This is a genomic window from Colwellia sp. C2M11 (genome assembly GCF_018860915.1).
In the GTDB taxonomy this organism is placed as follows: domain Bacteria; phylum Pseudomonadota; class Gammaproteobacteria; order Enterobacterales; family Alteromonadaceae; genus Colwellia.
Genome location: NZ_JAHKQD010000015.1, coordinates 115,344 through 211,061 on the forward strand (window position 1 = coordinate 115,344; position 95,718 = coordinate 211,061).

Genomic DNA, 95,718 nt, shown 5'->3' on the forward strand with positions numbered 1-95,718 from the left:
ACCCTATACCAACTGACCCTGGCCGGAGACATCGACTTTCACCAAAGTTGTAAAGAGCAATTGGCTAAAAAGAAATACGATTTATCTGATTACAAAGACAAATCTAAGGCCTATGCTTATTTATCACGCAAAGGTTTTACTAGTGATGACATAAAAGAAGTGATGACATTAGATATCGAATAGCTCCTTTAGTTAAACTTAAAACTAACTTTTTATAACCCCTTTATTTATCAAGTACTTTTCTATTTCATCTGTATGAGGTTTAAATGCGCGCCAACGACCTATAGCTTTATTATTAAGGGGCTGGCGAACTTGTACTTTGCTTGCCGTAGAAACTGGAGCATCATTTAAATGAAAATCGATACAAGCGTGTTGCCATTCTATATCACAAAATTCCACTAAGCTTTTTATTTCTTGATCGGGGTTCGCCACTAACTCTTCATATTTTACTAGCTTAATAGTGTTATGAAGTGATTGAAAGTGCTCAACGAGTTTATGAAAACGACTGTAAAACTTGGCAGTATCGAGTAAATTTAACGAATAACTATAGTAAGGATTATTAATTGAAAATAACTGACGATAATTGCCAATACAGGTATCCATAGGATCTCGTAACAAACAAATAATTTTAGCATTTGGTAAAGCTTTGGTGATTAAGTCGATATAATAAAAGTTAAATGGTAATTTATCTATAAAGTGTTTACTTCCTCCAGTTACTACACGCGTAGATTGTAAGTAACTACTTCCTAACTGTTCGTAGTTTAGTAAGTATGCTTGGTTAAGTGTTTCTATATCGAGCACATGCGGCGAAGGCGTTTGAGTCAGCTTCTTTACACATAAACCAAAGTCTTGTAATTCACCTGCCGATTGCACATCGCTATGACTTGATAAAATTCGCTCAACAAGGGTTGTTCCTGAACGTGGCATACCTAATACAAAGATAGGTTCACATGTTGGATTACCTGTACTTTTAAGCTGTTGATTATCTTCACTCAGTTTTTTAATGTGCTCAAATAACTCATTAGAAGTATTATTATCAAATGGTGCTTGATGATGTTTTGCCATCTTTCCTTGCAGTAATGCTAAATAGGCCGAATTAAAGTCACCTATATCTTGATATTCTTTTGCAAGTGCATGACCGATATGCAGTAGAGCATCAGGACTTGATACCTGCTTTGCTATTTTTTCTAATCTTGCTATATGATTTTTATCTACATTAGCTTTCGTTAGATCAGCAAGGGCGAAGTGGCTCTGATGGTGCAAAGGATTGAGTATAATAGCCTGTTCAAATGCCCTTTCTGCTTTTGTAAATAAACCTAGGAATTTAGCGCACACGCCATAGTTATAATAAAACTGCGAATATTGTGGTTTATCGGTATCACATAGCGTTAAGGCACGCTCAAAATATTCTACAGCGTATTCATGTAACCCAACTTGAGTTAATGCTACACCTAAAGTATCAGCATCCAAAGCAAGTGTTATACTATTTAGTGGAATTCTTAATGCTGTTTTTTTAGCAAGCTCTAATTGCCCTGTAATTGCATAACACTTTGCTAATTGAGCGGTATATTCTATCCGACTATCACCAAATGATAGTGTTCTTTCTAGTAAACCAATTGCTTTTTTAATTTGTCCAACACGTAAATTAACCATCGCCATCAAAAAATATCCATCGGCAAAATCTGGTTTAAGCGTCACTAATTCAACCAGCGCTTTGTGCGCCTGTTGTATATTACCTTGATTAAGATCGCGTATCGCATTTTGATGAAGTTGTTTTAAGCGTATTTCCATATTTTTACTATGTAGAACTTACTGTTATAGGTTACAAAATAAAAAAGGCTCAAATAAATTTGAGCCTTTTTTGTTAACTTAATTATAAACTATATTTCAAATTTATAATTGAATTTAACACCAACAGTTAATGGCCTGTTTATAAAATAACCATAATTACGTTGAATTTCTGTGCCATTCGCTGTAGTGATGTCAGCATTTGAACGGCGTACCGACGTAACTGCATATTTGTTAAATAAATTATCAACATAAAAAGTAGTCGACCAATTATCAGCTGTTAACTTAGCTGAAATATTACTTAAAGCATAACCGGATAAGCTTTCGCCATTATCATGTAATCCTACTTTAGTAATGGCATCACTTTGCGCTGTTAAGCCATAGTTAATATCAAGCACTTTATCGTCAAACACTTCTGTTTGATAGTTGATACCTAATGAAAACTGATGTTCAGGAGACCCTGGAAGTCTATCGCCATCTTCAGCACCATCAGTACCGTCAGTATTAAACAGGAATGGCGCATCGGTAGTTAACTCAGCTTTAGTATAAGCATATGTTGCAAAAGCGGTAAGTGAATCACTTATTATTGCGCGACTTGAAACTTCTAATCCTTTCGCATTAGCTGAACCAGCATTTGAAATAAACGGCAATTGGCCAACCTCTGTTGCACCACTAACTTGTGCATCCTCCCAATCTACATTAAAGATGGCAGCATTAAAATGTAGTTTATTCTTCAACCACGTACTCTTGAAACCAAGTTCATAGTTTGTGGTTGTATCAGCATCATAAAGTTTGTTATCTGCTTGAACACAACCCGATTGATTTGCAGGTAAAGGGTCTGGACATACGACTATCGCGTTAGAACCACCAATGCGATAACCTTCACTGACCGTTGCATAAGCCATAACAGTATCTGTAAATTGATATTTAGCATTAAATTTTAATAAGTTTCCGTCATCTTTTGCATTATTCTCTTCAAATATTAGGCTTATATCATCTGGGCCAGCGCCACCGAATACTGTATTAAATAATGGAAAATCTACCGCCGACTCAGCCTCGATTTCATATTTATAAAATCGAGCCCCTAAAGTCACATTGAGTTTTTCTGTCACTTGGTAAGCCAACTCACCGAATATAGCCGACTCTGTTATTTCACTGTTATCTACAGAGAAATACTCAAGTTCGTCAGGACGAATTTGATCACCACCAAACTCATCAACAGCAAACTGACCAAATCCTGGAGTAAATTCCTTACTAGTGGCATCTAATTCAAGTTTGTTATAATACAAACCAACAATCCAGCTAAAATCACTTTCAGATTTTGATACTAAGCGTAACTCTTGAGTAAACGTATCTTGTTCTTCTTCTTCACGTGTAAACGCTGAAAACGCTGGAAACTCTTCATAACCATAATCTAAACGAATTAATAAATCTGTTTGATCGCGTTGACCATCCGCCTCAAAGCTTGATATACCAGTAGCAGATACTAACTCTGCAAAGCCTAAATCAGCTTTTAATTCTAAGCTAAGTAATTGATCTTCTTTCTCACGTGGCTCTTGATAACGATAAGCTGATTCATATTTCCCCACTAAACCACTTAATCCGTTATCTGCACTCAGTGAATTGTAATGAACAATTGAACGACCTTCACTGTCTTGATTTTGGTAAAAATAGTTTAATGTACCTTCAAATACATCACTTGGCTTCCATCGCACAGAAATACGTGCAGATGTAGTCGTTTCACCATTAGCATCTGTTGCTTGTGTTAAATTATCATTAACAGCTTCGCTATCAGTCCAATCAGGATCCGGTAGAGATACACCTGGTTCACTCAACACATAGTTGTAGTCAATAAAACCGGGATCTTCATATATATTTAAACTTGCACGAACAGCAAGTTCGTCATCAATCAGCGGCATGTTAAAAATAAAACCGCCTTCACCACCTAAAGAATCACTCTCTTTATTTTGGAATAAATCACCGTATATCTCACCAGACGTATAATCAAGTTCAGGGGCTTTTAAAATATAACGAATCGCGCCACCTAAAGTACCGGCTCCATATAATGTACCTTGTGGCCCAATAAGCACTTCAACGCGTTCAACATCAACTAAACGCATATCAATGGCAACAGGTATTTCATTAATATAGGTTGCAACGGTACCACCATCTGAATCAGGTCCTGATGAATTAGTATTTAAACCGCGTACTATAATAGGAGATCCTGAACGACCACCTTGGTCTGTAATGTTTAAACCCGGAACCCAACGAGCAACATCAGCTAATTCGCTGATATTTTGATTAGCCAATAGGTCACCATCAAGCGCAGTAATATTTAGAGGAGCTTCTTGTACACTGCCACTTCTTCGTGTCGCGCTTACTTGAATTATTTCTAATGATTTATCTTCTACAACTGTTTTTTCTTGTGCAAAAACAGTGCTTGGAATCAGTATTGTTCCAGATAATACCCCTGAAACAGCCAACGCCAATGTGCTCGGTTTAAACATTAAATCATTCCTCAGATCTTCGACTTTATTAAAGATATTGAGTCTACCGATTAATGTTCCGTTTAAAAAGGCAATATAAATGAATTAAATTTACCTGATAGGTTAATTATATTCTTCTATCCTATTCTATTGATATTTAAGAACAATAAATAAACCACCTTCCTTTATCCAACATTTACATAGCTATAGATATAGTGCTTTGCTACATTTAAACGAATAAAATTGCCCTATAAGAAAAAATTTATGAAAAAAACATTATTATCAACTTCCCTTGCATTATTGTGTATTACTAGCTTACAAACACATGCCGTTACTTACATTACAGCAAAAGCCATGCTTGACGTGCAAAACGGTAAACTCATCACATCTCCTCTAGTAACGATTGATAATGGAAAAATCATAGCCGTTGAACGCAATAAAAAACCTTCGATTAAAGAAAGTGATGAATATATTCAATTACCTGAACTTACGTTAATCCCTGGCTTAATGGATATGCACGTACATTTAACCAGTGATCCTACTGTATCTCGAAGTGAACGCTTAGGACAGTCTGTCCCTCGCATGGCAATTAAAGCATCTTACTTTGCCAAGAAAACATTAGAGGCTGGTTTTACCACTGTTCGAAATGTCGGAGCTGCAGGCTATAGCGTAATAGCAGTACGTGATGGAATTAACGCAGGAGATATTGTTGGTCCACGCATTTGGGCTGCTGGTCCATCACTTGGTATAACAGGCGGACATTGTGATAATAATCGCTTACCTCCAGAGCTAAAACATACAGCTGAAGGTGTTGCAGATGGTCCTTGGAATGTGCGTATTAAAGTACGTGAAAACATTAAGTACGGTGCTAATGCCATTAAATTTTGTGCAACCGGTGGTGTATTCTCAAAAGGAACAAAAGTCGGTGTACAACAATATTCACTAGCTGAAATGACAGCAATTGTGGAAGAAGCTCATATGCGTGACCTACCCGTTGCTGCACATGCTCATGGCACAAGTGGAATAAAAGCCGCAATAAAAGCGGGTGTAGATAGTGTAGAACACGTTAGCTTTTTAGATGATGAAGCAATTACACTCGCTTTAAAACATGGCACCTGGTTTTCTATGGATATTTATAATACTGAGTACACCCTCACCTATGGTGAGCAAAATGGGGTTGACGAAGAGAACTTAAATAAAGAACGTCAGGTATCTAAAAAGCAGCGCGATAGTTTTAGTCGTGCGGTAAAAGCAGGTGTAAAAATGGTGTTTGGTACTGATGCGGCTATTTACCCTCACGGCGATAACGCAAAGCAGTTTTCTCGCATGGTTAAATTTGGTATGACTGAGTTACAAGCTATTCAAGCGGCTACCATTAACAGTGCTAGATTATTAAAAATGGATAAAGAGCTAGGGCAAATTAAAAAGGGATTCGCGAGTGATATAATTGCTGTTAAAGGTAACCCTTTAGAAGACATTAGTACTTTAGAAAATATACCTTTTGTGATGAAAGCAGGTGTTGTTTATAAACAATAAGCGCATATCAGAGCAAGCAAGATAACAAAAAGCCCAAATACTACTATTTGGGCTTTAGAACATCAGGGTGATGCGTAGAGTAAATTGTCTAATTCAAGGCGCTTAATTGCGACGTTTAGTGTTTCTTAAACGAGCAATTAAGCAACGCAGAAGTAGGCGATTTAATCAAGCATGATTTACATCATGCCTCCCATCCCCCCCATACCGCCCATGCCGCCCATATCAGGCATTGCAGGAGCGCCAGCATCTTTAACTGGTGCATCTGTGATCATAGCTTCGGTAGTTAGCATTAAACCAGCAACAGATGCAGCAAACTGAAGTGCTGAACGCGTTACTTTAGTTGGGTCAAGAATACCCATTTCTAACATATCACCATAAGAGCTGTTACCGGCATTATAACCATAGTTACCTTTACCGTTACGTACCTCATTTAACACAACTGATGCTTCGTCACCTGAGTTAGTTGCAATTTGACGTAATGGAGCAGACATTGCACGAATAGCCACGTTAATACCGTGTGTTTGATCTTCGTTAATACCCTCAAGATCTTTAATAGTTTCAGCAACTCTCACAAGTGCTACACCACCACCGGCAACAACGCCCTCTTCTACCGCAGCACGAGTTGCATGTAATGCATCTTCAACACGGGCTTTTTTCTCTTTCATTTCCATTTCAGTGGCTGCGCCAACTTTGATGACGGCAACACCGCCAGCTAATTTAGCTAAACGTTCTTGCAGTTTTTCTTTATCGTAATCTGAAGAAGAGTCTTCAATTTGACCACGAATTTGAGCAACACGTGCTTGAATGTCAGCTTCCTCGCCAACGCCATCAATAATAGTGGTGTTGTCTTTAGAAATGATTACACGCTTAGCTTGACCTAAATCTTCTAATGTTGCTTTTTCAAGTTCCATACCGATTTCTTCAGAAATAACAGTACCGCCTGTTAGCGTAGCTACATCTTGTAACATTGCTTTACGACGATCACCAAAACCTGGTGCTTTTACGGCTGCAACTTTCACAATACCGCGCATGTTGTTAACAACTAATGTTGCTAATGCTTCGCCTTCAACATCTTCAGCAATAATAAGTAAAGGTTTACCTGCTTTAGCAACGGCTTCTAAAGTCGTTAATAATTCACGAATGTTCGCAACTTTTTTATCAACAAGTAGAATGAATGGATTTTCTAATTCAACCGTGCCACTTTCTTGGTTAGTCATAAAGTAAGGTGATAAGTAACCACGATCAAACTGCATACCTTCAACAACATCAAGCTCATCAGTTAGCGCTTGACCTTCTTCAACAGTAATAACACCTTCAGTGCCTACTTTATCCATTGCTGTTGCAATGATTTTACCAACAGTTTCATCAGAGTTAGCAGAAATAGTACCTACTTGCTCAATAGCTTTATTATCAGTTACTGGTGAAGAAAGGTCTTTTAATGCAGCAACAGCAGCGATTACTGCTTTATCGATACCACGCTTAAGATCCATTGGGTTCATACCCGCAGCAATCGATTTTAAACCTTCATTAACAATAGCTTGAGCTAAAACAGTAGCAGTAGTTGTACCATCACCTGCTTCATCATTGGCTTTAGAAGCAACTTCTTTCACCATTTGTGCGCCCATGTTTTCAAACTTGTCTTCAAGTTCAATTTCTTTAGCAACACTTACACCATCTTTAGTGATCGTTGGACCACCAAAAGATTTGTCTAATACTACGTTACGACCTTTAGGGCCTAATGTTACTTTTACCGCGTCAGCTAAAATGTTTACGCCTCTAAGCATTTTTACTCTAGCGTCGTTACCAAATAATACGTCTTTTGCAGCCATGTTATTTCTTCCTATTTTTTGTGAATTTAGATGGAGCAATGCTCTACATCAAATTAAATACTTAATTATTGAGCTTACTCAACAATTGCTAAAATGTCTGATTCTGAAAGGATCAATACTTCTTCGCCGTCAATTTTCTCAGCTTTCATACCGTAACCTTCAGAGAAAATTACTTGGTCACCAATTTTTACGTCTAATGGGCGTACATCACCATTTTCTAAAATACGACCCTTACCAACAGCCACGACTTCAGCGCGAGTTGATTTTTCTGCTGCACTGCCTGTTAGCACAATGCCACCGGCTGATTTAGATTCAACTTCTTTACGTTTTACAATTACGCGATCATGTAATGGACGAATGCTCATTTATTTTCTCCTGAGAATTATTGGTTATAACAAATATGTTTGTGTGTAATTAATGGGGTTAAAAAAATACTTCACAAGTCTTTACTGTATTTTTTTGATTATTTAACTTTAACTCTGTTTTTAAAAACTTTAACTGATTGAAAAATATTAATTTAATGTTCGATTAGTTATATGGTCAGATTATTCATGTAAATGCTAAGAACATGTCCCTCTCAATAAACAATTGATCAACATAAATTCAACGAAGAAATCTATCAATATAACCATGACAAAAAGGTATATTACCTGGGTTACTAGTCTTTTCGCTTAAAGTCACCTTCTAGAGTTTCGCCTTGATGATGATTTTTATCAGAAGAAATAGCTTTGTTCTGCGTGAAGACAGTGTCGCTATCGACCGTTATATCAACTTCATTTTCATAAATATGACCATTTTCTTGCGTGAAGGTAGAAGAATGAAAATGTGCATTTGCACCAAACCCATTACCTTGACTAGTTTTAATATGCTTTTGTACTTTGCTAGCTAAAGCCTGACGGACATTAGGTATCAGTAGAAGTAAACCAAAAATATCAGTAACAAAACCTGGTGTCACCAACAGTATACCGGCTATTAGTAAAACTAAAGCAGTCACTATTTCGCCTGAAGGCATCTCTCCTTCTGCCATTTTAGTTTGTACTGATTGTAAAGTAGCTAAGCCTTGATGACGTACATATTTAGCGCCAAGCCAGGCACTAAGGATCACAATAGCAATGGTTGGCCAAGCGCCAATTAGCTCCCCAACCTGCATTAACACTGTGATTTCAATAATAGGTATAATAATAAATAGCGCAAATAATAAGCGAAACATAAAGACTCCTGTTTTCTTTGTAAGATATATTGGGCTAAACGGGTCTTTTTCAAGCGTAAATGGCTTTTACTTTACTTATCACGGATATTGTTAACTTTTTTTTAAGAAACCGATGTTATCTTGTGGTGTGCTTTAGGTTTAGATATATCTAACTAATAAGAGGCGCTATTACCGCTAACGAACCTATAGCTGAGCAAATGATGCCTTATAGTTGCGACATCATTAATCAAAAAAAGTTACTGTATAAAAAACTGCAGCTATTAATAAAAACTGAAAGTGATAATTTGATACAATTAAATACTCGAATTAATAAGCTGCATCCCTACAATGTAGCTAAGAGAATGTAATTGAAGTGATTGCTTTGAATATCCAGCAAGGCAATAAGCACTATTTAAACTGGATCAGTGAAAATTAAAGTAGTACTAATGAAAAATCCATCATCATTTTTAAACTTTTTTGCTAGAACATTTATTATATTATTTGCTCTACTGCTAGGTTTAAGTTCTGCAGTTAGTAATGCACAGCAATCTATTTTTGACACATCTGGACCATCATTATTTAGTAATGACAATGAGTTTTTAAGGGTAGATCAAGCCTTTGTTTTTAACTTTGATCAAGATGAGAATTTACTGCATATTAACTTTGATATCAGCGAAGGCTATTACCTTTATCGCCATCAATTTAAATTTACGAGTGATACAGCCCGCATAGCTGAAATAGATTTACCACAAGGTATAGAGCATGAAGATGAATTTTTTGGTGTGCAACAAATTTATAAAACCGCTTTAAATTTAACACTTAATATCGAGCAAGCTGACAAAAACGCTGTTATTACAGTTAGCTATCAAGGCTGTGCTGACAAGGGATTATGTTACCCTCCAACAAAAAAACAAATTTCACTAGATCAAGTATTAGAACAAACCAACAAAAACACATCTGCTGCTGTATTATCAGCTTTACATAGTGATGCAACTGAAACGTCTTCAACACAAAAACCAGAAACCTCAATGGTTAGTGAACAACACCAACTCGCTGATATGTTAAAGCAAGGGAGCTTACTATTAACGCTAGTTGCTTTCTTTTTAGGTGGGCTTTTATTGTCATTTACGCCTTGCGTATTTCCAATGTACCCTATATTAACGGGCATTATTGTTGGTGCTGGTAATAATAATTCAACACCTTTAACTACCAAGAAAGCATTTACGTTATCGTTCTTTTACGTGCAAGGTATGGCCGTTACTTATACCTTGCTCGGTGTAGTCGTTGCACTTGCTGGCGCGCAATTCCAAGCTATTTTTCAACATCCTTATGTGTTAATTGCCCTTAGTATTTTGTTTATCTTTTTAGCCTTATCCATGTTTGGCTTGTTCAACTTAGCCCTACCTGCTAGTTGGCAAAATTATTTAAATAGTTTAAGTAATAAACAAAAAGGCGGGTCAGTTACAGGTGTTATAATGATGGGTGTCATTTCAGGCTTGGTTGCTTCCCCTTGTACCACCGCACCTTTAACCGGTGCTTTATTATATATTTCACAAACAGGTGATGTGGTATTAGGCGCTTCCGCCTTGTATGCGCTAAGTTTAGGCATGGGATTACCATTATTAGTGTTAGGTAGTTCGGGGGGGAAACTATTGCCTAAAGCTGGTGCCTGGATGAATATTATAAAAAATATTTTCGGCCTATTATTACTCGCTGTTCCAATATTTTTATTAGAGCGCTTTATTCCCCAAGTTGCCAGTGATGCGCTATGGGCAATATTGATATTAAGCTCAGCTACTTATTTATATGTGGCCAACATCAATACGGCTTCACAGTCAACAGAGAAAACCGCTAAGAGCTTTGCCTTTGGCTTGCGTTCATTAATCATTTTTCTAATGCTATTTTGGGGAGCTAATATGCTCTATCAATTATTTACTCCTAATAACGTTACATCAAATGGCAATGTAGTTAACAATAATTCAAGCAACAACGGACAATCAATAATAACGAATCAAGAGAGCCAAATTCAACATTTTACCCAAGTAACTACCTTGAAAGAATTAACAGAAGTTATTGCCCTGGCTAATAGCCAAGGTAAAACAGTCATGTTAGATTTATATGCAGATTGGTGTGTTGCTTGTAAAGAATTTGAGGAATATACTTTTCCAGATAAAAAAGTACAACAGGCACTTGCTAACTCACTTTTACTACAAGTTGATTTAACCGAAACAAGCTTGCCGCAAAATATAGAATTAATGGATCACTTCAATGTATTTGGTTTACCATCAATTTTATTTTTTGATTTAAACGGAAAAGAATTAAGCCTACAACGTGTAACTGGCTTTATGAAGGCTGACAAATTTAGTGAGCATATCAATACTATATTTTAGCAGTAGCATATACATCAACGTAAATATCATCTACCAGTCAGATACTGGTGGATGAAAGCTAACATTTACATTTCTGTTATACTTATCAGGTTTTTCCCACTTGAGTTTTCCAGTAACCATTATGAGTATATTCTTGAATAAATTCTATCAAATCTATTTCTGGCACGGGTTTCGAAAAATAATAACCTTGAATTAGATCACATTCATTTTCCGTTAAGCTTCGTAATTGAGCCGCTGTTTCTACACCTTCAGCAATAACCGTTAAGCCTAAATTTTTCACCATCGCAATAGTCGACATAATAATTTGATAATCAGCATGATTTTCTAACATGCCAAAAACAAAACTTTTATCAATTTTAATAACGTCAATTGGCATTTTTTTAATATACGCTAATGACGAATACCCTGTACCAAAATCATCAATGGCAAAGCTGAACCCCATCTCTTTCAAACTATCCATCATCACAATGGTGTGCTCTATATCTTTTACTAACGTTTGCTCTGTTAACTCTAGTTCAAAACTATCCGCAGATAAGGAGAATTCATCCAATAAGCTTTGTAAATAGTTCGGCAAATTGATATCAATAAATTGCCCAGCTGATAAATTAATAGCAATTTTAACATCCGTTAACCCTTGCTTTTTAATCATTATCGCTAACTCAAAACAACGATGAATAATCCAATAACCTAATTCAATCATGTGCTGAGAGTTTTCTAAAATAGGAATAAAGTCTTCGGGTGAAACCATACCTCGCTCAGGGTGCTTCCAACGTAGTAATGCTTCAAAGCCATATATTTTATTATCTATTGCCCTTAATTGCGGTTGTAAACTTAACGTAAACTGTTGTTTAGCAAGTGCTTGACGAACTTCTCCTTCAAGCATAACCCTGTGAGCAACCCGCTGAAACATTTCTTGGTGATAAATATGGAATTGACTACCGCCATTGTCTTTTGCTTCATACATGGCAATATCTGCATGAGCAATTAAATCTTCTGCTTTTTCACTACTCGACTCTGTATAGGAAATACCGATACTTGTTGACACATAAAAAATACTTGAGCCAAGCTTTATAGGCTCTTTAAATTCTGCAAGTAATTGCTCTGCAATATTAATCGCTTCATTTACTGAATTTAAGCCCCCTAGCACCACCACAAATTCATCACCACCAAAGCGGCAGGCTAAATCCATTTTACCAACACTTAAACGTACACGATCAGCCGCTTGAATTAACAACTTATCGCCTTCGGTATGACCATTGCTATCATTTACTTTTTTAAAATCATCTAAATCTAAAAATAAAACAGCAACCCCACCAGGGTAACGACCAATATTAGCGATTGATTTACGTAATTGATAATTCAGCATATTACGATTAGGTAAACCAGTGAGTAAATCATACATCGCAATATTTTCTAACTCTTTGGTTTTTTGTTCCACCTCAATATTTAATTGCTCTAACTCATAGCTTAGCTCTAAAGCAGAGTCACTTAAAATATCGAGTTCATCAGAAAATAACATTGGTCTTTTTAATTTAATCTCTCTAAATTGATCAAACTTTTTATTGGCGAGTAAAGGAAGTGCACTTGACAAGTGTAATAAGCGTTTCGTAAACAACCGAGCGAGGCCATAAAGAAATAACCCCAGTACCATAAAGATACCACTGAGCGACATTAAAAACTGTAGCCTATATTGAGCATTTTTTTCTTCAAAAAGCGTAACATCATCTATTAGGGACAGATAAAATTCTCTTTTATTATCATTAGCTAATGGGAGAAAGTTAACCAAATAGCTTTTACCGTACTGCTCTATTTTCAAACCATCTTTAATGACTAAGTCAATGTTCATTTCGTCGTTAACTGCAAGAAGAGATTGAGTTAACGGCATATTAGATGATGAAATGACATTAACTTCGTTATTCACTTCACCTGATTCTGAAGAGAAACTCACTACAGCCACTTCACTATTTAGCGAAGTATTAATTGCATAAAGCATATCAACTAGACTCGCAGTCATAGTAATAACTAATACATCACCATGGTTATTCAATAAAGGAACGCTGAGTAATAAATAACATTGTTGTTGACATAGTACTTGATGATTAGGACTTTGAAGCCTTAAAACGCGGTCAATATTATCGTATGCAAACTCAGGCATAGCAGAGGTTTCAAATAGTGAATTTTTATTGGCATCAACCAACCAAATATTTTCTATATTTAGGTTTAACTGTAAACCATCGAATTGATTGGCAAGTTGTTCAGCAAAAATAGTGAAGTCTTGCTGTTGTGAAAACTTGGTAATTTCAGAGAATGATTCAAGCCAAACGTTCATTTTTGAACGAAGAATATCACTGTGCAAAGCAAACTGCACTTTACCTTGCGCTAAAGTATCTTGATGAAATTGTTTATAGTCGTCTTGTAGTCGAGATAAAGATAATGCTGAAAACCCGACAGCTAATATTAATAGTGTTGATACTATTAATATTAATAATTTCGTTGGGACACTAATAAACTTTTTCATCATCAATAACGTCTCAATTAGAACCAATACATCAACTGCACAGCACCAAGCTCCCAGTTTTCTGCATCATTCACTTGTGGATTAGGTAAAACAACAGGAGTAAGTCTACCACCTCCTTGAAACCAGTGGTATTCTAACCTTAGTCGTAAATTACTAGAAAAATCGTATGACAAACCAATGACGGTATCTCTATGATACCCAAAATAAGCAGGAATAAGGCCGTCATATTCCTCAGACATTGCTTTCCCATTTTTATCATCTCGATCATTATAAAAGTTTTCATAGCGAGCAAGTAAAGTTAGCTCATCATTTACCTTATATCGGGACTGTATATACATTCCTTGTCCAATCGGAGCTTTACTATACGTAGGGGTATAAAATCCTTTAGAGTCAAAAGTTTCTTGATAAATTTCACCACTTAGCTCCCAACGTTCTCCTTCATATAAAGCATTGATAGTATAAAATTTGAAAGAAAATTTGCCATCAAAAAATAAATCCCCAAATTCTGTCGCATCATAATTAAACACTGAGTCTAAATAAGATATCCCAAATCGCCACGAAGAAAAGCTAGGTTGCCAATATAAACTGGTTTGAAAATCAGAGTCCTGCTCTATTGAGCCTTTAATTTTATCACCTAAAATGATTTCACCCTGCTTATCTGAAATTTTCGAAGTACCGTAACTCAGGTTGAAATCAAAATTACCATAGTCATCATCACTATGGCTGATTTTAAGTGCCGCGCCATCTCCGCCAACAGCAATATCTCGAAAACCATCAAAATAAACAGATTGTGGTAAAATAATACTGGGACGAGCAAATGGAATATCCCTAGAACTAGAATAAAGCCAATGATTATTTTTAAAGCGTCCTAAATAAAGATTAGCCTGCCAACTTGAGCTTTTATACATTGACCAATCTAACAAAGCGTAATCGATACGAACACCTTCAGCGTATCTATTACCACCATTTAAATAGACAACTTGACCTGCTAGCCGCAAATTATCATTTAGCTGATAAGAAGCATTAAATCCCACTTCGGTTAGTTTAGATGATACTGCGCCATCATCTTCAACAAAATCACTATTTTCAACGTCAATGATCCCTTGAGCAACAAAGCCATGATATTGAAAATCTTGAGCAGAAAGCTTGTCCGAAGATATAGATACACATAGTGTAACTAATATGCCAAAAAAGAATCTTCTCATAGCTAAGTTTACCGCTTTAGTTTGTAATTTTAACAACATGTACACCCTCCATTCCTTGAGTTTCTTTTACGTAACCAATTGCACCAGGTGTCGTTCTAACTCCTTCTAGAAGTTCTTCTGGCGTATTAACTGTAATCGGTGCGACCCCTAACCCAGAATAAGTTAATTTATTCCATATGCGATCGAGTTGATAAGGGAACATTTGTAGACGCTCTTTACTAAAACGTAAATGAAGCGCATGCTGACGAGGTAAAACAAAAACAGTGATTCTTTGAGCGTCATTCCATTGCACTTGCCGCATAGTATAAATACGCCGTAATTGCGAAGTGGTTAATGTAGTTTCGCTAACAGTAGGATGTATAATAACTTCAACAGCCGAAGCCGTTGCACTAAGACAACCTAAAAAGATAAGTAAGCATAAAAAGTAAGGTGTTTTGATAATACAATCCTTCTATACCTAACAATATTCAAAATAAACATTTGTTAAGTATTTACCAACTAATAAGTAGGGGGATTTAATAATCACGGTAATTGGTAATAACTATAAAAAAACCTATAGTTATTTGAAAATGCTAAATAAAATCCAAAATACATCAACAAGATATCAGAAACCACATGTTTAACACAAGGAATACTTTGTTATTACTAATAATAAATAAAAATCGCAAAGTATTATTTTTCTTACCTAACTATTTTAACTATCCCTTTAAAAACAGTGTTTTAATTATCACTATTTATCTTATCAGTGTAGTAAACAATTATAAAAATAACCATTTTTTATATCGGCAAAGAGATAAGACCAGTAATTTGCTGCTATATTCTGCGAAAACACTATAATAATCGTCAATAATAAAAAAAAACGTTTTTTTATTCACAATATTATCAATTTATGTAATTATTGTGGCTAATATCAACTTTAAGGTGTTTTTAGCGAAGATGAGTACTAAGTTTGAGATTTTGGTGTTAAATGGACCTAATTTAAATATGTTAGGCAAACGTGAGCCTGAAATTTATGGTGCACAAACATTAGACGAAATAATTGACGCATTAGCAAAACAAGCACTAGCGAAAGAAGTTAAACTTTCTCACTTACAATCTAACGCTGAACACTTACTTATAGAAGCAATACATAAAGCTTATAAAAAAGTAGATTTTATTATTATAAACCCTGCAGCATTTACACATACAAGTGTCGCTATTCGTGATGCTTTATTGTCAGTAGATATACCTTTTATCGAAGTACACTTATCTAATGTGCATGCAAGAGAAAAATTTAGACATCATTCGTATTTGTCTGATGTAGCAACCGGGGTGATTTGTGGCTTAGGTGCAGATGGCTATAGTTATGCACTACAATCCGCAGAAGCTTGGTTGAGAAAACGTTAAATAGCTGTTGTTAGCTGTAGTAAATAACAAAATAATAGTTAGTTATAATAACTAACTTAATATTAATTAAAGCAAATTGAAATAAGGTAACGTAATGGATATTCGTAAGATCAAAAAACTTATTGAGTTAGTAGAAGAGTCAGGCATCAATGAATTAGAAATCTCTGAGGGAGAAGAATCGGTTCGTATATGTCGCGGCGCTCCCGTAACAGCTGCTCCAGCACCAGTAATGCAAGCAGCACCGATTACAGCACCAGCTGCTGCAGCACCAGTAGCAACACCTGCAAATGAGGCAGCAGCACCAGTACTGTCTGGCCATGTTGTTCGCTCTCCAATGGTTGGTACTTTCTACGCTTCAGCATCTCCAGATTCACCTGCTTTTGCCGAAGTAGGCCAACATGTTAACGCTGGTGATACATTATGTATTATTGAAGCAATGAAGATGATGAATCAAATCGAAGCTGATAAATCAGGTGTTATCAAAGAAATACTAGCAGACAATGAAGATGCTATTGAATTTGATCAACCGCTATTCATCATTGAATAAGCCCAACCAAAAAGGGTCATTCCATGTTAGATAAAGTTGTTATCGCCAACCGTGGCGAAATTGCCTTAAGAATATTACGAGCTTGTAAAGAGCTTGGTATTAAAACTGTTGCTGTACATTCCACTGCGGATAAAAACTTGAAGCACGTCTTATTAGCAGATGAAACCATCTGTATTGGTAAGGCTCCAGCTCCCGATAGTTACCTTAATATTCCTGCGATCATAACCGCAGCAGAAGTAACTAATGCTGTTGCTATTCATCCTGGTTACGGTTTTTTAGCTGAAAATGCTGACTTTGCTGAACAAGTTGAAAAATCAGGTTTTGCCTTTATCGGCCCAAAAGCTGAAAGCATCCGAATTATGGGTGATAAAGTTGCTGCAATCAAAGCGATGAAAGTTGCAGGTGTGCCTTGCGTACCTGGTTCTGACGGTCCATTAAATGATGACGATGCAGTAAACAAAGCCCATGCTAAGCGCATAGGTTACCCTGTTATTGTTAAAGCTGCTGGTGGTGGTGGTGGTCGTGGTATGCGCGTTGTGCGTACCGAAGAAGAGTTAATTGAATCTATTGCATTAACAAAGAAAGAAGCTGGTACCATTTTTAAAAATGATATGGTTTACATGGAAAAATTCCTTGAAAACCCACGTCATGTTGAAATTCAAATCATGGCTGACGGACAAGGTTCAGCTATTCACTTAGGTGAACGTGATTGTTCAATGCAACGTCGTCATCAAAAAGTAGTTGAAGAAGCACCTGCCCCAGGTATAACACCAGAAATGCGCGCAAAAATCGGCGAACGTTGTTGTAATGCTTGTATTGAAATTAATTATCGTGGTGCTGGTACTTTCGAGTTCTTATATGAAAACGGTGAGTTCTATTTCATTGAAATGAACACACGTATTCAAGTTGAACATCCTGTAACCGAGATGATCACAGGTGTAGATTTAATTAAAGAGCAACTACGTGTAGCTGCTGGACAACCATTATCTTACACGCAAGAAGATATTAAAATTTCAGGTCATTCAATTGAATGTCGTATTAATGCTGAAGATCCTCGTACTTTTATCCCTTCTCCGGGTAAAATTACGCGTTTTCACCCACCAGGTGGTTTAGGTGTTCGCTGGGATTCGCATATCTATGCTGACTACTCAGTACCTCCTCATTATGACTCTATGATTGGTAAACTAATCACTTGGGGTGATAATCGTGACGTAGCAATTGCACGTATGCGTAACGCACTTTCAGAGCTTGTAATAGACGGTATTAAAACAAATATCACTTTGCATCAAGATATATTAAATGATCAAGGTTTCGTAAATGGTGGGGCCAACATTCACTATTTAGAAAAGAAACTTTCTGAGTTTGGTTAAAGATTTTTTTGAATACTGAATACTTAAAGCTCTGCATTTGCAGAGCTTTTTTTTTCCTAGCAACTTACGGTAAAATGTTTACCATAAACTGAATATATATCATTAAGATATAAATATGAACAACGAGTAAAAAATGACAAAACAACTAGAAAAACCTACAGCACCACAAGATGATGATTGTTGTGGCGGTGGAGCCTGTAATCCTTGTGTTTGGGATCATTATTATGCTGAATTACAAAAGTGGCGTATTGCGCAAGCAAAATTAAAAGAACAAGGGCTAGAAAAAGAGTAAAGTCGATGATGCTAGCCTTCATCAACGACTTCTCATCATCAACTCCTGAAGCTTGCTTTAGTGCATTACAGTGACTAAAGCCTATTAACCTCATATGTATTACTGGCATATACTAGTTGATAAATAAAGGAAAAATACAAACTCTCACTAATATTTTTATCATAGCGCTCTATTTGATAATGCCAGAGTCCATAATAATTTGTGCGAGTTCTTTCGCCTTAGGGCTAGCCATCAAGCCAACAACATCACCATTATTTAACATGCGAGTAAGCTCAGGATCACTGCTAAGTTGTTTAAAACGAGGGTTCTGTTTTACAACTTCGACACGAATCAACGTGGTCATAACCTCTTCAGTAAGTCTCATTTTTACCGCTGTTTTATCGGTAACATCAACATCGCCCAACACATTCGTTTCAGCTAAAATACGCTGTACCGTTTTTTTATCAAGAACAGTATTGATTTCATGCGCAGTCATTAAACCGAGCACATCTCTTTCTTCTACCATACGGCTAATCTTCTTGCTGTTCACTAATGTTTTAACATCAGGATCATTAGCGAGAAATAAACCATCTTGTATTCCTCGAGCAGGATTTTTCAAAACGTATGAAGCGACACCAACCAATTGCGGCGTCTTTGGAAATTGTTGAGCCAGCACACTATCAATAGTCTCTCCCATAAACTGTTGTGATAAATTATTGATTAGGTTATTTTGTGGTAATTCGCCATTATTCAATGCTGTATTCGCTATATTAACGAACCAAACCAAGGCTAATCCGACTCCAGCACCTATCAAACCATTAGCGATTGCACCAAACCAAGGTAATTCTGACTTTCCATCCGTTAGTTTACCAAGAATGCTAAGGAGTATTTTAAGTGTGATTGAAATGACTATCCAACTGATAACAAATATTGCAACGCCTGCAACAAAGTAAGCAACTAGCCCTTGAAGCTCTGTTTTTTCGCTGATCAGTGCTGCCCCCTTGGTTGCAAAACTTAGCGCAATAAAATAACCGCCAATTAAACTCGCGATGCGAGCAATAACTAAGCCTAAACCAAGACAATAGCCACGATAGATAAAGTAAAGTAGAACTATTGAAAACAGTATTATTCCAATCATGTATTTTTCCTTTTAAATAAGTAGTCACAAATACTAAACACTATAATGATTACATTCAAGCATCCTTACTGATAGCAAGTTGACTAAATTATTTTCTACACAAACCAATTAAAAGCCTTATAAACACAACTTATAGACTATCAACATAATATAACTACCTACATTAATATCAAAATACGTTGATTGAAAATAAAGAAAATAAAACTCTATCAGGGTAGATTCTAAGTAGCTCGACACTTAACAAAATAGATATATTAAAAATGTCGCTATTGTACTTTCAAGTAATTTTCCGAGTATTGTAAGCTTTAATAGCATACATGAATGGATAGATTAATATATTATGTGCGGTATGCGAGTTAGGTGTTAGATGAGATATTAGGTGAGTTATTAGATGATTTATTGGATAAGATTAGGTGAGTTATATAAGCACGACGATGTTCTGCCGTACTTATATTCCCCACTTTAACCAAAAGAGAGTACTACGTCTAAAAATTGAAGGTGATACCACCAAAAAATAGACGTTCACGGCCAGCCAATTTACCCTCATTTCGGCTCACCAAATATTCTTTATCAAACAAATTTTCTACACTAGCAAACAAGGTTACACCGGTATTAGGGATATAGTAATTAACCGTCGCATTCCAGATGGTATAACTAGGAATTATACCCTCAATACCATTTCCTGATTCAATGCGTGTATTTTCATCATCAGCAAATTGCCTACTCACATGCTGTACTCCAATACGTGCTTCAACACCACTAACATGTTCATAACCTAAGTCAAGGTTTGCCAAATTTTCTGGCGCATATTGCATACGATTACCATCATTAGCAGGATCTGAGGCTTTGGTATATTCTGCAGTCCATAAGTTAGTGTATGAACCGGATAGATAGACATTATTGTTCCAGTTATAAATCTCACCAAAATTAATTCGAGTCGCTAGTTCAATACCTTGTTGTTCACTTTTACCGCTATTATCAAATGTTGCACCATTATCTACGATAGTATTTTCAATATCGTTATGAAATAAAGCACCAGAGATAACAATACCTTTAACGTAATTACTTCTCATACCTAATTCGAACAAAGTACTTTCTTCAGGTACAGCACGGGCACCTGATGCATCAAGCTCTCGATCAGCACGTGATGGTGAAATACCTTGATGAACACCCGCAAAAATTGTTGTCTTCGTTATACCATTCCAAGCGACGCCAAAGCTTGGAAGAAACTCAGTATAACTGTCTGAAACACGATTCGAAGAAAAGTCATCACTGTCTCTGGTACGTACATCTTCAACACGAAAGCCCGCTGTTATTGACCAGTTATCGATATAAGTAGTGTTTTGGGCAAAATAAGATAATGCATAGGCATCAAGCGTGGTTCCTTCGCGATCTTCGCCTTCAAGTAATGCCAATTCATAATCTAAGCGTTGCGCGGTATTAACAGCATACACCTGCTCACGATGCGCTTGCTCTTGATGGTATCTAAGCCCAAAGATTGCATCATTTTCAAAGCCAAATAAGTCATGTTCAAAATCGGCTTTGCTTTCTGCTCCCCATGTATAATATTGGCGCGGAGCATGACGACCACCACAAACATTAATATCGGTGTCACCAATATCCGATACGGTTACATTACCATCATCATTTATATCCCCCACAGCATCACAGTTACGTAATCGTGATTCCCACTCACCATTAACCTCTCTACCGCTATTACTAGCACGTAAACCATTACGGAAAGTATCAGTGTAATAAGCTTGAGACTGTATCGTAAATTTATCATTAACCTCAATTTTATGAGTTAGTTGTATAACATCACGACTTTGTTCCCACAGATCTAACTCTACCGTTGGATGAGAATAAGGATCACGCGCATATTCATCCTGAGTTAAGTAGTTTTCAGTTTGGTTACGACGATCATTGGTATGAACTATTTTTAAGCCAACTGTTTGATCGTCAGTAATTTTTAATTCGCCTTTAAAGCGATAATCTTTAACATCATACCCGCTATCATCAAAAATACCGTCGCCCTTACTTTGTGAGAAATCCAACATAAAGCCACCGGTTTCATTACCAAAGCCAACATTTGCATGTAATCCTCGGAGGGCTTGATTACCAAAGGTAGAGGTTAATGAGCCTTCAATTTCACCATTACGAGGTGCAGTTTTAGTAACAAAGTTTACAGCCCCACCTAATGTTTGCGGACCATATAAAATTTGTCCTGCACCTTTAACAACCTCTACTCGAACAACGGATGTTGAAGGTGTCGCATAATGGTTAACAGGGTCGGTGTAAGGCGCAAGTTGAAGTGGCATGCCATCTTCCATTACCATCGCTTTCGCACTTCGACGAGGATTCTGGCCACGAATACCAATATTTAAATCAAAACTCATGCTGCCATCAGGAACTACCATTATGCCTGGCAAGGTTCTTAATTGTTCATTGATGGATAATGGACGGCGTGACTCAAGGTATTCTTTATCAATAATATCAAATGAACCTGCAACAGCTTCAAGTCTGTCCGGTAAAATGCCAGTAACTGTCAATTTATCCATTTCAGCAGTCGCAGTATCTTCTGCATATGTCGTATAAGGTACTAATAATAACGACGACAGTATAGCCGTACTGATTAATGTTGGTTTGAGAGTCATCTTGTTTCATTCTCTTTATTATTATAAAGATATTATATTAGTCACCATAAGAGAGACTTCATATAGGAAAAATTCCTGAATGAAATAAATCACGAAAATAATTTAACAATTGAGCTAAGAATTTGTATTCACAAGGCTTAACTGCTACTTAACTACTAACAGTTAACTGCTAAAAGTGAACAACTCACAATTAATCTACAGTTTTAATGGTCACTTCAATTTTTTTACTATCACCCACAAACCATTTTTGTACGTAGATTGATCCTAAAACAGGTGGCATCCCATTTTCTGGCACTTCTTTATAACGAACACTATTTTTGTTGTGCTTTTCCAGTTCAAACTGAATTACTTTTTCCGACATAACTACCTCTACAGTTTTAATAAATTTGGCTTTTCAGCTGAATAATAAGGTATTTTTACTACAGGGTAAATTTTATCGTTATGCGCTAAGACAAGATTTAACTACGTGATGTGATTTTTTAGATAAGTAGCTATTTGAGTAGAGGTGATGCTCATCACTTGGTCATATTGAACGTGATAAAGCCGACAATATTTAATTTTAGCAAGTGCTAAGCTCATACTAATAAAAGCATCATCTTGACTGAGGCTCAGTAAACATTGAGCGATATTGTCTAAATAGGTATCCGGGGTTACATCAAAAGCACTATATATTGCTAAGTATTTAGAGTTATCAATCACTAATGCTTGGGTCGCATAGCAATTCCCTTCGTAGCGATGCGCTGAAAATTTTGGGTAGGCGCTAATAATATAACTGGTAATATTAGCCAGTATTTTACCTTCTGCATTAATCTTTGCTAGCCATAATCCGTTATTTTGATCATTTACATACACGTGCTCAGATGACTGATTTAATACCGTACTCTCTAATTGAATTTTTGCTTCTTGGTATAAATTTGAAAAGAGCTTTGGTAGCACAGTTTTATGAGTGAATTCTTTTTCATCACTATTAACTAAAAAAGTCTTATCCCTCTGTGCTACTAACTTACTAGATAGCATAGCAAGTGCCGGTATTAAATGGCGACTCGCTGATGTTAGTGAAGTATCACTGTTGAGCAATACTTGCTTACTCGAGCTCTCCACTTCCTTGTAATCGTCAATTTCTTGATAATAAAGATCCTGCAACCATGAGTGATACAGAGTAATAAGTTTGTTAATCTCAGGAGAATACTTGGTGCTATCTTGCTCATTAGCATCAATATTATGTGCATTGGTACTGTATTCCTCTAATGCTATTGCTACCTTGTTTAATTCACTAGACGGCTTAGGTAATGATGCGACTATATTTGCAATTTCTTTAACATCGGCGTTCGCAGTAACTAAGGTAATATTGTCTGCTTGATAAAAACGTTGATGAAAATGAGTTAAATCGTTAATTGATAATTCACCAATTGACGTACTTATCCCCCCATAACTAATCTCACTGCTTTTGTCTTTTTTAGCACTGTTTTTATTATTGCCTTTTTCTGCTTGTTCTACGCCTAATAACTCTCGATAGATAACCCCTTTTTCATCGCCATCATGAATTTCATACTGTAAATCAGTATCGGTAAACACGGGATTGAATAAACCATTTAATAAATAATTTATAGCCAACTTAAACGTATTTCGGCATTGACTTTGACAGTGAAAATGAGTGGTTTGAGCTAATGTCGAGGCATTGATTTTAACATCGGTTAACGAGAGTAATTGAAATAAAGTTTCCGGTTTAGGAAAAGCTTTACTACCACGAAACACAAAATGCTCTACGCCATGAGCAACCCCGCTGTTATCAAATATTGGGGTATTTACAACAAAAAGCGCACTAAAACCGCTATTATCTACAATATTTATATGTTTTAAACCGTTTTTGTGGCGATAAATATCTTCTGATAATAGCGTTTCTAACATCATATTTTTATACGTGTAATATTTAATTGTGTATTTTCAGCATGCTTCATCGCTTTTTGATTTACACGCATAACGATCGGGTTTGATGGGCTAGTTGCACTGGCAATCGCCTCTTGAATTAAATGGTGATCTTCCGATTTACTACAAACAGGATCGGTTTTATGCATATCACCAGTCATCATGAATGCCTGACAACGACACCCGCCAAAGTCTTTCTCTTTTTCATCACACCCTTTACATGGTTGCGGCATCCAATCATCACCACGAAAATAATCAAAAGAAAAATCTTGTTGCCATATATCGTTGATAGACTTATCTTTGACATTTGGAAAAGTCAGAGGCAACATTTTTGCACTATGACAAGGTAGCGCAGATCCGTCAGGCGTAACGGTTAAAAAGGTTGATCCCCAACCATTCATACACGCTTTTGGACGAGTTTCAAAATAGTCAGGCGTTACAAAAATAAAGTGCGGTCCCCTACCATCTTGCTGATCTCTGAATTCATTTACAATACGTTCTGCTTCAACTAATTGCTCTCGAGAAGGTAATAAATGATCACGGTTTTCATACGCCCAACCATAATATTGTGCAGTGGCTAGCTCAACATAATCAGCTTCTAGCTCACAACTTAAACGCATAATAGCTTCAATTTGATCAAGATTTTGTTTCGATAAAACAAAGTTAAGCACCATAGGATAGCCTTGAGCTTTAACCGATTTAGCCATATTAAACTTTTGCTGGTAGGCATTACCACGACCGGCAATGGCATCGTTTAATTCAGGATCAGCACCTTGAAAACTAATTTGTATATGATCTAAGCCTGCTTTTTTTAGTTTTGCGATGCGCTTTTCAGTTAACCCAATACCAGAGGTAATTAAGTTAGTGTAAAAACCTAAATCCCTCGCCTGCTTTACTAAAGCTTCTAAGTCTTTGCGTAGCAATGGCTCACCGCCAGAAAAGCCAAGCTGTACTGCTCCCATATCCCTTGCTTCACTAAATACTTTCTGCCACTGCTCTGTGGTTAACTCATTTTTAGTTTCGCTTAATTGGGTTGGATTTGAACAGTAAGGGCAATGCAATGGACAATCATAGGTTAATTCCGCTAGTAACCAAAGCGGAGGTCCAACAAGTGTCTTGGTGTCTTTTTTTAATGCCTCAGTTACTGCTTGGCTAGTCATGATAAAGCCACTTCTTCTCAATTGCGGTAGTGATAAACTCATTCACGTCGGTAGCTAAATTACCCGCATCAGGAAATTTAGCATGTAATACATCGATAATTTCCTGTACATTTTTTTGCCCATCAATAAGCTGCATAATTTCGCCAGCACCACCGTTAAGCTTAACCATACCTTCTGGAAATAATAACACGAAGCAATCTTGTGCTTTTTCCCATTGGAAACGGAACATTCTATTAAGTGACGGTGTCATGGTTGGTGTAATCGTTAATGTGCTCACTTAAATATACCTTTATGATAAATAGGGTTATTAATTGCCTCTTGACCAAGTATGTCTTGATAAGGAGCTCTGCCTTGTTGATAAGCTAAACTCATTGAATCTAGCATACTCCACAGAATATCCAGTTTGAATTGCAGAATATTTAGCGCTTCTTCTTGTGCTTCACGGGTAGTAAAGTAATCTAAGGTTATTTGTAAACCATGACTAACATCACGACGCGCTTGCGATAAACGCATTTGGAAATAACGTAAACCGTCAGGTTTTATCCATGGGTAATTTTGAGGCCAACTATCAAGGCGGCTTTGATGTATTTTAGGTGCAAACATTTCGGTTAATGATGAACAAGCAGCTTGTTGCCAATTAGCGCTGCGGGCAAAATTCACATAAGCATCGACCGCGAAACGAACACCTGGCAATACAAATTTTTCATCTAATAAATCCTGTCGGTCTAAGCCTACAGCTTCACCTAAACGTAACCAAGCTTCAATTCCTCCTAGGGCTTCATCACCAATACAGCCGTCATGATCAAGAATACGTTGCACCCATAAGCGTCTAGTTTCCATATCTCGGCAATTAGCCATAATTGCCGCATCTTTAATTGGTATATTCAATTGATAATAAAAGCGATTTGCTACCCAGCCTTGAATTTCTTCTTTACTACATTTACCTTCGTGCATCGCAATATGAAAAGGATGGTTAATATGATAGAGCTGACCTTTATCTTTAAGTTTTTGTTCAAACTGCTCTCTGGTCCAAGCTTGCATAAAAAGGATCCTTTAAGTGTAATTAAATCGTTATTTCCATGCCATCTGTGGCAATTTCTACACCATTGTCTAAAACAAACTGATGTTGAGGAGATTCTTCATTTAAAATAGGGTTTGTGTTGTTGATATGTATTAGGATTTTTCGATCTATTGTAAATTTATTCAATAAAGCGACGGTACCATAATCACCATTGACTGGCATATGTCCCATTTCTGACCCTAATTTAGTACCAACACCTTGCGCAATCATTTCATCATCAAGCCATAGCGTACCATCAATAAGCACACAGCTAGCTTCTGAAAGTATACGTTCAACTTCAGCGGTACTTTCAACAATTCCCGGTAAGTAGAATAAATATTTACCGGTACTTTTATCAATAATTTTTAAACCAATATTATTACCGTCAACCACTTTATCTCTATAACGCGAATAAGGTGGAGCATTTGACTCAATAATAACGGGAAGGAATTCGATGCCTTCAACGCCGGTAACACCAAATGGTGCACGTTGTTCAGTATCAATTTTGTTAAAGCTGAGTCCACCGTGCCAATGCTCTAGCAAATTAAATAATGGAAAAGCCGTTGATAAGTCTTCATAAACAACATCACTACAGTAAACATCAAGCGGTAACCCTTCGCGCAACGTTAACAAACCTGTGGTGTGGTCTATTTGGCTGTCAGTTAATATTGCGGCACGAATGTTAGTACCACGACTGCCTTCTTCAGGCCAAAGTTGTGGAGATTGATTTATTTGTTCACGGATATCTGGTGATGCATTGATCAATACCCAGTCTTTGCCATTTTGGCTAACTGCAATAGATGATTGTGTACGCGCCGTTGCTTTAATGCTGCCATCGCGTAAGCCTTTACAATTTGCGCAGTGACAATTCCATTGAGGAAACCCGCCGCCAGCAGCAGAGCCTAGAACTAAAATTTTCATATGTGCCTCGAAATCAAGACAAAGGGGAAGTTAGAAATTAACTAGTGATAACTAATTACCTCAGGTTTTAAGCAAAAGTATACTGAGGTAATTTTTTGTATTAATTTATTCGTCTTGCTCAAATTAACGATTACTGATGTAAAGCGTTACTTCAAATCCTAAACGCATTTCTTCAAAGTTAGGTTTAGTCCACATAATATATTCCTCGCTGGTTGATGATATTAATTTATGTTCTTGCTTACATTGCATTCATAAGCACCCTTTTACTATATTTAATTTTCATTTATTAAACATCATACTTTAGAAGGAAATGAAACCGTATGACGGATGAGTTGTTCCATAATGTAACTTTTAAATCGATTGTTTAATTTTACACACCCTTTAAATAATATTTAAAAACAATGAGTTAAATTCACTTAAAAGCTACATATCATAAACTAGAAAATACCGTTAATTATGCTGTTATATATGTATATATTTCTACATGTAATTTCCATTGTGCTTTTTACAACCTTATTTGTTTGCTGCAAAATCGTCAGTTGCCTGTACTAAAGCATCAATGATTTTCGCTTCATTTGCAACATGACCGGCCATTTCAATAATTGATAATTCAGCTTCAGGCCAGTGTTGCTTTAATTGCCACGCCTGCGTCAGAGGACATACCATATCATAACGACCATGAATAATTTTTGTCGGTATATGTCGTATGCTTTTTATATTTTCAAGTAAAGGTTCATCACTAATAAAGCACTTGTTTATTGAATAATATAACTGAATAATTGAAGGGACTTTGTCGTCTTCAGCTATTTTATTTTCTTTGAAATCAACTACGTTTTGCCAATAGATAAGGTTTGCTTCCCAGTATTCTAATTTGCTAAAAATACGGTTTGAAGTCTGAATATTATCACTGGTGAGTTGCTGATATATCATTGACAAAGGCTCTGTTACTTGTTCTAAAGGTAAACCTTTCACCAAATGACTCCATGCATCAGGAAAGATTTTAGCCGCACCATTTGCGCTATACACCCAATCAATATCTTCAGCGCGCCCCAAAAAAACACCACGTAGTATTAAACCAGATACGTATTGCGAAAAGTTTTTCGCATAATGTAAGCCAAGTGTCGTGCCCCAAGAGCCACCAAAAATTAGCCACTGGTCAATATTAAGGTGTTGGCGTATCGCTTCTATATCTTGAATAAGGTTAGCGGTTGTATTGTGTGCTAAAGCGCCATAAGGTCGAGAGCGCCCACAACCTCGTTGATCAAACAAAATAATATGATACAGCTTAGGATCAAAGAAACATCGATGCGATGCTCTACAACCCGAGCCTGGGCCACCGTGTAAAAAAAGCACAGGAATACCTGTTGGATTTCCACATTGTTCAACATAAAGCTGATGCTCAACAGCTGCCTCTTCATCGCCTAATTCAATATTGGCCACATTTAAGTAATAATGATGAAAAGGTTCAATAGCGGGATACAGTGATAGCAATAACTTATACCTTCTCTTGATGATTAAAACTGGCGATAGTATTTGCCATTACTGTTTTGTTGATTAGTGTTGGTTTATAAAAATAATTTTTATCGTCTTTTAAAAAATCAGCCATTGTTTTCAATACATGAACTTGATTCGGATAGTCATCAAAACGCTTGTGACCCCAATCTCCAGAATTGCTAATAAATAAATCAAACAATGTCATTTGCACTGAGTATTTTATATTCTTTAATTCAGTAAATTGTGATCCCTTAGAAGTATCTAAGAAACTACCACCAAACTCAGATTTTACTTCGATTTTAGTTTTCGAGTATTTTTTCTCACCTGTCAGCTCTATCGTACAAACAAGTGTATCTAGGTTCATGTTGATTGAACCATGTTCATACGTTATATCCATACATCGCTTTTTATTATGAGTAAATTTTCCCGCCAGTATATCGATTTCACAATTACAGCTAGTACCTGATAAACGCACTAAGCTAGCACCTAATTCATCGGCTGAACATTTCACAATTTCAGGTATATCTTCTAATAAATACCATTCAGATTTTAATTCGGATAAGTTAACGTCTGTTTTTAGAATGTTTGCAAGCAAAGTGATCGGATGTACTAATGTTTCGTAGTAAAAACCACCGGTCTCTTTTTTTAGTGCCCAATCACGTTTATCAATGTCTTCAAGAAAAGTAATGTCTATTTTTTTTACTTCACCTAACAAGCCTTGAATATAAGCTAAGGTGCTTGGTGCAACTTTTTCATTAAGCGGTTCATTATTTACATTTACGATTGAAATATTGACGAACCGATTATAGTTAGGATTTAACGATAGAAAGTAATTGAGAGCTATCGCTTTTTCGAGCCAATAATAGCTAAACAAGAAACCTTTACTCATTATTGTATCAACGTTATCGGCTAGCGCCATTAGCTCTAACTCACTTCCTACAATAGGTTTTTCAACACCAAAAACAATCCCCTCTTTGCTTAAAGCATCTATATACGTAATGTGCTCAGCAGTTGGTGTTGCGATAACAGCATAAGATGAACTCTTTTTAATATAGTCGACAATTTTTTTTGTTGTGTTACCGCCTTCCCCTGCTTCTGAGGCATCAAAATATCGAATGCCTTGATCATTTAATGCCTGTTTAAACTGCGGACAAATAGTATCGCTTGCTATTGCTATTTGTTTGTTTGAGTAAAAACCACGATCTTTTAAGGCTGGTAACATTCTTTTTTGCACAACATCCCCCGCCCCTATTATTGTAATATTTGGTCTGCGTCTAACGGGAATGGCTGGTATAAGGTTAATAATATTCGCTATGATCAGTACCGTATACATATAGCCTAATAGTGACAGCGTTAATTTAAAGTTCGCAGAAATATCATTTGTTATTGCCGGGAAGTTCAAAATTGTCGCAATCACTTCACTGACATTAACATCAATAATGCTAGCGATTAAAAAGAACTGAGTGGCGAGTACTAAGGGCAAGGTAATAAAGTATTCAGCTTCATTAAAAATAGAAAGATGCTTTTCAATCAAAATTCTAAACAATAAGTAATAGAATATCCAAACAATTGATTCAAATAAAAAGTAGCAAAGATAAACAGTTAAAATGAGATTGGGTAATCCCTCTAGCGCAAACATAGGTTGGAATATGCCAAGGTTAATCCAGGCCATACTTTTTAAAAAATATAAAATAGCGGAAAAAGAAAATACCGCTAATAAGTAATACTCGGTATCGCGCGCATGTATATCTACTCGCTCTTTACTATCATTTATTTTAGAAGACTTATTGCGTTGTAATGCTTTGAGCAGCTGTAACAGCGAAGTAAAGCGGAATACATATATACACCAGTATACTACTTTAGCAATTAAACTATGCTTGGCTCCCCAACTGTAAGATTCATAATGAGGTGGCGTACTAATTTTTTTGAATAAGCCCTTTTTTTCGTTATTAGCTTTATTTTTGTTAGTGCTATTCAACTTATTAATGCCATTTATAAATATACAATGATCACTATAGTCTCAAAAATTCAAAGCGAGTGAAAGTAGATAATAGAAGGCCACAGCTTATTTAAAAAGCGCTAAAATTGTTGTGGTGACATTGTTAAGCTTTTGAGATATCAATTAAATAAAAACAGTTGACCTTACAACCATGGTAAGGTTTAACCTAGTGTTAGTTTACAACTCAATACACAATTTAAGTGAGAGGCTTATGAATACGACAATACAACTCACAATTAACGGTATGTCCTGTGCATCATGTGTAGGGCGTGTTGAAAAGGCGCTACACAAGGTGAGCGGAGTAACGGAAGTTACCGTTAACCTAGCAACTGAAACAGCCATTATTCAAGGCAGTGCAAGTTATCATGATTTAGTGACGGCAGTTACCGAGGCTGGTTATCAAGTTCCATTAACGCTAAAGCAATTTGGAATTGGTAAAATGAGTTGTGCTTCTTGTGTTACTAGAGTCGAACAAGCCTTAGCTAAAGTAGCCGGCGTAGTTAGCGCGTCAGTCAACCTAGCGACAGAGCAGGCACAAGTAAACATACTATCTTTTGTAACCGACGAGCAATTAGAACAAGCGGTAACACAAGCTGGTTATCTCTTTATCCCATTAAATACCGACAGTAAGTTAAACCAAACCAATAAAAGTGAGCCTTTTTATAGTAAAGCTTGGTGGCCTGTATTGGGTGCAGGCCTACTAACCTTACCATTGGTATTCCCTATGTTAGGTATGCTATTTGGTCAAGAGTGGATGTTACCGTCTTTTTGGCAATGGCTACTAGCGACACCTGTTCAATTCTATTTTGGTGCTCGTTTTTATCGAGCTGGCTGGGGAGCACTCAAAGCAAGAATGGGTAATATGGATCTTCTAGTATCTATCGGTACAAGTGCCGCTTATGGATTATCTTTGTACTTATGGTGGACCTTTAATAGTGATCAAGGCATGCCTCACTTGTATTTTGAAAGTAGTAGTGCGGTCATCACCTTGGTTCTGTTAGGTAAATATTTAGAACACAAGGCAAAACGTCGTACTACAGAGGCCCTAAGATCGTTAGAGAACTTGAAGCCTGTTGAGGCAACAGTACTACGTTTAAGTAAATGGCAAAAAGTCTCAGTGTCATCAGTACTGTCAGGTGAAACAGTAAAAGTAATTCCAGGTGAAAGAGTACCTGTGGATGGAGAGATTCTACAAGGAAAAAGTCACTTAGATGAAGCCTTAATTAGTGGTGAATCTGTCCCTGTCAGTAAAAAAGAAGGCGATATTGTTACAGGTGGATCTCTGAACTTAGACGGTATTCTAGAAATTCGTACTACCAATGTTGGCACCGAATCAACGTTATCTAAAATTATTCAACTCGTTGAACAAGCCCAAGGAGCAAAAGCGCCCGTACAAGCCATCGTTGATAAAGTCAGCAGTATTTTCATCCCCGTAGTTTTACTGGTTGCCATCACTACGCTATTGGTAACGGGAGTAATATTTAATGACTGGACTAGCGCTATTCTAAATGCGGTGGCCGTTCTAGTTATTGCTTGCCCATGTGCTCTTGGCTTGGCAACCCCTGCGGCTATTATGGCAGGCACAGGAACCGCTGCCAGATTCGGTGTATTAGTTAAAGATGCCATTGCACTAGAACAAGCAAAAAATATCGACCTCGTCGTCTTTGATAAAACAGGTACCTTAACTCAAGGCAAACCTGTTTTAAATGAAATGATTGTTATCAATGGCACGGAAGCAGAAGTATTACAATTAGCTTATTCCCTACAAATAAATAGTGAACACCCTTTAGGTAAAGCCGTGGTAGACAAAGCTTTAAGTCAAGAAATTCAACCAGTAACAATAGAAGCGTTTCAAGTTGTTGCCGGTTATGGAGTAAAAGGTAATATTGGCAAAAATTTACTAATGATGGGCAGTAGTCACTGGATGCAAGAGTTGGGAATAAATCTACCAACTGAGCAAATAAAAATACCTGGAGCCTCTGTTTCTTGGTTGGCTAGCCAGCAAGCAGATGAAATAAAATTACTTGCCCTGTTTTGTTTTAATGATGAACTGAAGTCTGATGCGCTATTAGCGGTAAAAACGTTGCAACAAGAAGGCATAAGGGTCGCTATGCTTACTGGCGACAGTCAAGCTAGTGCAACATGGGTTGCGACAAAATTACAGTTGGACGATTTCAAAGCTGAAGTACTTCCAGCAGATAAAGCTAAATATATTCGTCAATATCAAGAGCAAGGTTACCAAGTAGCTATGGTAGGTGATGGTATTAACGATGCTCCTGCCCTTGCACAAGCTGATTTAGGAATAGCAATGGCGTCGGGTACCGATGTTGCCGTTAGCGCCTCAGCTATTACTTTAATGCGTAGTAAACCAAGCTTAGTAGCCACAGCACTAACTATTTCAAGGCTCACTTACCGTAAAATAAAACAAAACCTTTTTTGGGCCTTTATCTTCAACGCAATAGGAATACCACTTGCTGCTTTTGGTTACCTCGACCCTATTATTGCGGGTGCCGCAATGGCATTTAGTAGCTTATTTGTAGTGAGTAATGCTTTGCTATTACAACGTTGGTCAATGAAGGAGAAATAACATGGATACACTGGTCACCATAGGTAAAGCTGCTAGCTTAACAGGCATATCGGCTAAAATGATTCGCTACTATGAAGACATCGGCGTGTTAAAAAAAGCCAGCCGTACTGAGGCCGGTTATCGATTATATAATCAAACCCAATTACAACAATTGGGTTTTATCCGACGTTCGAGAAACTTAGGGTTTTCCATGGCAGAAATTCAATCACTACTGAAATTCTGGTTAGACAGTGATAGAGAAAGTCGTCAGGTAAAACAACTCGCACAAAATCATTTACAAGATATTAATGAAAAGATCTTAGCGCTAGAGAAAATGAAAACAGTGCTGCAAGAATTAGCAGATAAGTGTGATGGTGATGATAATGCTAAATGCCCAATTCTAGAAGGTTTAGCAGAGTTTTCTTCTTAGTTAATAAGCAGAAGAATAAAGTGAGAGCAGCTAATTAGCTTAAAAAAATAACTATAATATGAGAAAGTAATATTTATGTTAGTGGGTAATTTCGCTGAAAGCATTGAGGAAAAGTGGTGGCCCCTCAGTGATTTGAACACTGGACCTACCGATTATGAGTCGGGCGCTCTAACCAACTGAGCTAAGGGGCCATATACATAAGATGTATATACTTAACTGAACAATTAAAGGTAAACAGTCCAATTAAGCGCGAGCAGTATAAGCATTTTTTATTTTAATGTCACCATCTGAATAGTAAAAAACAAATAAAATTGGTTTGATTGTTGTATTAATAGTCAAATTGCTTATTTGATTATTATTAACCTTATATTCTTTTCAATATTTATACTGATTGAATTAATATTAATTCAATCAGTTCCATTTAGCTAGAGAAGCAAGAGTTTAACAAAATCATATCATTGAATACTATTTTACTTTTACTTGGCTAACAACAGCTAAAAACAAAAAAAGAGTATGCTAGCTAGGCTAACATACTCTTTTTCTTATCATTCAAACTCAGTTATTTGATGCTAAACAGCAATACTGCTTACTCACCATCTAAGAAGCTTTTTAACTGCTCTGAGCGCGAAGGATGGCGTAATTTACGTAATGCTTTCGCTTCAATTTGACGAATACGTTCACGTGTTACATCAAACTGCTTACCAACCTCTTCTAAGGTATGATCAGTGTTCATATCAATACCGAAACGCATTCTAAGTACTTTAGCTTCACGAGCTGTTAAACCGGCAAGTACTTCATGGGTAGCGCCTTTAAGGTTCTCTGACGTAGCAGAATCAACAGGTAATTCACCACTACCATCTTCAATAAAGTCACCTAAATGCGAATCTTCATCATCACCAATTGGCGTTTCCATTGAAATTGGCTCTTTAGCTATTTTCAATACCTTACGAATTTTATCTTCAGGCATAATCATGCGTTCAGCTAATTCTTCAGGTGTTGGTTCACGACCCATTTCTTGTAACATTTGACGAGAAACACGATTCAATTTATTGATCGTTTCAATCATATGTACTGGTATACGAATTGTTCTCGCTTGGTCGGCAATTGAACGGGTAATTGCTTGACGAATCCACCAAGTTGCATAAGTTGAGAACTTATAACCACGACGATATTCAAACTTATCAACCGCTTTCATCAAACCAATGTTACCTTCTTGAATTAAATCTAAGAACTGTAAACCACGGTTTGTATATTTTTTAGCAATAGAGATAACCAAACGCAAGTTGGCTTCAACCATTTCCTTCTTCGCTCGGCGTGCTTTCGCTTCACCAATTGACATACGGCGGTTGATATCTTTAATACCATGTATATTTAGGTGTGTTTCTTCTTCAATTTGATTCAGTTTGTAGATACAACGTTCAACGTCGTGTTCAATATCAGAAAGCTTAGCTGAGTAGCTATGCCCTGCTGCTTTTTGTTCTTCAAACCAATCTTTTGATGTTTCATTACCTGGGAAGATTTTGATAAAAGTTGTTTTAGGCATACCCGCACCTACAACACAGTGCTTCATGATTAAGCGCTCTTGAACACGTAATCGGTCCATGACACTACGCATGTTCTTCACTAATCTATCAAATAATTTAGGTATTAAACGGAATTCTTTAAATACTTCGGCGACGTCATCAATTGCTTCTTGCGCATCTTTGTGACCACGACCTTTTTTCTCAATAATCTTGTTGGCTACTTCGTACACATCACGCAGAGCCATAAATTTTTCACGTGCTAATTCAGGATCAGGACCGGTATCTTCTTCATCCTCATCTTCATCATCAACATCACTGTCGTCTTTATCTTCATCATCTAAATCTTCTTTTGATAATTCAGATCCAACATGTGTAGCTGCTGCGGCAACTTCTTCGTCTTCGGCATCAGGGTCTAAAAAGCCGACAATAATGTCTGTTAAACGTACTTCTTCCGCTTCAAAGTTATCCCACATTTCCAATAAATAATTGATCGCAGGTGGATATTCAGAAACACTATGTTGTACTTCTTTAATACCTTCTTCGATACGCTTGGCAATAACAATTTCGCCTTTACGTGTCAGTAATTCTACTGTACCCATTTCTCGCATGTACATGCGAACAGGGTCAGTTGTACGGCCAATTTCACTTTCTACGGTTGCTAATGCCTGTGCTGCGGCTTCTGCAGCATCTTCATCGGTATTAGCTTCGCTCATCATTAACGTATCTGCATCAGGGGCATTTTCAAAAACTTGAATTCCCATGTCGTTAATCATGCTAACAATATCTTCGACTTGGTCTGAATCGATAATATCTTGTGGTAGATGATCGTTAACTTGCGCAAACGTTAAATAACCTTGCTCTTTACCTTTGGTTATTAAATCTTTCAATCTAGATTGAGGAGCTTGTTCCATTGACGAGTGTCCACCTATGTCTGGTATATATTACTGTTAAAAAACAATATTGTAAAAATGGGGTAGTAAAAATTGCACAAATAAATTAGGCGGGAGATTATAGCGAGTTTTTCACTCGATTTCCACCATTGAATTCATGTATTAAGTCTCTACTTATTTTTAAATAACAATTCAAATCAACTAAAGTATAGTTACTAAAACCCGTTATGTGTAGCTAGGCGTTAAGTATCGCTTGTAACTCTTGTCTTTCTTGTAATGTTATTTGTTTAACACGTGCTTTTTGTAATAAAAATTCAGTACGTTTTTCAACAAAATCATTCAATAGTTTTTCAATACTATCAAGAAAAACATCAGCAGCAGTTTCAGCAGTAACATGATGTTGCCAACACATTAATTTTGCTAACTGATTACCTGTTTCTGTACCTCGAAAATACTCTAATAACTGTGCCGTTTTTATTTCAGGATTTTGTTGGCATAATTTCAGTAATTGGGTCAATAACTCTATCCCAGGAACTTGTAATGACGCTAATGCTGAAATATCTCCTAGCTCGTTTACAATATGGGGATGCTCAAGTAGTAATGCAATAGCTAATCTAACCGGTGTTGTTTTTGTAGTGCCCTGCGGTTTTTTAATTTTTTCTTGTTTGTTGATATTTTTAGCTATTTTAGCTAAAAACTGTTCACTACCTGTACCAAAATTATTTGCAATATCATTAATAATTGCATCTTTTAGTACACTATCTGGCATTTTCATTAAGTAAGGTTGAAAAGAATCGACTAACGCAGCCCTACCTTCTAATGAGTTCATTTCAACTTGACTCATTAATTGTTCAACTAAAAATTTAGATAAAGGCATCGCTTCATCTAAAATTTGTTCAAACGCTTTTTGTCCTTTTTTACGGATCAATGAATCAGGATCTTCACCATCGGGTACAAAAACAAATTTTAATGAAAAACCATCACGAATTAATGGTAACGCATTTTCCATCGCTCGCCATGCAGCATCACGGCCTGCTCGATCACCATCGTAGCAACAAATCACTTCTTTTACGGTGCGAAATAAGGTTTGTAATTGCTCTGGTGTAGTTGATGTGCCTAATGAGGCCACAGCATAATCAACGCCATGCTGTGCTAATGCCACAACATCCATATAGCCTTCAACAACAACGAGTCGTTCAAGGTTCTTATTGGCTTGTTTCGCTTCATATAAACCATAGAGCTCTTGGCCTTTATGATAAACACGTGTTTCTGGTGAGTTTAAGTATTTCGGTTTTTCATCACCTAAAACCCGACCACCAAAAGCAATTACTCGGCCGCGTTTATCACGAATAGGAAACATAATACGGCCACGAAATCTGTCATATGGACGGTTTTTATCACCCTGTATTGCCATACCTAAATCAATTAGCTGCTGATTAGCTTTACCTTGCGGAGAAAAAACCTTCATCATGCCATCCCAGGCATCACTAATATAACCAATACCAAAACGCTTAACGACTTCACCACTTAAGCCTCGGCCTTTTAAGTAGTTAATAGCTGTTTCTTTATCTGTTGCTGCTTTTAATTGTTGCTGATAGAAACGGCTAATTTGGTTCATTAACTCGTAATCATCTTGTTTTTGTTGATAAACTTTTTGTTGTTGACGTTGCTCGGCCGGACTCGCATTATTTTCTTCACGAACAACTTCTACACCGCAATGGCTAGCGAGTTCTTCAATAGCATCAACAAAGTCTAAACGGTCAAATTCCATTAAAAATGAAATAGCATTACCGTGTTCACCACAACCAAAACAATGATAAAACTGCTTATCTTGACTGACGGTAAAAGAAGGAGATTTTTCGTTGTGAAAAGGACAGCAAGCTTGATAATTCTTACCCGCTTTTTTTAAGGGAACACGGCCGTCAATTAATTCAACAATATCAGCACGCGCTAATAAGTCATCAATAAATTGTCGAGGGATACGTCCGAGCATACTCATAGTGCTAAATACTTTTCACTGTAAAAACTAAGAAGCGCTCATTATACCCGAGATTCATCTGCCGCTGAAAATTATTTCTTTTTATCTGTCGTAATAACACGAAAAAACACCATTGGATTACGAGGTTTTTCAGGGTAAAAAAGCAGCCCATATGTAGACCGTTTAATACAAAACAATGTAAACAAAAACGTCGTTCCTCAGATCTCTTAATACGGAATCTCATGAGGCTGGCAACATACCGCTTGTGGTCCTGAATCAAGTTCAGGATGAGGGAATTTTAAAAAGGGTAAGAAAAAAAGATAAAAAAATACCGCAGTATCAAAGATATTGCGGTATTTAATAATGTAGTACTTGCTAGAATAAATTCTAACCTACGTTAATTTAAGCAATTAAGCTTGAGCGATAACAATCACTTTAACGCTAGTATCAACATCGTTGTGCAAGTGAATAGCGATTTCGAATTCGCCAGTTTCACGGATTGCACCTAATGGTAAACGTACTTCAGCTTTTGTAACTTCAACGCCAGCTTCTGTGATCGCATCAGCGATATCACGAGTACCGATTGAACCGAATAACTTACCTTCTTCACCTGCTTTAGATGCGATAGTTACTTCAGCCAATTCACCAAGTTTAACTGCACGAGCTTCAGCAGTTGCTAAAACTTCAGCTAACTTAGCTTCTAATTCAGCACGACGTGCTTCAAAGTGCTCGATGTTAGCATCTGATGCGAATACTGCTTTACCTTGAGGTAATAAGTAGTTACGTGCATAACCTGATTTAACAGATACCTTGTCACCAAGGCCGCCTAATTTGGCGATTTTGTCTAGAAGAATTACTTCCATAATAAACCCCTTATTAGCTTACTTGTGTAAGTCAGTGTATGGTAACAATGACAAGTAACGAGCACGTTTGATAGCGCGAGTTAGTTGACGTTGGTATTTAGCAGCAGTACCAGTGATACGGCTAGGAACAATTTTACCACTTTCAGTGATATAGTTTTTTAACGTTGCAATATCTTTATAATCTACAGATGTTGCGCCTTCCGCTGTGAAGCGACAAAACTTACGACGTCTAAAAAAACGAGACATAATATTCTCCGAATTGGTTTTATTTGAACATTAACTGTAAAAACAAAACACTAATTAATCATTTCTATATGCTGAGAATGTAATACAAGCAACGGGTTACCGTTTCTTGACTCATGACGGTTAATAAACCCCGTCACTCTTACATTATCCCCAGCAACTAATTCACGAGTTAAGTGTGATAATTCACCCGTAGCTACAACTTGTATTCTGACAAAAGCTTGTCGGTTCATACCCGCTTCATTTTGAATAGACTTGTGGTCCATTGAAAACTGGCTATGAGTAATACCTGCTGGGCTTGTTGATTGCTTTGGAGCTTTCACTACAGAGCCTGTCAACACTAGGCTATTCTCTTGCGAGAGCATCACAAATTACTTATTCTTCGCTAGCAGTTTCTTCTGTAGAAACTTCAGCTGGTGCAGATGCTTCTTCTGTAGAAGCTTCAGTACCTTCAGCTGGCGCAGAAAAATCTTTCTTAACTTCGCGACGGTCTTCTTTAGCAGCAGCCATTGGCGATGCTTCAGTTACCGCGTCTTTAGTACGCATAATCATGTTACGAATAACAACATCGTTATAACGGAAAGCAGTTTCTAGTTCATCAATAACAGATTGTGGCGCTTCAATGTTCATAAGAACATAGTGTGCTTTATGCAATTTATTGATTGGGTATGCTAATTGGCGACGGCCCCAGTCTTCTAGACGGTTGACTTTGCCTTCAGCAGCGTTGATCAAGTCTGTGTAGCGCTGGATCATACCAGGCACTTGTTCACTCTGATCAGGGTGAACCATAAATACGATTTCGTAATGACGCATTACGAGCTCCTTATGGGTTGTAGCCTCATTCTCTGGCTCAGCCAAACACCAGTTGAGGCAAGGAACAAAAAGTTCAGGCTGAATTAAGGATGCGTAGTGTAGAGAAAACAAGCATTTAAAGCAAGTAAAAATACGACTTAATCTCTCTACTTAACATCCTAACGACATTTCAACAGAAGCTATTGATTCCTATAGTTTTTAAGGCGCTCAACCAACATATAGTTCACCGGTATTAATAATAATGTGATAAAAGTAGCGAATAAAATACCAAAACCTAATGAAACCGCCATTGGAATTAAAAATTGTGCTTGTGTTGATTTCTCAAAAAGCAGCGGCATCAAACCTATGAAAGTCGTTAAACTGGTTAGCATTACCGGTCTAAAACGTGATGCACCAGCCATTAAAACTGCACTCATTAAATCATTTGTTTCTTCGCGCTTTTTATTAATGAAATCTACCAATACTAATGAGTCATTAACAACAACACCAACTAAAGCGAGTAAGCCTAATAAGCTCATAATGCTTAGATCCATGCCCATAATCCAATGCCCTACTACCGCACCAATCATGCCAAATGGGATAATACTCATGACAATTAAAGGCTGTAAATAGGATTTAAATGGAATAGCCAACAACACATAAATAATGAAAAACACAAAAACAAGTGCCCACCCTAAAGAGCTAAAAGATTCTCGCTGCTCTTTTGCTTCACCTTCTAATGAATGCTTAACACCTGGGTATTGGCTAATAAGCTCATCTAAATAAGTTTTTAAATCGGCTTGCAGCACAGTCATATTGGTGTTTGTTTTTTCAACATCAGCCGTAACATTAACGGTTCGATATAAGTCAATACGGTTAATTGTTGACGGACTTTGTCCGGGAATTAAGGTCGCAACATGCGATAATGGTACATTGCCCCCCTGCGGAGTCTTGATTAATATATTTTCTAAGTTTACAATTGTGCTACGTTCTTCTGCTGGTAAACGCACCATAACTCGAACATCGTCACGACCACGCTGTATACGTTGCACTTCTGCGCCAAAAAAGGCGCTACGCACTTGCTGTGAAATAGCAACACGCGTTAGACCAACCGCTTTTCCTTGCTTCGTTAGCTCTATACGTAACTCTTCTTTACCGTCAGACAAACTATCTTCAATTTCAAACACGGTAGGGTAAGTGCCTAAACGAGTTTTAACTTTATCGGCAACTTCTTGCAATGTTACTAGTGAACTTCCCGTTAATTGTACATCGATTGGACTAGATGAACGACCGGTTTCCGCTCTAAAAGTAAGACTTTCTGCCCCCGGAATTACCCCAATAAGTTCTCGCCACTCTTTAACCAATTCACTCGAGGTGATATCGGAATCTCTTTCTTCTGGAGGTGTAATTTCAAAACGCACACTTCCTGCATTAGAGACACTTCCACGGCCTCCGGTTGTCGCTAATATATTGAGAATAACACTTTTACCAGTTTCTTCGTCGCGGTACTTATCTTGTAAGTCTTCAGCTTTATCAGCAATATCAATAACAAACTTATTGGTCACATCAAAAGGAGTTCCAACCGGAAGCGTTAAATTCATACGAACAGTTTCACTTGGAATGCGTGGAAAAAATATAAATTTAGTCCAGCCACTCATAACCAAAGCAAGAATAATAAAAAACACACCTACAAATAAGCTTAATGTGGTTAACTTATACCTTAATGCAACGGCTAATATTGGTTGATAATAACGTAATATAACCCGCTCAAAACCATCAGCAAAACCACGCTGAAAACGTTCAAATCTACCTGGTTCAGCTTGCTCATGACGTAATTTGATTCCCTTTAAATGTGAAGGTAAAACAAACTTTGATTCAATTAATGAAAAAATTAGTACTGGAATAACCACCACTGGAATTTGAGCAAAGATAGGCCCTCGATTCCCTTCAATAAAAGCAAGAGGTAGAAAGGCAGCAACCGTTGTTAATATACCAAAAGTAACCGGTGTGGCGACCTCTTGTGTTCCGCGAATAGCTGCTTCAGTTCCTGATGAGGAGGTTTGCAGGTGGGTATAGATATTCTCCCCTGTCACAATGGCATCATCTACCACAATCCCCAATACTAAAATAAAGGCAAACAAGCTCATAATATTTAGGGTTATTCCCATAAACGGCATAACAATAAAGGCGCCCATAAAGGACACTGGAATACCCACACATACCCAAATAGCAATAGAAGGTCGTAAAAATAACGACAACAACGCAAAAACTAAAATTAACCCCTGCATTGCGTTTGTTGTTAACGTTGAAATACGTGCTTTTACAATTTCAGAATTATCATCCCAATAACTTAATTCATATCCATAAGGGAGGTTTTCTTGACGACTTTCTATGTAATTTTTAATTTTATCAGCAACATCTGTCGCGCTTTGTTGACCAATACGGTACACATCAATAAAAGCGGCACGTTTACCATTAAAACGTGTTCTGACAGGCGTTTCTTCAAAATCATCTTTAATGGTAGCAATATCATTAAGTGTTAACATTGAGCCGTCACTGTTCGTTTTAATGACTATACGAGCATATTCATCTTTTCGGTAGGCTTGCCCTTTAGAGCGAATAAGAATATCACCACCTTTAGTTTTTATATTTCCTGCAGATATATCGCTACTTGAGTTACTAACAGCCGAAGAAACGTCACTTAAACTCAAATTGTATTGACGTAACTTGTCTTGTGCTATCTCTATTGCTATTTCGTAATCTCTAACACCACTCAACTCAAGTTGAGTAACGCCAGAAATTTGTAATAAATCATCACGGATTTTCTCAGCAAATTCTTTTATTTCTTTCTCACCATAAATACTAGCAATAGTGACAGAAATAACTTCTCTTTTTCGCTCAGCTAAGGAAACTATCGGTTTTTCAGCATCTACAGGAAAAGTATTAATTGCATCAACCCGTGCTTTAATATCTGCTAGCATCTCTCTTGCGTCATAGGCTGAGTCAATTTCAACGGTGACAGATGACGAACCTTCGGAAGAACGACTAGTAATTCGCTCAATACCTTCTAAATCTTGTACAGCTTCTTCAATACGAATCGCAACACCTTGCTCGGCATCTTCAGGGGTTGAGCCACGAAGCGAAACACTAATTGAAATTTGATCCATTGCAAAAGTAGGAAAGACTTCAAGGGGTATTTTGGCTGACAAACTAAATAAACCAAGAAATAAAATGGTTACCATTAATAAATTAGCGGCAACGTGGTTACGAGCAAACCAAGCTATCATTGTTTGCCCTCCTTATTTCTGTTCTTTTTATCACGAGGTTTTCTGTCTTCAGTACCTCGGTTAGCATTTCTCTTTTGTTTATTTACCCCCTTTCTCTTTGGTGGTGTTGCGCCAGCAATTTCAACAGGAGTTCCAGAGCTAACCTGTCCAAGCGGTGTTAACACCAGCACATCTCCCGCAGACAAACCTGATTCAATAATTGCATCTTCATCATTTTGCCAACGAATGGTAATTTCTTTTCTTTGTAATACTGTTTTATCATTTATATTTTCGGCAATATAAACATAACTGCCTTGGTAAATTGAGCTATTAGGAATAACTAACGCTTGCTCTATTGTTTTACCAGCAATCTCGGCATTAACATACTGGCCAATTTTGATAGGCGCTACTTCACTTTTATTATCAACGCCATATGGATCGTCAATTTGTGCGACAATATAAAGCTGCTGAGAGTTGTCATCAATAGCACCTTCGGTGCGAACAATTTCTCCTTGCCAATACTGCTTCCCAATTAAGTCTGACGTAATGCTAACACTAGGCCCTTGTTGTTTATTATTAGAAGAGCGATATTCTTCAGGCAAATCAATAAAACTGAGATCTTTGTTATTAATAGGCAATCTTATTTCTACATAATCAATAGCATAAATATCTGCTAGCTCAGTATTGCTAGTAACAACACGCCCTAAATCAACCTGTTTTTTTAATACGCGTCCTGCAAATGGAGCCACTATTTTAGTACGCTCTAATAATAGTTCTGCTTTTTCTAAATTAGCTTGAGCCGATAATACTTCAGCTTGTGCAGCAGCTAATTGTGGCTCACGTAAAACTAGCGTGTTCGGTTGTGCGCCGTTACCTAAACGTTCCCAGTCAATCAACGCTTGTTTTGCTCTCGCCTCTTCTTCTAGTAACGCTTGTTTTGCTGACAATAGGCTTGATTGGGTGATTTTTACTTCCGCACGGTGATCTCTATCATCAAGCTGTACGAGCACATCTCCTTTTTCAAAAAAACCACCATCCCTAAACTGTTGACTAATTTCATTTATTTCACCCGAGACCTGAGCGACGAGTACACTGCTCGTTCTGGGCTGTACTGTACCAAAACTATTAACAACAACAGAGTATTGTTGTGGCTTTAACGCTATTGTTTCAACGCTAATTTTAGCGACAGGACCACCTTTACCTCGATTAGTTTCTGGCGGATTATCCATAATCATTTGATAAAGGAAATAGGTAGCTACAATAATCACTACAGGAATAATTATTTTTTTAATTGTTGATTGCTTATTTTGCTTATTCATTGATTGACTTGTTGATTCGTTACTTAGTTTAGTCATGCTTATTTTTCCTGCTCTTGTGCTTCTGTCGAAGGTGCTTGCGCAAAATTACCACCAAGGGCAACATGAAGATTTATTCGATTAGCAATTAATTGATTTTTAAGTTGAATTACCGCACTTTGGGCATCGTAAGATCGACTCTGTGCATCAAGCACAGTAATATATTCCACTAAACCACTTTGATACTGTTCAAAAGATAATCGCTGTGCTGCAATCGCATTTTCTTGTGCTTTAATCATCATTTGGTAGCGTTCTTTTAAGCTCGCCTCATAGGTTATTGCATTTTCAACATCTGCAAACGCATCATATAAAGTTGATAAATATTCTTGCTCTGTTTGCTTTAAATCTAAACGGGTTTTCTCTTCATTAGCTTCCAACCTGCCAGCATTAAACAATGGCATAGCTAAGTTACCAAGCAATGACCATCCCAAAGAAGAGGTGGATAACAAATCAGAAATATTCGTTTGATTATCAGATAATGAGGCTGTAAGGCTAATACTTGGAAAGCGTTGTTTGTGCGCATAAGCTAACGCAGAATCTTTAGCAAGTAACTGGTACCAGCTAGCGACTAATTCTGGCTTTCTTGAGACTAAATCACTTGGTAAACCAACAGGAACATCTGAATCAAGCGAAGGTAATTCAGCATCAACAAACAATGCACCTTCAGGATACTGCCCTAACAACTGTTCTAATTTACGTATAGCGAGTGTTTGTTGAGTTCGCTGCTCTGATGTTCTAGAGAGTTCACTATTCACCTCATTTCGCGTTAAATAAACGTCTAATGCGCTGTTTAGTCCTTGTTGATAACCAGATTCAATAATCAATAGATTCTGCTGAATATCCTGACTACGTTGCTGATAAAGTGCTAATAATTTATTGGCTTCTATTACCGAAAACCATGCAGTAATAACATCGGCAACCAGCTGTTGTTTAGCTTGTTCAAATATTGCCTTTTGAGCCATTAATTCTAAATTAGCTTGTCGATTAGCTGCGGATAGTTTTCCCCAAAGATCAAGTTCATACTGTAAATCCAGATCTAAAGAGGCACTTGTATTATAAGTGCTTGTACTATCATCTGATACAGACTTACTGCGACTATTTTTTAATGACAAATCTAATGAGGGCCAAAGTTCACTGCCCGCTATAATCAAATCTTGCTCAAGAATAGCGATGGCCAATGCCTGCTGCTTTAATTGAAAGTTGTTATTTATTGCAATATCAACAAGCTGATGTACTTGCTCATTTTGTAATTGTTCAAACCAATTATCTGCTACGTCGGTTGTTAATAAATTAGCCGACCATTGCGCAGGAGCATTGGATTGACGAAGCTCTTCATCTACATGGTAAGTAGCGCTACACGAAAATAGCATCATACTCACTATTGAGATGTATAGAGGTTTTAGACGGTAACCCATAAACAAAAATCTTAATATTATTAATTATTTTTCTATTCTAATTCAATTATGCTATGAGTTTCTATCTACTTTACATAACATTACACAACGTTGTTATCTTAGTTATACCTCTACAACCTATTGCACCAAATTGGCATTGGAGTGAATTATTCCAGTTAAATTAATGAATAACGCTAAAGTTTGCCATAAAAAAACCATTACCGCTTAATGCTAGTAATGGTTTTAGAGAAAGCTATTGAGCACAGCGAGTAATAATAAGCTTAGCTATATTAGGATAACTTGATGAACGTTAGCTAAGGTTGATTGACTAACTTTTCATATAGCCATGATTACATAGGAATAACTCTATCGTTAATTTTTAAACTCCCTTGTGCAAAGTTGACAATAAAACTCAGCTCATCTTCTTTTAACACAACGTAGCCTTCTTCTATATACAAATCAACCATAGGAGCAACCCCTAGCTCATCAAAAAATGGCATAGGCGCTTTACCTTTAGCATCGACTTTTATCGCTGGTATAATCGACATGATATTTGTAGTATCAAACAAATTTTCATCGATACTAATGTGCATAGACGATGCAATATCACCTTGTTGAGTTTTCACACTAAAATCTTCAACTTCAATAACAGGTTTATCAACTAATAATTTGTCAATTAATGTCGTCAGCCTTTGCATGACATCAGGAGTAAACATGCCAGCACCATCAACAGATATTTCAGCCAAAATAGTGTTAATTTCTTGCATAGCAATAATATTTAAATCGCTAACAAGTAAGGTTAAATTTGCATCTTCTAATTTTTGACCTTCAAATTCTACTTTACCAGCCCTATATTTCATGGTTACTGTCATTAAATCATCGTTTAATGCTGATACCGCGTTAATAAGTATGTCATCAAGTGAAAACACCGCATTATTATCGGTATCTTTCGCAGCAATTGAGTCCAATGAAAAGTCGAATTTACCAGTAGAAATCGCTGTACCTTGGAAATAATCACCTGCAATCAGTGTTTGATCGAGTGAAAATTGAAGCTTACCTAAGGTAAAGCTTTCGTCACTGGTTTTTGCTGTTAAGCCTGACCAGTTAAAATCACCATAAAGTCGTTTACTATCTTCTAAAGTAAAATGTCCAAACGCTTTGGCTGAGGTCACTTTATTACCATCAATTTCTTTGGATACTTCATCAACAACAATGTTAGCAACGACATCTTTAGAAAACGTTAATAAACCACTAAAATGAATTTTATCATTGATAAACGTTTCAATTTCTTCGTCTATTAATAACTCTTTAAAATTAATGCTTGCTTGTGAATAACTTAACGCAAACTCGACTCCTTCATCAGTAAAAATTACTGGGCCAAATGCTAAGTTTTCTTCAACAATAAAACTGATATTTTCTAAGCCTTCATCTTGCAAAGAAATTGTTATTTCAGTTTCAGCTTTTCCAGTAAACCATGATCGGGTAATGCTTGTTGAATTAACAGTAATAGCCTGATTGTCGTTGAGCTTATTAACTACTGATTGATGCTCAGATTCTACGACACTACCAATAAATTTTGGCGAAATTAAGCCAGCAATGATCAGTAATAAAATAATAATAAAGAGTTTTTTCATATAATTAATCCTTGGAGCTATTCCGTTAGATTCAATAAATTGAGTTAAATTTCAAAAAGAGATAATTTTTAAGATGAACGTTGTCTAACCATTTCAAATAAACAAATACCTGTAGCAACAGATACATTTAAACTTGAAACACTACCAGCCATTGGCAGCTTGACTAACTGGTCGCAGTTCTCGCGCGTTAATCTACGCATACCTTTACCTTCAGCGCCCATAACAAGTGCCATAGGACCCGATAATTTCACATCATAAAGACAAGTGTCAGTTTCACCAGCGGTACCAACTATCCATATCCCCATTTGCTGTAAATGTTTCATCGTGCGAGATAAGTTTGTGACTTGAATTAAAGGCACGGTCTCTGCTGCGCCTACAGCAACTTTACGTACTGTAGAGGTTATTTTAGCGGCGTTATCTTTAGGAACAACAATTGCTTGCACACCTGCAGCATCAGCATTTCGTAAACAAGCGCCTAAGTTATGAGGATCAGTTACACCATCTAAAATGAGTAAAAATGGTGGTATCTCACGCTTTTCTGTGGCGCTAATAATATCATCTAAATCATTTTCAGTGAGTACTTTACCCGGTTTTACACGAGCAATAACACCTTGATGTTGTTCACCAACGCTTTTCTCGTCTAGCACACGCCTTTGAACCAATTGCGTGGCAATACCATATTTACGTGCTAAATTGGTGATAGGCAGCAGACGCTCATCATCACGCCCTTTTAATAACCACATTTCAATAAAGCGCTCTGGTGCATGCTTTAACAATGCATTCACTGCATGAATACCAAATACTATTTCTTCATTCTTTGCCATTTCTTTACCTTAATTTCATTTAGCTGTCGCTTAATAGACAGCTTAATGGTATTTATTTCTTTACTGCGTTCTTACGAGCATTTTTACCTGGACGTTTTTTACGCTCGCTGCGCTTTTTAGCTTTGGACTTAACTTTCGATTTATCTTTCGTGTCAGTTGAAGGTTTTTTGGTGCTTTTAGCACTAGGTTTACGCTTACCTTTAGCTTTTAGCGCACCTTTTTTTACTGCGCTACTACCTTCCATAGCAAGATCGATTTTCTTTTCATCTAAATTTACTGCTGCCACTTGTACTGTAACTACATCACCAACACGGTATTTAACACCTGATTTTTCACCAGTTAAGCACATGCGTACATCATCATAATGATAGTAGTCTTGACCTAAAGAGGTGATATGAACTAAACCTTCAATATGTAATTCATGTAAACGAACAAACATACCAAAATTAGTTACCGTGCTAATTACACCATTAAAACTATCACCAACATGATCTTGCATAAACTCACATTTAAGCCAATCACTTACGTCACGTGTTGCTTCATCAGCTCTACGTTCAGTCATAGAGCAATGTTCACCTAGCTCAATAACTTCTGCAAGCTTATAATCATAAGCGCCTGCATTAGCTTCTTTTGTTGCTTGATCTTGTGCTTCTTTAAGTAAAATGCTTTTAATTACTCTGTGCACAACTAAGTCAGGGTAACGCCTAATAGGTGAAGTAAAATGACTATAAGACGCTAAAGCTAAACCAAAATGACCTAAATTATCACTCTGATAAACTGCTTGTCTCATTGAGCGAAGTAACATGGTTTGAATGAGCTCTTGATCAGGTCGTTCTGCAACTTTAGTCAAAATATCACAATAGTCTCTTGGTTCAGGTTGATCTCTTTTAGGTATAGTAATGCCGAGTTCAGATAAATAACTGACAAAATTATTATATTTCTCTTCACTCGGTTTATCATGTACTCGAAATAAGCCCGGTTTATTATGTTTTTCAATAAATTTAGCCGTAGAAACATTGGCTAAAATCATACATTCTTCAATAATTTTATGCGCGTCGTTGCGAATAAGTGGTACAACACTTTCAATTTTTTTATCTTTATTAAACAGAAATAATGACTCTTCTGTTTCAAAAGCAATGGCACCACGTTTAGTGCGCGCATCACTTAATGCTAAGTACATACTTTTTAAATTTTCTAAATCCGGTACCAATGCAGAATACTGTTCTCGAAGGTTTCGGCCTTCCATAGCTTCTACATCGTCATTATCTTTGGCATCAAGTATTGCGGCAACTTTACTGTAAGTAAAACGTGCATGTGAACGCATGACTGCAGGATAAAATTGGCTATCTGAAAGCTCACCATCACTACTTACGGTCATTTCACAGACCATGCAAAGTCGATCAACGTCTGGGTTTAAAGAACACAAACCATTTGATAATTTTTCCGGTAGCATAGGAATAACTTGGCTAGGAAAGTATACTGAATTACCACGCGAAATAGCTTCATCATCTAACGCACTGCCATGGCGAACATAATAACTAACATCAGCTATAGCAACCCATAAACGCCAACCACCAGATTTTTCAGGTTGACAATAAACAGCATCATCGAAATCTCGTGCATCTTCACCATCGATAGTAACCAGTGGTAATTCTCGTAAATCTTTACGCGGTAATTTCGCTGACTCTTCAACTTCATCAGCAATGGTAGCGACTTCAGCTTCTACTGTATGAGAAAATTGATGGGGTAAATCATGGGCGCGTAACGCTATTTCTATTTCCATACCAGGTGCCATATGGTCACCTAAAACTTCAATAACATTACCAATCGCTTTTGAGCGTTTTGTCGGTCTTTGTGCTAATTCAACTACTACCATTTGACCATGACGAGCCCCTAACCGGGCTTTTGGATCAATTAATATTTCTTGCTTTATCTTGCTATCTTCAGGCACAACACTGCAAATATGCTGCTGAACATTAAAACGACCTACAATTGGTGCTTTTCTAGGTTCAATAACATCTAGAATTTTAACTTCTTTCTTACCTTTTCTATCAGTACGGTCAACCAATATAGCTTGAACAATATCACCGTGAAATACTCGTTGCATTTCATAAGACGAAATATAAAAGTCTTTGCCACGCTTGTCTGGTGACGTTGATTTTAGATCTGCATCATCGACGACAAGGAAACCGAAACCATCACGATGGCTTAACACCTGCCCTGTTAACAAGCTATTTTTTGCCGGAATAGCGTACTGTTTAAACTTATTAAAAATTAACTGTCCGCTATTTTCCATTGCTCGAAGTCGTCGCTTCAAACCTACCAGCAGATGATCTTCTTGGTAATTTAATGTTTTAGCTAAGGTATTAAAGGTAGGTGGCGGTGAGCATTTTTCAATGATAGATAATAGCAGCTCACGTGAAGCCACTGGCTTTTCGTATTTTTTTGCTTCACGTTTAGCATGGGGATCGTTTAGGGTCACAATAATGGATTACTTGTTATAAATAGAATAGAAATTAATTGTAGGTGAGTATACCATAAACTTTACAATCACAAGATAGAAAGTAAAAAGTTGATGTAACTAGGTGTTTTTAATTTTTTAAGTTCACCTAAAATATTATTGCTAATTTGTGTAGTCAGCTTTTTTAGCAGCATTAACTACCTTATCAGGCATTTTCGTCGCTAATTGTTTTTTTAGTTGGGTTATTTTCTTATAAACAGCTTTATCGTCAGTAATTGCATGGTGAAGTTGAGAATATAATTCAGGGTAATCTAATGGGCTACCATAACCTTGATTGTAGATACCAGCTAAACGCATTTGAGCAGCAAGATTATTCATAGAAGCGGCTGCTTTTAGAAAACTAATTGCTTGATCGATATCCTTCTGCATAAATCTTCCGATATGATAATAGCGCCCCATTTGTTCAAGACCTTCAATTAAACCTTGATTTGCAGCTAAGCGCATAAAATGTAGACCTAACTCAATATCTTTTTTTACGCATACACCATAAGCTAGCATATCCCCCCACAAAAACTGATAAGAAGGCATTTTAGATATTACCGCTCTTGCTTCAATGTCTTGCACTAATTGACACTCATCTAAAACCACTTGCCCTAAATGTTTATTTTCTTTAATAAGATCTAACAGTTGATCATCAGTATAAATTTGTACAGCTGTTAAATTTTCTCCGTGTGCCAGCGGTGTTAAAAAGCACATAAAAATAAAAAGAAGAAGTACACGCATATTATAATCCTAAAATAGTAGGCAAGAAACACTCACCTTAAAGTTATCGGCAAGAGACGACAAAACTAAATAGTTATTTGCATAAGAATTAACAATTAAAATAGCAGATAACGTTCATTAATTTAACCTTTAACACGTTTGGGTATTAATTTATAACAACATATGAATTGTGAAATAGTAAAAAACTAGCTAGTATCAGAAAAAGAATAAAAAACCTTCTTTAGTGTAATGAATTGGCTTAGAACTAAATGATTATAGAAATACAACTTAGTGAGTTAAATGTTGGTCACTTTGTCACGGATATTGCCAAGCAAAATGGAACATTTACATTAAGCGCGCCTGGACATATAAAAAGCATTAATGTAATTAATAATTTAAGAAGTAAACAGGTTATATCTGTATTTATCGATGATAGCAAAACCCTGCCTCCTCCCAGCAAAACTAGGGCTGAAATCAGCGCAGAAGCAAAACAAGCTGTCGAAATATTTAATGAGTCGAAAGACATTCAAAAAAAACTATTTGCTGCGGCCTTAAATGGTACAACAGTTGATTTACAATCAGTTGTTGATGTTACTAATAAGTCGGTCGATGCCATTTTCAATAGTCCAGACTCTTTAGCCTGCATGGTAAATATTCGCGAAAAAGACGAATACTTACTAGAGCACTCTGTTGCCGTCTCGGTTTACATGACTATTTTTGCTCACCACTTAAAAATGAATAAAAAAGTTGTCCATCATCTTAGCATTGGCGCTTTTTTACATGATATTGGTAAAATAAAAATTCCTGACGAAATATTAAATAAGCCAGGTAAGTTAACTGATGAAGAGTTTACTATCATGAAAACACATGCCAACCACTCTATTGACATCATCAAGAAAACCCCAGGCATTAGTAAACTAAGTTTAGACGTTGCAGCGTTACACCATGAGAAATTAAATGGTGAAGGTTACCCATTTCAAGTTGAGGGCAAAAATATTCACAAATATGGCCGCATGATTGCAATTTGCGACATCTTTGATGCATTAACCGCAAACCGTTGCTATAAAGATGGTTTCTCCCACATCAAATCATTCAATATTTTGCGTGAACTGGCTAAAAACAATCATCTTGATGGTGAGTTAGTCGAACAATTTATTCGATGTATTGGTGTGTTCCCTACGGGAACACTTGTACAATTAGAATCTAAAAAGCTTGCTGTAGTCGAGCAACGTAATTGCAATGATTTAACAAAACCTAAAGTAAAATCTTTCTATAGTGTAAAGTTAAATCAATACCTGAATACCCAAGATATTGACTTAGCAAAAACGGATGATTTCATTGTTAAAGGCGTCAGGGCTGAGGACTTTGATCTTGATATGAACACTATAATTACCATGCTATTAATGGAAGGTTGATTTTTATAGTCTATCAAGCTTAAAATCAATACGCTTAACTGAAAAGTTAAACGTAATTAAAAAGTTAATATGCAAGTTCATTGATGATCGCATCCTTAACTTCATCATTTGTACTAACAGGTATTACGGATATGTCTGACACAAAAATAGCATTAGAGCGCAAATTAGCGAGTCTAATTGAAAATTCACGTATTAATGCAGATATAGCCCAAAAACTTTTTGAAATTGAAGCGCAAATATTACGTTGCAAAACAAGCCAAGAGCTTTTATTTGAGCTGTTAGCGTCGATAAAAGATAAGTTTGACTTAAGTGGTATTTGCTTGTTATTGGCCGAACCAACACCAATCAGCTATTTACTTAGCGGTAATATGCAATCAAGTTGGCATAAAGAAAACAGCAAAAATATTGCGATTGATTTATTGCAACAATTACACCCTAAACGAAAACCACTGCTGACTAATGATCTACTTCTTATAAAAAAAATACTCCCTATAAACCTGGCTGAACAAACAAAATCGATCGCTTTAGTGCCTTTAATCATTGAAGATAAGTTATTTGGCAGTTTAGTTTTTACTGACAATGAAAAAACACGCTTTCGACCGAACTTAGGCACTTTGCATTTAGAACAACTCGCAGTAAAAGTAAGTTTATGTTTATCTAATGCATTGATTAGAGAGCAGCTAGAATATATGGCTCATTACGATAGACTAACGGGGCTTGCCAACCGTCGGCTTATGGAAGATTCAATCAATGAAGAGTTAACACGTCAACGTCGATATAATGTTCCTTTCTCAATATTGTTTATCGATTGTAATAAATTCAAAGAAATCAATGATACTTATGGACATGATTGTGGTGATAAAGTACTCACTTATGTCGCGACACAATTAAAAGAATTAATACGTGAAAATGATAAATGCTTTAGATATGCAGGAGATGAGTTTGTGATTACTTTAGCAAGCCAGCCATACAAGGAAGCATTATTAGCATGTAAGCGGTTAACTGAATTTTTCCAAAATAACCCGATGCCTTATCAAGGTTTGCATTTACCTATTACCATTAGCTGTGGAGCTGCCGCTAGTGATGGAATAAAAACAATGGAAGAGTTACTAAAACAAGCTGATGAGCAATTATATATGCATAAGAAAACAGGGGTAATTCTTTGATAAGTCTATAAGCATAGACTTATCGCTATAATGTAGATTGGCTTAAATAGAGAAAGACGAACCACAGCCACAGGTAGTTGATGCATTTGGGTTATTCACAACAAAACGGCTACCTTCTAAACTTTCTAGGTAATCAACTTCACCATCAACCAAGTATTGTAAACTCATTGGATCAATAACCATAGTGACACCTTGTTTTTCTATAGTCATATCACCTTCGTTTATTTTTTCATCGAAGGTAAAGCCGTATTGAAAACCAGAACAACCACCACCAGTAACATAAACTCTTAGCTTAAGTTCTGGGTTTTCTTCTTCTGTAATTAACGATAGTACTTTACTCGCTGCCGAATCGGTAAATTTAATAGGTAATTCTGGTGTTGAGATAGGATCAGACATGAAACTCTACTTTTATTTTAAAAGGGGACTGTAAACCAAGGTAATAATACTAAGTCTATTATGCTACTTTCTCACTCTCTTGCAAGAAAGTTTATAGTGTATCTATTATCTTAAGCTTGACTAATTTAGTCAAGTATTATTGCTTTATTATTGTATGCGCCAAGAGAGTGTTTTATCAAGCTTATGATATTTTTGCCACTTGGCTTTTGCTAACATGGCAAACAGTTGTATTTTCTCAGGAATAAATTTTTATGGCAATGCAAACATTCCTTCGATAACGTGAAAATATTTAAAACTAAATAATATTTTTCCTTATTTTCGTGGAAATACCTGCAAATGTTAACTTATCTAGGTTTATTATTTGCTGTTATTTTTACCTTATCAATAATTACGCTATCGGTTTTATTGTGACACCATCACTTGTTGATAACATACTAATGGCTTAACGGCCAGTTCAGCCTCTAAAATATTAGCAGCTTCAATTTGGCTTACTGCTTGTTGATATAACTCTGCTAGGTGAGATTTTTTCTAATATTCTCGCTTGAAAATCAGGATATAAATGCCGATTTAACAGGCCTTCTCTACTTAGTGGCAATGGTTAGATTTATTTTTGCTAAGCAATTCATTTGTAACGTACAATAACCTTAAAGAATTAAACTTATTGGTAATTTATTTACTAAAACGATATCGATAAATGCTATCTACAAAACAAAGAAGCCCACTTTTTAACCATGAGCTATATTAGCACAATTAGAAAAAACTTAGCGTTACCCAAGACTTCATGGCAAATTTGTATACTTGCCATTGTCGGAGGTTTTGCATCAGCACTCTTAGTGATTTTATTTACCTTAACCACAGAGCAAATCCAACAGCTCTATTTGGTTAAGCGCGATAATTATATCACCTTAGATGGGGTAAGTCGTTTTGACTTACCCATTATAGGTGCAATTATCATTCTACTTTTTGGTTGGCTAACGGGGTATAAATACTTAAGAACAGGTATCCCATTTGTGCTACATCGACTAAAGGTTGCCCATGGTGTTATTCCTTTTAAAAATACACTGAATCAATTTTTTGGCAGCGCTGTAGCGCTTGCATCAGGTTTTTCTGTTGGACGTGAAGGACCCGCTGTACATCTAGGCGCTGCGGCCAGTAGTTATGTAGGAAGTGTATTGAAGCTACCTTATAACAGTATTCGTATTTTATGTGCTTGTGGTATTGCTGCGGGTATTTCAGCAACATTTAACACCCCTATTGCCGCAGTACTCTTTGTAATGGAAGTCATTATGAGGGAGTATAAAGTTCATATATTTATCCCTGTGATGTTGGCGTCTTTAGTCGGTTCATTAGTAACTCGAAGTGTTTTTGATGTATCTCAAGACTTTGAATATTTTCATAAAATAGAGTTAATACCACAACATTATATTCCTTTGATCATTCTAGGTGTTTTACTAGGAACACTAGCAGCCGCCTTTAACAAAACCTTAATTGGCGTAATAAAACATAGTAATAAATATCATATTGTACCAAGACTGCTTTTAGCTGCGGTAATCACTGGCGCTTTAGGTTATTTTGTCCCTGGTGCTATGGGTGTTGGTATTGGCGCTATTGATATTTCATTTACCAATGACTGGCAAGTAGGGTTATTAATCAGTCTTTTATTAGCTAAATTCTTAATGACTACATTTGCATTAGGTTTAGGCATTCCTGGTGGCGTTATTGGACCAATTATTAGCATTGGCGCGATTACAGGAGCATTAGGTGGTGCGCTAGTAACACAATTTTTACCTGGCGAACATATCGGTAATGACTTTATTTTAATGGGAATGGCGGGATTTATGGCAGCCAGCTTAAATGCGCCGATAGCTGCATTACTAGCAGTAGTTGAATTATCTGGTCAATTAGAAATAATTTTACCTGCCATGATAGTTATTACTATCTCTAGTATTATTTCTGGCCAATTATTTAAAAATCGCTCAGTATTTACTATGCAGCTTGATATTCAAGGTTTACTTTATCGTAAACCGCCTATTGAAAAAACCTTACAAAAAATTGGCGTGCTCGGTTTGATGATAAAAAAAATAGAATATACCCAGCAAGCTTCTATCAAGGCTATCGCCGGCATTATGTTAACTGTTGATAATAAAACGCCTGTAGTTAATAAAACCGTTAAAAAGGTAATGAAGAACAAACAAGTGATTGACGAAGTTAATTATCATTGGGCTGAGTTTAACGAGGATATACCATTAGTGACCATCCCGTTACATGACGATGCGCAATCAGAACACCATACGTCTGAATATCAAGTATCAGAGAAAATGACATTACATCAACTGATTCCTTTATCGCATCAAGCAACCTTAGCTGAAGCTTATTTACTACTGGTTAAAAAGCGCTGTGGTGGCGTCTATATTTACCAAGAAAATATAAATAATATGATTGGTATGGTAACCTTTGAACAAATTAGACAATACCTAGTTCACGGCAAATTAATTGCTGGGGTATTACCACCATATGTTGATGAAAAAGAATCAGTATTTGAAAGGAAGAATGATTCATGAATGAATTTTTAGCGAGCAATATTCTCTGGTTTAAAGCCTTACATGTTTTTTTTATGGTCGCTTGGTTTTCCGGTATATTTTACTTACCTCGACTATTTGTAAATCATGCAGAAACAACCACTGAGTCAGTATCACAACAACTAAAAGGAATGGAGAAACGTTTACTTTACTTTGTCACGCCTTTTGCCATATTAACGATAGTGCTTGGCTTAATATTAATTTATACCTACGGCGCTCATTGGTTTGCTGCTGCCAAGTGGCTGCATATAAAACTTACTTTCGTTATTCTTCTGGTGATTTATCACGGTTATTGCTTTAAATTGGTAAATACCTTCCAGCAAGATAAAAATACGCGACCAGGCAAGTTTTATCGAATATTTAACGAGATACCTGTATTCATGTTGCTAGCTGTCATCATTTTGGCGTATGTTAAACCGTTTTATGGGTAGTATTATCTAAAACAATTAAAGCGAAATAGCTTGATATAACATTCTAAGTTTTGTCAATTTATGCTATATTTCTGCAAATTTTTCGTGATTCATTAATTAACGGCTAGACTTCTCAAAATGATGAAATTCCAAGGTAATCACATACTTTCAGTATCCCAATTTGATCGTGACGCAATTGCAAAGATACTCGACGTATCAGCACAAATGGCACCTTATGCTGCGCGCCAAAAGCGTTGCACTGTGCTTGATGGCGCTATTTTAAGCAATCTTTTTTTTGAAGCAAGCACCCGAACACGTGTTAGCTTTGGTACGGCTTTTAACTTACTAGGCGGCTTTGTTCGTGAAACTGTCGGCCAAGAAAATTCATCATTAAGTAAAGGTGAATCATTGCTTGATACCGCTCAAGTTATAAGTGGTTATAGCGATGTTATTGCCATGCGCCACCCACAAATGCATTCTGTTGAGCAGTTTGCACAAGGTAGTACTGTTCCGGTAATTAATGGTGGTGATGGGGCTAATGAGCACCCAACACAAGCATTATTGGACTTATTCACCATACAGTCTGAAATGATGCATTATCAAAAAGGGTTAGATAACCTTGATATAGTATTGATGGGTGACTTAAAACACGGTCGCACAGTACATTCTTTATCGAAACTACTCAGTCTTTACAATAACGTTAAAGTCACTATGGTATCTCCAACTGCACTACAAATGCCGGACAGTGTTGTTTCTGCTTTAGAAAATGCAGGTCATCAAGTCGTGATTACGGATACCATGGCAGGCAATTTATCTTGCGACGTTATTTACCAAACTCGTATTCAACAAGAGCGCTTTGCCAGTAAAGATGAAGCCGATTTATATCGTGGACATTTCAGTTTAAACAAAAGCGTTTATCAAAAGTATTGCCGTGAAAATACGGTTATTATGCACCCTCTACCAAGAGATTCTCGCCCCGAGGCCAATGAACTCGACATTGATTTAAATGATTTAGACAGCCTAGCGATTTTTAGACAAGCACAAAATGGTGTTTTAGTAAGAATGGCACTATTTGCGTTAACTTTAGGTGTTGAGGATCAACTAACGCAATATGAAAAAAGCGTAAACTGGCACACAAATAAACGCTAATTAACAAATTTTATGAATGGCACCTTGTCCATGCAAGGCCATCCATTAACCAACAAACCAAAAAGGGTTTTTACTATGAGTGGAACAACAAACCTTTCAACAAGTAATTCTGAGCAATTATTTGCTAAAGCCAAAAGTGTTATTCCAGGTGGAGTTAATTCACCAGTACGTGCATTCAGCAGCGTTGGTGGCACACCTTCGTTTATAAAACGTGCAGAAGGCGCTTATATTTATGATGCTGACGATAACGCTTACATTGATTATGTTGGCTCTTGGGGACCTATGATTTTAGGTCACAACCACCCAGCTATTTTAGATGCTGTTATTACTACCGCCCAAAATGGTTTAAGTTTTGGTGCGCCAACAGAATTAGAAATCACCATGGCAGAAAAAGTACGTGAGTTAGTTCCTTCGATGGAGTCTTTACGTATGGTTAGCTCAGGTACTGAAGCAACGATGAGCGCTATTCGCTTAGCTCGAGGTTTTACTGGCCGTGATAAAATATTAAAGTTTGAAGGTTGTTATCATGGCCATGCCGATTCATTATTAGTAAAGGCAGGCTCTGGTGCTTTAACATTAGGTGTACCTAACTCTCCAGGTATTCCTGAAGACTTTGCTAAACACACCTTAACGGTTAGCTATAATAACTTATCAGAAGTTAAGGAAATATTTGCTAAATATCCGGATCAAATTGCTTGTATTATTGTTGAGCCTGTTGCGGGCAACATGAACTGTATCCCTCCTGTACAAGGTTTTTTAGAAGGCTTACGTGCGGTTTGTGATCAGTATAATTCTGTCCTTATTTTTGATGAAGTAATGACCGGATTCCGTGTTGCTTTAGGTGGTGCGCAAGCACATTACAACATTAAGCCTGACCTAACTACATTAGGTAAGGTTATTGGTGGTGGTATGCCTGTTGGTGCTTTTGGTGGTAAAAAAGAAATAATGGATTACATTGCCCCCACTGGCCCAGTATATCAAGCAGGTACTCTCTCTGGTAACCCAATCGCTATGGCGGCAGGTTTAGCTGCATTAACAGAATTATCACAAGGTAATAAGCATCAGCAATTAAGCGATGCTACCGAGAAATTAGCAATGGGCTTAAAAGCTGCTGCAGACAGAAATGGCATTGATTTAAATATTAACTATGTTGGTGCGATGTTTGGTTTCTTTTTTACCAGTGATGAAACCCCTATCACTTGCTTTGAGCAAGTCATGGCATGTGACCAGGCTAAATTTAACCGTTTCTTCCATTTGATGCTTGAACATGGTGTTTATTTAGCACCATCAGCTTTTGAAGCTGGTTTTTTATCAATGGCACATACCGATGATATTATTGAAAAAACCTTAGAAGCTGCCGCTAAGTGTTTTGCTCAACTGTAATAACTTAGCTATTTGGTAATACCTATAAAGCTACAAAAGAGTTATCAACTAATCATTGATAACTCTTTTGTTAACCAATCAAAACCATCTTGCCAACCTAAGTTTATACCTGAGAAATTTTTTAAATTCCAACGATCTACAGCTCTTAGATCGTTCATTTTTTGGGTTAAGGCTTCACTTTCATCGCTATAGTTAATAACCGCTATAACTTTTAAATTTTCATGGGATGCAATGCTTAATTTTGCTTCAAAGGAGTAATCATAATGATTAATTTTATTAATAAGCAAACCAAAATTACTCGAAAAGTGTGTTGATAAAAACTCATCATATTCCTCTACCATTTCTATCGATATTTCAACGGATTTATTCACAATGACTTCCGCTATATTTTCATTAAGAATATTTATTGAACAAAAACTAAGTTCATATTTCATTTCTATTTCCCCATGCACACACAATAATAATGATCACTAAACCTTAATAACTAGGTTTTTATATTTTCTCTACATAACAAACTATAGGGCATTGTACGTAATTGATTTACGTTATAAATTGGTCAAATAACTGTACCGTTACTACTTCTCCCGCCTTAACTTTGCCCTGCTCAGCGGGTAACACGATAAAACAATTTGCCTGTACTAAACTTGATAAAATACCGGAGCCTTGTGAACCAGTTGATTCAACAACATTATCGCCTTGGTCATTAACACTAAGCACACCTCGCTGAAAATCCATACGACCAGGTGATTTTTTCAAATCCTTAACACATTTCACCTTTAAATAAGTACGCTTTAGCGGTTCTGCATTTTGCATTTTAGTTAAACCAAGCATTGCTAATTGATGAAAAGTAACTAACGCTGAGACTGGATTTCCTGGTAAACCAAAAAAAATACTGTTGGGTAACTTGCCAAAAGCAAACGGTTTCCCCGGTTTCATGGCAATTTTCCAAAAACCAATTTCCCCCAAATCATCAAGCACCGTTTTAGTATAGTCTGCTTCTCCTACGGAAACACCACCAGATGAAATAACCGCATCTGCCTGCTTATCGGCACTAACAAAAGCTGCCTTGATTAAATCGAAATCATCTTCAATAATGCCAAAGTCAATCACTTCAATATGTAATTTTTCTAACATGCCACGTAAAACGAAGCTATTACTCTCGTAAATATCACCTGACGCTAATATTTGCCCAGGGAGCTTCAGCTCATCTCCGGTCGAAATTAGCGCAACCTTTACTCGGCGGTAAACCTGAACTTCACTAATACCCAATGAAGACAAAATACCAATATCTATGGCCGATAGTTTATGCCCTGGGCTAAAAACAGGCTGACCTAATTTAATATCCTCACCAGCCTTACGCACATGAGAGCCAAATGATTTTTCATTAAGAAAGGTAATATTGTTGTCATCCACTTGCACATTTTCTTGCATTTCAACACTATCACAACTCTCAGGCATTTTTGCGCCAGTCATAATACGAATGCACTCCCCTAATTTACATTCACCTTCAAAAGGCGATCCTGCCATAGAGCGCCCTATTAAGGTTAATACTTTACTGGTTTGAAAACTCTCAATAGCAAAAGCATAACCATCCATTGCTGAATTATCATGATTAGGAACATTTAGTGGACTAGCAATTTCTTGAGCTAAAACATAATTAAGTGCCTGTGAAATTGGTAAAGTTAACGTTTCGGTCACCGGCGTTATTTGTGACAATAAATTTTCTAACGCATCCTCAAATGGTAATAAACCAGGAGCTGAACAACAATCAGACATGACAATCTCACTTAATTTTTTATTTTTTGAATACCTTGAAACATCTTTTAATTATTTATCAATAATTAAAAGAGCATATTGCCACTATTATTACCTAATTAGTGACAAAAGTAATTGGGCTTTTTATTGTCTATAGACAGATTAAGACAGGAAGTCAAAAAGTGCTATTATGCAGGCTATTAAATGGTATACTTTTTCTTGAGTCATAAGACTATATAATTATTTTACACCGAGCTTAAATAGCTAACACCGTACTTTATAAAAGTAGGCTATGTTATTTAAAGCCGTAGTAATTGTTTTCATTAGATAATTTATTGATAGCAATTTACTGCCAGGGTTAACAAGGAAACGCGTTAGCCTCCCTACATTTGGAAAGGTGATATGTTAAAAGACAATTTTGGCCGTAGGTTTTATTACCTACGCCTATCGATTACGGACGTTTGTAATTTCAAATGTACTTACTGCCTGCCTGACGGTTATCAGTGTGATCAACCACGTGACTTTCTCTCGCTTTCAGAAATAAAACGTCTCACGTCTGCGTTTGCTAGCTTAGGTACGGAGAAAATTAGGATCACTGGTGGTGAACCAGCACTTCGTAAAGATCTTCCTGAGATCATCCATGCTTGTAAGCAAACTCAAGGTATTAAAAAAGTTGCTATCACTAGCAATGGTTTTAAATTGCCTGACCATTTACCACATTGGTTAGATGCAGGAATTGATGCCATCAACATCAGTATCGATAGCTTAGATCCGCGTAAGTTCCATGCCATTACGGGGCATGACAAACTCGATACTATTTTAAAAGGTATCGATTTGGCCTTAGCTGATGGACGCCCAACGGTTAAGGTGAACACAGTATTAATGCGCGAATACAGTGGCTACGATATTCAAAGCTATTTAGATTGGCTAAAAGATACTCCGGTCACCCTACGTTTCATAGAGTTAATGCAAACGGGCGATAATAAAGCCTTTTTTGATGCACAGCATGTGCAAGGCTCTCGTATAAAACAAAACTTAATTCTTGATGGCTGGTTACCCGTACTACAAGACAGGTCTGCGGGGCCTGCACAAGAGTTTTATCATCCTGACTATCAAGGCCGTATTGGGCTAATTATGCCCTACTCCAAAGATTTTTGTAGCAGTTGTAATCGCTTACGAGTGAGTTCATCAGGAAAATTACATTTGTGCCTATTCAGCGAAAACGGTTTATCTTTACGCGAACAATTACAATGTGATGATATTGAACCATTACAAGCACAAATATTGTCTTTATTAGGTGATAAAAAGGCAACTCACTTCCTACATGATAAACTTACTGGCGGCACAAAACATTTAGCCATGTTAGGTGGTTAGTATGAATAACATTGTAAACACAGCACCGATAGACACGACACTATTAAATCATGAATGCTTAGGAGTCGTACTTGCTGGTGGTTTATCTACTCGTATGGGCAATGATAAAGCCAAGTTAGTTAGAGGAAATAATTCACCGCAGTCTATGCTTGCCTTTTCTAAGCAAACACTGACTAATTCAGGTATTAATAACATTGTTGTTAGTGGTGATCATTATGATATCCCCGATCAAATAAAGCGGTGTGGACCTGTTGGAGGAATTTTCAGTGTCTTGGCCAAGTACCCAAATGCGAAGTCATTATTAATACTGCCTGTTGATTTACCTTTTATGACCGCAAAAGCCTTAACTGACTTACGTGTTAAAGGTGAATTAAGCCAAAAAGCAACATACTTCGAAGGTCATAACATCCCTCTCTACTTACCGAACAGCGCTTATGTTGAATTATTTTTATCACACACGTTTGCAGATAACTTAACAAATGAACATATACAGCTTAATAACGGAGAGGCGAAAAAAGGCCCTTCAATCAAAGCTTTGTTAAAAAACATTCCACATCAAGCAATACCGATTAATGATAAAGCTGTTTTATTTAATACAAATACGCCCGAACAATGGCAACAAGCAAAGCAGCAGCTTAACTTTTAACCAATTAATTTAAACAGATAGCGTAAAAGGATAACTTATGTCAGCACATGGCGGCACAACTTTCATTCCCTTAAATATTGCAGTATTAACTGTTTCAGATACTCGCACAGAAGACAATGATACTTCTGGTCAAGCATTAGTCGAACGACTCACAACTGCAGGCCATACACTAGTAGATAAAGCGATTGTTATTGATGATATATACCAACTGCGAGCTCAAGTTTCTAAATGGATTGCTGATGATAGTATTAACGTCATTATTTCTACAGGTGGTACTGGATTTACCGATCGAGATAATACACCTGAAGCATTAATGCCATTATTTGATAAAAATATTGAAGGTTTTGGTGAAGTATTTCGCCATGTTTCATTAGGTGAAATAGGTACATCAACAATTCAATCGCGCGCTTTAGGTGGTATGGCAAATAAAACTGTCATTTTATGTGTACCAGGTTCAACTAACGCATGTAAAACTGCCTGGGATAAGGTAATCAAAGAACAATTAGATGCTAGCCATAAGCCGTGTAACTTTGTGCCTCATTTAAATATTAGCGCTGACCAATGCGAGACACGTAACTAATGAGTAGTTCAACAACATCATCATCGCCAACACTTAGCCATCTCAATCAACAAGGTGAAGCTAATATGGTTGATGTGACCGAAAAAGCGATGACCTCACGTACCGCTACAGCGCAAGGTGTTATAAGTATGAATCGCGCGACTTTTGAATTAATTACCACCGGTAAACATAAAAAAGGCGATGTGTTTGCCGTTGCTCGTATTGCCGGTATTCAAGCAGCCAAAAAGTGTAGTGATTTAATTCCTTTATGTCATCCATTGATGCTAAGTAAAGTACAAGTTGATTTCAGTTTAGATGAAGAAAATTCACAAGTGCAGGTTACAAGCCTTTGTCGTTTAACGGGGCAAACCGGTGTTGAAATGGAAGCATTAACGGCGGTATCAGTTGCTTGTTTAACTTTATTTGATATGTGTAAAGCAGCTGATCCTGCAATGGAAATTGGCAATATTAAAGTATTAACTAAAGAAGGTGGTAAGTCAGGACATTGGCAGGCTTTATAGAAAAAATTATTCAAAGTAGCTTTTAAAATGAGATCTTATTCGTAAGTGATCATTTACTTACTTTTATAAAAAGAGAGAACATCATGATAAAAATCGTTTTTTTTGCCGCTTTACGTGAGCAGCTTAATTGCAGTGAGTTATCAATAAATAGCCAAGGATTAACTACGGTCGCCGATGTAAAAAAACAACTGGCGAGTACAGATGAGCAATGGCAACAAGTTTTTACTAACGATTCATTACTGTCTGCCGTGAATCACGACATGGTTAATGATGAACACATAGTTAACACTGGCGATGAAGTGGCTTTTTTCCCACCTGTTACCGGTGGATAACTCAACCATTTATCAATAATGACCTTATTTAGTTATATAGCAGAGCAAGTTATAAGATGACAGCAACTAATTACTCCGAAATATCAATACAAACCGAAGATTTTAGCCTAGCAGATGAAGTTGCCTTACTTGAAAAAAATAATGCGACTGATGGCGCTGTGGTGACTTTTACTGGTCGTGTCCGTAATCAAAACGAAGGTAAAAGTGTTACTAGTTTAACCCTAGAGCATTATCCAGTGATGACTGAAAAATCATTATTAGCCATTATTCATCAAGCAAAAGAGCGCTGGGACATTGGACGTGTAAAAGTAATTCATCGTATTGGAGAGCTATTTATTGGTGAGCAAATTGTGTTTGTTGGAGTAACTAGCCAACATCGCAAAGATGCATTCGCTGCCAATGAATTTATTATGGATTACTTAAAAGTACAGGCACCTTTTTGGAAAAAAGAAGCTAATAAAGATGGTGTTAAGTGGTTAGACGCTAAATCAAGTGATCAAAGTAAAGCAGCCGTTTGGTAAAGGATAACTAATCAATGAAACTGTATTCATTTACTCAATCGCTTACTAATAAAATAGTCCTAGTTATACTCAGCATTAGCATCATCCTGAGTAACCAAGCCCTGAGTGCGAATAAAGCAGAGCAAACCAATACTAATAATCACCCTCTCCGCATTGCCGTTGCTTCCAACTTTACTACCCCATTAAAAGAACTTTTAATAGATTTTCATCAACAAACCGGTATCAAGACTCAAATTATTAGTGGTGCAACTGGTGCTATGTTTATACAAATTCAGCATGGTGCGCCTTTTGATATTTTTCTCGCTGCTGATAGCATTAGACCGGCAAAACTTGAACAGCAAAATTTGATCATTGCAAAGAGCCGAAAAACATATGCATTAGGTCAATTAGCGCTATTCTCAATGAATTCAACAGTAAGTTTAGAAGATTTGCAGTATTTATCTCAAAAAGAAAACCAACGCTTTGCTATTGCAAACCCAGATACCGCTCCTTATGGCAAAGCTGCTAAAGAGACTTTAGCGCACTTAGGGCTATGGCAACCATACCAAAACAAGCTTGTTGTTGGCATCAATATCAACCAAACTTTTGCACAGATTCGTACACAAGCAGTAAGCAACGGTTTAATAGCCAATAGCCAACTGGTATTAAATAACTTAGCTGGCGCTGTTATCCCTTCAGATTATCATCAGCCAATAGAGCAGCAACTTGTCATCCTAAAAAACAGTAAAAATGTCGATAACGCAAAAAAATTAAGTGAATACCTACTGTCACCCAGTGTGCAAAAAAAGATTGTTAATTTTGGCTATGCGGCGATAGAGCAACCGTAACATGATAAATTCTGATGTACTGGCCTTATTAACCACGTTGAAAATGGCGGCCTTAACAACCTTAATTTTACTAATTCTTGGTACCCCTCTAGCCTGGTATTTAGCTAAAATGCGCAGTCGTTTTAAAGTTATTATTGAAGCAATTGTCGCCTTACCTTTAGTGTTACCGCCAACGGTGCTCGGCTTTTATTTACTTATTGCATTTTCACCACAACATTTACCTGGGCAGCTTTGGCAACAAGCAACAGGACAACAACTCGCCTTTAGTTTTTCAGCTATTGTTATTGGCTCTGTGCTCTACTCTATGCCTTTTGTAGTGCAGCCCCTACAAAAAGCGTTTGAGCAACTAGGCGACCCTTTGCTAGAAGCTGGAGCAATGCTAGGCGCTGGCCCTATGGATAGATTTTTTAATATTGTGTTACCTATAACCAAGGCAAGTTTTATTACTGCTGCCAGTTTAGGCTTTGCTCATACCGTAGGTGAGTTTGGTGTAATACTCATGATTGGTGGTAACATTCCTGGTGAAACCAGAGTATTGTCTATTGCCCTTTTTGATCATGTTGAAGCCTTTGATTATGCTAGAGCTCATGTGCTAGCAATTAGTTTATTAATTGGCTCTATGGTGTTGTTAGCCTCAATTTATCTATTGAATAACCCAAGAAAAAAAACAATGAATAAGGCGAAGAGATGACCGATGCTTTATTAAAAACGACATACCCTTTATTTCTCGATATTCAACTTGGCTTTGAACAACATGGTTTTGAACCATTCCAACTAACGGTTCAGCAGGGACTATCACTGGAAGGTATTACCGGTATTTTTGGCCATTCTGGCTCAGGAAAATCAACTCTTTTGCGTGCTATTGCTGGTTTAGAAAAAAAAATTACCGGTTCAATTACTTTGAATAATATCGACTTAATTAATAGTGACAGCAACATATTCATCAAAGCAGAACAACGGAATATTGGCTTAGTCTTTCAGGACTCACGTTTGTTTCCACATTTAAATGTGGTCGATAATTTAAAGTTTGCAACTAAGCGTTGTAAGAATAATCGATTGAACTTTGATGAAATCATTAAGTTAACAGCGTTAGATAACCTTCGCCATAAATCTATTCATGAACTTTCTGGTGGGCAAAAACAACGAGTAGCACTTGCTCGTGCTATTCTAGCTGAACCAATATTATTATTACTTGATGAGCCACTTAGCGCTCTTGATAGAAAAGCAAAAGCGAGTTTATTAAGCTTAATGCTTAAAGTTCAAGATGAGCTTCAGTTACCCATGTTTTATGTCAGTCACTCACTTGATGAACTTCAACAAGTGTGTGATAAATTACTGGTGTTATCGCAAGGAAAGGTAATTGGTTATGATGCGATTCATACCATGATCCATCAATTAAACTATTCAGATGTAACCAGCGATGCCGATGACATTATTCATCAACAAACCAGTTTATCTTTACCAATAACAACCTTGGACAATGGTCAAGGTCTCGCAATATTAGCATTAAATGATGTTGAAAATATCTATTTACCTGCACTTGATGAGAGCTTTACCAAAGAAACACTGCGTTGCTTTATTTTAGCCAGCGATATTAGTATTTCATTAACCGAGCCCATTAATTCATCCATCGTGAACCACCTTTTTGTCAAAATATCCTCAATTGATATCATGAAAAACAAAGTGTTAATTACTGCAATATCAGTAAAAGGTAAAATAGAACAAGAGTTCTTTATTAATATCAGTACTTTTTCACAACAAAGGTTGGCACTTAATATTAATCAACAAGTATATTTACAATTTAAAGCCAGTGCTGTGCGCACTTACCTTTATTGACGTTACAATATCAAAACATAAACAAATAAATTATTCGCTTTCACTTAAAAATTTAAAGGTAACACAGTGTTAACAAGGCAAGAGCAACTTAAGTATTCACGACAAATAATGATGGATAAAATTGGTGAGCAAGGGCAAGTAGCACTGCGAAATGCCAAAGTACTCATTGTTGGTGTAGGCGGATTAGGTAATCCTGTTAGCCTCTATTTAGCTGCTGCTGGTGTTGGTACCTTATATCTTGCTGATGGTGATAATATAGAGCTGAGCAACTTACCACGCCAAATACAGTTCGACGAACAAGATATTAATCAAAACAAAGCAGATGTTGCCGCAGAGAAACTTAGTACACAATTTCCGGATAGTAATATTGAAGCCATTGATGAAATGTTAGACCAAGAATTGTGCGATTATTATGTTCCACAAGTCGATTTAGTTTTAGATTGCTCGGATAACATTCAAACACGTTATTTAATTAATCAAGCTTGTGTCACACATACTGTGCCTTTAGTAATAGGTGCCGCAACAGGGTTTGACGGTCAACAACTACTTGTTGACCCTCGAAATAAAGACAGCGCTTGCTATCATTGCTTATTTCCAGCATCAATAAAAGCACCAACGAATAATTGCCAAACACTTGGTATATTAGGCCCAGTACTTGCCATTATTGGTGGTATGCAAGCCTTACAAGCAATAAAGATATTAACAGCTGACGGCAATGAAAATAACACTCAAATTAATCAGTTAAACTTATATGATGGTTTAACAAATCAGTGGCAACAATTTAATATGAAAAAACAACAAAGCTGCAATGTGTGTGGAAATAGGTAGGTATTAAGCTATAGGTAGTATCAATATACATGTTGATGTAAATATTGACGTTAATGATTGATATCAACACGTGATGATATCAACACGTGATGATATCAATCATTGTACAAAGTATATTCAGCATCTTAAGCATAATTAAGGCTGTTTACCTAGACTTAAGTAGAGCTATTGGCGTCAACTATCATCTGAATAAGCCCATATTTCTATCAGTTACTGCTTCACGCCATCCTCCTAGCCACTCAGATTTAGCATCAATACATTGATAAGGGCAATGCTCCTTTGACTTACCACTTAAACCCGCTTGGTAACCATTTGAATGCGCTCTTCCTAACCGATCTCTTTTCTGTCTTTTCATTATTTAACACCTCGTAAAAAGTATCTTTTAAATTGTCACTGAAAAAGCAGTGATGACAAGTCGAGTTTACTACTCATTGTTACTATCTATCATAAACAAGGTTTCATCTATCATGATATTCATCAATAATGCTTAGTTAGCTCATTAATAAAAACCTTATTTAAAGTGCTCGATAAATAACCAATCGACAATTAATTTAAAAGGATTTTTAGAATGCTTGCAAGTATGAAAAACATAAAAAATGTAAATAGAAATGACATAAAAGATCATGAAAATAAATAATCTTTCAATCACGTTACTTCTATCAACTAAAACAATTCTTTAGCGCATTAGTTTACTTTTTACATAGAAGCAGGTGATATAAGAATAAACTGTTTATATGAATTTAGTTTAAAAAAAAGGGGCAATAATGCCCCTAAAATAATACCTAACTTTTTTGGATTAGTTAACTAACTTCAGTTCAAATGCCTGAGTTAACATCAACTAACAACCAACATGATATTAATACTTCGCAGCTTCACCTTCTGCTGGTAATGTTTGCTGAATAAATTGACGAACATCTTGGTTTGATTGCTTTAAATCTTCATGACGAAGGTACATCATGTGACCACTTCTATAACCTTTAAACGATAAACGATCACGCATTTGTCCGCTAGGATCTAATTGCCACATAGTATACTTTGCATCGAAGTAATTAGTTGCGCCATCAAAGTAACCTGATTGAATCATCACATTTAAATACGGGTTTTGTGCCATGGCTAAACGTAAATTTTCACCCGTATTGTTATTACTACGATCCCATGGATGTACATTACCAAACATATTATATTTAACATCTGTTTTGTAATTTAGCTCTTCACGTAAATAATAATTAATCGCTGGCGTAAAGCTATGCAACCACGATGTTAACTCTGCGTTATAATCTGGACGAGAGCCGGCAACTTTTTTATCAATTCCTAAATAACGTGAATCTAAACGACCAATCGTTTGCTTTCTATCGCGCAATAACTCTTTCCAAAAAAAGTTATTATTTACATCTAAATTATTTGCTATTATCGCATCAACAGACAAACCTGAGTACATAGACACCCATTTTGCGATCTTGCGTTTTTCATCACTTGAAATAAAACCACCCTTTGCTAATGCTGGCATATATTCATTTATCGTAAATTGCTCTACTTCAGGTAATAATTCATCTAAGTCTTTGGCTTGATATTGTGCTGGTAAAGCATTGTGATACCAAGCTGCAGCTGCAAAATAAGGTAAACGATTAGCTGATTTCACCGGGCCTTCACGTTTAATACCAATATCTGTTGGTGAGACTAAAATAACACCATTCACATACATCCATTGCTGTTGTTGAAGTGCTAAAGCCAAACCAGAAACTCTCGTCGTACCATAGCTTTCGCCAATTAAATATTTTGGAGAACGCCAGCGATTATTACGAGTAACAAAAGTATTAACCCACTCAGCTAAATATTTAACATCAGCATTAACGCCAAAAAACATGGCTTTTTGTTCTTCTTTACTCGGCATTTTACCGTCTTTATCAGGTAGAACTCTTGAATAACCAGTATTCACTGGGTTGACAAAAACAATATCAGCTACATCTAAAATAGAATAAGGATTAGTTTTAACGCCATAAGGTTGCAGTGGGTAACCTTCATCATCGACATTCAGTACTTTGGGACCAGTATAAGCAACATGCATCCACACGGAAGCTGAACCTGGGCCACCATTAAATGAGATTAATAACGGACGTTTGCTATTATTTTTAATATCGGTGCGTTGATAGTAAGTATAAAAAAGGCTTGCAGTAGGATTACCCTCTTCATCCCATACTGGTTGAGTACCAGTAGTTGCACTATATTTGATTTTTTGACCATTTATCTTAGTGCTATGTTGCGTTATTTGGTGTTCATCAATAACTAGCTTTCGGTCGTTATTTGCAAAAGTTGTTGGTGAAAGTGATACACCAACTAAGAAAACGATAGAAGTAAGTGTTGTGAATAATTTCATTTCATATCTCAGTAATAAATTTGTTAATAAACTACCATAAAGCTCATTACCTATCAGTTAATTAAGTTAAACCTACACAATAATGAGATTAAATTCTTAATATTAAACAATAAGATTGATACGAATAATTAATATTAAAAGCAATTATGACATTTTAAACGTATCGATAGAACTTTCTAATTTTTCAGCTAATTCAGCAACTTGGTTACCATAAGTTAAGGTTGACATTGACTTATCACTACTTTGTCGGCTTAAGCCCAACACTTCTTGAATACTATGGCTTATGTTATTACTTAACGCATTTTGTTGAGTCGCTGATTGGGAAATATCCCCACTCATTTCATGTATGTTCTTTATTGCCTCGGTAATTAATAACAATGTTTGTAATAGCTCATTAGTATAACTTTGACAGTTATTCGCCTCATCTTTGCCTTGGCTAATGTCTGATGCTGCTTTTTCAGTTTGATGTTGTAAGGATTCAATCATACTTTGAATTTCTGTAGCTGATGCTTGAGTTCTACTTGCAAGTAAGCGCACTTCGTCGGCAACAACGGCAAAACCTCGACCTGCGTTTCCTGCTCTAGCCGCTTCAATAGCAGCATTTAATGCTAATAAGTTTGTTTGATCAGAAATGCTATGAATAGTATCTAAAATACTACTAATATTAGCGGACTCTTGTTGTAAGACCGACATAACATCAGTAGTGCGATCCAACATAAGTGCTAAATTTTGCATTCGTTCATTGGTTGTCTTTGCGGTTTTCTCTAACGCATTACTCTGTTGCAATGCATTGGTCATATCTTCTTCTGCATTATTTGCTTTTGATAAGATGTGATCTGCACTTTGCCCTAACTCAGATGTTTGTACTGCGACCTGCTCTATCGTTTGCTTTTGAATGGCTAAAGAGTCTGTTACTTCCTCTATGCGTTGGTTCGATTGTTCTGCCGCATCATTTAATACATGAGTATTTTCGGAAATATTACCAATGAGTTTGCGCAAATCGGCAACGACAATATTCACATTTTTAGACAGTTCACCAAATTCATCATCAGAAGCAACGGTTAATTCTCTAGATAAGTCTCCTTTAGCAATTTGAGACAACACGATATTGATTTTCTTTAACGGTGAAATCATCGATCTAATAGTTGTCACAGCAACAACAATACCTGCAATAAATAACACCACAAAAATGGTGATAGTTTCGAGGTTTCCTTGATCAACATTATCCACAATCCCCATTTGTAACTGTGTTAAGTTTTTATCTACAGTTTGTAAGAATATATCTATCGCATTAATAGAATTATTAATATGTAATTCTGAATTATTAAAAGCATGATTTAACGCATTTTTTTCTTGCAGTTGTATTCTTTTTAACTCAAATAGATTGTCTTTACCTTTAAGCATTTTTTTAGATTTTTCAAACTCGTCAATAAAGGTTTCAATAACACCATTGGTATTATATGTTTTACCTAAGTCTATTAAGAATTTGGAATATTGTTCAATATTACTTATCGCAAAATCAATTGCCTCTTGAGACTCCTCAACTTCTTCGAGCGTATTAATTGCTAAAATAGTTTTAGTTGCATCGGTTAGGTTAAAAACAAAGCCCTCAACCTGGCTGGCTGAGCCAGAAATTCTATCGATTTTTTCTTGGTTATCAGGGTCATCTAAGTAAGTTAAATCGCCCAATACAGCGCCAGCTTCATAAAGAACATCATCAAGTTTTTTTTGCTGCTCAATAAAGTACTCCGTTTGCTGTATAACAGATAATTTATGGGTAAACATTGCAGAAACAGCATTAGAGTACTGCTCATAAGCGCTATTAAAGCGATCTAATCGATCGATATTAGGAAACATATAAAGCATTTCTTCAATTGCTTTTTTCTGCTCAATAAGCAAAAGCCCCTGTTCTGCAAATGCTTTTTTTAATTGCTCTATTTTATTAATAGTCGTTAAGGTTGGAATAAAAGAGGACGATTTTGCTTGCTTTAATAACTGCTTTTGTACTGTATTAGCAGACTTCTGTATAGGTAAAGCAAAGTCATCTACCTTGGCTGATGCTTGTTTAATATCACTTAAAATACCAATAGAACTAATACTAGAAAAAAACAATAACAATAGTATTACAACAAAACCAATAACAACTTTATGGGCGATTTTTAAACTGTTCAATTTAAAATACATACTTATTAACTCCATTATAAGTCATAAAAGAAACATCCGACCAGTTACTATACGCGTAAATATTGTACTATCAAATAAAATATGGTGAAAATAAACACAATAAATAATTTCAGCCATCACTCCACGTAAAATATAATAAAAAGTAGCTAACTAAAGCTTCATTCGTCATTAATACATAAGTATAGACAAAGCTTTGTTAAAACATAAAACCGGATAAATGGATGAGTATTTATCCTAGCGACAACACATATTTGATAAAACGATTAAAAGACTAACGACTGAATAGATCTTAACGATTAAACGTATTTGCCATAATAGAGCTATACTTTCTACATGTAGGTAAAAATACGTATATATAGCAGCTAAGTAATACAGTGTTATGAATTTATATTCCTTTGAAATATCGTGAATATAAAGGAGAAAACTATCAAATTAATTAACCCAATAAAGTTATTTACTTTCCTATTATTTTGCTTTACCCCAATTGTCGTGGCAGTTGATACTATAAAATTGCTCAAGCCATTATTAGTAGATGATAAAAGATCCAAGCATAAAAACGAGGTGATTATTCGCGCTCTTCAAATAACAGCTGAAGAATTTGGCCCTTTTATATTTGAGCCGATTGAAATGAGTATGACGCCTAAAAGAGCCTTTATATCGCTTAAAAGAAACCAAAATATTAATGCTTATATAGGACCAAGTGATGAAGCATGGGGTAACGAAGTAATCACGATTAAAATTCCTATTAGGCAAGGCCTACTTAACTACCGATTATTACTCGTTCATCAGTCACAGCTTGCTCTTTTTAGCAAAGTTAAGAACCTCGACGACTTAAGTCAACTTAATGCTGGGCTTCAGCACCATTGGGCAACAACAAAGGTATTTGAAAGTCATGGATTAAAAGTAACAACAACACATAATTTTGAAGGTTTATTTCAAATGTTAAAACGCTCTCGATTTGATTATATTCCTAGAGCGATCTACGAAGCTTATGATGAACTTGAAAGCCGCCAGCCCGATTTAAAGAATATTGTTGTAGAGCCAACTCTAGCGCTATACCTCCCAATGGCCACTCATATTTATATATCACCACAAGAGCCTCGTATTGCTCGACGCCTAGAAATAGGATTACGTAAGTTAATAGCTAATGGAGAAATTAAAACAATATTAGATAAATATTACGCCGAAGATATTAGTCGCGCTAATTTGAAAAATCGCAGAATTATTAAAATAAGTAATCCAACCTACCGCGGTAACAATATTGAAAATAATCAATAGCATAGTGTTAGCGTATATTCATTGCTGTATTGTTCTAAAGGTTAAATTAATTCTTGGTTCGTGCACTTTTTTAGTTGGTGGTAACCGGTGTAACCAATGCTTTTGAGTTTCATCTTTCATTACTAATAAACTAGCTGGCTTTAACTGTAATGAGACGACTTCTTTATTATGTTTATGCTTAAAAGAAAACTTCCGTTCGGCACCAAAACTTAACGAAGCAATTGCGCCATTATCTTTAAGATCTTGCTCTCCATCACTATGCCAAGCCATTCCTTCAGCACCGCTATGATATAAATTAAGTAAACAAGTATTATAAGTTTCATTTGTTTTTTGCTCGACAACTCCTTTTAGGTAATAAAGGTTATCTGTCCAAGGTAACGAATATTTAGTTGTATTTGAGTAGGTATAACTAAAAGGCTCTTTTTGACCTGAATTACCGTACCAAGCCACTTTTCGCTTAGTTTCGATTAATTTTCCAAGAATAATAGCTTGATCGCAGCGCCAGTCGACTTCACTCAATAAGTGTTCAAAATAAAAGTCAGCCTCTGCTTGCGTCATTATTTCGCCGTAGAAATTAACCACACCATCTTGAGGCAGAATATTGATAGGCTCTGCTAAAAATGATTCAAATAAATTCATAATACCCTGACAACTTAACTGTATTAATATACAGTACCATGATATTTGCGTATCATCAAAATTTTTTATTACTAGCCAATGAAATAAATACAGTAGTAACAAGTTAAATTATCAATCACTAGACTCTGCTAGATATTAATATATAAATTAATGAGGAGTCATTTAAATAAAATAATAAGATAACTTCCTTCAATAAACCTTCGCCAAGTTAAAGATTTCTCCATGACTCTTTTTTTCGTTGATAATATCTTTATAATGAATTGGATAAAACAGAATCCCCTTCAAACCTAATAACAATAACAGCAAACAATGGCATAAAATAATGGCAATTGAATACAAAACTCGTACCCAACTCGTTGTAGAAGTTTTACGCGAAAAAATACTTAGTGGGGAAATAATTGCTGGCCAACCACTGCGTCAAGCCGCTTTAGCAGACGAATTAAACGTTAGCCGCATCCCTGTTAGAGAAGCATTATTACAGCTTGAAGCTGAAGGTTTAGTCTCATTTGAGCCTCATAAAGGTGCAAGTGCTACTAGCTTGAACCTTGATCAAGTCGATGAATTATTCGAATTAAGAGCAATGATTGAAGGCGACTTACTTGCTGCCTCTTTAGTGGATATCACGGATGAAGCTTTAATAGAGGCCAATGAGTTATTAATTAAATTGGATAGCGCTTTAGGTAAAGAAAATGCTGCAAATACCTGGAGTGAATTAAATTCAAGTTTTCATAATTGTTTGTATTCCGGCGCTAAACGACCGCAAACTTCTGATTTAGTTAACATTCTAAATAAAAATGCAGATCGATATATACGCATGCACTTGCTGTGGGCTGGTGGTATATCTAAAGCAGGTCCTGAACACGCTGAATTATTAGCTTTTTGTCAGGCACGCGATATAGACAAGGCTGTCGCAAAATTAAAACAACATATCCTAAGCTCTAGAGATGAAATTAAAGCATTTTTAGTGCAACGAGAGTCTGGAAAGTTTTAGTGAGTTTAATAAAGCAAGTAAGCCTTCGCTAAAGCTGAAGGTTTACTTGTTGAATATTAGTGCTCATTGTTCTTTGCTAAGAAAAGTTATTTAAAATAATAGTAATTAGATATTATTTTCAACCATAGTTTTTATTTTATGCGCCTTCTCAAAGTGATCTAACTGATGTGTTTGAATCCACCAAGTTGCCGCTTCCATTAAAAGTGCTGGATTATCATTTTTATTAGCAAAAAAAGCATAAAATGATAACCCAACATTATCACCTTTACTGGCGATTTTTTTATCGCAAATATCTATTATTTTTTTTCTTAATACTGCTCTCATCATTTATTATTCTTTGTTAGAATGGATTTAGCATTATAAATAGAATAAGACAATGCGAGCAACAAACAAATACTGGCGGGAACAATAAGCGCATAAAAGTGGAAAAAACTAAAAAGATAAGCGCCACAACAGCCACCAACAATAAATCCAAGAATGATTAATAAAAACAATAACCCCTTTCTCTTATCAAAATATTCTCCTCTTAACTTAGAGCCGATCATGATGCCTAAATCGGTAAATATACCAGTAACATGGGTTGTTCTGATCACAGCACCACTATAGGTCGTTGCTAACGCATTCTGTAATCCACAAGCTGCAGAAGCTAAATAGTGACCGAGAGAGTAATTGTCTGATAAAAAATAAATAGAGCTAAACAAAAAAGTAGATTCTAACAGCAGCAAGCCACTGTAATTACGCCCCAACTTTAACGAGCCGCTGCGTATAAAGTATCCGGAAATAACAGAGCCTAAAAGAAAGCTCAGTAATACTAACGCTAAATGGCTAACATCAGCGAAATCTGAATTAATCATGCCAGTACCAAAAAGTGTCGCGGTACCTGACAAATGAGAAACTGATTGGTGCTTAAAGCCTAACAACCCAATTGAGTTAACAAGCCCTGCAACCAGTGCAAGTATAAATGAACCATATTCTACCCAACGAGGTAATTTCGAAATCACGTTAATCCTTTTGGCTGTTAGTCCTGTCAATAAAGTAGTAAGTTACAATGGGAAGGTGGTCTTGCCAGATCGTTATCAATAGTAAGAGTTTATACAAATTAGGTTATCAACGATTTTGCAAATTTAGCGCAACATCCTTTTTACACCTATCAACTATTGCTAATTTTTCCTCGTCAGATTTCCTCATCCAATTTGTAATTTCCAACTTGGATCTACAACAACCTATGCACATATCATTTTCATCTAAGCCACATTGGCCTACACAAGGGGATATAATATTTGTCTTATTTTCCATAATCATATTGATAATACTTAACGATTAAAAAGCCGCGGATAGTACCAATCTAACTTTCTTAGTCACCATAAGCATTAGACTTTACCATTAAGTGTCAGGCACCTGTATTTATTTGGTGTATGGTAACATTTCGCTTAATTTATTTTTGGCTAAAATTTTAATACACCAACACTATTTAGCCAATTATATGCTTGTTCCATATTGTCACAAAATTTTGTTTCAACATTAGTTAATACCGTATGGCTCTCTTCCATCAACATTTGTTGAAGAGACATACTACAAATAACCGCTTCATATTTTTGATTATTAATATTTCCCCATTCATTTAATTTATTAATTTCATCCCACATATCTGGCGTAGACAACTCCCATTGACTTAAGTCAACTAAACACGCCCAAGGTTTGTCTTTTATGCCTTCAACATGTTCTTTGTATTCTCGACAAAGCCTTATCACTGTTTCAACATTCCAAGCATCAAAGCATTTAATAATTAATGTTTGATCAATTACTTCTATTTTAAAAGAACCATGTTCTTGCATTAGTACTCCTTAATACGCATAAGTCCCCATTTAATAAACTACAGATTGAAAAACTAACTACCTGTCAATTTTCTGTATTTGCTTATTTATACTTCTTTTATACTTATCTAAGAACTAAACATTGTTGTGCTGTAATACGATTAACTTCGGAAAATGGATGTTAATAACAATTATGTAAATATTATCAAGTACATAATATTTACATAATTAGAGGTTTTACTCAAACTTGGATTCAAATAATAAGTGCATCACTTGAATAGGCCGAAAAATTGGTCAGCTGAGTATATGCTAATCGCTTTTTCTCCGGCAAGAAATGCACCAATGAAAACATATAAATAAATAACTGACCGATGAAGAACGATGCCAGATTTATGCCTTAAATAAAGGTGTTATAAGTCAAAATCAAATTGCAGCGCTACTCAGTGTTAGTCAATCAACGATTAATAGCGAGCTATCTCGAAATACCGGACTACACGGTCACCATACTAAACAAACCCTCAAGATAGCGATATACAATACAATTGATTCATCGTAAAAAAAACCAAAACACACCCCTCAAGAAAATCACTATATTAAGCAAACCTAAAAGCTAGTGTAACAGCGTAGAATTGATGCATCGAAGTACTCAAGATGACACCCCAAGTAATTGAATTTATCAATCTAAAACTCCAGATCAATTAATGACTAAGTACATGGTAGCTATAGCTGCTTAATCGTTATACACTTCGAGATTGAATCTGCCAAACCCAAAAAAATAATCTTTAGTTAACTATTTTTAAACCTTGTTTATAATACCGATGCTAATGAAAAAATCTAAAAATTAGCAACTGAATATATGCAGCAATAACTAAAGGCAATTATTAATGTTATCCACTTTTTTTAAAACAAAACCCGTTATTGATGAAACAAGCAAAGCATGGATTTTTGATACCTTTGCTTGGTGTATTACTGAACTCGATGGTGAGTTTTTTACAAATGACAGTAAATTAGTATTGCCGAACAATACCTTCTATCCCGGTAGTTCAAGCAGCGTAGAAGAAATGGCTAATACGATTTTTTCAAATACGATGAAGTATGCTGGAATGACCGCTTGGCCAATAAAACTGGTGTCTGCTGAGCGCTTTATTCAAAAACCCATGCCACAACTATTATTTGCTTCAAGACTTCGTGGTGAAAACTGTCACATTAGCTGTAAAGTAAGCAGCATAAATGACACAACACCAACTATCGACATTGCTTTTCATGCTAGTCAACTTAATCAACCTCAAGATTTAATTGCTTATTTAGTACAAATACAAGCAAGTATTTTGGTGCATCAACATAATGCTACTCATTATGACGCTAACAACTCAACAAACACCTATGCCCCTGGCGGTAAAGAAGTATTGCCACAAACCATTGACTTAGTGGCTTGTTTTATGGGGTTTGGTGTTATTTTTGCTAATACAGCTTATCAGTTTAAAGGGGGTTGCGGCTCATGTAACAACCGTAACCTAAACCGACAATCAGCACTACCCGAGTTAGAAACCGTTTACGCATTAGCGCTATTTTGTGTAATAAAGGGCATTGAAGTTAAGCAGGTAAAAAAAGAACTAAAATCTCACCTATATAAACATTTTCGACAAGCTCACAAAGAAGTATCACTGTATTTACAACAAACAGATAATGCTGAACATAAGCAGCTACTGCTAGCCCACGATAAAAGATAAATACGTATTAATGAAAGTTTTTACTACTCATTATCGCTTCCACAATACGTTGATTAATGCTCCTACCATGATTAATCCCCCACCAACAATGGTGGTCGTCATAGGTATTTCACTAAAGTACGCCCAACCTATAAATACTGAAAACAGTACTTGTACGTAAGAATAAGCTGTTGCTTTATTAGCATCAGCACAGTGTAATGCTTTTGTTAGTCCTACTTGACCTACTTGGGTGAATATTCCCACTAAAATCAATAATATTGTTGCTGTTAAGCTAGGTATCACAAAATCACTACCCAGCATAAGCATCGACACAGGAAAAGCGACGAGAGGAAAGTAGAATATGATTACTGAACTATCCTCAGTTACCGTTAATTTCTTAACCAAAATATAAGCAACGGCACTCCCAAAAGCCCCCAAAACACCGGCACTAATGCTTAACCATGAGTATTGTATGCGAGGGTTTAAGAGTAAGTTAGGTTGCGCTAAACTTTCCTGAACTAAACTTTCCTGAACTAAACTTTCCTGAACTAAACTTTCCTGAGCTAAGTTGGGATAAATGATGATCAACAAACCAAGTAAGCTGATTAAAATACAAGCGACAGTTGAGCGTTGTATCGTTTCTTTTAAAAACCATAACGCCAAAATAGCGGTAAAGACAGGATGTAAGTATTGTAATAACGTTGCTTCGGCTAACGGTAAAGTAGTTACCGCATAATACACAAACATCAAAGCGAAAGTACCAACGGTACCTCGAGCAATTAACAACGGCTTATTATTACCCCACAGCGGAATATTTTTTCGTTTAACATCAACATAGCTAATCACTGCTGAAACAGCTGCCCTTGCAGCGACAATTTCAAAAACAGGAATACCTAAAGTGCTAACCTCTTTGACACAAGCTGCCATTAAGGAAAAACCTAATGCTGATAGCAACATAAACCAAACACTCATTGGCACTGAATTTTTTAGGGTGATAAACATTAATTGTTGTACTCAGGTAAATAAAATAGAAAGATAACCAACTGTTCATTTTTCTAAACAACATATAGCTTAGAAAGCTCCCAATTGTGATAATTTATCTCGTATTGCTTGATAACGTTGTTGCTCACAAGAAGCAAAACCTGATAACTGTCTAACTTTATTACGTCCAAAAATAGGTACACTCATACCGGCAAAAAAGCGACAGTAACTTTCTAACGTTAATGGCACCGTAATTTTGTTTGCTAAATGACTTTTCAATGCCACAGCATCTGCCATTAACACTTCATCACTTGGCCATTGCGCCTGTACTGAATGTTCAAGTTGAGCGACATTTCCTGCACATACGCTGCAATGCCCACAGCTTACGGGTGCTTTTTTATCATCAAAATAACAACTTAAATTATAGCTTAAGCACTTATCAAGTTGAAAAAATCGTACAAGAGCAGCAATACGCTGAATTTCTTTTTGCTCTTTATCGAGAAAATAATTATACAGGTTTGTTGCTAACTTAGGATCATTAAGTTCATGACTATTAACCTTAAAAACCTCTGTCATTCGTGAGGTTTCTAATACAATTAATTGTTGCTCTTGTAAGTACTCTAACGCCGCAACAACACGATTTCGATCAATTGATTGGTCTTGCAATAAGGTATGAAAGTTTAAACTGCCCCACACTTTTTTAAACGCTGTGGCTTTAAATACTGTTGATAAAAAATGACGTCTTTGTTCATTAAAACCCGATAATATCTGCTCTAGGGGCTGTAAAAGCTTAATTTTGAAATCTGCAAAATAGGCATACATAGGCTCAATGACACCAGCAATTTCCAACTGAACCAATAACGTTTTTAACGGTAATTGTTTAATATTACTGGTATTAGACAGTGGTAGTAATTGTAATTCCCACTTACTTTCATATTGGGTACTTTGAGTCTCAACTTTAATATTATCAATAATAGACTCGATACCACCAAGCTCAGGCGTATCACCATAAACAAAATTTTCTACAGTATTTAAACCATCTAAATTTGCCAAAGTCACACAGTGTGACAGCTCACCATCACGCCCTGCTCGACCTATTTCTTGAGAGTAATTCTCAATTGATTTAGGTAAATCGTAATGAAAGACAAAACGAATATCACTTTTATCAATTCCCATACCAAAGGCAATAGTCGCAACAATAACCTGTAGATTTCCCGCCATAAAATCAGCTTGTATTTGGCTACGATTTTCGCTGTCAAACCCCGCATGATAAGCGCAAGCGTTAATACCTGATTGCTGTAAATAAGCCGCAACCTGTTCAGCAGAGTGTTGTAACGTAACGTACACAATACCGCTATTTTGACCACCATTAGAGTATTGTTGTATTTGCTCCACTAAGACTTTATTTTTATTAGCGCTACTAACCGGCAATACCACTAAATTGAGGTTATGACGATAAAAACCAGTTTGTACAATATGATGCTCATTAATGGCAAATTTATCAGCCATATCTAACTTTACTTTTTTTGTCGCTGTTGCGGTTAACAATAATGTTAATGGAATATTCAATTCTTTACGGTAACTAGGTAATTTTAAATAATCTGGTCTAAAGTTATGACCCCACTCTGAAATACAATGCGCTTCATCTACCACTAACATTGAAACCGGTACCGATTGAATAAACTTCCTAAAACGCTCATTCTTAAAACGCTCGACTGACACCATTAATATTTTAATTTCACCATTACGCACCGCAGCCATAACGTCTTGTGTTTGACTACCTTTTAACGTTGAATCAATACTTGCTGCCGTAATACCTTTACTCGCTAAAAAGGCTAACTGGTCTTTCATCAAGGCTAACAATGGCGACACAACAAGCGTTAAATTAGGCAGGTGCAATGCAGTTAATTGATAACACAAACTTTTACCTGAGCCGGTAGGAAATATTGATAACGTTGACTGCCCAGCTAACAATTGTTCAATTGTTTGCTTTTGACCTAAACGAAACTGCTCAAAACCAAATATTGTTTTAAGTGTTTCTAGCGATGAATTTTGATTAATTCCGTTCATGATTAACATTCCAATATAAATAATTTACTAAAAAAATTATAGCCCTATCATTATTTTTAACGTTAAAAACATAAAGCACTAAGTATTTAACCAGTATGACATAAAGCGTACTTTGACTGTATTACTTTAACAAGCGCCTTTACCAACCAGCAGTGCTAAAATAATTGATCTCTCGCCAAATTAATTTGATTAAATTTAACAAACCCCCTTACTGTTTAATCGTAAATATAAGCCAATCTATCGATAATTCATTGCATTCATCATTAAAACATAGGCAAACTGATTAAAATAATTTCTAATAAAAGAGCCATCAAATGCTATTAAAAAAATCTTTGCTCGTTATTGCTATATCGAGTGCCTTATTAAGTGCTTGTTCACAACCACTAACAAATAACGCAAGCACTTCAGTTGAACAAAACAGTGCTAATGTAGTCATATCCGAATCAGAAAAAGCCAACCAACTATTTGATAGTATTTTCAAGGCAAGCATTGACCGTAACCCAGTTATGCAGACATATCTTGGTATTAAAAAAGATTACGATAAATGGAATGACCTATCTGAAGAAAACAGCGCAATCGAGTTAGCTTTTGATAAAGCAGACTTAGAAAAAATTAAAACGATTGATACCGATAAATTAGATCCTCAAACGTTGATCAGCTATCACCTTTACGTTCAGAAATTAGAAAACAGCATCAATGATTACCAATGGCGCTTTCATGATTATCCTGTTAATCAAATGTTTGGCACTCACTCACAAATTCCTGCGTTTTTAATTAACCAACATTCAATTAGTAATGTAAAAGAAGCACAAGATTATATAGCCCGTGTAAAAGGCGCTAAAAAGTTAATAATACAGCTTGTTACCCAACTTAAATTAAGAGAAGACAAAGGAATAATTGCCCCTAAATTTGTTTTTGAACACGTCATTCGTGATGCTAATAATATATTAATAGGTGCACCATTTTCTGACGGTAAAGACAGTACGCTTTTAGCCGATTTCACTAGCAAAATTAACAAACTAGCAATTACTGATACAGAAAAAAACTCATTATTAACTGACATTAAATCCGCATTGAACAACGAATTAAAATATGGCTATGAACAATTAATTAGTTACTTAACGGAATTAGAAAAGAAAGCCGATGATCGTGACGGTGCTTGGAAGTTTCCAAATGGTGAAGATTTTTATAATAATGCTTTAAAACGCACAACTACTACAGATCTCACTTCTGAAGAAATTCATCAAATAGGGCTAAATGAGGTGGATCGAATCCATAATGAAATGCGTTTGATTATGGAAAAGGTTGGCTTTGAAGGTGATTTGGCCGAATTTTTTGATTTTATGAGAAACAGCAAGCAATTTTATTACGCTGGAGACGAAGCAGGACGTCAGCAATATTTAGATGAGGCAGTTGCTTTAATTGACGATATGAAAGGCCGCCTAGACAGCTTGTTTTTAAGTAAACCTAAAGCGGAATTAAAAGTTAAAGCCGTTGAAGCCTTTAGAGAAAAGTCTGCGGGTAAAGCATTTTATCAACAACCCGCACCTGATGGATCTCGCCCAGGTGTTTATTATGCAAACCTTTACGACATGGAAGCTATGCCAACCTATCAAATGGCGGCTTTAGCGTACCATGAAGGTATTCCTGGACATCATATGCAAATCGCGATCAAACAAGAATTAACTGGCATTCCTATGTTCAGAAAGTTTGGACGCTATACTGCTCATACCGAAGGCTGGGGATTATATTCAGAAATGATCCCTAAAGAAATTGGCTTATACCAAGACCCATACTCTGACTTTGGTCGTTTAGCTATGGAACTATGGCGTGCATGTAGATTAGTGGTTGATACGGGTATTCACACAAAGAAATGGACCAGAGATGAAGGCATTGCATACTATGTAACTAATACGCCTAACGCTAAATCTGACGCAGTTAAAATGGTTGAACGACATGTTGTTATGCCATCCCAAGCAACAGCTTATAAAATTGGTATGTTAAAGATATTAACCTTACGTGAAGGTGCTAAAAAAGCCTTAGGCGACAAATTTGATATAAGAGAATATCACGAGGTAATTTTACGTAATGGGCCAGTACCATTAAACGTACTTACTCAACTCGTTAATGAATATATTGAAGAGAAAAAGGCTTAATCTCGACTGACTTGATAAGTCACTAAACAGAACCATCTAAAACCGCATTTTTAAATGCGGTTTTTTATTGTCTTTTTAGCTATTAAATTTCTACAATATAGAAAGAAAAGTTTTTATATTTCAGCAGCGACCACTGAAATTTCCACCAATAAAGCGTCACGAGCCATTTTAGCCGCAACACATGCACGCGCTGGTGCATAACCTTCTGGAACCCAAGCATCCCAAACAGCATTCATCTCAGCAAAGTAGCTCATATCTTTAACATAAATAGTGGCTGATAAAATGTGCTTTCTATCACTGCCTGCTTGCAATAACAATTCATCAACCTTAGCCAACATGGTTTGCGTTTGTTCAGTAATATCCTTACTGGCATCAGCAGCAACTTGGCCACATAAATAAATCGTACCGTTATGTTTAACAATACGACTCATACGCTGTTTTGTTTCTAACCTTTCAATTGACAAAATTACTCCTCCAACATATCAATAAATTTTTGCGATTGTTCTATCGCAGCATTCATATCTTTAATTAGCACAGCAACATCTTTTTGAATTGACACTATTTCACCTTGTAATGCACCAACTGCTTTTGCATTTAAATTATGTTTTAAAAATAGGCTATTGTCCTTTAAGGCAGACAAAACTGGTGCCATTTTACTTTCTGCTTTATGCATCGATTTAATCAATGTTTTATAACGTCTTTGTGTATCCTTTAGTTTTGATGCACTTTGTCTTTTAAGGTTAGCACTTGAAATTTCTTCTATTTCATCTTGCCACTCTTCAAATAAGGCTTCAGAAACATCTTCTATTTTAGCAATACGTAAGCTAACAAGATCAGCAGCCTCTTTCGAATCTTCATACTGTTCTTGAATTTCGTTGTATTGCTCTTCAAGATCGCCACCATCAAAATTAATTAGCGCCGTCATTTCAGCCAATGCTGACTTAAACTGTTCTTGTGCTTCTTGTTGTGATTCTTTGGCTTCTCCAACACGATCAACCATGATATCACGCTTGTGAATACCAACTTTTTCCATGGCAGAGTAATAAGCAGTTGAACACGATGCTAATGCCAATACACTAACAATAATGCATAACTTTTGACTAAACTTAATCATAAATTTCCCTAAAGTGATTTTGACCACTTAATCTGAGCGAATATTATGTTAATGGTATATTGATTAGCGTATTCGAGCAAAATAAATATTCAACATTACCTCTAAATTTTTACAAATTATTAACAAAAAACATCTTGCCTTGTCGTCAATCTTAATTGGCTAGCTATCGATAAATAACAAAGAGAGTCATAAATAAAGACGAGCATAACTTAATCCCCTAAACCTCAAAATAAAGTAATAAAACTACAAAATATAATAATACGATCATTAAAATGATAAAAACTTGCATTAAAACACTAAATGACGTAATAATATTACATAACGTTAAATAAAGAGAGATTATGATAATGAAAAATCAAAACACTTTACAAGATACACAATCAGTAGAAGCAACAACTTTTGATTATGATAATAGCGATTTACCTCGTGATTTTGACATAAGAATTGAAGTAGCCGAACAACGTGAAGTTTTAGAAAACCTATAATATTGACGACTTACATTCTAATATTTATGTGAAAATGCCATAAATATTAGAATGGTGTCACTGATATAAAAATAAAGGTGCTGTGTAATATAAGTACCTAATCAAGTATACACTGATATTATAAAATGGCAGTAGGTCATGTTTACTAATACCTTATTGCAGATATAGTTAACAGTAAAAGTCTCTACATAATACGCCTGAAGTAAATCGACTTTGATACACTTATGACTTATGAACAGCAAGCATAACGAAACTAGTTTTTAAAATAATCCCAAGCTATTTTACTAATATCTGCAATTATTTTTTTATTAACCTCGCTTGTTTCTGTCGAGTTACTGACTAAAATCCCGATATAAAAATGTCGACCATCAGGCAAAAAAACTATGCCAATATCATTATCGGCCCCCGTTAATCCCAATTTATTGCTACCAGAGCTACCGGTTTTATGCGCAACAATCGTACCTTTAGGTAATGAACCTTTAATTTTATCTTTACCGGTAGCTGAGCTTTTCATGGTATCCCATAAGAATTGATGACTGCCTTGAGAAAGTAAATTATCTTTATTCTCATAAAATAACTTTAATAAAGTAATAGCTGCATTAGCCGTTGTCCAATTCTCATACATTCGGTTCCAAACTAATTGCTGTGTTATTTCATCATATTCAATAGCAACATCCATTATGCCTTGCTGATGTATATACGCTTCCACAACCTTCGTACCACCAACCATATTAAATAATATATCGCAGCCTACGTTGTCACTATAAGCGACTGTATATTTTAATACTTCAGCTAAGGATAAATTAGTACCATTGGGATATTTTTTACGAATCGGGCTCCATAAATTATTATCTAAATCTTTTTGGCTAATACTTACTCTATCCGATAGGCTTAAGTTTTTTTTATCCACTTGATCTAACACTGCTAAAGCAAGGTGATATTTGAAAACACTCTGCATTGGTAGCTTCTTATTACCATTTATTGAAATATATTCACTGCCATCCCCTGCCAAAATCGACACACCAACTGTTGCATTTTTAGCTGCTAGTAATGAATTTATTTGATGTTTCAAAGACTCACTTTGTTTGCTATATGAGTGAAACGAACATAAAAAAACGATAATGAGTAATAGTAGTTTATAATTCATAGGTTATCTTACGTGCTAATATTTATGTTTAAAGAATGCGTGAACAGCTATCGTTATGCAAATATTTTACATGATTTATTCTATTTTTAGCGCTAACACCATTAATTGGGCATCATCACCGTAACTTGGACAAATAATCTTACTAGGGGTATAAACAAAACCAAATTTTCCCCAGAACATATTCGAGTTTTGCACTGAAACAAGTGATATTTTTGAAAAATGTTGACATTTGGCATAAACAATTAAGTTTTCAATTAATTGTTTAGCGATCTTTTTTCCTTGTGCCGCATTCGCCAAAGCCAAGTCATGGAGAAATAAAGTTGAACTATTAATTACTTGCGTTTTTTCATATAACTTAGGTGGCACTTCGCTCTCCCATGGGTGAGCAAGTAAATAGCCTAATATTTTATCTTCATCATCTACATAGACTGCACATGTTTCAGGCGAAGCCAGCCACTTACTTTTTAGGATACTTGCGTCTTCAGGCAAAATATCTGTGTATGCCTCCGCCTGAATTTTCATAATTGCATCCCACGAATTTTCGGTTATTGCACTAATAGGCATTCTCACCACTTCCTTGCCACATACGTCCCAATAGAGACTAATAAACTGTTTGCTACTATGAGTAGCACAGAGAAATTGAGTAAACTATTTTAGCTGTTTAACCTATTAAGTTTACCTCGCACCACTAATTTAATGGCCTTATATCATAAAAGTCTACGCATAAGTGACATAGAAAAAATATACCGTAATCACAGCGCTCATAAATATCACGAACCACCTAACATACTGCTGATTTAACTTCATCGAAATATGAGCCGAATAATATCCGCCTAATAAAGTACCAACGAGAACAATACAGCCTTCTAACCACGCAATAGAGTCGCTCAAAACAAACAATAATATGGCAGCAATCGATACAGCAGAAGAAACAACTAACTTTAAACCATTCATTACATTAATGTTTTTATGACCAGATAAAGTCAAATAACTTAAGACAACAATACCTAATCCGGCATTAAAGAATCCGCCATAGACACAAACACTGAGTAATGATAAAGAAAGAAAAATAGATTTAAACTGTAATGCATATTTATTTTTTTCTGAGTAAGACTGCAATAATGTATTAGCTCTCCCACCAAATATAAATAACAAGGTTGCAAATAAAAGTAACCAAGGAATAACCTTTTCAAATGATGCTTCAGGGGTTTTTAACAATAAAAATGCACCAAGAGATCCCCCTAATAGGCTAAATAAAATCGTGAGCAACATTTCTTTTTTGTGCTCTTTTAATTTGTGCCTAAAAGCATAAGCTCCACTAAAATATCCGGCACACGAAGAAAAGGTATTAGTAGCATTAGCCATAAGTGGTGGCACGCCAACAAAAACGAGAGCAGGAAAAGTAATAAAACTTCCCCCTCCCGCAATAGAGTTTAAAACCCCACCAATTAGCCCTGCTATAAAAAGAAAAATAACATCAATCAACAAAATAGTACTCCAGGCTAATTTAAAACCTAACACCTCATTAAAAGGGTAATAATAGTGAATTAAATATATAACAAAGTGAAACCTAGCCCACTGTTTGAGCTTGATTTCAAGTAAGTGAAAACAATAAAGCTATTGTACTCTACAATAGAAACTTTAATGCAAAGTAATACGAGTAAATTAAAATCTCTCTCGTATAGTCATATCACGCTTTAACTGTAGCGTTAAGCAAATCTGACAAGCGTTATTTACAACGCCTACTATAACCACGGTAAGTTCCACGCTGCTCCCTTCATTACCTTAACCAAGAAATATAAATGTACGACTTAGCAGCTGATGAATTAGCGTAAATCAATTACACCCTTTTAATTAACCGTATTAATTTAGGCCTCGCTTTAGGTCTTGGAGTATCGTCATGAAAATTTTATCTGCCCCTGTTATTGTGACTGCTATTGCCATTGTCTGCATTGGTTTAGCTGTTGCTTATAACGGAGAAAAGATTGATCAACTACAAGCAGATCGGAAACCTACGACAATTAAGGCAAGCATCCCCACAGTATCGGTTATTCAAGCACTAACCAATACTTATCAGGCCTATGTAAGTAGTCATGGTGAAACGAAAGCCCATTGGGATCTAACATTAAAATCAGAAGTTGAAGGTGAAGTAACCACTATTAATGCCCCTTTTAAAACAGGTAGTATGGTCACGAAAGGCAGTGTTTTAGCTAATATAGATAACACTGACTATTTTAGGCATAAATTAAGCTCGGTTATATGCCATTATTCTCCTCACTGACTAAGCTCTATCAGATATCTGCAGACTCAATTATTTATCTATTTATTCCATTTGTTGTTGTTTTGTAAAAAAACTTCAAGGTATAATATTAATGACAACCATTATCATTAACATTAACACCGTATTTGGAGTTCACCTTTTATGACCACTCGTTTTTTAAAAGCGCGATTAGCTTGTGCTGTTACCTTTGCTATTTCAGGCGTTGCAATGAACGCCAGTGCTAACGATACAGAAAGTTCAAGTAATACGCGTCAAATAGAGAAAATCATTGTAAAAGGTCAAAAAATAGATAGAACTCTACAAGAAACCCCTACTAGTGTTGCTGTTATTACTGGTCAAACAATTGAACAAGAAAACCTAAACGACTTCTACGATGTTATCGCACGCACTCCTAATGCTTCTGGTACTGATGGCACTGGCTTTAACATTCGTGGTATTGATGCTTTTGGTGTAACTGATGGTGGCACTGGTGGACTTGCTAGTGTATATGTTGATGGTGCTCCTTTGCCTTATCGCGTAATGCAACAAGGCGGCTTTTCAACTTGGGATATTAGCCAAGTTGAAATATTTCGCGGACCACAGTCTACTTTACAAGGTCGTAATTCACTCGCTGGTGCTGTTGTGATGAAAACCCGTGATGCAGTACAAGAGTATGACTTTAAGGCTCGTATTGGTGTAGGTGAATATGGTACACAAGAAGCGGCAGTGGCTTTTGGAGGCGGTATAATTGAAGACGAATTAGCATTTCGTGTTAGTGCAGAAAAACGTGATTTTGACGGTTATAACACTAACGTAGCCACAGGTGAGGAATCAGATTTTGATAACAACAAGTCTTACCGAGTAAAGTTGCGCTTTACACCATCTGCTTTTCCTGATTTTGAGGCTCAGCTAAGTTTTCTTCACACTGAAAACGAAAAAGGTGCTGATTGGGTTATGGTTGAAAGTGGTGATGATCAATACCCTATTAATAATATTTATGATGATCGTTATGTTTATTTAGATTCACCAACCTTTGAATATATCGACTCTGATTTATATGTTTTAAACTTGAATTATGATATTTCTGATGAATGGTTTTTCACCTCTATATCGACCTATTCTGATGCTGAATATGGTTACGAATGGGATGGCGATGCTAGTATACAGCAACCTCAATCTATACTGACTGATACCCGTACGGATGAAACTACAACACAAGAATTTCGCTTAATTTACGAAGGTGACAAGCTATCAGGGTTGATTGGTTTTTATTATTCAGATTTAGATGTTTTTGATAGTAGTGGTGGTGAGCGCGGCTTAACATTTGAACAACTTGGTGTACGTAGCTTACTTACCGCGCCTGCTGAATATGGTGGCTTGGCTTTACCTGATACTTTAGCTGATCAAGTACTACAATTTTATAGCGCCGCTGATCCTGTTTATATTGGTCAATTCTCTGACTTCACACAAAAAGTTGAAACTAAAGCACTTTTCGCTGATTTCACCTATAGAATAAACGAATCTTGGAATATATTCGCAGGTTTTCGTTATGATAAAGAAGAGCAAAAAAATGGTACTGCTGCTGATATCTATATTACCGAAAGAACACAAAATGCCTTACCTCAACCTGATGACTTTGCGGCAGATCCGGTACTTGCTCAGTTAATAACAGGTATAAACCAACAGCTTTATGCTATGGCTGATGGGGCCTCTGGTGATGAACCTATTGAAGATGCAAGCTTTGATGCATGGTTACCCAAACTAGGTGCGACATATCGTTTCAACCAAGATATTTCAACCAGCCTTACTGTTCAAAAAGGCTACCGCTCTGGCGGTGTAGGTACAAACATCGCCCAAGCAACTGTTTTTACTTATGATCCTGAATATACATGGAACTACGAATTAGCGTTTCGCTCGGTGTGGCTTGATAACAAGTTAGTGATTAATGCCAATATTTTTTACCTTGATTGGACAGATCAACAAGTCTCTGTATTTTTATCGGGTAATCAATATGACCGTGAAATACATAATGTCGGTGAGTCACATGTGCAAGGTTTCGAAACAGAGATCAGTTATCAGCTAACTTCTTCTGTTAATCTTTATGGTGGCATCGGATATTCTAAAACAGAGTTTGATGAGTTTAGCGCTAGCTTCAACGGTGAAGAACAAGATTACAGTGGCTTTTCTTTTGAAGGTGCTCCTGAATGGACAGCCTTATTTGGTGTCGATTACTCAAATCAAAAAGGTTTTATTGCGAATATTAATGCTAGCTATACCGGTACATCACAACGACTAGCGACAAGTTTAGAACCACGTAATGACGCTCACTTATTAGTAAACACACGTATTGGCTACCAGTGGCAAAACTATGGTGTATATGCCTTAGTTGATAATTTGCTAGACGCCGAATATGTGGCTCTTGCGCCTGCCGGTTTTGACAATCAAACCCTAAGTTCACCACGCACATTAAGCGTACGTTTTGAAGCTGAGTTCTAACTTACCGCCAGTGTGGCTAACTAACGTTAGTCACACATTGAGAGCAAATAAAAAATGAAGACAAAAAGAACATTCTCGGCGACTAAACGCCGGCATTTAATGGCTTGTATATTAGCGCTTATTACCGCCATAGTTATGATTCCGGGTATGACGACTTATCTGCCATTTGCGATGGAAGAAAGGATACTTATACCTATTATGCTATTTCCTCTTATTTGGGCAGGCTTATTTATTTATGCCTATATGGCTGAAAAAGCATGGCACCCTTTTGTTGTCATGTTAGTGATTTTATTTAGTCATGCAGGTTTGAGTTATATGGCATTATCAGGGGCACAAACATGAAATCAGTTACATTAAAAAAGCTATTTTTATTGCATAGTTGGGTTGGTATTGTTACTGCTATCTTGTTGTTTATTGTTTGCTTTACCGGCGCTTTAGCTGTGCTAAGCCGACCAGAATTAAAAATTTGGGCTAACCCTGAATTACATCAACTCAGTACAATCCCAAGTGAAAAAGTTACTGAGCTTATTAACAAATATCATCAAAAAGTACCTGAAGCTTTTGGTGAAAATATTCATGTATATTTGCCCACAGGACATAACACTCACTTACTCACGTTATTATTTGAATCGCATGACGGGGATGAAAACTATACTGAGGAAGCAGCATATGCCTATCAATTTGATCCTCGAAATTTTGAACTAGTAAAAGAATATTATGGTACAGCAGCCTATTTTTACGAACATCGTAAAACAGACGCACCTTCATTTATTGGCCACTTTCATGCCGATTTACATCTAGGTCGCCCTATCGGGCTAATACTAACAGGCTTTTTAGGCTTAACATTATTAGTCTCCACCATAACCGGCTTATTTATTCATCGCCAGTTAATTAAAGAGTTATTTACTTTCCGGCGTAAAAAGGAACTCAATGTTGTTGTCAGCGACGCACACAAAATTATGGGCATTTGGGGTAGCTTATTTCACGGCATTATAGGACTTAGTGGTGCCTTTTTAGGATTAGCGACAATTATATTGTTACCTGCCGCTGCTTTTGTAAGTTTTGGTGGTGATCAAGCTAAATTGGTTGAGCGATTTACAGCTATGCCAGAGCCCATTATCTCTCATAATTATCAAGCAACAGATATCAATGCTATTTTAATTGACGCACAAACTCGCTACCCAAAGGCCAAAATTGTTGATTTAACGGTTATGGCGCATAACGATACGAATGCAGAAGTTTATCTACGTTTACTTGGCGGTGATGCTGTAGCGTCACAATTGTTGCAATATCATGGTAATGGTGAATTTAGTAAATCGATGAGTAGTTTAGGCGATATTCCTGGCCCTGCTATCAAGGTGCTCACCTTATTATTTCCACTACATTTTGGTAATTTCGCTGGCATTTTTGTTAAATGTATTTGGGCTTTACTTGGCTTAACAACCGCACTATTGCCATTGTCAGGCATGATGATGTGGTTAGCAAAGCGTAGCCGAGGTAGTAATCCAACATTATCTGAACTCGCTTATCAACGCTGGAATAGGGCTATTATTGGTAGTTGTGGTGGTTTAGTATTAGCAAGCGCTATTCTATTTCCTGCTCAAGTTTTACTTAACAACTTAGTTGCGGTAGAGCTACATAACCAGTATTTTGGCCCACTTTTCTTCTATTCCTGGCTAGCTTGGTTTTTATTAGCTATATTTCCGCTTAATTATCATCGTTACTTACAAGTGACTCTGTTAGTGACAGGGGTTTCATGTATGGCAGTTTTACCATTAAATGTTGTACTGTCATCAAGTCATGCTTTTATGGCAAATAATTTATTAGTAACTGTGGTTGATATAAGCTTTTTCGTGATAGGTCTATTTGGTGTTTATGCAACTAAACGCATAAATGTTAAGCGCTTGGCCTTAGTAGAACCAGCTGTGCATCAAGAGGTGAGCGTATGATATTTATTTACCTAACCTTAGCTTGCATACTATTAATTATAAGTAGTTTATTACTAAGAAAAGCAAGCACGACAAGTTGTTGGTTAAGCTTGGCAATATTTATAGCGGCTTCAATATGCTTTATTGCTGTTTATGGCAGTATTGGTGGGGTTTTTGTCGCTATCTCTGGCGGCTTGTTAACTAATTTATTTGTTGCTTTTATATTTGGTAAAACAATAAATAAATAATATAACGACAACCGTTAATTTGCATTGAGCATATAACTTTTACGGTTATACCCGCTTTTCTCGTTATTGGTTCTCACTGCTGACTTTGCTTTATTAGATAATTAGGGGATGTATTACCTCCCCTTTCATTCTACTTTTTAACTTACATTCCTGTTGTTAACATATTATACCAATCTCACTAACTATGTGATCATTCCTACTTGCTAAAATCACCAACGACATCGTTATTTATTTAATAATTAGAACAACGAGTTATTGAAATAAATACCTTGTATTTGGCCATTTTTTCTACGTATAAA

The 95,718-nt window shown here is 36.3% G+C and carries 86 protein-coding genes, 1 tRNA gene and 1 riboswitch (1 of these 88 cut by a window edge); of the genes, 36 read left to right on the plus strand and 51 right to left on the minus strand.

From position 1 onward, the window contains the following. A protein-coding gene (locus KO509_RS05155) for a RecX family transcriptional regulator (protein ID WP_215972212.1) crosses the window boundary here: on the plus strand, positions 1-183 show its final stretch. Its footprint begins 627 nt before the window's first position; the window shows 183 of its 810 coding nt (coding positions 628-810); its start codon lies off the left edge, out of view; the stop codon is at positions 181-183. Positions 184-204: 21 nt separating this feature from the next. On the opposite strand, the gene KO509_RS05160 is transcribed toward KO509_RS05155, so the two are convergent. Then, positions 205-1,791, minus strand: a complete 1,587-nt coding sequence (locus KO509_RS05160) for a sulfotransferase (protein ID WP_215972213.1) — start codon at positions 1,789-1,791, stop codon at positions 205-207. An 89-nt stretch (positions 1,792-1,880) separates the two neighbouring features. Further along, positions 1,881-4,295, minus strand: a complete 2,415-nt coding sequence (locus KO509_RS05165) for a TonB-dependent receptor (protein ID WP_215972214.1) — start codon at positions 4,293-4,295, stop codon at positions 1,881-1,883. Positions 4,296-4,538: 243 nt separating this feature from the next. Here KO509_RS05165 and KO509_RS05170 point away from each other — a divergent pair, with 243 nt between their 5' ends. After that, the gene (locus KO509_RS05170; protein ID WP_215972215.1) at positions 4,539-5,810 is read left to right on the plus strand and encodes an amidohydrolase family protein; all 1,272 of its coding nucleotides are present in this window, start codon (positions 4,539-4,541) and stop codon (positions 5,808-5,810) included. A 176-nt stretch (positions 5,811-5,986) separates the two neighbouring features. On the opposite strand, the gene groL is transcribed toward KO509_RS05170, so the two are convergent. From groL to KO509_RS05185, 3 genes are all read right to left on the minus strand, one after another. Beyond that, positions 5,987-7,639 carry a chaperonin GroEL gene (gene groL / locus KO509_RS05175; protein WP_215972216.1) on the minus strand — a complete coding sequence of 551 codons (1,653 nt, stop codon included), beginning with the start codon at positions 7,637-7,639 and terminating at the stop codon, positions 5,987-5,989. A 74-nt stretch (positions 7,640-7,713) separates the two neighbouring features. Continuing rightward, positions 7,714-8,004, minus strand: coding sequence for a co-chaperone GroES (locus tag KO509_RS05180; protein WP_215972217.1), 291 nt, complete (start codon positions 8,002-8,004; stop codon positions 7,714-7,716). Positions 8,005-8,297: 293 nt separating this feature from the next. Further along, the gene (locus KO509_RS05185; RefSeq protein ID WP_215972218.1) at positions 8,298-8,849 is read right to left on the minus strand and encodes an FxsA family protein; all 552 of its coding nucleotides are present in this window, start codon (positions 8,847-8,849) and stop codon (positions 8,298-8,300) included. Between the two features lie 425 nt (positions 8,850-9,274). Here KO509_RS05185 and KO509_RS05195 point away from each other — a divergent pair, with 425 nt between their 5' ends. Then, the gene (locus KO509_RS05195) at positions 9,275-11,218 is read left to right on the plus strand and encodes a protein-disulfide reductase DsbD (protein ID WP_215972219.1); all 1,944 of its coding nucleotides are present in this window, start codon (positions 9,275-9,277) and stop codon (positions 11,216-11,218) included. A gap of 85 nt (positions 11,219-11,303) precedes the next feature. Here the strand turns inward: KO509_RS05195 and KO509_RS05200 are convergent, their stop codons facing one another. The 3 genes from KO509_RS05200 to KO509_RS05210 are packed head-to-tail and all read right to left on the minus strand — an operon-like array spanning position 11,304 to position 15,242. Then, positions 11,304-13,739: an EAL domain-containing protein gene (locus KO509_RS05200; protein WP_215972220.1), complete on the minus strand. Its 2,436-nt coding sequence runs from the start codon at positions 13,737-13,739 to the stop codon at positions 11,304-11,306. Between the two features lie 14 nt (positions 13,740-13,753). After that, the gene (locus KO509_RS05205) at positions 13,754-14,980 is read right to left on the minus strand and encodes a hypothetical protein (protein WP_215972221.1); all 1,227 of its coding nucleotides are present in this window, start codon (positions 14,978-14,980) and stop codon (positions 13,754-13,756) included. Next, positions 14,958-15,242, minus strand: a complete 285-nt coding sequence (locus KO509_RS05210; RefSeq protein WP_252727398.1) for a hypothetical protein — start codon at positions 15,240-15,242, stop codon at positions 14,958-14,960. The genes KO509_RS05205 and KO509_RS05210 overlap by 23 nt, the downstream gene beginning before the upstream one ends. Before the next feature lie 635 nt (positions 15,243-15,877). On the opposite strand from KO509_RS05210, the gene aroQ reads away from it, so the two are divergent. The 4 genes from aroQ to KO509_RS05230 all read left to right on the plus strand — a co-directional run bounded on the left by aroQ (position 15,878) and on the right by KO509_RS05230 (position 18,536). Further along, a complete protein-coding gene (gene aroQ / locus KO509_RS05215; RefSeq protein WP_215972222.1) occupies positions 15,878-16,327 on the plus strand; it encodes a type II 3-dehydroquinate dehydratase in 450 nt (149 codons plus the stop codon). Between the two features lie 94 nt (positions 16,328-16,421). Beyond that, positions 16,422-16,874: an acetyl-CoA carboxylase biotin carboxyl carrier protein gene (gene accB / locus KO509_RS05220; RefSeq protein ID WP_215972223.1), complete on the plus strand. Its 453-nt coding sequence runs from the start codon at positions 16,422-16,424 to the stop codon at positions 16,872-16,874. A 23-nt stretch (positions 16,875-16,897) separates the two neighbouring features. Further along, a complete protein-coding gene (gene accC, locus KO509_RS05225; protein ID WP_215972224.1) occupies positions 16,898-18,244 on the plus strand; it encodes an acetyl-CoA carboxylase biotin carboxylase subunit in 1,347 nt (448 codons plus the stop codon). Positions 18,245-18,377: 133 nt separating this feature from the next. Further along, positions 18,378-18,536 carry an oxidoreductase-like domain-containing protein gene (locus tag KO509_RS05230; protein ID WP_215972225.1) on the plus strand — a complete coding sequence of 53 codons (159 nt, stop codon included), beginning with the start codon at positions 18,378-18,380 and terminating at the stop codon, positions 18,534-18,536. Positions 18,537-18,705: 169 nt separating this feature from the next. On the opposite strand, the gene KO509_RS05235 is transcribed toward KO509_RS05230, so the two are convergent. From KO509_RS05235 to KO509_RS05285, 11 genes are all read right to left on the minus strand, one after another. Beyond that, positions 18,706-19,653, minus strand: coding sequence for a CvpA family protein (locus KO509_RS05235; protein WP_215972226.1), 948 nt, complete (start codon positions 19,651-19,653; stop codon positions 18,706-18,708). 485 nt (positions 19,654-20,138) lie between these two features. Next, positions 20,139-22,307, minus strand: coding sequence for a TonB-dependent receptor (locus KO509_RS05240; protein WP_215972227.1), 2,169 nt, complete (start codon positions 22,305-22,307; stop codon positions 20,139-20,141). A 190-nt stretch (positions 22,308-22,497) separates the two neighbouring features. Next, positions 22,498-22,668: a hypothetical protein gene (locus tag KO509_RS05245; RefSeq protein ID WP_201294525.1), complete on the minus strand. Its 171-nt coding sequence runs from the start codon at positions 22,666-22,668 to the stop codon at positions 22,498-22,500. A 101-nt stretch (positions 22,669-22,769) separates the two neighbouring features. Next, positions 22,770-24,218, minus strand: a complete 1,449-nt coding sequence (locus KO509_RS05250) for an insulinase family protein (RefSeq protein ID WP_215972228.1) — start codon at positions 24,216-24,218, stop codon at positions 22,770-22,772. Further along, positions 24,215-25,393: a pyrroloquinoline quinone biosynthesis protein PqqE gene (gene pqqE, locus KO509_RS05255; RefSeq protein WP_215972229.1), complete on the minus strand. Its 1,179-nt coding sequence runs from the start codon at positions 25,391-25,393 to the stop codon at positions 24,215-24,217. The genes KO509_RS05250 and pqqE overlap by 4 nt, the downstream gene beginning before the upstream one ends. Next, entirely contained in the window at positions 25,386-25,670 is a 285-nt protein-coding gene (gene pqqD / locus KO509_RS05260) for a pyrroloquinoline quinone biosynthesis peptide chaperone PqqD (protein ID WP_303495275.1), read from the minus strand. Before pqqD ends, pqqE begins: the two co-directional genes overlap by 8 nt. Next, positions 25,667-26,434 (minus strand): pyrroloquinoline-quinone synthase PqqC, encoded by a 768-nt coding sequence (gene pqqC, locus KO509_RS05265; protein WP_215972230.1) that lies wholly within the window; start codon positions 26,432-26,434, stop codon positions 25,667-25,669. The genes pqqD and pqqC overlap by 4 nt, the downstream gene beginning before the upstream one ends. A 22-nt stretch (positions 26,435-26,456) precedes the next feature. Further along, a complete protein-coding gene (gene pqqB / locus KO509_RS05270; RefSeq protein ID WP_215972231.1) occupies positions 26,457-27,374 on the minus strand; it encodes a pyrroloquinoline quinone biosynthesis protein PqqB in 918 nt (305 codons plus the stop codon). 123 nt (positions 27,375-27,497) lie between these two features. Next, positions 27,498-27,569 (minus strand): pyrroloquinoline quinone precursor peptide PqqA, encoded by a 72-nt coding sequence (gene pqqA / locus KO509_RS18190; RefSeq protein ID WP_118056096.1) that lies wholly within the window; start codon positions 27,567-27,569, stop codon positions 27,498-27,500. Between the two features lie 318 nt (positions 27,570-27,887). Continuing rightward, positions 27,888-28,865: a prolyl aminopeptidase gene (gene pip / locus KO509_RS05280; RefSeq protein ID WP_215972232.1), complete on the minus strand. Its 978-nt coding sequence runs from the start codon at positions 28,863-28,865 to the stop codon at positions 27,888-27,890. A 4-nt stretch (positions 28,866-28,869) separates the two neighbouring features. Beyond that, positions 28,870-30,846: a hypothetical protein gene (locus tag KO509_RS05285; protein WP_215972233.1), complete on the minus strand. Its 1,977-nt coding sequence runs from the start codon at positions 30,844-30,846 to the stop codon at positions 28,870-28,872. A gap of 232 nt (positions 30,847-31,078) precedes the next feature. Here KO509_RS05285 and KO509_RS05290 point away from each other — a divergent pair, with 232 nt between their 5' ends. Together KO509_RS05290 and cueR are read left to right on the plus strand one after the other, a co-directional pair. Beyond that, on the plus strand, positions 31,079-33,454 hold the full coding sequence (locus KO509_RS05290; protein ID WP_215972234.1) for a heavy metal translocating P-type ATPase: 2,376 nt from the start codon (positions 31,079-31,081) through the stop codon (positions 33,452-33,454). Position 33,455: 1 nt separating this feature from the next. Further along, positions 33,456-33,863: a Cu(I)-responsive transcriptional regulator gene (gene cueR, locus KO509_RS05295; RefSeq protein ID WP_215972235.1), complete on the plus strand. Its 408-nt coding sequence runs from the start codon at positions 33,456-33,458 to the stop codon at positions 33,861-33,863. Positions 33,864-33,977: 114 nt separating this feature from the next. Here the strand turns inward: cueR and KO509_RS05300 are convergent. From KO509_RS05300 to KO509_RS05365, 14 genes are all read right to left on the minus strand, one after another. Continuing rightward, a tRNA-Ile gene (locus KO509_RS05300) sits at positions 33,978-34,054 on the minus strand. 395 nt (positions 34,055-34,449) lie between these two features. Further along, a complete protein-coding gene (gene rpoD / locus KO509_RS05305; RefSeq protein WP_215972236.1) occupies positions 34,450-36,297 on the minus strand; it encodes an RNA polymerase sigma factor RpoD in 1,848 nt (615 codons plus the stop codon). Positions 36,298-36,511: 214 nt separating this feature from the next. Continuing rightward, the gene (gene dnaG / locus KO509_RS05310) at positions 36,512-38,269 is read right to left on the minus strand and encodes a DNA primase (protein WP_215972300.1); all 1,758 of its coding nucleotides are present in this window, start codon (positions 38,267-38,269) and stop codon (positions 36,512-36,514) included. A 395-nt stretch (positions 38,270-38,664) separates the two neighbouring features. Then, positions 38,665-39,117: a 50S ribosomal protein L9 gene (rplI, locus tag KO509_RS05315; RefSeq protein ID WP_215972237.1), complete on the minus strand. Its 453-nt coding sequence runs from the start codon at positions 39,115-39,117 to the stop codon at positions 38,665-38,667. A gap of 18 nt (positions 39,118-39,135) precedes the next feature. Next, positions 39,136-39,363: a 30S ribosomal protein S18 gene (gene rpsR / locus KO509_RS05320; RefSeq protein WP_159821572.1), complete on the minus strand. Its 228-nt coding sequence runs from the start codon at positions 39,361-39,363 to the stop codon at positions 39,136-39,138. A 50-nt stretch (positions 39,364-39,413) separates the two neighbouring features. Further along, positions 39,414-39,725: a primosomal replication protein N gene (gene priB, locus KO509_RS05325; protein ID WP_215972238.1), complete on the minus strand. Its 312-nt coding sequence runs from the start codon at positions 39,723-39,725 to the stop codon at positions 39,414-39,416. Between the two features lie 10 nt (positions 39,726-39,735). Continuing rightward, on the minus strand, positions 39,736-40,173 hold the full coding sequence (rpsF, locus tag KO509_RS05330) for a 30S ribosomal protein S6 (RefSeq protein WP_215972239.1): 438 nt from the start codon (positions 40,171-40,173) through the stop codon (positions 39,736-39,738). Positions 40,174-40,352: 179 nt separating this feature from the next. Continuing rightward, a complete protein-coding gene (locus KO509_RS05335; protein WP_215972240.1) occupies positions 40,353-43,439 on the minus strand; it encodes an efflux RND transporter permease subunit in 3,087 nt (1,028 codons plus the stop codon). After that, positions 43,436-44,737: an efflux RND transporter periplasmic adaptor subunit gene (locus tag KO509_RS05340; protein ID WP_215972301.1), complete on the minus strand. Its 1,302-nt coding sequence runs from the start codon at positions 44,735-44,737 to the stop codon at positions 43,436-43,438. The genes KO509_RS05335 and KO509_RS05340 overlap by 4 nt, the downstream gene beginning before the upstream one ends. 38 nt (positions 44,738-44,775) lie before the next feature. Next, positions 44,776-46,146 (minus strand): efflux transporter outer membrane subunit, encoded by a 1,371-nt coding sequence (locus KO509_RS05345; RefSeq protein ID WP_215972241.1) that lies wholly within the window; start codon positions 46,144-46,146, stop codon positions 44,776-44,778. 371 nt (positions 46,147-46,517) lie between these two features. Further along, positions 46,518-47,801, minus strand: coding sequence for a DUF945 family protein (locus KO509_RS05350; RefSeq protein ID WP_215972242.1), 1,284 nt, complete (start codon positions 47,799-47,801; stop codon positions 46,518-46,520). 68 nt (positions 47,802-47,869) lie between these two features. Beyond that, complete coding sequence (gene rlmB / locus KO509_RS05355) at positions 47,870-48,625, minus strand: 23S rRNA (guanosine(2251)-2'-O)-methyltransferase RlmB (RefSeq protein ID WP_215972243.1); 756 nt, start codon at positions 48,623-48,625, stop codon at positions 47,870-47,872. 52 nt (positions 48,626-48,677) lie between these two features. Beyond that, positions 48,678-51,107 carry a ribonuclease R gene (gene rnr, locus KO509_RS05360; RefSeq protein WP_215972244.1) on the minus strand — a complete coding sequence of 810 codons (2,430 nt, stop codon included), beginning with the start codon at positions 51,105-51,107 and terminating at the stop codon, positions 48,678-48,680. A gap of 141 nt (positions 51,108-51,248) precedes the next feature. After that, on the minus strand, positions 51,249-51,869 hold the full coding sequence (locus KO509_RS05365; RefSeq protein ID WP_215972245.1) for a tetratricopeptide repeat protein: 621 nt from the start codon (positions 51,867-51,869) through the stop codon (positions 51,249-51,251). Between the two features lie 248 nt (positions 51,870-52,117). On the opposite strand from KO509_RS05365, the gene KO509_RS05370 reads away from it, so the two are divergent. Beyond that, positions 52,118-53,263, plus strand: coding sequence for an HD-GYP domain-containing protein (locus tag KO509_RS05370; RefSeq protein ID WP_215972246.1), 1,146 nt, complete (start codon positions 52,118-52,120; stop codon positions 53,261-53,263). A gap of 83 nt (positions 53,264-53,346) precedes the next feature. Beyond that, positions 53,347-54,429 (plus strand): DUF484 family protein, encoded by a 1,083-nt coding sequence (locus KO509_RS05375; protein ID WP_215972247.1) that lies wholly within the window; start codon positions 53,347-53,349, stop codon positions 54,427-54,429. Positions 54,430-54,471: 42 nt separating this feature from the next. On the opposite strand, the gene erpA is transcribed toward KO509_RS05375, so the two are convergent. Beyond that, complete coding sequence (gene erpA, locus KO509_RS05380) at positions 54,472-54,813, minus strand: iron-sulfur cluster insertion protein ErpA (protein ID WP_354668413.1); 342 nt, start codon at positions 54,811-54,813, stop codon at positions 54,472-54,474. A 743-nt stretch (positions 54,814-55,556) separates the two neighbouring features. Between erpA and KO509_RS05385 the strand changes: the two genes are divergently transcribed. The 4 genes from KO509_RS05385 (at position 55,557) to hemL (ending at position 60,346) form a co-directional block, all read left to right on the plus strand. Beyond that, positions 55,557-57,386 carry a chloride channel protein gene (locus KO509_RS05385; protein WP_215972248.1) on the plus strand — a complete coding sequence of 610 codons (1,830 nt, stop codon included), beginning with the start codon at positions 55,557-55,559 and terminating at the stop codon, positions 57,384-57,386. Further along, positions 57,383-57,835 (plus strand): CopD family protein, encoded by a 453-nt coding sequence (locus KO509_RS05390; RefSeq protein ID WP_215972249.1) that lies wholly within the window; start codon positions 57,383-57,385, stop codon positions 57,833-57,835. Before KO509_RS05385 ends, KO509_RS05390 begins: the two co-directional genes overlap by 4 nt. A gap of 117 nt (positions 57,836-57,952) precedes the next feature. Beyond that, positions 57,953-58,963, plus strand: coding sequence for an aspartate carbamoyltransferase (locus KO509_RS05395; protein WP_215972250.1), 1,011 nt, complete (start codon positions 57,953-57,955; stop codon positions 58,961-58,963). Positions 58,964-59,038: 75 nt separating this feature from the next. Next, a complete protein-coding gene (gene hemL / locus KO509_RS05400; protein WP_215972251.1) occupies positions 59,039-60,346 on the plus strand; it encodes a glutamate-1-semialdehyde 2,1-aminomutase in 1,308 nt (435 codons plus the stop codon). Between the two features lie 44 nt (positions 60,347-60,390). On the opposite strand, the gene KO509_RS05405 is transcribed toward hemL, so the two are convergent. Both KO509_RS05405 and moeA read right to left on the minus strand, forming a co-directional pair. Next, on the minus strand, positions 60,391-60,780 hold the full coding sequence (locus tag KO509_RS05405) for a hypothetical protein (RefSeq protein WP_215972252.1): 390 nt from the start codon (positions 60,778-60,780) through the stop codon (positions 60,391-60,393). A gap of 106 nt (positions 60,781-60,886) precedes the next feature. Then, positions 60,887-62,122: a molybdopterin molybdotransferase MoeA gene (moeA, locus tag KO509_RS05410; protein WP_215972253.1), complete on the minus strand. Its 1,236-nt coding sequence runs from the start codon at positions 62,120-62,122 to the stop codon at positions 60,887-60,889. 215 nt (positions 62,123-62,337) lie between these two features. Next, positions 62,338-62,517, plus strand: a riboswitch (molybdenum cofactor riboswitch). Here moeA and moaA point away from each other — a divergent pair. The 10 genes from moaA to KO509_RS05460 all read left to right on the plus strand — a co-directional run bounded on the left by moaA (position 62,504) and on the right by KO509_RS05460 (position 69,545). After that, a complete protein-coding gene (gene moaA, locus KO509_RS05415) occupies positions 62,504-63,475 on the plus strand; it encodes a GTP 3',8-cyclase MoaA (protein WP_215972254.1) in 972 nt (323 codons plus the stop codon). (Overlaps the previous riboswitch by 14 nt.) 1 nt (position 63,476) lies before the next feature. After that, positions 63,477-64,121 (plus strand): NTP transferase domain-containing protein, encoded by a 645-nt coding sequence (locus tag KO509_RS05420; protein WP_215972255.1) that lies wholly within the window; start codon positions 63,477-63,479, stop codon positions 64,119-64,121. A gap of 37 nt (positions 64,122-64,158) precedes the next feature. After that, on the plus strand, positions 64,159-64,701 hold the full coding sequence (gene moaB, locus KO509_RS05425; protein ID WP_215972256.1) for a molybdenum cofactor biosynthesis protein B: 543 nt from the start codon (positions 64,159-64,161) through the stop codon (positions 64,699-64,701). After that, positions 64,701-65,201, plus strand: coding sequence for a cyclic pyranopterin monophosphate synthase MoaC (gene moaC, locus KO509_RS05430; RefSeq protein ID WP_215972257.1), 501 nt, complete (start codon positions 64,701-64,703; stop codon positions 65,199-65,201). Before moaB ends, moaC begins: the two co-directional genes overlap by 1 nt. Positions 65,202-65,284: 83 nt before the next feature. Next, a complete protein-coding gene (gene moaD / locus KO509_RS05435) occupies positions 65,285-65,533 on the plus strand; it encodes a molybdopterin converting factor subunit 1 (RefSeq protein WP_215972258.1) in 249 nt (82 codons plus the stop codon). Positions 65,534-65,589: 56 nt separating this feature from the next. Next, complete coding sequence (gene moaE, locus KO509_RS05440) at positions 65,590-66,054, plus strand: molybdopterin synthase catalytic subunit MoaE (RefSeq protein WP_215972259.1); 465 nt, start codon at positions 65,590-65,592, stop codon at positions 66,052-66,054. 14 nt (positions 66,055-66,068) lie between these two features. Continuing rightward, on the plus strand, positions 66,069-66,881 hold the full coding sequence (gene modA / locus KO509_RS05445) for a molybdate ABC transporter substrate-binding protein (RefSeq protein ID WP_215972260.1): 813 nt from the start codon (positions 66,069-66,071) through the stop codon (positions 66,879-66,881). Position 66,882: 1 nt separating this feature from the next. Next, positions 66,883-67,572, plus strand: a complete 690-nt coding sequence (gene modB / locus KO509_RS05450; protein WP_215972261.1) for a molybdate ABC transporter permease subunit — start codon at positions 66,883-66,885, stop codon at positions 67,570-67,572. Further along, entirely contained in the window at positions 67,569-68,717 is a 1,149-nt protein-coding gene (modC, locus tag KO509_RS05455) for a molybdenum ABC transporter ATP-binding protein (protein WP_215972262.1), read from the plus strand. The genes modB and modC overlap by 4 nt, the downstream gene beginning before the upstream one ends. Before the next feature lie 66 nt (positions 68,718-68,783). Next, positions 68,784-69,545: a HesA/MoeB/ThiF family protein gene (locus KO509_RS05460; protein WP_215972263.1), complete on the plus strand. Its 762-nt coding sequence runs from the start codon at positions 68,784-68,786 to the stop codon at positions 69,543-69,545. A gap of 181 nt (positions 69,546-69,726) precedes the next feature. On the opposite strand, the gene rmf is transcribed toward KO509_RS05460, so the two are convergent. From rmf to KO509_RS05475, 3 genes are all read right to left on the minus strand, one after another. Further along, on the minus strand, positions 69,727-69,900 hold the full coding sequence (gene rmf, locus KO509_RS05465; protein ID WP_215972264.1) for a ribosome modulation factor: 174 nt from the start codon (positions 69,898-69,900) through the stop codon (positions 69,727-69,729). A gap of 501 nt (positions 69,901-70,401) precedes the next feature. After that, the gene (locus KO509_RS05470; RefSeq protein WP_215972265.1) at positions 70,402-71,919 is read right to left on the minus strand and encodes a carboxypeptidase; all 1,518 of its coding nucleotides are present in this window, start codon (positions 71,917-71,919) and stop codon (positions 70,402-70,404) included. A 144-nt stretch (positions 71,920-72,063) separates the two neighbouring features. Beyond that, entirely contained in the window at positions 72,064-74,103 is a 2,040-nt protein-coding gene (locus KO509_RS05475; protein ID WP_215972266.1) for a methyl-accepting chemotaxis protein, read from the minus strand. Positions 74,104-74,613: 510 nt separating this feature from the next. Here KO509_RS05475 and KO509_RS05480 point away from each other — a divergent pair. Then, a complete protein-coding gene (locus KO509_RS05480) occupies positions 74,614-75,381 on the plus strand; it encodes a hypothetical protein (RefSeq protein ID WP_215972267.1) in 768 nt (255 codons plus the stop codon). An 18-nt stretch (positions 75,382-75,399) separates the two neighbouring features. On the opposite strand, the gene KO509_RS05485 is transcribed toward KO509_RS05480, so the two are convergent. Further along, the gene (locus KO509_RS05485) at positions 75,400-76,020 is read right to left on the minus strand and encodes an alpha-ketoglutarate-dependent dioxygenase AlkB (RefSeq protein WP_215972268.1); all 621 of its coding nucleotides are present in this window, start codon (positions 76,018-76,020) and stop codon (positions 75,400-75,402) included. A 322-nt stretch (positions 76,021-76,342) separates the two neighbouring features. Here KO509_RS05485 and KO509_RS05490 point away from each other — a divergent pair, with 322 nt between their 5' ends. Continuing rightward, entirely contained in the window at positions 76,343-77,011 is a 669-nt protein-coding gene (locus KO509_RS05490; RefSeq protein WP_215972269.1) for a GntR family transcriptional regulator, read from the plus strand. Between the two features lie 105 nt (positions 77,012-77,116). Here the strand turns inward: KO509_RS05490 and KO509_RS05495 are convergent, their stop codons facing one another. From KO509_RS05495 to KO509_RS05510, 4 genes are all read right to left on the minus strand, one after another. Beyond that, the gene (locus tag KO509_RS05495; protein WP_215972302.1) at positions 77,117-77,335 is read right to left on the minus strand and encodes a DUF6500 family protein; all 219 of its coding nucleotides are present in this window, start codon (positions 77,333-77,335) and stop codon (positions 77,117-77,119) included. Further along, the gene (locus tag KO509_RS05500) at positions 77,335-78,012 is read right to left on the minus strand and encodes a YoaK family protein (protein ID WP_215972270.1); all 678 of its coding nucleotides are present in this window, start codon (positions 78,010-78,012) and stop codon (positions 77,335-77,337) included. The genes KO509_RS05495 and KO509_RS05500 overlap by 1 nt, the downstream gene beginning before the upstream one ends. Positions 78,013-78,118: 106 nt before the next feature. Then, entirely contained in the window at positions 78,119-78,313 is a 195-nt protein-coding gene (locus tag KO509_RS05505; protein WP_354668412.1) for a DUF1289 domain-containing protein, read from the minus strand. Between the two features lie 143 nt (positions 78,314-78,456). Next, positions 78,457-78,846 carry a hypothetical protein gene (locus tag KO509_RS05510; RefSeq protein WP_215972271.1) on the minus strand — a complete coding sequence of 130 codons (390 nt, stop codon included), beginning with the start codon at positions 78,844-78,846 and terminating at the stop codon, positions 78,457-78,459. Positions 78,847-79,189: 343 nt separating this feature from the next. Between KO509_RS05510 and KO509_RS05515 the strand changes: the two genes are divergently transcribed. Together KO509_RS05515 and KO509_RS05520 are read left to right on the plus strand one after the other, a co-directional pair. Then, positions 79,190-79,381, plus strand: a complete 192-nt coding sequence (locus tag KO509_RS05515; RefSeq protein ID WP_215972304.1) for a helix-turn-helix domain-containing protein — start codon at positions 79,190-79,192, stop codon at positions 79,379-79,381. 328 nt (positions 79,382-79,709) lie between these two features. Next, positions 79,710-80,555, plus strand: a complete 846-nt coding sequence (locus KO509_RS05520; RefSeq protein ID WP_215972272.1) for a hypothetical protein — start codon at positions 79,710-79,712, stop codon at positions 80,553-80,555. 30 nt (positions 80,556-80,585) lie between these two features. Here KO509_RS05520 and KO509_RS05525 read toward each other — a convergent pair whose 3' ends face one another. Both KO509_RS05525 and KO509_RS05530 read right to left on the minus strand, forming a co-directional pair. After that, positions 80,586-81,536 carry a DMT family transporter gene (locus tag KO509_RS05525; RefSeq protein ID WP_252727400.1) on the minus strand — a complete coding sequence of 317 codons (951 nt, stop codon included), beginning with the start codon at positions 81,534-81,536 and terminating at the stop codon, positions 80,586-80,588. 69 nt (positions 81,537-81,605) lie between these two features. Next, complete coding sequence (locus tag KO509_RS05530; RefSeq protein WP_215972273.1) at positions 81,606-83,585, minus strand: RecQ family ATP-dependent DNA helicase; 1,980 nt, start codon at positions 83,583-83,585, stop codon at positions 81,606-81,608. A 314-nt stretch (positions 83,586-83,899) separates the two neighbouring features. Between KO509_RS05530 and KO509_RS05535 the strand changes: the two genes are divergently transcribed. Further along, positions 83,900-85,741, plus strand: coding sequence for a DUF885 domain-containing protein (locus KO509_RS05535; protein ID WP_215972274.1), 1,842 nt, complete (start codon positions 83,900-83,902; stop codon positions 85,739-85,741). Between the two features lie 113 nt (positions 85,742-85,854). Here the strand turns inward: KO509_RS05535 and KO509_RS05540 are convergent, their stop codons facing one another. Further along, positions 85,855-86,205, minus strand: a complete 351-nt coding sequence (locus tag KO509_RS05540) for a RidA family protein (RefSeq protein ID WP_215972275.1) — start codon at positions 86,203-86,205, stop codon at positions 85,855-85,857. Positions 86,206-86,207: 2 nt separating this feature from the next. Next, positions 86,208-86,855, minus strand: coding sequence for a DUF2959 domain-containing protein (locus KO509_RS05545; RefSeq protein ID WP_215972276.1), 648 nt, complete (start codon positions 86,853-86,855; stop codon positions 86,208-86,210). A 347-nt stretch (positions 86,856-87,202) separates the two neighbouring features. Here KO509_RS05545 and KO509_RS05550 point away from each other — a divergent pair, with 347 nt between their 5' ends. Beyond that, positions 87,203-87,340: a hypothetical protein gene (locus tag KO509_RS05550; RefSeq protein WP_215972277.1), complete on the plus strand. Its 138-nt coding sequence runs from the start codon at positions 87,203-87,205 to the stop codon at positions 87,338-87,340. 253 nt (positions 87,341-87,593) lie between these two features. On the opposite strand, the gene bla is transcribed toward KO509_RS05550, so the two are convergent. The 3 genes from bla to KO509_RS05565 form a co-directional block, all read right to left on the minus strand. Then, positions 87,594-88,412 carry a class A beta-lactamase, subclass A2 gene (bla, locus tag KO509_RS05555; RefSeq protein ID WP_215972278.1) on the minus strand — a complete coding sequence of 273 codons (819 nt, stop codon included), beginning with the start codon at positions 88,410-88,412 and terminating at the stop codon, positions 87,594-87,596. A gap of 150 nt (positions 88,413-88,562) precedes the next feature. After that, positions 88,563-89,051 carry a GNAT family N-acetyltransferase gene (locus KO509_RS05560; RefSeq protein ID WP_215972279.1) on the minus strand — a complete coding sequence of 163 codons (489 nt, stop codon included), beginning with the start codon at positions 89,049-89,051 and terminating at the stop codon, positions 88,563-88,565. 153 nt (positions 89,052-89,204) lie between these two features. Then, a complete protein-coding gene (locus KO509_RS05565; RefSeq protein WP_215972280.1) occupies positions 89,205-89,975 on the minus strand; it encodes a sulfite exporter TauE/SafE family protein in 771 nt (256 codons plus the stop codon). Between the two features lie 412 nt (positions 89,976-90,387). Here KO509_RS05565 and KO509_RS05570 point away from each other — a divergent pair, with 412 nt between their 5' ends. The 5 genes from KO509_RS05570 (at position 90,388) to KO509_RS05590 (ending at position 95,419) form a co-directional block, all read left to right on the plus strand. Beyond that, positions 90,388-90,768, plus strand: coding sequence for a hypothetical protein (locus KO509_RS05570; RefSeq protein WP_215972281.1), 381 nt, complete (start codon positions 90,388-90,390; stop codon positions 90,766-90,768). Positions 90,769-90,909: 141 nt separating this feature from the next. Continuing rightward, a complete protein-coding gene (locus tag KO509_RS05575; RefSeq protein ID WP_215972282.1) occupies positions 90,910-93,243 on the plus strand; it encodes a TonB-dependent receptor in 2,334 nt (777 codons plus the stop codon). A gap of 54 nt (positions 93,244-93,297) precedes the next feature. Then, the gene (locus KO509_RS05580; RefSeq protein ID WP_215972283.1) at positions 93,298-93,585 is read left to right on the plus strand and encodes a hypothetical protein; all 288 of its coding nucleotides are present in this window, start codon (positions 93,298-93,300) and stop codon (positions 93,583-93,585) included. Continuing rightward, complete coding sequence (locus KO509_RS05585) at positions 93,582-95,192, plus strand: PepSY-associated TM helix domain-containing protein (protein ID WP_215972284.1); 1,611 nt, start codon at positions 93,582-93,584, stop codon at positions 95,190-95,192. The genes KO509_RS05580 and KO509_RS05585 overlap by 4 nt, the downstream gene beginning before the upstream one ends. Next, complete coding sequence (locus KO509_RS05590) at positions 95,189-95,419, plus strand: hypothetical protein (protein WP_215972285.1); 231 nt, start codon at positions 95,189-95,191, stop codon at positions 95,417-95,419. Before KO509_RS05585 ends, KO509_RS05590 begins: the two co-directional genes overlap by 4 nt. The last annotated feature ends 299 nt before the right edge of the window (positions 95,420-95,718 follow it).

Coding starts and splice junctions, on each gene's coding strand:
- KO509_RS05580 (WP_215972283.1), top strand. CDS start 93,298: ATGAAGACAAAAAGAACATTCTCGGCGACTAAACGCCGGCATTTAATG.
- accB (WP_215972223.1), top strand. CDS start 16,422: ATGGATATTCGTAAGATCAAAAAACTTATTGAGTTAGTAGAAGAGTCA.
- moaC (WP_215972257.1), top strand. CDS start 64,701: ATGAGTAGTTCAACAACATCATCATCGCCAACACTTAGCCATCTCAAT.
- KO509_RS05545 (WP_215972276.1), bottom strand. CDS start 86,855: ATGATTAAGTTTAGTCAAAAGTTATGCATTATTGTTAGTGTATTGGCA.
- KO509_RS05205 (WP_215972221.1), bottom strand. CDS start 14,980: ATGTTGTTAAAATTACAAACTAAAGCGGTAAACTTAGCTATGAGAAGA.
- moaE (WP_215972259.1), top strand. CDS start 65,590: ATGACAGCAACTAATTACTCCGAAATATCAATACAAACCGAAGATTTT.
- KO509_RS05405 (WP_215972252.1), bottom strand. CDS start 60,780: ATGAAATATGAACTTAGTTTTTGTTCAATAAATATTCTTAATGAAAAT.
- modA (WP_215972260.1), top strand. CDS start 66,069: ATGAAACTGTATTCATTTACTCAATCGCTTACTAATAAAATAGTCCTA.
- KO509_RS05240 (WP_215972227.1), bottom strand. CDS start 22,307: ATGACTCTCAAACCAACATTAATCAGTACGGCTATACTGTCGTCGTTA.
- KO509_RS05505 (WP_354668412.1), bottom strand. CDS start 78,313: ATGATTATGGAAAATAAGACAAATATTATATCCCCTTGTGTAGGCCAA.
- pqqB (WP_215972231.1), bottom strand. CDS start 27,374: ATGAAAATTTTAGTTCTAGGCTCTGCTGCTGGCGGCGGGTTTCCTCAA.
- KO509_RS05385 (WP_215972248.1), top strand. CDS start 55,557: ATGAGCTATATTAGCACAATTAGAAAAAACTTAGCGTTACCCAAGACT.
- groL (WP_215972216.1), bottom strand. CDS start 7,639: ATGGCTGCAAAAGACGTATTATTTGGTAACGACGCTAGAGTAAAAATG.
- KO509_RS05235 (WP_215972226.1), bottom strand. CDS start 19,653: ATGATTGGAATAATACTGTTTTCAATAGTTCTACTTTACTTTATCTAT.
- priB (WP_215972238.1), bottom strand. CDS start 39,725: ATGCTCTCGCAAGAGAATAGCCTAGTGTTGACAGGCTCTGTAGTGAAA.
- modB (WP_215972261.1), top strand. CDS start 66,883: ATGATAAATTCTGATGTACTGGCCTTATTAACCACGTTGAAAATGGCG.
- KO509_RS05350 (WP_215972242.1), bottom strand. CDS start 47,801: ATGAAAAAACTCTTTATTATTATTTTATTACTGATCATTGCTGGCTTA.
- KO509_RS05395 (WP_215972250.1), top strand. CDS start 57,953: ATGATGAAATTCCAAGGTAATCACATACTTTCAGTATCCCAATTTGAT.
- KO509_RS05210 (WP_252727398.1), bottom strand. CDS start 15,242: ATGCGGCAAGTGCAATGGAATGACGCTCAAAGAATCACTGTTTTTGTT.
- KO509_RS05335 (WP_215972240.1), bottom strand. CDS start 43,439: ATGATAGCTTGGTTTGCTCGTAACCACGTTGCCGCTAATTTATTAATG.
- hemL (WP_215972251.1), top strand. CDS start 59,039: ATGAGTGGAACAACAAACCTTTCAACAAGTAATTCTGAGCAATTATTT.
- KO509_RS05165 (WP_215972214.1), bottom strand. CDS start 4,295: ATGTTTAAACCGAGCACATTGGCGTTGGCTGTTTCAGGGGTATTATCT.
- KO509_RS05245 (WP_201294525.1), bottom strand. CDS start 22,668: ATGTCGGAAAAAGTAATTCAGTTTGAACTGGAAAAGCACAACAAAAAT.
- KO509_RS05470 (WP_215972265.1), bottom strand. CDS start 71,919: ATGAAATTATTCACAACACTTACTTCTATCGTTTTCTTAGTTGGTGTA.
- KO509_RS05290 (WP_215972234.1), top strand. CDS start 31,079: ATGAATACGACAATACAACTCACAATTAACGGTATGTCCTGTGCATCA.
- KO509_RS05345 (WP_215972241.1), bottom strand. CDS start 46,146: ATGATGCTATTTTCGTGTAGCGCTACTTACCATGTAGATGAAGAGCTT.
- KO509_RS05340 (WP_215972301.1), bottom strand. CDS start 44,737: ATGAATAAGCAAAATAAGCAATCAACAATTAAAAAAATAATTATTCCT.
- KO509_RS05520 (WP_215972272.1), top strand. CDS start 79,710: ATGTTATCCACTTTTTTTAAAACAAAACCCGTTATTGATGAAACAAGC.
- moaB (WP_215972256.1), top strand. CDS start 64,159: ATGTCAGCACATGGCGGCACAACTTTCATTCCCTTAAATATTGCAGTA.
- KO509_RS05530 (WP_215972273.1), bottom strand. CDS start 83,585: ATGAACGGAATTAATCAAAATTCATCGCTAGAAACACTTAAAACAATA.
- KO509_RS05250 (WP_215972228.1), bottom strand. CDS start 24,218: ATGATGTTAGAAACGCTATTATCAGAAGATATTTATCGCCACAAAAAC.
- KO509_RS05535 (WP_215972274.1), top strand. CDS start 83,900: ATGCTATTAAAAAAATCTTTGCTCGTTATTGCTATATCGAGTGCCTTA.
- KO509_RS05490 (WP_215972269.1), top strand. CDS start 76,343: ATGGCAATTGAATACAAAACTCGTACCCAACTCGTTGTAGAAGTTTTA.
- aroQ (WP_215972222.1), top strand. CDS start 15,878: ATGAGTACTAAGTTTGAGATTTTGGTGTTAAATGGACCTAATTTAAAT.
- KO509_RS05475 (WP_215972266.1), bottom strand. CDS start 74,103: ATGTATTTTAAATTGAACAGTTTAAAAATCGCCCATAAAGTTGTTATT.
- KO509_RS05390 (WP_215972249.1), top strand. CDS start 57,383: ATGAATGAATTTTTAGCGAGCAATATTCTCTGGTTTAAAGCCTTACAT.
- KO509_RS05160 (WP_215972213.1), bottom strand. CDS start 1,791: ATGGAAATACGCTTAAAACAACTTCATCAAAATGCGATACGCGATCTT.
- KO509_RS05200 (WP_215972220.1), bottom strand. CDS start 13,739: ATGATGAAAAAGTTTATTAGTGTCCCAACGAAATTATTAATATTAATA.
- KO509_RS05195 (WP_215972219.1), top strand. CDS start 9,275: ATGAAAAATCCATCATCATTTTTAAACTTTTTTGCTAGAACATTTATT.
- KO509_RS05230 (WP_215972225.1), top strand. CDS start 18,378: ATGACAAAACAACTAGAAAAACCTACAGCACCACAAGATGATGATTGT.
- KO509_RS05180 (WP_215972217.1), bottom strand. CDS start 8,004: ATGAGCATTCGTCCATTACATGATCGCGTAATTGTAAAACGTAAAGAA.
- rmf (WP_215972264.1), bottom strand. CDS start 69,900: ATGAAAAGACAGAAAAGAGATCGGTTAGGAAGAGCGCATTCAAATGGT.
- KO509_RS05560 (WP_215972279.1), bottom strand. CDS start 89,051: ATGCCTATTAGTGCAATAACCGAAAATTCGTGGGATGCAATTATGAAA.
- pqqC (WP_215972230.1), bottom strand. CDS start 26,434: ATGCAAGCTTGGACCAGAGAGCAGTTTGAACAAAAACTTAAAGATAAA.
- KO509_RS05585 (WP_215972284.1), top strand. CDS start 93,582: ATGAAATCAGTTACATTAAAAAAGCTATTTTTATTGCATAGTTGGGTT.
- moeA (WP_215972253.1), bottom strand. CDS start 62,122: ATGTCTGATTGTTGTTCAGCTCCTGGTTTATTACCATTTGAGGATGCG.
- cueR (WP_215972235.1), top strand. CDS start 33,456: ATGGATACACTGGTCACCATAGGTAAAGCTGCTAGCTTAACAGGCATA.
- KO509_RS05420 (WP_215972255.1), top strand. CDS start 63,477: ATGAATAACATTGTAAACACAGCACCGATAGACACGACACTATTAAAT.
- rlmB (WP_215972243.1), bottom strand. CDS start 48,625: ATGGCAAAGAATGAAGAAATAGTATTTGGTATTCATGCAGTGAATGCA.
- pqqE (WP_215972229.1), bottom strand. CDS start 25,393: ATGACTAGCCAAGCAGTAACTGAGGCATTAAAAAAAGACACCAAGACA.
- KO509_RS05575 (WP_215972282.1), top strand. CDS start 90,910: ATGACCACTCGTTTTTTAAAAGCGCGATTAGCTTGTGCTGTTACCTTT.
- rpoD (WP_215972236.1), bottom strand. CDS start 36,297: ATGGAACAAGCTCCTCAATCTAGATTGAAAGATTTAATAACCAAAGGT.
- KO509_RS05590 (WP_215972285.1), top strand. CDS start 95,189: ATGATATTTATTTACCTAACCTTAGCTTGCATACTATTAATTATAAGT.
- KO509_RS05550 (WP_215972277.1), top strand. CDS start 87,203: ATGAAAAATCAAAACACTTTACAAGATACACAATCAGTAGAAGCAACA.
- KO509_RS05185 (WP_215972218.1), bottom strand. CDS start 8,849: ATGTTTCGCTTATTATTTGCGCTATTTATTATTATACCTATTATTGAA.
- accC (WP_215972224.1), top strand. CDS start 16,898: ATGTTAGATAAAGTTGTTATCGCCAACCGTGGCGAAATTGCCTTAAGA.
- KO509_RS05170 (WP_215972215.1), top strand. CDS start 4,539: ATGAAAAAAACATTATTATCAACTTCCCTTGCATTATTGTGTATTACT.
- KO509_RS05365 (WP_215972245.1), bottom strand. CDS start 51,869: ATGCGTGTACTTCTTCTTTTTATTTTTATGTGCTTTTTAACACCGCTG.
- KO509_RS05510 (WP_215972271.1), bottom strand. CDS start 78,846: ATGCAAGAACATGGTTCTTTTAAAATAGAAGTAATTGATCAAACATTA.
- KO509_RS05370 (WP_215972246.1), top strand. CDS start 52,118: ATGATTATAGAAATACAACTTAGTGAGTTAAATGTTGGTCACTTTGTC.
- rplI (WP_215972237.1), bottom strand. CDS start 39,117: ATGGAAGTAATTCTTCTAGACAAAATCGCCAAATTAGGCGGCCTTGGT.
- dnaG (WP_215972300.1), bottom strand. CDS start 38,269: ATGCTCGGACGTATCCCTCGACAATTTATTGATGACTTATTAGCGCGT.
- modC (WP_215972262.1), top strand. CDS start 67,569: ATGACCGATGCTTTATTAAAAACGACATACCCTTTATTTCTCGATATT.
- KO509_RS05375 (WP_215972247.1), top strand. CDS start 53,347: ATGATCGCATCCTTAACTTCATCATTTGTACTAACAGGTATTACGGAT.
- KO509_RS05495 (WP_215972302.1), bottom strand. CDS start 77,335: ATGAGAGCAGTATTAAGAAAAAAAATAATAGATATTTGCGATAAAAAA.
- KO509_RS05570 (WP_215972281.1), top strand. CDS start 90,388: ATGAAAATTTTATCTGCCCCTGTTATTGTGACTGCTATTGCCATTGTC.
- rpsR (WP_159821572.1), bottom strand. CDS start 39,363: ATGTCTCGTTTTTTTAGACGTCGTAAGTTTTGTCGCTTCACAGCGGAA.
- moaA (WP_215972254.1), top strand. CDS start 62,504: ATGTTAAAAGACAATTTTGGCCGTAGGTTTTATTACCTACGCCTATCG.
- rpsF (WP_215972239.1), bottom strand. CDS start 40,173: ATGCGTCATTACGAAATCGTATTTATGGTTCACCCTGATCAGAGTGAA.
- KO509_RS05485 (WP_215972268.1), bottom strand. CDS start 76,020: ATGAATTTATTTGAATCATTTTTAGCAGAGCCTATCAATATTCTGCCT.
- KO509_RS05525 (WP_252727400.1), bottom strand. CDS start 81,536: ATGTTTATCACCCTAAAAAATTCAGTGCCAATGAGTGTTTGGTTTATG.
- moaD (WP_215972258.1), top strand. CDS start 65,285: ATGATAAAAATCGTTTTTTTTGCCGCTTTACGTGAGCAGCTTAATTGC.